Genomic DNA, 112,877 nt, shown 5'->3' on the forward strand with positions numbered 1-112,877 from the left:
GATCGTTGTGGTAGAAGGCACGCCAGATCCCCATGCCCTGGTTATCCAGGGTGGTGATGTTGTCCATCGGAATATGGGTCAGTTCGTCCTCGGTGGTGGACCAAGGCACGTACAGCACCTCGACGTCATCGCCCAGGTAGTCACGAATGCCCTGCAGCGGGGTGACCGGATCGGTGGCGGTGCCCGAGTAGGTGCCGTAGTTGAGGACATCGGCGTTGGGGCCGATCACCGCCACGGTTTTCAGCGCAGACTTGTCCAGGGGCAGCAGTGGGGTGCCGTTCACCGGCTCGTTCTGCAGCAGCACCATGGACTTCTCGGCCAGCTCCAGGGCCAACTCTTTGTGGCTGGTCAGCAGGGAGAAGGGCAGATCTTTCCATGGAGAGAGCTCTTCGGGATCGAACATGCCCAGCTGCAGGCCGACCCGCATGGTGTTGCGGAAGGCGCGGTCCAGGCTCTCGCTCTCGGCCTTGCCCTGTTTGATGGCCTTGATCGCTTCGTTGCGGAAGATCCGGGTGTTGTCGAAGTCCAGGGTTTCGGCGTTCAGTACCGCCGCAGCCGCTTCAACGTAGTTTTCGTAGATCTCATGGCCGGTAAAGCCACGCTCGCCCCAGCCCTTGGTGGTCATCAGGATGGAGCCGTAATCGCCCAGCACGAAGCCGTCGAAGCCCCACTCGCCGCGCAGCACGTCTTTGACCAACCATTTGTTGTTCACCGCAGGCACGCCATTGAGGGCGTTATAGGCGGTCATGACGATCTTGGCATTGCCCTCTTCCACCGCCTGCTTGTAGGCGGGGAAGTAGTACTCGCGCAGCTGCTTCTCGGAGATATCAGCGTTGCCGTTAAAGCGGTTGTGCTCTTCGTTGTTGGCGACGAAGTGCTTGGGACCGGCGGCGGTTTTCAGGTACTTGGGGTGGTCGCCCTGCATGCCCTGAATGTAGGCGGTGGCCATGGTGCCGTTGATCAGCGGATCTTCACCATAGGCTTCCTGGGTCCGGCCCCAGCGCGGATCCCGGGCGATGTTGATCACCGGTGACCAGAAGGTCAGTGGGCCCTTGCGGCCACGCTGCAGGATGGGGCCGTTGTGGTACTGGGCACGGGCCTCGTCGGAGATGGCGTCACCCATGCGCTTCATCGCCTCGGGATCCCACATGGAGGCCAGACCGATGGACTGAGGGAAGACGGTGGCGGCGTTATCCCGCGGGGCGGACAGGCCGTGCAGGGCTTCACCGCCCATGTAGACCTTCAGGCCCAGACGTGGCACGCCTGGGTTCCAGATGGTGATCATATGCCCCTTCTCTTCGTCGGTCAGGCGCGCGGACAGATCGTCCAGGCGCTCTTCGATGGAGAGGGTGTGATCATAAAAGGGGATATCGTACTGGGCGATCTCGGCGGCGGGCATGCCGGCAAAGACCGGGCTGCACAGCAGCGCCGCAGAAACGGCCAGGGCGGTTCTTTTTATCATTGTTGTTTCCTATGTGTTTGAGCCATATCCGAGGGAACACCGGACACAGGTTCAGGAGCTAAAGGCGTTGTTGGCGTCTGGTCCGCACGGTTTCGCCTGCGACCGGATGGCCACAGGGCGCCATGAACGGCGCCCTGTGGGGGAGAGGAGAGTTGAGCGGAAGCGAGCATCACACGCGGGCTATTACCTGAGGCCTTAACCAAGGGGCGCTGGCCACAGATGCGGGCCTTACCGACAGCCTTGTTTCCCCCAGTAGGGGCAAGGGGAGAGAGGGCGAAGCCCGCATCTGTGGTGGGGCTCAAAGGCGTTGTCATTGCTGGATTGGCCCACATGTCGTACAGGGAGCAGCCGCAGCCAAGCGGGTTTCGATCACTGGGAGCGCATCAGGTTAGCGATATCATTGCGAAGCATTTAATCATTAAGTCGGAGGGGAGAACCCTTTTGATTCAGTAAAGAATTGCAATGAAATGACAGGTTTGGTGCAGTGTGGCGAACATGGCTCAAGGCATTGACACAAAAAGGCGCCCGATTGGGCGCCCTTCGTCATTGGCTGTGCGATCACTTCACGCGAACGGTTTCGCTCAGCAGAATATTGTCCGAGGCGTTACCGACGCGGATCTCATAGCGATCCCCCAGGGCCCAGTCCTTGGTCTTCTCGTCCCAGTAGGCCAATTCGGCCACATCGATGGAGAGCTTGACGGTCTCGGACTTGCCCGCTGCAACGCTGACACGCTCGAAGGCCTTCAGTCGCTGCTTCGGCTTGTCGCTGCGGTCAAACTTGTCCACCACGTACACCTGCACTACTTCGGCGCCGTCGACTTTGCCGGTGTTCTTCACGCGAACGCTTAAGTCGATGGTGCCGTCGGCTTTGACCTTCTTGGACTTGAGCTTGAGCTTGTCCAGGGTGAAGTCGGTGTAGCTCAGGCCGTGGCCAAAGGCGAACAGCGGCTCCTTGTCGAAGTACCAGTAGCTGCGGCCCTTGGTCAGATCGTAGTCGCCGAATGGCGGCAGATCGTCCCAGCCACGCACCCAGGTCTGTGGCAGTTTGCCGCCCGGGTTGTTGTCGCCAAACAGGGTGTGGGCGATGGCGTTACCGCCCTGCTCACCCGGGTACCAGGATTGCAGGATGGCCGGGATGTTGTCCTTGAGCCAGGGGCTTTCGATGGAGGACCCGGACTGCATCACGACCACGGTGTTGGGGTTGGCTTTGACCACACTGCGCAGCATATCGGTTTGCGCGCTTGGCAGGCCTTCGAAGGCGCGGTCGATGGACTCACGCTCGTACTCGACGGACAGGCCCATCACGGCGATCACCGCATCGGCCTGTTTGGCGACGTCCACTTCGCCCCCCTCAAAGGTGCTTTGCTCCTGTGGCAGCTGCCAGCCAAAGCGCAGCTGGTGCTCTTTGACATTGGCTTTGCGCATGGAAACCACGGTGATCTCATAGGTCTGGGTGGCGTCCAGCTCGATCTCCTTGGTGGTGATCACCGGCTTGTTGGCATCGCCATGATCGCGGATCAGCGGACCGCCGTTGATGTTAATGACCACATCGGCGCCCTGATGCTCCAGACCCAGGGTGTAGAGGCCGCTTTGCGGCGGCACCACTGTGGTGGTGTAGGTGACGGAGTAGCGATCCTTGGTCAGGCCCTTGTGGGGCTTGTCGTCGCTCCAGCTGAAGTCGATGTGGGCGACGTTTTCACGACCGGCGACTTTGCCACGGGCCATCTGATCGTCATGGTAGATGGCACGCCATACTCCCAGGCCCTGGTTATCCAGGGTGGTGATGTTGTCCATCGGGATGTGGCTGAGCTCGTCCTGACCCTCGGACCAGGGCACGTACAGCACCTCGACATCATCGCCCAGGTAGTCACGAATGCCCTGCAGCGGGGTCACGGGATTGGTGGCGGTTCCGGAGTAGGTACCGTAGTTCAGTACATCGGCGTTGGGGCCGATCACCGCCACGGTTTTCAGCGCCGACTTGTCCAGCGGCAGCAGCGGCGTGCCGTTCACTGGCTCGTTCTGCAGCAGTACCATGGACTTTTCGGCCAGCTCCAGGGCCAGATCCTTAAAGCTGGTCATGGTCTCGAACGGCAGGTCTTTCCACGGAGACAGCTCTGCCGGATCGAACATGCCCAGCTGCAGGCCCACCCGCATGGTGTTGCGGAAGGCGCGGTCCAGCTGTGCGGAGCTGGTCTTGCCCTGCTTGATGGCGGTCATCGCTTCACGGCGGAATACGCGGGTGTTATCGAAGTCCAGGGTCTCGGCGTTCAGTACCGCGGCGGTGGCTTCGACGTAGTTGTCGTAGATCTCGTGGCCGGTAAAGCCACGCTCAGCCCAGCCCTTGGTGGTCATCAGGATGGAGCCGTAATCGCCCAGCACGAAGCCGTCGAAGCCCCACTCGCCGCGCAATACGTCCTTCACCAGCCAGGTGTTGGTGACCGCCGGCTCGCCATTGAGGCTGTTGTAGGCGGTCATGATGATCTTGGCGTCGCCGTCCTGTACCACCTGTTTGTAGGCGGGGAAGTAGTATTCACGCAGCTGCTTCTCGGAGATATCGGCGTTGCCGTTGAAGCGGTTGTGCTCTTCGTTGTTGGCGACGAAGTGCTTGGCACCGGCGGCCACTTTCAGATATTTCGGATGGTCGCCCTGCAGACCCTGCACATAGGCGGTGGCAAAGGTGCCGTTGATCAGCGGATCTTCGCCGTAGGCTTCCTGGTTCCGGCCCCAGCGGGGATCGCGGCCGATGTTGATCACCGGTGACCAGAAGGTCAGCGGGCCACTGCGGCCCCAGGCCAGCTCCGGGCCATTGTGGTACTGGGCGCGGGCTTCGTCGGAGACCGCATCCCCCATGCGCTTCATCGCGGCCGGATCCCAGGTGGCGGCCAGGCCGATGGACTGGGGGAACACGGTGGCGGCGTTAGCGCGGGGCGATGCCAGGCCGTGCAGGGCTTCGCCGGGCATGAAGGATTTCAACCCCAGGCGCGGCACGCCTTTGTTCCAAAGGGTGATCATGTGGCCCTTCTCCTCGTCGGTCAGACGCTTGGAGAGGTCGTCCAGGCGCGCTTCGATGGAGAGGGTGTGATCGTAGAAGGGGATGTCGTACTGGGCGATCTCTTCGGCCGACATGGCGGCCATGACGCTGGTTGAAGCAAGTGCTAGAGAGATGGCAAGGCTTATTTTCTTCATTATATACCCGTCAGTTGACACTGATACTTGGCTATTGGGATAGCGTTAACAATGTTGTAATTCCTGAATCAGGATTTAGGAGAAACGACAGTCCTGCAAGTGAAGAAGCGCTTTACCAGGAGGTATTGTGAAGTAGGTCTCATGACGGTTTGAGGCCTGGGTGATGAATGACACTTAGTTACAACACATTGAGGTTTAGAACAATTGTACGAGGGATTGAGCAACCAGCATGGCCCCAGCGCAGAAACACAATAATAGGGTTGTCTGCTTCAATTGCGCCGGGTCGATGCGAACGACCAGTTTATCCCCCAGCCAGAACCCCGCGAGAGCAGGGGGGATCAGCAACGCCCCCCGAGCGAGATCAGCCCAGCCAAACTGGCCAGCGAGTGCCAGGATCAGCAGGGAGAGGGCGGCGCTGAAGACAAAGAAGCCTGACAGGGTATGACGCATCTGGGCGGCGGACTGGTTATTGTTGAGCAGCAGCGCCATTGGAGGACCGCCGATGGCGGAGATGGCGGCGAAGATCCCGGAAACCAACCCGGCACCAAACAGGTTTATTCGGGTCAGGGGGAGGCTGAATTTGGCCAGAGTAAGCAGCACTGCGGTCAACACGATCAGGCCAATGCCGAGTCCCAGCCACTGAGCCGAGGCCGCGACCAATAACCAGGTGCCGAGTATGCCGCCGGGAATTCGGCCGATCAGGGCGGGAGTCAAGATCCCCATCTCCAGTTTGAGGCCGATGCGTCTCAGGGTGAACAGGGAGATCATCAGGCCCATCATGATGATGGGACCGGGCACCCATTCCGGGTTGATAAAGTACAACAGCGGAGTCACCACGACCGCCAAGCCAAATCCGATGGCGCTCTGTACGATGGCACCAGTCAGAACAATCAGCCAGACCAGGGGCAGTTCGAAGGAGAGGAGGGAGGCCATAATATTCGCTTTTTAGAGACAAAAAAGCCTGCATTGGCAGGCCTTTTTACAACAAATCGGATTCACTCTTCGAGTTGTTCCGGGTCGATCCCCAGGGCGGCCATGATGTCGCGGGCGGCCGCCGGAACGCTGTCCGGCTTGTCTTTGCGCAGATCGTCATCCGCAGGCAAGGGTTGGCCGGTGTAAGCGTGGAGGAAGGCTTCACATAGCAGTTCACTGTTGGTGGCATGGCGCAAATTATTGACCTGCCGGCGAGTGCGCTCATCGGTGAGGATCTTCAGCACTTTGAGCGGGATGGATACAGTGATCTTCTTGACCTGCTCATTTTTTTTGCCGTGTTCCGCGTACGGACTGATGTAGTCGCCGTTCCACTCGATACTCATCGATGCACCTATAAGTCTTGATAACGGTTGCAATTTTAAACCCATGTCCGAGAGAGTCAAATTGTTGCCATCTTAACCTGTAAACGTTTAGACGGCTAAACGTCTTGACGCCCAAGCTTCGGCGGTTTAAGTTAGCCCATCATTATGATTTTGTTTTAATGCGTCAGTCCGGAGGATGCACCTCATGAGCCAGCCTCAGCTTGCCACCATCGCCGTCCGCGAAGGGATCGAAAGCGATACGCAGCACGGTGCCGTTGTGCCCCCTATCTACCTTTCCACCAATTACACCTTCGAGGATTTTGGCCAGCCGCGTCAATACGATTACGCGCGCAGTGGTAACCCGACCCGCGGTGTCCTCGGGCAAGCCCTGGCCAAACTGGAAGGCGGGGCCGGTGCGGTGGTGACCGCCACAGGTATGGCGGCGATCTCCGCGGTTACCGCCCTGCTGAACAGCGATGACCTGCTGGTCGTCCCCCACGACTGCTACGGCGGCAGTTACCGCCTGTTTACCTCGGTGGCGGCCAAGGGGGGCTTTCGGGTCGCCGTGGTGGACCAGACCGACGCTGCTGCCCTTGATGCCGTACTGGCGCAAAAGCCCAAGATGGTCTGGCTGGAAACCCCCTCTAACCCACTGATGCGCCTGGTGGATATTGCAGAGATTGCGGAAAAAGCCAAGGCTGTTGGTGCCTGGGTGGTGGTTGATAACACCTTCCTGTCGCCCATGCTGCAGCAGCCGCTGAGCCTGGGGGCCGACATCGTCATCCACTCCACGACAAAATACATCAATGGTCACTCGGATCTGGTCGGAGGCGTGGCGATCGCCAAAGAGGCTGAGCTGGCGGAGCAGCTGGATTGGTGGGCCAACTGTCTGGGACTGACGGGCGGTGCTTTCGATAGCTATCTCACCCTGCGTGGCCTGCGGACCCTGCCGCTGCGGATCAAACAGCATCAGAGCAATGCCGATGCGGTGGCCGAACTGCTGGTGTCTCACCCGGCGGTGGCCAGGGTGTATTACCCGGGGCTGGCGGACCATCCCCAACACGAATTGGCCAAGCGTCAACAGGCGGGTTTTGGCGCCATGCTCAGTTTCGATCTCAAGGGGGGTGAGCCAGAAGTGCGTGCCTTCCTGTCCCGCCTCAAGGTGTTCAGTGTGGCCGAGAGCCTGGGGGGCGTGGAGTCACTGATCTGCCATCCGGCCACCATGACCCACAGGGCGATGGCCGAGGAAGCCCGGATCGCGGCCGGGATCGGAGAAACTCTGCTGCGGATCTCCGTGGGGATCGAAGATCCTCGGGATCTGCTGGCCGACCTGCAACAGGCCCTGGGCTAATCCCCGGTGAAGGAAGGGAGTCATAGCGTGTCACGTCGTCTACTGCATAAATTTGGGGGGTCAAGCCTGGCGGATGCAGATTGCTATCGCCGGGTCGCCCATATCCTGCTCACCCAGGGAAACGCCGATGATCTGGTGGTGGTCTCTGCCGCGGGAAAGAGCACCAACGCCCTGATCGCCCTGCTGGAGCGGGCCAAGCAACAGCAAGACCTGTCTGGCGAGTTGGCGGAACTGGTCCAGTTTCAGCGGGGCCTGATCCAGCGGCTGCTGCTGGGGCCTGAGGCGGATACCGCCCTGGTTCAGTTGGAGGAAGATCTTAAGCAGCTGCGTCACTGGTTGGCCGAGCCGCGTCAGTACAGTGCCGATATCCAAGGGCTGGGCGAGCTGTGGTCGGCCCGACTGCTGGCCGCCCTGTTGAGTCAGTTAGGGGTGCAGGCGAGTGCCCTGGACGCCCGCCGTTTCCTGACCGTGAAAGAGGATCGCAGCCCCCAATACCCGATCAGTCGCGATAAGCTGGACGCTCGCCTACAGGCTTTAGCGGATACCCGGGTCGTGATCACCGGCTATGTGGCGGCAGATGAAGCCGGTCAGAGTGTGTTGCTGGGTCGGAATGGTTCGGACTACAGTGCCACTGTGATTGGCGCACTGGCCGGGGTTGAGCAGGTCACCATCTGGACCGATGTTCAGGGGGTGTTTAACGCCGATCCCAACCTGTTGCAAGACGCACGCCTGCAGGCCGAGCTGTCTCTGACCGAAGCGGATCGCCTGGCCCGACTGGGCTCACCCGTGCTGCATGCCCGCACGTTACAGCCGCTTCAGCAGCACTCCATGTCGCTGAATGTGCGATCCAGTTATACCCCGGAGCAGCCCTATACCCGGATCCTGGCTGAGGGCGCCAAGGCCGAGCCGGTGATCACCAGCTTGGACAAGGTGGTGGTCCTCTATGGCCCGGATGGTGAGGACAGCGATAGTGCCGCCGATTACCTGCGGGCCCATGGTCTGGCGCTGTTGGCGGTGTATCCCCTGCGCGGTGCCCTGGTGGTGACCGAAGAGCAGGCCGAAGCCGCTCAGGTGGCTTTGTTCGAGCATTACAATCAGTCAGTACGCAGTGAGCGAGGATTGGGGCTGGTGGCTCTGGTTAGTCGCCATGCGGGCCGCCTGAGAGGCGCGTTCGCTCGGTTGCTGGGACGTTGCGCCTGGCCGCTGTTGGCGGATCCCCTCGCATTAACGACCCTGGTGCCCAGTGACGAAGTGGCGGATCTGACCGCCCGAGTGCATCGGCGTTGTGCCGGTCCGCTGAAGAAGATCGGGCTCTTGGTGGCGGGTAAAGGCAACATTGGTGCCGCCTGGTTACAGCAGTTTGCCCACTATCAACGGCGGATCAGTGATGAATTGGAGGCTGAGCTGTCCCTGGTGGCGGTGCTGGGGCGGAACGAAGCCCTGCTGGCGCCGGAGGGGCTCAATCCCACCCAATGGCAGTCCCGCTTCGACAGCGAGGCACAGCCCTATGAGCTGACCGCCCTGTTTGACCGGGCGACGACTCTGCCTTTTGACGAACTGATCTTGCTGGATATCACCGCCAGCGGTGAGTTGGCTCAGGCCTATCCCCAGCTACTGGAGCGGGGCATCCACTTGATCTGTGCCAACAAGCAGGCGGGCAGTGGTCCTCAGGCGTTTTATGATCGCCTTAAAGCTCAGGTCGCGCAGCGCCATCTCTACTGGCGTTATAACGCCACCGTCGGGGCTGGTTTGCCGATCTTTTATGCCATTGACGATCTCAAGCGGGGAGGCGATACGGTGCAGCGCATCGACGGGGTGTTCTCCGGCACCTTGAGCTGGCTGTTCCACCACTTTGACGGCAGTAAGCCATTTTCTCAGTTGGTTTTGGAGGCTAAGGACAAGGGCTTCACCGAGCCGGATCCAAGGGAAGATCTCGGCGGCGTCGATATGCAGCGAAAGCTGCTGATCCTGGCACGGGAGCTGGGGTTGAAGCTCGAGCTGGAGCAGGTGGGGCTGGAATCTCTGGTGCCCGAGACACTGGCCGGGATCCCCACCGGCGAGTTCCTGGCCCGCATCGAGGAGCTGGATGGCCCCATGGCCGATGCCCTGGCCAGTGCTAAGGCACAGGGCCAAGCCCTGCGTTACACCGCCGCCCTGGCCATCGAAGGGGAGACCCTGCAAGCCAAGGTGGGGCTTGAGGCGGTGGCGCCCAAGCACCCCTTTGCCAGCTTGCCGCCGGGAGATAACCAGTTCCTATTGCGCAGCAGTCACTATCCAAACGGCCTGGTGATCCAGGGGCCCGGCGCCGGGCGTGAAGTGACTGCCGCCGCCGTACAATCCGATCTGGTGGCGATTTGTCGTCGCCTGTTGCACTAACAAGCCGAGAGCGAAGAGCTGGGGGCTAGGTCCTAGGTCCTAAGAGCTGATAGCTAATCGCTAAGAGCCTAGGCTCTTTCCTAGGAACGGAAGTGCCCCGAGCACCGAGGCATCGAACGAACAGTTAAGGGAATATATTGATATGGCATTTCATCACGCCCAACAAGTCGAAGCATTGAACGAGCGCCTCAGCTCCCTGAAAGATCTCAATGTTTCTTTCGAGTTCTTTCCACCCAACAGCCCGGCGATGGAGGAGACCCTGTGGCAGTCCATCGAGCGTCTGGCGCCGCTTAAGCCCAAGTTCGTGTCCGTGACCTACGGCGCCAACTCCGGTGTGCGGGATCGCACCCACAAGGTGATCGAGCGGATCCACGCCGAGACCGATCTGCAGGCGGCCCCCCACCTGACCCTGATCGACGCCGACGAGGGGGAGTTGCGTGAGCTGGCCCGCCAGTATTGGCAGCAGGGCGTGCGTCATATCGTGGCGCTGCGCGGTGATGTACCCGAGGGGCAGCCGAATCCAAACCGTTACGCCTCGGATCTGGTCGAGTTGCTCAAGCAGGAGCACGATTTTGAGATCAGCGTGGCGGCCTACCCGGAAGTGCACCCGGATGCCACCAGTGCCCAGGCCGATCTGATCAACCTCAAACGCAAGATCGATGCCGGTGCGACCCGGGCGATCACCCAGTTTTTCTTCGATATCGAAGCCTACCTGCGCTTCCGGGATCGCTGTGCCGCGGCGGGGATCGAGGCGGAGATCGTGCCCGGGATCCTGCCGGTGACCAACTACAAGCAACTGCTGAAGTTCTCCGATTTTGCCAAGATCCGTGTGCCCAATTGGCTGCACCACATGTTTGATGGCCTGGAGGATGATCCGGCGACTCGCAAGTTGGTCGGGGCCAACGTGGCGATTGAGATGGCCAAGGTCTTGGCCAAGGAGGGGGTGAGTGACTTCCACTTCTACACCCTCAATCGCGCCGAGCTGTCCTACGCCATCTGCCACGCCCTGGGCGTGCGTCCCGGCGTGTAGGGAGAGTGCGCCAAGCCCGTCCGGTTGCGCTTTTTCGCACAATTGGGCACAGAGCGATTCGGAAGGATCTCGATCGATTTTATGAAAACCCGGTTCGACCATGAACCGGGTTTTCTGATCCATATCAAAAATAAATTCAAAAGCTTAAGTGCTAGTGCGAGAGAGTCGTGCAAGGCTGAGGTGGCACTGGCACCATACCCAAATCATGCACCATCTATGCACCACCCATGCACCATTTAAGCAGCAACGGGGCCAGCCATGCGCGACAACCAGCCAGTAACCGGACGGGAGATCCCCTTTCCTCAGGACAGCATCTTGCTGTCGACCACAGATCCCAAGGGCAAGATCAAGTTTGCCAATCACACCTTTGCCGAGATCTCCCAGTACTCTCAGGATGAACTGCATGGCCAGCCCCATAACCTGATCCGCCACCCGGACATGCCTGAGGTGGCGTTTGCTTCCCTGTGGGAGACGATTCAGGGGGGGAGGCCCTGGTTCGGTGTCGTCAAGAATCGTGCAAAAAATGGTGATCACTACTGGGTTAATGCCTATGTCACGCCGGTCTTCGAGAACGGTGAGATCCACGAGTACCAATCGGTGCGGCGGCGGGCGAACCGTGCTCAGATCGAGCAGGCGGATGGGATCTACCGTGCGCTGAAAGCGGGTACCACCCCCAAGGCTTTGCAACCCGCCAGGCTGGGCTTTGTCGGCCGCCTGTTGCTGGGTGCAGCCGGTGGTGCGGCCATGACCGCCCTCCTGCTTCATTGGGTGGGGCTGATCGGTGCCGGTGTCGGGATCGGCCTGAGCCTGTTGCTGATGCACTGGCTGTTGCGGCCCCTGGTGGCCCTGGTTGAGCGCAGCCGAAGTGTGATCGACGATCCCATTGCCCGGGGCGTCTTTACCGGCCGTCAGGATGAGATCGGCCAGCTGAACCTGTCACTGGACTTCCTCTCCACCGAGTTGGGTGGTGTGGTTGGGCGGATCGCCGATTCGGCCACGGATCTATGTGGCATGGGGGAGCAGCTCAATAGCACGGTGCGCGACACACAGGAGCGAGCCGAGCGGCAGAACCAACAAACGGCGGCCGCCGCGACAGCCGTTGAGGAGATGAGCGTCAGCTTCAATGAGGTGGCGGACAACGCGACTCAGGTGGCTTCGGCGTTGAACCAGAGCCTGATGGTGGCTGACGAGGGCAGCCGCATGCTGACGGAAGTCTCCTCCGCCATCGGCAGCCTGAGCGAAGAGGTGGGGCACACCGCGGCAGTGGTGCAGCAGATTGAGCAGGACAGCCAGTCCATAGCCCAGGTGCTGGATGTGATCCGGGGGATCGCTGAGCAGACCAACCTGCTGGCACTCAATGCCGCCATCGAAGCTGCCCGAGCCGGTGAGTCGGGCAGGGGGTTCGCCGTGGTGGCCGACGAGGTGCGCAACCTGGCGCAGCGTACCGCCCAGTCTACGGTGCAGATCGAGGAGATCGTGGCCCAGTTTCAGAGCTCCAGCCAGACGGCGAACCGGGCAATGGCTCAGGGCCAACAAGCGGCGAGGGAGACCGAAGCCCGGATCCAGGAAGTGGATCTGGCCTTTGCCGATCTGCGCAGCGCGGTGAACACCATCAACACCATGAGCGATGAGATCGCCGCCGCCATGAGCCAGCAGCGGGTGGTGACCCAGGAGATCAGCGAGGCGATCCAGACCGTCAGCGAACTGGCCCAGTGCAGCCTGTCTCAGGCGGCACAGACGGCCAAGAAGGGACGGGATATGTCCCGCCTGGCCGCCAAACAGCAGGAACTGTCGGCGCAGTTCTGGCAGCAGGGAGTGCAGCGGGGGGGCTGACGACTTGTCTTAATTGTGCTTACGCACGGTTGGGTGTCCGGGGATGCCAGCGGCATGGCGGTTGTGTGGGTCACTGCCATTGGTATTCGTGGACGGCTGCGCCGTGGAGCTTTCGTGGCTCCCCAACCCTGTTGTCGCGCCGGCGGTCCCCGAACGTTAGCGCAATATCATGGGGTCTTTGTCATTTTCGCTTCGGGAGTGGTTCGGGTCCGTTTCAACCACGAGCAAATCTCAAATAGGCCTGGTTCCCTGGGCCCCTTGGATTGCATTTGGCAACGGCGCCCGAACGGCGTTCGCGATCCCTCTCCAAAAGGATTGCATGAACATGATCGAGAGCAAAAAGGGTGTTGGGTTTTTCCCAGCAGTAGTGATGTTACATGCTGAAAAGCCGGATTTATAATCCACCCGGATTCTCTAGAATAGGCACTGACTAAATGTTTAATAAAAAGTTATTTTCTGCAACAGCTTTCGCGGTACTTTTCGGGGGTGTTGTTTCAGACGCACACGCTTGTTCTCGAATTGCATGGGATACGGAGAAAGGGGTCTTTGTCTCACGGACCTTTGACTGGATTGAAAGCTCTCATGCAGCACTAGAAAACTATCCAAAGGGATTCGAGTATACACGTTCCCTTCGTGCAGACGCTTTAGTGGAAAAGTCCAAATATGCGGTAACCGCCATCACCAGCTACGGCGCATTGGTTGGAGAAGGTGTGAACGAAGCGGGTCTTTCTGGGAATGTCCTGTTTTTCAACGAGATGGATATTAATGATATTCGGTCGGATGAATCTCTCGGCCATGCTAAATTAATGCAACACTTGCTGTCACAATATGCAACCGTTTCTGACGCAGTGAATGCCATGAAAAGCATGGATATGATGACAGATGAAATTCCTGGCATGCCTACAGTCATGACGGTTCATTTCAGCCTACAAGATATCACTGGCGATGCGGCAATCATCCAATGGCAAGAGAAAGAGTTAAAGATCTGGCATGGACCCGAGCACAATATCTTAACCAATTCGCCGGAATACCAAGTTCACCTTGCCAACCTGGCTGAGTCCTCAAAAGACTGGGGGCCAGTTGAGAAGCAAGATTCTGAAGTGGACCTGAAAACCAATGGCAACCTCCACTCTCAAGATCGTTTTATTAGCAACTCGTATTTTTATAACCACCTTAAAGAGCCTAGCAGTGTGACCAATGGGCTGCTGAAGCTGGAGTCCGTTATTTACAAGGTGCCCCATGACGCCCCCAACCGTCCGATCAATGGCCAAATGACCGGTTACGGCACAGAGTGGATGGTAACTCAAAACATTACCACGGGTGATGCTGTCTTGCGTTACACATGGGCAGATAGCTTTAACGTTATGATGTACAACATTAAAGATATTCAGGCATCTGGTGAGCGCCTGAGACTCGATGTCACGCAGCCTGGTTTGTTTGGTGATATCACTGAGCTGGTGCTGACGGAAGGTAAGATGTAATCATCATTAAATGACGGAGTTAGTCTTAATGAGAACCCCAGAGGGCTCTTATTTTGGCAGCTCATGCTAATGATGAATTTTGGCCAACCTGAATTTATTAGGTTGGCTTTTTTATTTAGTAAATTCGATGAGCCAGAGGGACAGTGTGGGCGCGTTGGCTCCCGGACCTTTTGTGGTTCCCACCATGGCCAGTGGCGAGCCAGCGCAGTGAACCACGAAATGCTCACGGTGCAGCCTTCTTCAAAGCCGATAGTGTCAATCTCCATCATCATCTTGGTTAACACACTCAATTCACGTTAGGGTGGGAAAAGACCCTAACGGCAAGGAACCGGGAATGAGCGAGATCTACGAGTTTGAGGTGGGCACCAATGGCGGGGAGCGCCTGAACCTGGCCCACTACCAGGGCAAGGTGATGCTGATCGTCAATACCGCCAGTAAATGTGGCTTTACCCCCCAGTATGAGGGATTGGAGAGCCTGTATCAGCAGTACAAAGATCAAGGCCTGGTGGTGCTGGGCTTTCCCTGTAACCAGTTTGGCCAGCAGGAGCCGGGTGATGCGGCGGCGATCAGCGAGTTTTGCCAGCTGAACTTTGGGGTAACCTTTCCCCTGATGGCCAAGGTGGAGGTGAACGGCAGTGGGGCCCATCCGCTGTTTGAGCACCTGAAAAGGGCGGCGCCAGGTTTGCTGGGCAGCAAGGGCATAAAGTGGAACTTCACCAAGTTCCTGGTGGACCGCTCCGGCAAGGTGGTGAAACGCTATGCGCCGACGGATAAGCCGGAGTCCATCGCCAAGGATATTGAGGCGCTGCTGTAGCCGAGGACAACAGGAAAAAGCCTAGGTACTAGGAAAAAGCCGAGGTACTAGGGAGAAGCTTAGGTACTAGGGAGAAGCCGAGGTACTTGGAAAAAGCCTAGGTACTAGGAAAAAGCGGTGTAAGCTTTTGCTAGAACCTAGCACCTAGCACCTAGCACCTAGAACCTAGAACCTAGCACCTAGCACCTAGCACCTAGCACCTAGCACCTAGCACCTAGCACCTAGCACCTAGCACCTAATACCTAGAACCTAGCACCCAGCTACCGACACTAAGACACTGCTCATGCCCAACTCCCTGCTCTCTCAACTTCAAGCCCTGTCCGAGTCGGACAAGGCTGAGTTCTATCCCAAATACTTCCAGGCCCAGCCCGGTGGCTATGGCGAGGGGGATCGCTTCCTGGGTGTGCGGGTGCCCAAGGTTCGGGCGTTGTCTCGCCAATACCGGGAGTTGTCATTGGAGGAGATAGGTACCCTGCTGGCGAGTCAGTGGCATGAGATGCGTCAGCTTGGCCTGTTTATCCTGGTGCTGCAGCATGAGCGGGCCGATGAGGCGCAGCGGGATGTATTGACGGCCTTTTATCTGCGCCATGGTGAGGCGGTGAACAACTGGGATCTGGTGGATGGCAGCGCGCCTCGGTTGCTGGGAGAGCCGGTATTGCGCGGACGCTTCCTGGCGGAGCAGGAGACTTTGTTGCTCAGCCCCCGGGTGTGGGATCGACGCATGGCGGTACTGGCCAGCCTGGCCGGGATCCGTGCCGGTCACAGCGAGGCGATCCTGGCGCAGGCACGCCGTCTGCTGACCGAACCCCATGATTTGATGCACAAGGCGGTGGGCTGGATGCTCAGGGAGATGGGTAAGCGGGATGAAGCGGCGCTGCACGATTTCTTGCAAAGCCATGCCCATCGTATGCCCAGAGTCATGTTGCGTTATGCCATTGAAAAATTGCCCGCCGATCGGCGGCGGGCATATATGGCGCGCTAGCGGTCGTCGCTAGCGCTTGAGGGGAAGCTTCAGCACGACCTTAAGGCCGGGATCGGCGTCCTCCAGTAGCAGCTCACCCCCATGGCTGTGGATGATGTTGCGGGCAATGGCCAGACCCAGGCCCACGCCGCCGGTATGGCGGCTGCGGGAGCCTTCCAGTCGAAAGAAGGGTTCAAACACCTTGTCGCGCATCCCCATCGGGATCCCCGGGCCATGATCCCGAATGGTGATGGTCAGAGAGTTTGGCTCCGAGAGTAGGCCTATTTCGGCCCGCTCGCCATATTGTACGGCGTTCTCTATCAGGTTGCGCAGGGCCCGTTTCAGACTGACAGGCCGGCAGGCGATCACCGTGTCGCCCGGGGCATCGCCAGCGAGGAAATTCACGGGTTTGCCTTGCTCCTGGAGGTCGTCGCACAGGCTTTCGAGCAGGGCGCACAGGTTCACCTGGCGAGTCGATTCGGTATCGGACCCATTGCGGACGAATGCCAGGGTGGCTTCGCTCATCTGCTGCATCTCATCCAGGGTGGCCAGCAGACGCTGTTTCTGCTCACTCTCCTCCATCATCTCTATTCTCAAGCGCAGGCTGGTGATGGGGGTGCGCAGATCATGGGAAAAGGCGGCCAGCATTCGCGTGCGATCCGAGACGAAGCGCTGCAGGCGATCCTGCATCTGGTTAAAGGCTCGGGTCAGTTCCCGGATCTCCTCCGGTCCCTCCTCTTTCAGGGCGGGCAAAGTTTCCCCCACACCAAGCCGATGGGATGCCTGGGCGAGGCGTTTTACCGGGGTGCTGATCCGGCGCACCATCCAAAGCATGGCCAGCAGCAGGGCGGCCCCGGCCAGCAGCAGGAAATAGAGGGTTTGCTGAGGTAACAGCGGTGGTGGTTTGGGCACCACAACGTCGAAGTTGAGCCAGCGATCCTCGGAAAGTTGTAGCGAGATGCTTAGGTACTCCAGCCGAGGACGATGTTTGCGTTCCTTTACCTGCCTGTCTTCGAGCTTTTCTCTTCGCTGGTATTCGGTGAGGTGGAGGTCGCTACGCCGTTCACGCATCTCCCTCATCTGCTTCTCCGACGGCAGCTTGAATCGGTAACCGATGCTGGCACGCAGGCGGCCTTGGTATTGCGGCCCAAGCATCTCCTCCAGGCGTTTTTGTAGTCGCAGATCCATGGGGTCTTCCGTGATGTCAGGCAGGATGCTGCTGGTGTCGATGCGCGCTCGGGTGGTGGCACTGCGGACCGCTCTAAGGATCCTGGGGTGAAACTCGGGCTCACTGTTCTCCAGCAGTTTTACTACCGAGATATACTGGCGCACCAGTTGCACCTGGTTGAGGGCGCCAAAGGATTCACGATGTGCGCCGGACAGTAACCAGAGGCTCAGGCCCATGGCCAGGGTGAGTATCAGCAGGATCAGGGCGATCACCTGGGCTGCCAGCCGTGTAGGCCATAAAGGGGTCAATGAAGTGTGCCTCATTGCGAGCATGTTTCCTCGGTAAACATATAGCCGCCGCCCCAGACGGTCTTGATCAGCGTCGGATGTTTGGGGTCGGCTTCGATCTTCTTGCGCAGCCGGCTGATCTGATTGTCGATGCTGCGATCAAAGGGAAGGGCTTCGCGGCCCCGGGTCAGATCCATCAGTTGATCCCGGCTCAGGACCTGGCGGGGGCGCTCCAGCAGCACCTTGAGCAGGCGAAATTCGGCGGTGCTTAATGGGATCAGCACCCCCTGGGGATCCTCCAGTTGTCGCTGGTGCAGATCCAGGCCCCAACCGGCGAAATCGATGCGGGCGGTCTGCGCTTTATCACTGTCCAGGGGCGTTACTTCGTTGCGTCGAAGCACGGCCTTGATCCGGGCCAACAGCACCCGAGGGCTGAAGGGTTTGGTGACATAGTCATCGGCACCCATCTCCAGCCCCACAACGGTATCGGCCTCCTCACTCATGGCAGTGAGCATGATCACCGGGGGGCCATTTTGCTCGCGCAACCAGCGGCACAGGCTGAGGCCATCTTCACCGGGCATCATCAGATCCAGCACCACCAGATCAGGGGTTTGTTGCGCCAGTGCACGACGCATGGCGTCGCCGCCGTCGGCGGTGGTGACGCTAAAGCCGTGCTGCTGAAGATAGCTGCCCAGCAGATCGCGGATCTCATCGTGGTCGTCCACCACCAATACGTGTTGTTGTGACATGTTGGTTCGGTGCTCCTGGCTCGGTTGCGGTATGGCCCATTATACGGCGGGGCATCGATCCGGGGTGTATCAAAGTTTATCCAGCATAAATCTTAATAAAACAATGCTCTAGTTCAGATGTGTTGGTCGGTGAGAGGGGAGGGAGCGGAATGGATACATTTTGCGACAAGCTGAGTTGATCGCGGCAAAGTTTTACTACGTCGGCATGCTCTACTGGATACCGTCAAACCAACACAGTGGACTCATAGAGGACGTCATTATGAAACGCAATGCCATCTTTGCTGCCATCCTGGCAGCCACCAGCCTGACCTCTGCCGTTGCCATGGCGGCACCGGGCGAGCCGCGGGGAGTGCGAGGCGAGCAGGGCTATGCCATGAAGGGGACCCATCATGGTGCCCATCACAAGCGCAAGGCGGCCATGGGCAAGCACTTTGACCGCCAGTTCAGCCAGGAGGAGATCCAGATCCTGGCCGAGGCCCGCCTGATCATGCAGGGCAACGACAACCTGGTTCTGGGTAAGGTGATCCCCACGGCAACCGGCTACACCCTGGAGATCGTCACCAAGGCGGAAGGCGCTTTGGTCGAGGTGCGTGAAGTGGCCCATAACGCCATGCCGCTGGAGAAATACAATCAGATGGCGGAAAAACAGGCGCAACGTGAGGCCCGAAAGGCTGAGATGCTGGCCAATGGTGAGCCGCCTCAGCGTGCAGACAGAGGTGAACGCAAAGGTGAGCGCCAGGGCCCTCATCAGGGTAAATCAAAGATGAAACCAGGTGACCATGGCAAGCGTCAGCAACAGTTTGAGCGTGAATTGACCCAGGAGCAGATCAGCGTTCTGGCTAAGGCCCGGCTGATCATGCAGGGCAATGACAAACTGGCCCTGGGCAGCGTCGAGCCGACCGCTGAGGGGTACAAGATCGCCATCGTGACCCAGGCGGAAGGGGCTCTGGTGGAAGAGCGTCAGGTGGCCCGCAACGGCATGCCATTGGAACGTTACAACCAGATCCTGCAGCACAAGGCCAAGCGCGAAGCACGGCAGGCCCAGCAGTAAGTCAGTCAGCAACAACCCATTTTCTAAGTCTTTCAAGGGCGCCCTCGGGCGCCTTTTCTCTATAAGGAATCCCTCGATGCGGATCATGATCTCCGGGCTGTTTGCCGCCCTGCTGATGGGCTGCAGCAGCAAGCCTGAGCCCGTTAACCACGCCTTTCGACACCAGCTGGATGAGCAGGGAAAGGTACAGTTTACCTTCAGCTATTTTGGTGAGCCGGGGGCGAGTCGTAACGCCACTGCAGGATCCCGTGGCGAGAAAGGCCAGCGGGGTGGCAAGGGGGGCGGTGGACGTCGGGGCGGCGGTGGCAAGGGGGGGATGGACAGGGGGGGAGCGGAGGAGGGCAATACGGTGAGCCAACCCCGGGGTCTGAGCTATGGGGCCCTGATCTTGATGCTGGAGCAGGAGTTGGACAGCCGGGACCTGTGCACCCACTCATATGAGATCCTGGAGCAGCGCCCCACCGCCAATGGTGTCGCCCTGCGCGGTGAGTGCAGTACATAGGGCTCGCGATGCTTGCCGGAGGAGGGTGTCAGGGATCCCATTACCGCCCCCCCTGGCCTGATACACTGACACCTTCTTTGGACCATGAGGATGTATGGGATGAAACAAGGGGTATTGATCACCGGCGCGACTCGGGGACTGGGACGGGCATTGGTCGTGCATTTGTGTGCGCAGGGATACCGGGTCTTTGCCAGCGGCCGGGATCCTGTGTTGCTGGCGCAGCTCAGGGAGGAGACGGGCTGCCAGGGCATCGTGGCGGATCTGAGTGAGCCGGATCAGGTGGTGGACTTGTTTGCCCAGGCGGTAGCGGCCCTCGGTCAGGTTGACGTGCTGATCAACAATGCCGGCTTTAACAGCCGTAAGGCACCGCTGGCCGAGACGGATCTGGAGGAGTTTGAACTTCAGTATGCGGTGAACCTGCGTGCCCCCTATCTCCTGTCCAGGGAGGCGATGCGACATATGGCTCCGAGGGGGGAGGGATACCTGATCAATGTGATCAGCACTGTGGCCAAGCGCAGCAATGCCACCATGGGGATCTATACCGCCATGAAGCAGGGGTTTGCAGGCCTGAGCAATGTGCTGATGAAGGAAGCCCAGCCTCTGGGGATCCGAGTCACCGCCGTTTACCCCGGGGGGATCAATACCGAGTTTCGGCCCCAGGCACGCCCGCAATACATGTCGGCGGAGGCCGTTGCCGGCAAGATTGCCCAGCTGCTGCAGGATCCTCCCGAGTTGATCACCCACGAACTGGTATTTCGTCCTCCAGTGGAGCTGGAGTAAAAAGGGATCACGTCTGAATGGTACTGAGACAAAGTTGCGACAAAGTTGCGACATTTTTACCAGTCTTGTCCACATCCTGGGGACATTCCACTGCTTTACTGAAAGCCTGAAAAGAGGCATTGGCTGCCTGCAGTGAATCGGTAAGGAGATTGGGATGCGTAATTTGGGTGTGGTGATCGGACTTTTAGTGGTGGTGGGTTGCAGCAGCACAGGTATGTCTCAGGAATACCGTTTCGATGCCGAGGGTACGGCCCGGGGTGGCCTGGAGTTTCGGTTGAACTACTTTGGCCCCAATGGTCAAGGGCTGGCGGACGAGACGGACACACTGACCCCGGCGACAGAGCGATACATGGAGGAACTGGCTCGCCAGGAACTGGCTCGGCGAGCGCGCTGCCAAGAGGGGTTTGAGATCATTGAGATGATCCCAAGCCAGCGGGGAGCCAGGCTTCGTGGTCGCTGTTAGGCTTCGCTCAGGCTGCGCTTAGGCCGTGCCTTTGCGCAGTACCTTACGGGCCTGCAGGGCCCGGTTGATCCGGTGGATTGCGATGGTGTTTTGTGCTCGAGCCGGATCCAACTCCCCCTCGGTGGGCAGGTACAGTGCCCGATCTTTCATCGGAGAGCTGTCCATCACCTTCTGCTCTTTACACAGGGCCCGGTAAAAGCTGTTTTCACACACAAAGTCGACGCAATTATTGGGCAATACGGCTTCGACTCGTTCGATCGCATCCAGCACGGTTTCATTCAGATCGTACCCTTTGACTTCCATCTCCAGATAGGTCCGCCTGCTGTATTTGCCCGCCTCGGCGCAGGAGAAACCGGCTTGTTCCAAGGTGGCGGCGACGCTCGCTCCGTGATTTTTGCCTCCAAGCACCAAAGAGAAGTGGAAGGAAGTCTTATTGGTATCCATCAAAGTCGCCTCACTGATTATTCGTTTTTTACAGGGTACTGTGCCAGTCGTCCGGGGGCAGTGATGGGGATCGCGATCCCCGCGTTCCTCGGCAGATCCCCCCATGCTCTATCCGCTACAATGGCCATCCTATTTGCTTTGAAGTGATCTTGCCATGTTGTCTTCTCACGCCGCCGATACCCTGGTTGTGCTCGATTTCGAAACCACAGGCCTCTCCCCGGATCGGGGCGATCGGGCCATAGAGATCGGAGCCGTTCGGCTGGAGCGGGGAGAAGTGGTGGCGCGTTTCCAGCAATTGATGGATCCCGGTTTTCGCGTCAGCCCCTTTATCGAAAGCTATACGGGGATCACCAATGCCATGCTGGCGTCGGCACCGCCTTGTGAAGAGGTGATGGCGGACTTTGCCGAGTTTGTGGGGGGGCATAACCTGGTGGCACACAATGCCTCATTTGATCAGCGTTTCCTCGATGCCGAACTGGCGCGGATCGGCATCGGGTATGGCGGGGAGTTCGCCTGCTCTTTGCTGCTGGCGCGACGCCTCTATCCCCAGGCGCCCAACCATAAGCTGGGCACCCTGGTCCGCTACAAGGAGATTGCCAATGACGGTGTATTCCACCGGGCTTTAGCCGATACCGAGGTGACCGCCAAGTTGTGGCAGTACATGCTGGACGATCTGGCCCGGGAGCATGGGATCCACCAGCCCTCCTTTGCCCTGATGCAAACCCTCTCGCGCAAACCTAAAAGCGCCGTTGCCGCCTTCCTGCGTCGTCAGGCGTCAAGATGACTGACGGGCCTGGCCGCCCTCGATCCGCCACAGGCTGCCCTGGCTGAGGCTTTCCGTCGGGAAATGCACGCTGCCACCAATGATCTGGCACTCCTGCGCGCTAGCGTGGTAGGTGTAGCTTCGTGAACTGGTTCCTCGGACGGTGAACGAGGTGATCCCGCCATAGCAGCTCAGCTGGATCTCATGAGCCCTAGGATCCCGGTTGTCGATCTGCACCGGGCTGGGGGGCGCCGGGGTGTGGAGGCCAAAGGCGGCCAACAGTCCCAGAATTAGAGTTTTCATCACGTTCCCTCTCAATGAAAGCACGGCCGGTGCTCCCTCTCCTAAGGCGGCCGAGGGTGAGTATTTCTTAACCAGGCGTTGTCGTATCCCAGTTACGGGTGAAGCCATTTCATCTGATCCTGCATTTTTGTCGCTGTTGCGCACCCTGGGTCTCGGGCAGAGTGGCGCCAGTTTCTTTTCGCCCTGGGGGTAAGAGGTCGCAGATGCAGTTAATTTCTCTATTGTGGTTGGTGGGGATCCTGGCCGAGGCCATGACCGGTGCTTTGGCGGCGGGGCGCCGTCGCATGGATCTGTTTGGGGTGGTGATCATCGGCTGTGTGACAGCGATCGGTGGCGGCACGGTGCGGGATCTGTTGTTGGGGAACTACCCGCTGATCTGGATTGAGCATATCGAGTACCTGGCGGCCATTGCCGCAGCGGCCCTGTTGACCGTGGTGATCGCCCCGGTCATGCGCTACCTCTCCCGCCTGTTTCTGCTGATCGATGCCCTCGGTCTGGCGGTGTTCTCGGTGATTGGGGCGCAGAAGACCCTGGCCCTTGGGCACGACCCGTTAGTGGCTGTGTGTATGGGGGTGGTGACCGGGGTCTTTGGCGGTGTTCTGCGGGATGTCTTGTGCCAGACCGTTCCCCTGGTGTTTCGTCAGGAACTCTATGCCTCGGTGGCACTGCTGACGGCGGGGATCTACGTGGCCCTGGAGCTGTGTGGGATCCCCCTTTGGCTCAATCTGGGGGCCAGCCTGATGGTGGGCTTGACCCTGCGCCTATTGGCGATCCGCCATAACTGGTCGTTGCCGGTGTTTCATTACCAGCTTAAGTGCCACTGAGTGAGCGCCCGCACCGGCGGGCGCTCAGCGCATCATTCGATGGGTTTGCGCAGCTTGATCGGCTCTCGAGTTTTTCTCCGCAGGCGCAGGTTGAGCATCTCCACCGCCACTGAAAAGGCCATGGCGAAGTAGATGTAGCCCTTGGGGATATGGACGTCGAACCCCTCGACAATCAGGGTCATGCCCACCAGCACCAGGAAGGAGAGGGCCAGGATCTTCACCGTTGGGTGACCGTCGACAAAGTCGCCGATCGCCTTGGCCGAGAGCAGCATGACGCCGACGGCGATGATGATGGCGATGGCCATGACCGCGAGTTGATCCGCCAGTCCGACGGCGGTGATCACTGAGTCGAGGGAGAACACCACATCCAGTATGGCGATCTGCAGCAGGATCATGCCCATGCTGGTGGCGGTGCTGGGACCATGACCGTGCTCCTCCCCCTCCAGGCTGTTGTGGATCTCCAGTGTCGCCTTGGCCAGGAGGAACAGACCGCCGCCGATCAGGATCAGATCCCGTCCCGATATCGCCATGCCCAGCAGGGAGAAGAGGGGATCGGTCAGTCCCATCACCCAGGTCAGGGAAAACAGCAGAGCCAGGCGGGTCAACATCGCCAGCATCAGGCCGATACGGCGGGCCAGATCCCTCTGCTTTTCAGGCAGGCGAGCCACCAGGATGGAGATGAAGATGATGTTGTCTATCCCAAGGACGATCTCCAGTGAGGTCAGGGTAGCCAGGGCGATCCAGGCTTCGGGGCTACTGATCCAGTCAAACACGACTCAATTCCTTCTGTTTGTTTGAACGACACTCTAGCCGTCTTCATCGGGCAATTGCAACGGACAGGAGGAGTTGGATCTTCTCCGGGTGAAGGTGGAAGGTCGTTGTTTTACCGTGAGTTGTTCGCGGCTGGCTCGACGGCGACGATGCGGTAGCGGATAGGCGAGTGTGGGGACTGGCGTGCCAGGCTGCAGCCGAGCAGGGCGTTATGGCCGGGTAAAAGCGTGGTTTTGATGAAGCGGGTGTCGGGCGCAGGTTTGCTCTGCACTTGGCGTTCAATCTGATAGGTCAGGGCTTGATCGGAGCGATTGCGCAGGGAGATCCAGTGGCCAGCCAAGGCCAGACCGCACCCCGGCGTTGCGGTGCGTTCGAAATGGCCGGCCTCTGCCGCCGTCGCCCCCAAGGCGGGGGTAGCGGCGAGCAGTGGCGGTAGCAGGCTCAGCCAGAGGGCAATGGGGACAGATGGCTTCATGGTCCGTGAGATCGTGAATATGTGTGCTGGTTCCTGGCATCAGGGTACCCCGTTTCCCCCGCTTCGGCGAATGGAGTGCCGGCCTGTCTGCTGGTATCTCAGGTGAAAAAGAAATGGGGGCACTGTGTCACAGAATCCGACGTTCTACTGCATTTGGACGACGCCCTCGAAGGGAAAAACCGCGAAAAGGGGATCAACGCATCTCAGGGAGCCAGATCATGGCACAACACTATTTCGACGACCTCCAGGTAGGGCAGATCCAGTATTCGCGTCGACTCGCCGTCAGCGAAGCGGAGATCATCGACTATGCCAGGCAGTGGAATCCGGAGCCTTACCACATCGATCCCAAGGCGGCGGCGGAGCACGTCCTGGGGCGGATCTTCGCCTGTGGTCCCCACATCATTGCCCTGGGAACCAAGTTGGGCAATGAACTCAGGCCCCGCCCGGTGACCGTGGCGGGCCTGGGTTGGGATGAACTGCGCTTCGTTGCCCCTCTGTTCGGCGGTGACAGCCTGATGCTGGAGTGCCAGCCCATCTCCAAACGACTCTCAAACAGCAACCCCAAGGTCGGGATCGTCACCTATGGCCTGCGCCTGCTGAATCAGCACGACGAAGCGGTCATGACCTACAAGATCACCGCCATGGTGCAATGTCGCCCCACTCCAATTTAGGGTCAGAGTAAAAACTGCCACCTATCTTTGCTCTTCCCGATGATCTTTAGCGGAGGCAAGGATGGCCAGATTAATGCGGAACAACCCCGCCGGTGTTCCACTGCATGTGATCCAAAGAGGCAATAATCAACAGCGCTGTTTTTTTGATAAACGGGACTTTATTACTTACCTGAGTTGGTTGGCCGATTATTCCCAGTCTTGTGAGGTGGCGGTTCATGCCTGGGTGCTGATGGACAACCATGTCCACCTTCTATGCACTCCAGCGCAGGAGGGGTCGGTCAGCCGCATGATGCAGTCTTTGGGACGCAAATATGTACGCCATTTTAATCATCGACATGCGCGTACAGGGACGCTGTGGGAGGGGCGTTTTCGTTCCTGTCTGGTGCAGCAAGAGGAGTACCTGCTACGTTTGTATCGTTATATCGAGTTGAATCCGGTGAGGGCAGGCATGGTGTCTGATCCGGTGCGCTATCCCTGGTCTAGCTGCCCCATCAATGCTGGCCATAAAACCTCTTCTCTCTGCTCGCCCCATCCTCTGTTTCTGGCGCTGGGCTCAGATCTCGAGCGGCGGCGTGAAGCCTACCTGAAGTTGTTAACCCAAGGGCTCTCTTACCAGCAGTTACTCACTATTCGAGAGGTCACACATCGAGGGATGGCCCTGGGCAGTGAGGCCTTTAAATGCGAGATGGAGCGCCTGACCGGAAGGCGGCTTCACCCACTGCGGCGAGGGCCCAGCTCGGATACAGCCTCTTAGGGAGTTTTTACTCTGACCCCAAATTATGGGGGTGCTAGCCTTGAAGGGTGTCATTTTGATGGTGAGGCGAAGATGGGACGGCGTTACGACAGCATTCTGGACACCATAGGTAATACGCCCGTGGTGCGGATCAATCATATCGATACTCACGGTTGTGAGCTGTATGTGAAGATCGAGGCGTTTAATCCCATGGGCTCGGTAAAGGATCGCCTGGCGTTGGGGGTGATCGAAGACGCCGAGCAACGGGGGGAGCTCAAACCGGGCCAGACCGTGGTGGAGGCGACCAGTGGCAATACCGGCATCGGCCTGGCCATGGTGTGTGCCGCCAAGGGCTATCCCCTGGTGCTGACCATGGCGGAAAACTTCAGTGTCGAGCGGCGCAAGTTGATGCGCTTCCTGGGTGCCAAGGTGGTACTGACCCCGGCCCATGAGAAGGGCAGCGGCATGGTGAACAAGGCGATCGAGCTGGCGGAGAAACATGGCTGGTGGCAGTCCCGTCAGTTTGAAAACCCCGCCAATGCGGCCATCCATGAGAAGACGACGGCGGTGGAGATCCTCGAGGACTTTGCCGATGCACCGCTGGACTTCTGGGTTACCGGATTCGGTACCGCCGGAACCCTTAATGGGGTTTCCAGGGTATTAAAGGCAAAGAGCCCCAAGACCCAAATCGTGGTGTGTGAGCCGGACAATGCGCCGATCCTGGCCAGCGGCATCTCCCAGCCCGAGGGGGCCAGTCACCCCAACTTCCGTCCCCATCTGATGCAGGGTTGGACGCCGGATTTCATTCCCAAGCTGGCCCAGGCTGTGCTCGATGGAGCCCGGATCGATCGTTACCAGCCCATCGATGGTAACCAGGCGTTGCAGTGCAGCAAGGCATTGGCTCGCAAGGAGGGGATCTTCGTCGGGATCTCCGCCGGCGCCACCTTTGCCGGAGCGCTGGAGGTGGCTCGGCAGGCCCCGGACGGTAGCCGGATCCTCTGTATGCTGCCGGATACGGGAGAACGCTATCTCAGTACGCCCTTGTTTGAAGGGGTGGCCGTGGAGATGACCGAGGAGGAGCTGGCGCTGTCGCGCTCCACGCCGGGTTATCGCTTCGATGTTTCCCACGCTCCGCCGGCGACCGATGACAAGCCGATCCCACTCGATGAAAAGGCGGTGGCTGAGGTGGAGGCGATGCTGGCGGATCCGGCTCAGCCCATGGTGATGTACTCCCTGGAGTGGTGCGAGTTCTGCTGGTCGGTACGCAAGGTGTTCAAGCTGTATGGCATCGAATTTGCCGATCAGGAGCTGGACTCCGTGGCGTTTCAGGCGGGGGAGCGGGGGGCCAAGATCCGGGCCGTGCTGAAGTCCAAGACCGGCTGGAATACCCTGCCGCAGATCTTTGTGCGGGGCGAGTTTATCGGCGGTTGCACGGATCTGTTCGATAAGATCAAAGACGGCAGCCTGCAGGCGATGTTCAAGGCCAAGGGGGTTGAGTTTGATGAGCAGCAGAGGGCCGATCCCTACGATTCACTGCCGGGCTGGCTGCATCCCAGATAGGAAAAACAGGGCACCCTTGGGTGCCCTGTTTGTCTCACAGGCGGATCCAGGCGTCGTCCCAGTCGCTGCCGGAGCCGGGGGCGTAGTAATGCGGGGCATCAATATTGCACCAGCCGCTGTAGGGGAAGGGGCGACATTGATAGATCAGGCCGTCGCTGCCCAGCACTCGGGTACCGGGCTGGTAGCTGCCGATCCCTTCCGGGTAGGCATAGTCATAGCCATCCTCTCCGGTGGCTTCAACACTGATGGGTTTCAACATCAGCAGGCGGCGCGTGTTCTCGTCCTGGTTTAGGAACAGGTGCAGTTCGGCCTGGCCTTCAGTCCGGGCGGTGACCGTCAATGAGCCGGTGCCGATGCTCAGGACGGCGCGATCACTGTCCTGCACGCTGCCATCCACCTGACGCAGTTCGAGTGTCAGATCGGCAGGATCTCCACTGACTGACACTTGGGCCTGGATCTTAACACTGCTGTTTGCCCCCAGGAGGTAGCGATCTTCCAGGCCACTGACACTCACCTGAGGTTCCCCCTGGCCATCACGGATGCTCAGCTGGGCCGTTTGGTCGGGCTGCTGGGCATAAACCCGGTTACCGTACAGATCGTTAGCGTTATAGAGGATCTGTTCCTCTTCACCTTTCTGGCCGATCAGCACCTGGCTGCTGTGAGTCCGGTTGATGCGATCGGCCAGGGCTGCGGTCCAGATCTCGGTGTCCTGATCACCACTTTGGATCTCAAGGGATTCGCTCAATTGCAGGCTGCCATCGGCGGCCAATAGGCGAAACTCGACTTGCTGGCCCACCTCGGCGGTCTGGCCGTTGAGCACGAAGGGCCCCAGGTTGTACCAGCTTGGAGAAACGGGCTCTCCTGCAAGATGCAGATCGCTGCAGTTGTAGAAGCCTTCGCCTGCGGCGTCATTGCGCTGCCAGCGGGTCAGCAGGGTCATATCGCCACTGCGATCAGCGGGAAGGGTCAGATCCATCACGTAGTAGGCACTGCCGTCGATCTGGCTGATCTCCACATTGCCATAGCTCTGCAGCAACTCCAGATCCCCCCAGGCCAGCCGCTTATTGGCGGCCTGGTAGTCGGCATTACTCAGGTAGAACTCCCAGAAGCTGGGGTTGTGGGGGGCCGTGGCGCGAAACTTGACCTGAATGGTTTCACCGGGAACCAACGGAGTGCGCTGCCAGTGTTCCGAGGCCACGCTCATTCCGCTCTTGCGGGGATCGCCGGCGGAGCAGAGCAGCCCATCGGTGATCCGCGCCTGCACGGATTGAAGATTGTTGTAATCCTCAACGTTGGCGGCAAATTCGTGTTTTTGTACAAAGGGATAGGTTCCTGATTCCAAAAAGGCGGCGCGGCAGGCCGCGTTGGGGATAGTGGAGCCGTCTTGTGAGCCCCATTCACCACCGTCATCGGCGCAGATCACCTGGCGGGCGGCTGGGTAGCTGGTATAACCGTGAGCCAGGATCTCCGGAGAGAGCAGGGCAAACAGGGCAAGGGGTAAAGCAGAACGTTTAAGCATGAGATCATCAACTCCTTCTGAATCGATCAGTCTTTTCCTAGGCATATCGAACTCTCCGTGTTTCGTTTTGCCCGGATTATTGTGCCGAACCTTCCGGTAGTGAGTGGTCCAATTAGCTGAGCAGCGCCCCTTCGGATAGAGGGGCATATACTGAAGTGGCAGTTATTAACGATTAGAGGGAGAAATCCTTATGAATAGGGTTGTGACGCGCTATTTCCTATTGGGTCTGCTGCTCTGCTCTGGCGGGGCGTGGGCCGACGGCGTCAGCGACGCCATCGCCAAGTTTAAAGAGGCCCCTGCAACCCATCCATTTTTTGCCAATGCGTACGGCTATGCGATCTTTCCCACCATAGGTAAGGGGGGAATCGGGATTGGCGGTGCCTATGGCAGTGGAGAGATCTACCGGGGTGGGATCCACACAGGTAACAGCAAGATGGCCCAGGTGACCATAGGGTTCCAGCTTGGCGGCCAGGCCTACAGTCAGATCATCTTTTTCCAGAATGCCGATGCCTATGCCGAGTTCACCAGCGGCAACTTTGAGTTTGGGGCCCAGGCCAGTGCCGTCGCGCTGACCGTTGGCGCGTCGGCTGAAGCGGGCAGCCAGGGCACCAGTGCCGGGGCCGGGGCCGCCCAGGCAGAGAATCGCTACAGTGGGGGGATGGCGGTCTTCACCATGGCCAAGGGAGGATTGATGTATGAGGCCAGCATCGGCGGCCAGGGTTTCAGCTTTGAGCCGGTGGAGTAGACGCCAGGTGGAGATCGCCACAGGATCTGAGTGGCCCCGTTTCACACCCCTGGCATATTGATCCAAAACAAGTTCTTGTAGCCCATCCCCCTGACGGGGGATGGGCCAGGCGTGATCTGCTGGCCACACTGAAGGGGTATGGCTAACGGAGAATGGAAAGATGAAAGCAAGGACAAGGATGGGGCGGCTGGCCTTGAGCTCGGCCGCAGCGATGCTATTGGCTGCCTGTGGCAGCAGTGATAGCGACAAGGCGGATCCAGTACCCGAGACTCCTGAGCTGCAATATGGCGTGTTTGTGGACAGTGCCGTTGAGGGACTCTCTTTTGAAACCCAAACCCAGTCGGGAACAACCGACATTAAGGGGACCTTCACCTATTACCCTGGAGAAAACCTGATCTTTTCCCTCGGAGGCACTGAGTTTCCCGCAGTGGCCGGTGGCGACACCATTACCCCCATGGAGCTCTATCAAACCGATGATCCCAGCGATCCGGCCGTGGTCAATACCCTGAGGCTGTTGCAAAGCCTGGACAGCGATGGCGATCCCGATAACGGCATTACCCTGGAGCCTGAGATGGTTGCCGCCTTGGCAACGGTCAGTCTGGATCCGGCCAGTGAGACCTTTGAGGCGGATGCTGAGGCGGCATTGGTGGAGTTGGAGGTGGAGTTGGTTTCCGAGGAGCAGGCCGTGGCCCACTTTGTCCGAGAGCGTGCCTATCAGCAAGCCGATCTGACGGGCCGCTGGTTCGAGGTCACCGCGACCCTGCCGGTTCGGACCAGCCAGAGCCCCATCGATGTGATGGATTATGATGCCATCCGCTACAACATTGATGCTGATGGTTTTGGGGTCGAAGAGGATCATGTCTCGGGGGCGGTACTGGATGATGATCCTTTCTGGCTGAGTGTGGATGCCAAGGGGCGACTGCTGGTCAAGGAGACGCAGGAGGCTGAGTTCGAGGTAACGGGGGCGATGCTGAGTGCCGGCAAGGATAAGATCGCCTTTGTCGAGGGGGATGACAGCGAGGATCCCGAGAGTGAGCTGGGTCTGATGATCAAGCTGGCGGCCGAGTATGAACAGGCCGATCTGGCGGGCAGCTGGTTCAGCTTTGGTATGGAGCTGCCGAAAAAAGGCCAGGGGGGTCAGATAGATCTGCCGATGGTTTACCTGGATAAGCTGGTGATCGACGGCTCAGGAGAAGCGGTACTGAGCGAACTGTTTGTCACGGATCCCGAAGAGGAGCCCCTCAAACTGGTGATGATGGACAACGGCAGTGTATCCATCCTGGATGAACGGGTGCCGGTTGGCAGCGAGCAGGACGCAGATGGGGACGGCTGGCAGGATGAGGACTATGCAGACTGGCTGTATCTGTCCCGCAGCAAGGATCTCCTGCTGCTGGCCGATATTGGTGACGATAATGACACCCTGTGGGGCTTGGTTACCCTGCTCAAGCAGGCAAGTGAGCCGCAACTGAGCGATTTTGCCGGTACCTGGCAGGTGCACTCTGTCACCCTGCCACCGGAAGGGAGCATGGCCGCGGAAGGGTTTGCCTACCATATCGATAGTGTCGTGATAGATGAGCAAGGTAATGTTGTCGGCGACCACCTGACCGATTCCGGTGAGCCTGGGGACGGTCCCTGGCGTGCCAGGATGGCGCTGAATGAGGCGGGTTTACTGGTTGATGTTGAACAGGCTGAAGGGGATTACAGTTACTGGGCCATCAATGCCAGCCGTGATGTCATGGTGAACTTGTATAGCCAAAGCGGTGAGGAGGCTGAGCAGGGTTATGCCATTGCCGTACGCTTGGTTACGCCCGAGTAAGATCTGGACTGCAGCTGGAGTAGTGACATAACAGTGCGTTTTGATGGGGAGAGCCTGTTTTATGAAGCAGGCTCTTTATTTGACTCTTCACCGTCTCTTTGCTGACACCGCGGCGTCGGGCGATCTCACTGCCGTTGTAGCCACAAAGCATCCATTGCAGGATCTGAAACTCTGTGGGGGTGAGTTGTCCTATCGTTGGCTCGGGCAGGGGGTAGTCGGCGCTCAGGCATGCTGACAGGGCCTGGGCATGCAGTGCTGAGGCGCGTCTTTGCTGAGTTTGATATAGCGCCCAGGGGCGAAGCGAATGGGCGATCTGGGACAGTGCCTGTCGCTCCTTTTCATCAAAGGTCGGTTTCTCGCGATGGATGGTCAGCTGGATCTGGGTGTCGGGATCGAATCGGCAGCCATACCTGAGATTGCATTGGAAACCCTGTTCCAGTGTGGCCTCCGGCAGTTTGTCGGGATCGTGCCAGGCGGAGGTGAGCCAGAGCTGGCGATGGCTTGCTTCTCTGTGGAGCAGGCTGACAAATTCGGTACCAAAGTACTCCATCAAAAAGGCCAGGGGGAGGGGGTGATTTCGTTGGCTTCCCTCGATCATCTGTGTTTGCCAAAGGCGAAAGGCCTGCCAGTCCATCTCCCCTCCTTGGTCACGGTGTGAAGGTGTATCTGTTGATCTTATTCATGATTGTTGAGGCTTCCAATTCGATCTCATGACAGGGGCTGATCTGGATCAAGTGCAGAGCGATTAGCGTTCGATGGTCCGTCAAGGTTTCCTGGCCGTTCGAGGGGGCTTTGTTGCTGCAGGATGCTATGAAGAGACGGCTTTATAAGAGGACAAGAAGCTGAACCTTTAGTCGTTCACTGCCTCCCAATCCGCTGAGTTGACTATGCTTAATCGCGGATACAGCCGACTCTGGCTGTCTCGAATTGATCATGCTCTGCCGCCCGAGGCGCTATGGAACTCTTCTTTATCCTGTTGTTGCTGCTGGTCACTACCCGAGCCTTTGGCGAAGTGGCCGAGCGGATAGGTCAGCCCGGTTTGATGGGAGAGCTGGTGGCCGGTATCGCCTTGGGGACATTCGCCGCACAATACCAGGAGATCCTGCCTCAGATCGCCGGACTGAAAACCAGCCCGGTATTCAGCACCATCACAGATCTCGGCATGTTCTTTATCATGCTCTTTGCCGGGGTGGAACTGCAGCCCAGCCGTCTGGTGGAGTATTCCAAGGGCGCCCTGGTGGTGGCCCTGATGGGGATGTTCATTCCCATGGGGCTGGGGGTGGGGCTGGGTTACCTGTTCCTGCCCGAATCCGACGCTCGGCTGGCCCAGGCGATGTTCCTGGGGGCGGCCCTGGCGGTGACCGCCGTGCCAGCCACGGTAAGGATCCTGATGGATCTGGGGAAGCTGGACTCCCCCTCAGGGCAGATCATCATCTCGGCGGCGGTGTTTGATGACGTACTCAGTTTGATCCTGTTGGCCTGGCTGACCGCCCTGATCGGCGGCGAGCCCACCAGTGGCGTGATGATCGGGACCCTGCTGTTCAAGGTGGTGTTGTTTTTCCTGATCACCGGCCTAATCGGGGTCTTCCTCTATCCTCTCGGTGGGCGGTTTATCGGCCTGATCAAGCAGAAGGAGTTTGAGTTCAGCGCCCTGTTGCTCGGGGCCTTGGCCTTCTCCGTGCTGGCCGAATTGCTTGAGCTTCACTTTATCGTCGGTGCCTTTATGGCAGGGCTGTTCTTCGGCCGTAATACCATCGATGAGGAAGCTTATCGTTCGGTGCGGGCCAAGACCTCGGCCATGACCTTTGGCTTCCTGGCGCCTATCTTCTTTGCCTCTGTCGGCCTACACCTGGATTTTACTGCCCTGATTGAGGTGCCACTGTTTGTGTTTTGTCTGCTGGTGGCGGCCTTTGCTGGCAAGTTTCTCGGCTCCGGAATTGCGGCCCGCTGTATGGGGTTGTCCTGGCCCGAGTCGACGGCGGTCGGGGTTGGCATGAGCGCCCGGGGAGCGGTAGAGCTGGTGATCGCCGATATCGCCCTGAAAGCGGGGCTGTTCGATAATGGCGATACCCCTGTGGTCACCCACATCTTCTCGGCGGTGGTGATCATGGCGGTGATCACCACCCTGGTGACGCCCTGGATGCTGAAACGGATCTATCTAAGGGTGTAACTGTGTCAACTGAGAGCCCCGCTAGCGTGGCATTGGCTAGCCGCCGACACTGTGGCGGATCAGCGCCCGGTGCAGATTCTTCGCATCGTCGTTGATCAGGGTGACACGGCGCCCATCCTCGAGTTGGAGCTGTACGCCGCTGGAGCCACTCACCCAGTAGATCCGCTCCGAACCACTGAGACCCAACCCCAACCCCCGGTACCAGGGCAGCTCTACCGTCTGCACAGACTTGATCGCTGCCAGGGGCAGGCGTAGCCGCTGGAAGCCAAAGGCGTAATGCAGCTCAAGAGATTGATCTTGCAGTTGTACCGTCATGGAGGAGAGCAGCAGCATGACGGTGATCACCAACAGCACCAGCCCTCCCCAGGCACCAGGAACGTCGAGCAGATAGAGGGCGCCTGAATAGACCATCAGGGGCCAAAGCACCATGATGGTGGTCATGCCGATCTGTCGGTGTTGGTACGCTTCACTCTGAGATTGCTGCATGTCCTTCCCTCCGCGCGCTTTTATTGAACAAGATATGTGCGCCACATCACATTATCAAGCGTCATTTGCAAATGGGATTCGCTTTATAAAGTCTTTTTTTTCAATGTTATTTGATCTTTATGAGGGGGGCTGAGGCTTGGGGCGGCTCCAAAACGGAGCGTGGGATAGGGCGGGGAGAGAGGCAAAAAGCGGCGTCTCAGGGACGCCGCATTGTCTTTTTGTCGTTAATGAGCCTGCAGGTTGCTTAACCCAGCATGGGTTTGAGGAAGCGGGCCGTATGGGACTCGGGGCACTCGGCGACCTGCTCCGGGGTGCCTGTGGTGAGGATGGTGCCGCCGCCGGCGCCACCTTCCGGGCCGAGATCGACGATCCAGTCGGCGGTTTTGATCACGTCCAGGTTGTGCTCGATCACCACCACGGTATTGCCATGGTCCCGCAACCGATGGAGTACATCCAGCAGCATCTGGATATCCTGGAAATGCAGCCCCGTCGTGGGCTCATCGAGGATATAGAGGGTCTTGCCGGTATCCCGCTTGGACAGCTCCTTGGCCAGCTTGACGCGCTGGGCTTCACCGCCGGACAGGGTGGTGGCACTTTGCCCCAGGCGAACGTAGGAGAGGCCGACATCCATCAGGGTCTGCAGTTTGCGGGCGATGGCTGGGACGGCGTCGAAAAACTCCCGCGCCTCTTCGACGGTCATCTCCAGCACCTGGTGGATGCTTCTGCCCTTGTACAGCACCTCCAGAGTTTCCCGGTTGTAGCGCTTGCCCTTACATTGATCGCAGGGTACGTACACATCGGGCAGGAAGTGCATCTCCACTTTGATCACCCCGTCGCCCTGACAGGCTTCGCAGCGTCCGCCCTTGACGTTGAAGGAGAAGCGTCCGGGCTTGTAGCCCCGGGCCCGGGACTCCTGAGTGCCGGAGAACAGCTCCCGGATGGGGGTGAAGATCCCCGTGTAGGTCGCCGGATTGGAGCGTGGCGTCCGACCGATAGGGGACTGATCTATGTCCACCACCTTGTCGCAGTGATCCATCCCTTCCACGCGCTCGTAGGGGGCCGGCTCCTCAACTGTGGCGCCGTTGAGCTCGCGATGGGCGATCTTGTAGAAGGTGTCGTTGATCAGGGTGGACTTGCCGGAGCCGGAGACCCCGGTAACACAGGTCATCAGGCCCACTGGGATGGCAAGATTCACCGCTTTGAGGTTGTTGCCACTGGCCCCGAACAGCTGGATCTCCTGGTTGGGATCATAGGGCGTCCGTTCACTAGGAATGGCAATAGAACGCTTACCGGATAGATATTGGCCGGTTAGGGAGCGCTCACTGCTCAAAATGTCATCAAGGGTGCCGTCGGCGACGACCTCGCCCCCGTGGACCCCGGCACCTGGACCGATATCGATGATGTGGTCGGCGGCCCGGATCGCATCCTCGTCGTGCTCCACCACTAGCACGGTATTGCCCAGATCCCGAAGGTGGATCAGGGTGTTGAGCAGGCGCTCGTTGTCCCTCTGGTGCAGGCCGATGGAGGGCTCATCCAGGACATACATGACCCCCACCAGGCCAGCACCGATCTGGCTGGCCAGACGGATCCGCTGGGCTTCACCTCCGGACAGGGTGTCGGCGGAGCGAGACAGGTTGAGGTAGTTGAGGCCGACGTTGACCAGGAAGCCCAGGCGATCCTGGATCTCCTTGAGGATCTTCTCGGCGATCTGGGCTTTTTGACCGACGAACTCGAGCTGTTCGAACCAGATCAGGGCATCCCCGATGGACCACTCGGTCAGCTCGGGCAGGGGGGTCTCCCCGACAAAGACGTTGCGGGCCTCTTCTCTCAGTCGTGAGCCGCCACAGCTGCGACAGTGATCGGTGGAGATGTACTTGGCCAACTCCTCCCGCACCGCGTTGGATTCGGTCTCCTTGTAGCGACGCTGGAGGTTGTTGAGGATCCCCTCAAACGGGTGTTTGCGCACCACCACGTCACCGCGGTCGTTGGCGTACTTAAATTCGACGGTTTCCCGGCCCGAGCCTTCAAGGACCCACTTTTTGACTTGTTTAGGCAGTTCTTTCCAAGGGGTTTCGATGTCGAACTCATAGTGCTCCGCCAGGGAGCGCAGCATCTGGTAGTAGTAGAAGTTGCGCCGATCCCAGCCGCGGATACAGCCCCCCGCCAGGGAGAGATCCGGGTTGGTCACGACCCGTTCCTCGTCGAAGAACTGCTGGATCCCCAGGCCATCACAGGTGGGGCAGGCCCCTGCAGGATTATTGAAGGAGAAGATCCTCGGCTCCAGCTCCGCCATGGAGTAGCCACAGACGGGACAGGCGAAGTTGGCGGAGAAGATCAGCGGTTCGCTGCCCTGGTCATCCATGGCGGTCACCATGGCCACGCCACCGGACAGTTCCAGGGCGGTCTCAAAGGACTCCGCCAGGCGCTGCTGCAGATCGGCCCGTACCTTGAAGCGATCCACCACGACTTCGATGGTGTGTTTGACGTGCAGATCCAGGGCTGGCGGGTCGGACAGATCGCAGACTTCACCGTCGATACGGGCGCGGATATAGCCCTGGGCGGCGAGGCTCTCCAGCAGTTTGGTATGCTCCCCTTTACGTCCCTGGATCACAGGGGCCAACAGCATCTGTTTGGAACCCTCCTCCAACTCCAGCACCTTGTCCACCATCTGGCTGACGGTTTGGGCGGCCAGGGGCTCACCATGGGTGGGGCAGCGGGGCTCGCCGACGCGGGCGTAGAGCAGACGCAAGTAGTCGTAGATCTCGGTGATGGTGCCTACGGTGGAACGGGGGTTATGGGACGTGGATTTTTGTTCGATGGAGATCGCCGGAGAGAGCCCCTCGATATGATCCACGTCCGGTTTCTCCATCAGGGAGAGGAATTGCCGCGCGTAGGCCGACAGGGACTCGACATAGCGACGCTGCCCCTCGGCGTAGAGGGTGTCGAACGCCAAAGAGGATTTGCCGGAGCCGGACAAACCCGTGATCACCGTCAGCTTGTCACGAGGGATGGTGAGGTTGACGTTCTTCAGGTTGTGGGTACGGGCGCCCCTTACTTCTATTTTGTCCATCGAGCCGGCTATTCAAAGATCAAAGTGTTACCAGTATCGCATAACTGAGCGAAGGTCGGCAGCGTATCGCCAACACGGTTGTCTATCGACGCAATCGCTTTTAGCCTCCTTCCTTGTCATTTCTGTTTGAAGGGACGCTACAGGATTGTAACTTTTGATACACTGTTGCCCCAATCGAACTCACCGTCGTGAACCCCAGGAGCTTTACTTGAGCCAAGGACTGAATTCCATTGAGAAACGCGCTGCCTTCTCCCTCGCCGGGGTGTATGGGCTGCGGATGTTTGGCCTGTTTCTGATCATGCCGGTGTTGGCCACCTATGGTCAGTCACTGGAAGGTTTCTCTCCCCTCTGGGTGGGGATCGCCATCGGCGCCTATGGCCTGACCCAGGGCCTGTTGCAGATCCCCGCGGGGCTGGCGTCCGACCGTTGGGGGCGCAAGCCGGTGATCACCCTCGGCCTCTTGATGTTTGCCCTGGGCTCTTTGGTGGCGGCCCTGGCAGACTCCATCTACCTGGTGGCCCTGGGCCGTGCCTTGCAGGGGGCGGGCGCCGTCGCTTCGGCCGTACTGGCGCTGGCCTCGGATCTGACCCGGGATGAGCAGCGGCCCAAGGTGATGGCGGTGATCGGATCTTTCATCGGCATCGCCTTTACCCTGGCGCTGATCTCCGGCCCGGTGCTGGCGGGCTGGATCGGGATCAACGGTCTGTTTGGCCTGACGGCGGTACTGGCCCTGTTGGCGCTGGCGGTGGTCCATGCCTTGGTGCCCAGCGCCGTGCAGAAGGCGCCGCGGGGGGATCTCATCGCCGTGCCGGCCCGGCTGAAGCAGCTGCTTCAGGATCCCAACCTGCTGCGGCTCGATCTGAGCATCATGATCCTCCATCTGCTGATCACGTCATTGTTTGTCGCCCTGCCTCTCGCCCTGGTGGAGGCGGGTCTGGCCGCCGATCGTCACTGGATCTTGTACTTGCCGGCGATGCTGCTGGCCCTGGTGCTCATGGTACCCATCATCGTTTACGGGGTGAAGCGGGGTCAGACCCGGGGGCCCTTCCTGTTCGCCATCCTCCTGATGGGCCTGTCTTCGGCGCTGATGGCGACTCAGCTGAACTCCGTGTGGGCCCTGGGGGGCGGCGTGGTGCTCTTCTTCGTTGGACTGAACTACCTGGAAGCGGCCCTGCCCAGTTTGATCTCGCGGATCAGCCCACCGGGGGATAAGGGGTCGGCCATGGGGATCTACTCCACCGCCCAATTTTTCGGCGCCTTTGCCGGTGGCCTGCTCGGTGGGGTGCTCTATACCCAGTTTGGGGCCCAGGGCGTGTTCCAGCTATGTACCGTGCTGATTGTCCTGTGGCTGGGGCTGATGTGGTCGATGCAGGAGCCGCGCAAGCTGCGCAGCGTGACTCTGGATACCCAAATCAGCGGTAACCGGGAGGCGGATCGACTGGCGGCGACCCTGTCCGGATTGCCCGGTGTGGTTGAGGTGATCCTGATCCCAGAGCAGCAGGCGGCTTACCTCAAGGTGGAGGATCCTTTTGATATTGACCAGGCCAAAGCCACTTTGAGTCATTGAGGGCGAGATCTCCCTATTGAGGTGCACAAGGTGAGTGATCCTTGCCCTTGGGCTATGGTACCCTGTACGGCTGTAAATTAGACCAAATCCGTTGGAGAGATCGATGGCCGGTGGCATCAACAAAGTGATCCTGGTTGGCAATCTGGGGCAGGACCCGGAAGTGCGTTACATGCCGAACGGCAACGCAGTCGCCAACATTACCGTAGCAACTTCCGAATCCTGGAAAGACCAGCAGGGTCAGCGCCAGGAGCGGACCGAATGGCATCGCGTCGTCATGTTCCGCCGCCTGGCTGAGATTGCGGGTGAGTACCTGAAAAAGGGCTCGAAGGTTTACATTGAAGGTAAACTGCAGACCCGCAAGTGGCAGGACAACAACGGCCAGGACCGTTACACCACGGAGATCGTGGCAAACGAGATGCAGATGCTGGATTCCCGTGGTGCCGGTGGCGGTCAGCAGGGTGGCTACCAAGGCGGCCAGCAGCAAGGCGGCTTCCAGGGTGGTCAGCAAGGTGGTTTCCAAGGTGGCCAGCAGCAAGGTGGTTTCCAGGGCGGTCAGCAGCAAGGTGGCTACCAAGGCGGCCAGCAGCAAGGCGGTTTCCAGGGGGGTCAGCAAAGCCGTCCAGCTCCGCAGCAGGCGGCTCCACAACCGGCCGCCAAGCCAGCCCAGCAGCCTCAGCAGCAGCCCCAGAGCTTCACGCCGGATCTGGATGAAGGCTGGGATGATGATATCCCGTTCTGAGCAAGCCTCTTTGGCAGTTGCTTAACAGAGCCCCGCCTTGTGCGGGGTTCTTTGTCTCTGCGCCACGGGTTTGCTCATTGACTTTGTGGCCGCACAGGGCAAACCTGATCACCAATGAGTATTGAGCCGCCCTCGTGAGGGCCTGATCTGCGATAAAGGGATGCCGGCAGGAGCCACCATGAAAAAGAACCGTGAACAGACTCAGCGCTTGATCCAATTCTGGGTCGCCTCCCTGCTGTTTGTCTGTCTGAGCCTCCTGCTCAGTGCCTGGACCGCCAGCTATACCCATACCCAGCAAAATCGGCGCACCTCGGTGGATGCCCTGGTCACCTTGATGGAGACTCAATACGCTCGTGGGGTGACCCTGGAGCAGATGCAGCCCTGGTTACCGGACCTGTTGGCGGGATTCAAGGCGGAGCAGTTCACCCTGTCTAAGGATGGCAGAGAGATATACCAATGGTTGCCAAACCGGATCTATGACGTGCCCACGGCCCATTACAAGAGGCACCTAAGCAATGATCTGGAGCTGAAGGTGGTGCTCAAGCGACCCTCCTTGGTGCCCGCATTCAGCCGCCAGGAGTGGTTGATGGTCAGCTTCGGCCTGATGATGGCCTTGGGGGTGGTGTGGTTTGGTCGACGCTGGCTTAAGGGGGAGATGGCCGGGATCGAGTTGTTGGCACGGCGGGCCAGCCAGATCAATAACGGCGACTATGAGGCGGCGGCGACGCCGAAGCGGGGGGAACGCCCCCTGGTCGCCGGACGCGCCCTGGCGAAACTCCATCGCCAGTGGCGACGGGAGCGCAGTGCCAAGCTGGAGTTGGACCGGCAGATCCGGGCTAATGCCAGCCTGGATCCCGAATCTGGATTGGGCAACCGTCTGTTCTTTGATACCCGTTTGGCTTCCCTGGCTCCCGGGGGACAGTTTCGTAGCCAGGGGGTGATCTGCCTGCTGCAGTTTGGTGGCTTGCAAGCCCTGACACCTCAAGTGCGACTGTGGGTGCTGCAGGAGTATATCGACTACTGTACCCCCCTGGTACGGGAACACACGGACGCGGTGTTCGCCCGGCTGCACTGGCTGGAGTTGGGGTTGGTGATCCCTGTGTTGCCCTTGAAGGAAGCTGAGTCTCTGGTGAAAAAGCTGCATCAGTTCGCCAGTCGTCTCAGCTTGCCAGCGGGGGCCGATGGCGAGAACCTGTTGCATATTGGTGCAGCCTATTATGCGCCAGACCAACCCTTGGAGCTGGCCCTGGAGGAAGCGGAGCAGGCGCTGCGCGCTGCTTTGCTGCAGGGTGAAAGTAACTGGTTTATGTACGATAAGGGGGCGGTCGATCGGGAATTGGCTCAGGGATCTGTGCGTTGGCGCAGCCTGTTGGAGGGGGCCCTGCGCCGTCGTGATTTCATTACTCGGTTTCAGCCTGTCGTGGGCCCGGAAGGGGATCTGCTGGGGCGAGAGATGTTCAGTCGGATACGGGATCATCAGGGGAACGTACTGAGGGCCTCGCTGTACCGGCCCATGGCCCGGCGCTGTGGTCTGATCCCCATGGTCGAGCGGGAGTTGCTGGCCCTGGCGCTGCAGCAGATGCAACGCCAGGGTTGGCAGGAGCCAGTTACAGTGAACCTGGCGTTCGAGGCGGTGCTCCACCCCCGTTTTGGCAAATCGATCATGATGCTGCTGGCCAACTATCAGGTGCGGCGAACCCAATTGATCATCGAGGTGAATGAGCGTGAGTTGGTGCAGTATGCGGATCAGATGATCCCCCGCCTTCGGGAATGGCAGCGCCTCGGTGTGCAGTTATCTGTGGATGGCGTTGGTTATACGGTGGAGGGAACCCACTACATCGACGATCTGGCGCTGAGTTGGCTCAAACTGGATCCCAGCCTGGTGCACCAGGTCGAAGACAGACCCGATAGCCAGTTGGTGATCACCAGCCTCAGCCAGGTGGTTTCCCACCAGCCTCTCAAGGTGGTGGCTGAAGGCGTCAATACCCAGGCGGAGGCTCGGTGCCTGTTTCAGCTTGGTGTCATCGGTGTTCAGGGCGAGGTGGCTGGGGAGGCCGTCACACCCGCGTGATCCTCTAAGAGTGCGCGTCTCTTGCACTGGGCCGTCCGGGCCCGTGCCCACCCGATAAGCGGGTGGGCTTCTTAAACCTTGTTGCCTCCAGCGCCTCGATACGACCCTCTGGTGCGTTTACGGTTCCAGAGGGTTTTCCGAGTGCCAACCTGAGTGTTTCAGCAGGATAATTGGTGAGTCCTATTCAGCACTAAGTGCTGGTGTTGGGTGTTTGTTTCTGGTCATAATGGCGTTGAATCGATGTAAAAGGCGTTAGTCGCACGGCATCTTGCTGTGGAGCCATCTCGTTAAGTGAAGGACACACGGTGCTGACAGGAATTAGGAAAGGGGCCCGTCCACTGGTCGGCGCCTGTTTGATGGCCGGGGAGCGTCTGAGGATCTCCGGACCGCAGGACGATTTCAACCTGGAATTGAATGACGCCTCTGCATGGGCGAAGGCGGGCAAGCGCTTGGGGCAGGCCCGCATTCAGCTGGTACTCACCGGCGAGCACTATCGTCTGCTGCTGATGGATCCCATCGCTGGTATCGGCGAGCCGGAGCAGGCACAGGCGCTGCGTTTCCCCGCCCACCAGTTATGCGGGATCCCCTTGGAAGATCTTCGTCTGGATTACGTTCAGTTACCGGTTCAACCGGCGGACAGTCACAAGATCCAGGTGGTCGTTACCCATGCCAAACCGTTGGGTGAATGGGTCCGTCAGGCGGATAGGGCGGATCTGCGCCTGGACTTCGTGACCATCGAAGAGCTTGCCCTGCTGGATCTGCTTCCTCTCCAGCCTCAGCCCCATGTGATCCTCTGGCACTTGCCCAACCAGCCACTAAAACTGATGTTGGCACAGGCCGGGCGCCTGCTGTTGACACGGAATATACGTGGATTCAACCATTTACCCGACTTGAGCGCCGAGGAACTGCAGCAGGGCCTGTTCGATGCCCTGTTGCTGGAGTTGCAACGCTCCATGGATTATCTGGAACGTCAGCTCCGTCTTGCCCCCGCTCAGGGGGTTACACTCCTGCTGCCATTTGCCCAGCAACAGGTATTGTCGCCCCTGCTGGAACAGGCCCTGGGTTTGCCGATCCAGTGTTTGACGGATGCCGAGCGGGATCCTTACGGGGTGATGGCTTATGCCGCCGCCATGGCGCGGGGGGACGATGAAGACACGCATTAATCTGTTCGAACCTGCCATGTTGCCTCCTAAGCCCAGGCTGAGCCTGGGGCGGACCCTGTTGGTTGCCGTGCTGCTGGTCTTGGGATTGACCTTGGTGAGTCACCAACTCGTGAGTCAGCGTCAGCAGGCGCAGGCAAAGCTGGCCGAAAGCCAGCAACGCCAGCAGGGCTTGTCCCAACAGTTGGCCGAGGGCACCCGTGCCCTGGCAGAGCACCAACCCAGTGCGTCATTGCAGGACAGCCTGGCTCAGAGCCGGGCCAAGCTGGCGGGAATGAAGCGTCTGGTGGTTCTGTTAGAGCAGGATGAATTGTTGATCCAGCCAGGCTTTTCCAACCTGATGCAGGATCTGTCCGGCAGTGCCAACCGCGATGTCTGGTTGCAGCAATTTGATGTGGCCAGTGCCGAATTGAGGCTGCAGGGCGAGGCACGTCAGGCTGCGGCGGTACCGGCCTGGATCGATCGACTGGGCAGTCAGCCCTCGTTAAAGGGGCGAGTGCTGAGCCAGCTGGTGATAGAAGGGGGCGGTGATGGACCGGTGCAGTTTGTGGCGGGCCACGGCCTGGTCGCCTCACCGCAGGAAGGCGGAGGCAACTTATGAGGGCCTGGTTGCTGTTGCAGGAGCGCTTTGCCTTGTTGAGCCGGCGGGAGCGGGGGCTGATCGCCATCGCCGTTTGGGTCAGCATCATCCTGGTGGGTTTCAGCCTGTTTGTGGATCCCATCCGAATCGCGACGCAGCGTGCCGAGGAGCGGGCGCGCCATGCTGAGCAGGATAACGATCAGCTGGACACGCAGCTGGCTCAGATCCGTGCCCAGCTGGCCCAAGATCCTGACCGGGCATTGCAGCAGGAGTTGGTGCAGGTTGAGCGTCAGCTGGCCCAACTCCGCACGGAGCTGGAACGGGATCTGGTGGACCTGGTTCTGCCCGAGCAGATGGCGGGCTCTCTTGCCGCTTTATTGGGGCAGGCCAAGGAGGTCAGCCTGATCCGGCTGGAGATCCTGCCCAGTGAAGCCCTGCTTCCGGAGGGGGGGCTTTACCGGCATGGAGTCCTGTTGGAGCTGGAGGGAGGGTATTTCGAATTGATGGCCGCTCTTCGGCGCATGGAGCAGATGGAACAGCGTTTTTACTGGCGTACGCTCAGTTACCGGGTACAGAACTATCCCAGGGCGCGACTGCAGTTGCAGCTCGATACCCTGGGAACCGAGGAGGAACCGATCCGTGTGGGCCATGATCATACTGCTGATGCTGGCGTTTCCCGCCAGCGCCACTGAGTTACGGGTGGGGATCGATCCCACCGAGCCACCTGACTGGCACCGTCCTACCGCCGAAACGGTAAGGGCAGAAGGGCCGCTGCAGTCGATCCTGATCCAGAACGGTCAGAAACTGGTCGTGATCGGCGGGCAAACCCTGAGGGAGGGCGATCCCTGGGGAGGAAAGAGGATCCAAACGATTTATCCGGATCGGGTGCTGTTGAGCGACGGTCGCGTGCTGCGACTGTTTCCCGATCTGAGTCAATTGAGCCAGGAGGGCCAATGGGAATAAGGCAGGGATGGCTTGGCATCAGCCTGGGAATGGTGCTGGTACTGGCGGGGTGTCAAAACCTGCCCAGCGACCGTCCGGCACCGGCTCAGAGCAAGCAGGCATTGCAGGAAGCGATGGAACCATCGGCGACAACGCCGCCTCCCCCATTACCCGGGGCTGTGCAACAGGCGTTAAGTGCGCCGATCCTTGCCGCCCCCGAGCGTCCACGAGGCCCCTTGATCGACGTGGCCGCCAATGGGGTGGATGCTCAGCTGTTTTTCGCCAGCCTGGTGAAAGACAGCGGGGACAATGTGGCCGTGCATCCCGGCGTGAGCGGGAAGATCTCGTTAAACCTGAGGGCGGTCACCCTCGAGGAGGTGCTGGAAACGGTACGGGATCTCTACGGCTACGACGTTCGGCGCCAGGGACGGGTGTTGCAGGTTTACCCGGCGGGCTTACGCAGTGAAACTTTCCCTGTGGATTATCTGCTGATGCAGCGCAATGGGGTGAGTTTGACCACGGTCAATGCAGGCCGGATCAGCGATCAGGAGCGAGGTGGTAATCTGCGTCAAACGGACAGTGACACCCGTCAGAGTGGTAACCGGCAGGGCAGCAATAGGAATGGCGGCCAGTCCAACCTCAACAACGGCACCTTTATCGAGACACGCACCGAAACCGATTTCTGGAAGCAGCTCGAGGCCCTGCTGGCACGGATGATCGGCAGTGGTGAGGGTCGCTCCGTATTGGCCCTGCCCCAGGCAGGGCTGGTCACAGTTCAGGCCTATCCGGATGAGCTGCGCCAGGTGGAGCGTTTCCTCCAGCGAGCCCAGCAGAACCTTTCCCGTCAGGTGGTGCTGGAGGCCCGGATCCTGGAGGTGCGCCTCAGCGACGGCTATCAGCAGGGGATCGAATGGGATGGGATCATTGGCACCATGGCCAGTGGCGGTCGCGTGACCGTCAGTGGCAACACCACGGCCGGTAATTTTGGTGATCCCATCACAGATGCCATCGGGGGCTTGATGGGCCTGAGTTTTACCGGCACGGATTTCAGCGCCGTGGTGACCCTGCTCGATACCCAGGGGGACGTGGATACCCTCTCCAGCCCCAGAGTGACGGCGATCAACAACCAAAAGGCGGTGATCAAGGTTGGCACCGACGAGTACTTCGTCACCGACGTGAGCAGCACCACGGTAGCGTCTACCACCCCGGTGACCACACCAGATGTGGAGCTGACCCCCTTCTTCTCCGGGATTGCCCTGGATGTGACGCCACAGATCGGCGAAGGGGGCGATGTATTGCTGCATGTGCACCCCTCGGTCACCGAGATCTCTGAGCAGACCAAGGTGATCACTGTGACTGGGGACGAGCTGTCTCTGCCCCTGGCACAGAGCCAGATCCGTGAAACCGATACCCTGATCCGGGCGCGAAGTGGTGATGTGGTGGTGATCGGCGGCCTGATGAAGACAATCAAGGAGCAGACCGAATCCCGAGTGCCTCTGCTGGGTCATATCCCGATTCTAGGGGAGCTGTTTACCAACCGTTCCAACTTCACGAGCAAGACCGAGCTGGTGATCTTGCTGCGGCCCGTGGTGGTGGAGCCCAATACCTGGGATCAACAGTTGCGTCGCAGTGCCAATACCCTGGATGACTGGTATCCGTAAAAGTTACTAGGCATTAACTACTAGAACCTGGGCGCTTTCCTCGAGCCTAGGTTTTATCCCTAGGATCTCGGACGCCCTCAGCAGTCAATTTGGTCGAAGTCATGATGGACAAGGATGCGAATTAAAGGATGTATTTGTACCACTTCGGTCTGAACCGACTGCCATTCACCCTGACGCCCAATACGCAGTTTTATTGCGATCTGCAGCCCCATCAGGAGGCCCTTCAGGTGCTGCATACGGCCCTGGCGGTGGGGGAGGGGTTTATCAAGGTGACCGGCGAAGTGGGCACGGGCAAGACCCTGTTGTGCAGAAAGTTGATCAATGAACTGGATGGGCAATACCAGATCGCCTACCTGCCGAATCCCACCCTGGATCCCCGAGAGATGCGCCAAGCCCTGGCGACCGAGTTGGGGCTGACGGTGGATGGGGGAGAGGATCAGCTCAATGCCCGGATCGGCGAATGCCTGATGGCCAGTGCCATGGCCAATCGTCCCGTGGTGTTGATCCTGGATGAAGCCCAGGCCCTCTCCGATGAGACATTGGAGGCGCTGCGTCTGTTGTCCAACCTGGAGACAGAAACCTTTAAATTGATGCACCTGGTGTTGTTCGGTCAACCCGAGTTGGATCAGCGCCTGGCGCGGCCTCAGTTACGCCAGTTGCGCCAGCGCATCACCTTCTCCTATACCCTGCGCGGGCTCTGTGTGCAGGAGTGTTATGACTATCTCAACCACAGGATACGGATCGCCGGTTACCGAGGCGAGCCTCTGCTGAGCCAGGGATTGTGTCGTCAGATGTGGCTGGCCAGTGGCGGTGTTCCCCGGTTGCTCAATGTCCTGGCGCATAAAGTCCTGCTGCTGGCCTATGGCGACAATGTGTGCCGCCCTGTTCGTGCTCATCTGCGTCGGGCCGTGGCGGATACCGAGGCGGCCCGCCCACTGAGATGGTTTGGCTTGGCGCATGTCAGGGAGCTGGGACTGGGGCTGTTGCTGGTGCTGGTGGTGGTGGGACTGGGCCTGCGTTGGACTGGAGGTGCCGGGCCATGAGTGTGATAAACCAGGCATTGAAAAGGCTTGAACAGAGGGGGCAGGATGGGATCCCTGCTCAGATCCCACGGGCTAACGCAGTCAAGGGGCGACGACGCATGATTTGGCCCTGGGCGTTACTGCTCCTGCCCCTGTTGGCCTGGATCTGGTGGCCCTTGATCCAGGGCTGGCTGGCCCCGCTCGTCTTCCCCACGGAGTCGGCAGGGATCGCGGCACGGCATTCTGGCATTGAGGGAGCACCTGTCATCAATGAGACGGCCGCGCCCTCTGGTGCCCTCGGCCCGGATCGGCTTCCCGAAGCGGGGCGGCACTCTCAAGCAATAGGTCCTGATCAGACACCGGCCGGCATCGAGTTCGATGCCGAGGCTTTGGCCTCAGCAGGGAGTGAGTCCGAAGCCGTTGAAGCGCCGGCTCTCATCCCCGCAAGGGGACAAGCCGGGCCTGTGCCGGATGGAGCCGACGGGCCGATAGAGCCGAAGACGCTTTCCACGACCGCCGCACTTCGCCCTTTATCTGAGCCCTCCCCGGAGCTTTCCCCCGAGCCTTCCTCAACACTCGAGGCTTCCAGTACTGCGGCTTCGCTTGCGGTCAAGCCGACCCCCCTGAGTGATACGCAGCGAGCGGCAAGGGCCTGGCAGAGCTGGCAGGCATTGGATGACGCCCAGCGGCGTCGACGCATCGAGCTGGGCACGGCCCAGTCGCAACTGGGTCAGATCCTGGCCTGGGATCCGCTGCATCACGAGGCGCGTTATGCCTGGATCGAGGCTCATCCCCAGGCTCAACGACCCGAGCTGTGGCTCAAGGCGTTGACCTATGCCCCGCAACAGGCGGGTTATGCCCTGGCCTTGGCCCAGTGGTACTGGGGGGCGGGCAATGAGGTTGAGGCAAATACCTGGTTGGCGCACAGCGCCAGCTTGGCGATCGATCCCAGTCGGCGCAGCCAAAGGGCAGCCCTGGCGCAGCAGATGGGCCAGCACACCCAGGCTATTGAGGACTGGCGCTGGTTGTTGCAACAGTCTTCGGTTACGCCCCGTGGACACTGGTGGTTGGGGCTGGGCTACAGCCTGGAACATCACGGCGATGGGGCGATGGCCCAGCAGGCGTATCGTCAGGCACTGAGCAGCCCTGGGCTGTCGATGGAAGCGGTGCAGTACGCGCGACAGCGTCTGAGTGTAATGGGAGGGGAGCGGTGAATATCAAGTTAAAGCGCCGGTTGGGGGATCTTCTGGTCGACGAAGGGGTGTTGAGCAGGCCGGATCTGCAACGGGCGCTGGAGGCCCAGAAACACAGCGGCCGAAAGTTGGGCAAGACCCTGGTGGAGCTCAAGCTGATCAGCGAGTTTCAGTTGTTGGAGTTTCTTGCTCAGCAGATGAAGATCCCCTTCCTGGATCTCAGTCGCCAGCATATTGCTGAGGAGCAGGTGGCCCTGTTGCCCGAGGTGCATGCCCGTCGTTACCGGGCGCTCGTGGTGGCGGCGGATCACGAGAGTGTGACCCTGGCGATGAGTGATCCGGCGGATCTGGCCGCCCTGGATACCCTGGAGGCCCTGTTGGCGCCCAGGGAGATCAAGCTGGCTGTGGCCACCGAAGATCAGCTGGTGGATGCCTTCGATCATCTTTATCGTCATACCGACAAGATTGTTTCCATCGCTGGTGAGTTGCAGGAGCAATACGGCGAGTCACAGGATTTCAGCCTCTCCTCCCTGCTGGGCAGTGCGGACGATAAAGAGGCCGCGGTGGTGCGTCTGCTGCAGTCGATTTTCGACGATGCGGTGCAGGTGCGGGCCTCGGATATTCATATCGAGCCCGATGACAAGGTGCTGAGGATCCGCTACCGGGTTGATGGTCAGTTGATGGAAAATACCCTGGAGGAGTACCGGGTCGCCGCAGCCCTGGTGTTGCGGATCAAGCTGATGGCCGGGCTGGATATCTCGGAAAAACGCCTGCCTCAGGATGGTCGTTTCCAGGCCACGGTGAAGGGCCATGAGATCGATGTGCGGGTTTCCACCATGCCAACCCAGCATGGAGAGTCCGTGGTGATGCGTTTGCTGGATCACTCCATGGGCCTGTTGCAGCTGGAAAAGACCGGGATGCCCGAGGCGATCCTCGAGCGTTTGCGGGCCCAGATCCGGCGCCCCCATGGCATGCTGTTGATCACAGGCCCCACGGGCTCGGGGAAGACCACTTCCCTCTATGGCTTGCTCAATGAACTGAACCAGGCCAGCAACAAGATCATCACGGTGGAAGATCCGGTGGAGTATCGTCTGCCCCGGATCAGCCAGGTCCAGGTAAACAACAAGATTGATCTGAACTTTGCCACCGTGCTGCGCACCGCCCTGCGTCAGGATCCGGACATCATCATGGTGGGGGAGATGCGGGATCAGGAAACCGTGGAGATCGGCCTGCGGGGCGCCCTGACCGGCCATCTGGTGTTGTCGACCCTGCACACCAACGATGCCATCAGCTCCACCCTGCGCCTGATCGATATGGGGGCGGCGCCCTACCTGGTAGCCAGTGCCTTGCGTGCCGTGGTGGCCCAGCGCCTGGTGCGACGGGTTTGCTATCACTGTGAGGTCGAAGCGGTGCCGACGCCGGGGCAGCAGGCCTGGCTGAGCCATGTTGGGGGTGAGCAGCTGGCTTCTGCCACCTTCCATCGAGGCCAGGGCTGTCGTCGTTGCCACCAGACCGGCTTCCAGGGGCGGATCGGGGTGTTTGAGTTGCTCGAGTTCGATGATGCTTTGGTGGAGGCGCTGCTGCAGGGGGATCCTCGTCATTTTGCCCAGGTGGCGCGGCGCCATAGGGGATTCCGACCCCTGGCGTTGGCCGCTTTAGATTATGCCGTGGCCGGGATCACCACCCTGGAGGAGGCGATGCGGCTGGCCGAAGATGTCACCGAGCCGGGCCAGAGCCTGAGTGAGCGGCTGTTGTCATCCCACGATGGTGAGGAGGGCTGAGCATGCCCCGTTACCGCTATACCGGACGGGATCCTCAAGGGGCGTTGGCCAGAGGGGAACTGGAGGCATCCAGCTCGGAGGCCGCGGCCGAACAGCTGCAGCGCCGGGGGATAGTCCCCTTGTCTCTGGAGGCCTTTAGCGCGCGCGTGTCGCTGGACTGGCGCGCCGCATTGCAGCCGAAGATCCCCCTGTCCGTGCTGATGTTGTTCACCCGTCAGATGCAGTCCCTGATGCGCTCCGGGATCCCTCTGCTGCAGTCCCTGGGCGGGCTGGCACAGGGGCAGAGCCACCCCAGGATGCGGGCCACCCTGTTGGACTTGCAGGAGCAGCTGGTCTCAGGACGGCCCCTTTCCAGCGCCATGAGCTCTCATCCCAAGGTGTTCTCCCAGATGTACGTGGCCATGGTGCATGTGGGGGAGAATACGGGAAACCTGGATCAGGCGTTTGAGCACCTTTATCACCATCTGGAGACGGAGCAGGACACCCGCCGCCGACTCAGTGCGGCGATGCGTTATCCCGTGATGGTTTTGATGGTGATCGCCGTGGCCATGGTGGTGTTAAACCTTATGGTGATCCCCAAGTTCGCCCAGATGTTTGCCCGCTTCAATGCCGAGTTGCCCCTGCCCACTCGGATCCTGATCGGCACTTCCGAGCTGTTTGTTCATTACTGGCCCCTGATGTTGTTGGGCAGCCTGCTCGCCGTGGGTTGGGGGCTCTGGTACGTCCGCAGCGACCAAGGGGCCCTGCGCTGGGATCGGCTCAAGCTGAAACTCCCCCTGGTGGGGACCTTGATCCAGCGGGCGACCCTGAGCCGCTTTGGCCGCAGCCTGTCGATGATGTTGCGGGGCGGGGTGCCCATCAACCAGTCATTGCAGCTGGTGGCCGAGGCCGTGGACAACCGCCATATGGGGGCACGCATCGTCGAGATGCGCCGCAGTATCGAGCAGGGGGAGAGCCTGCGGCGGGCGGCGGGGTCGAGCGAACTCTTTACTCCCCTGGTGCTGCAGATGCTGGCGGTGGGGGAGGAGACGGGCCGTACCGATGAGCTGTTGGACGATATGGCGGAATTTTACGACCGGGAAGTGGATTACGAACTCAAGGCGATGACCGCCAAGATCGAACCGATCCTGATGATCATCGTGGCGGGGATCGTGGTGGTGCTGGCCCTGGGGATCTACCTGCCGATGTGGGACATGCTCAATGCGGTCCAGGGACGCTAGGACGGGAGCGTCTGCGCTGCCCCTTGGCCTCCTGCGCTTGGCCGGAGTGAGTCTGGTCCTGGTGCTGCTGATGCTGCCCCTGTCCCGCTTGGCCCATGATCCTGCGGTGGGGATCGTGCCTGAACTCGCACAGCAGCGCTTCCTCGATTCCCTGGACAGTGTTCGAGGTTGGTGGTTGTTGCAGACGCCGCCCGCCGACGGGCAGGCGTTGGACTGGATGTCGCCGGATGGCACCCGGGAGCGGCTTCGGCTGGAACGGGGTTGGCCCCAGCCCCAGCCCCAGTCCATAGCGGGGTGTACGCAATTGTGGCGAAGCCTTATGGGGACGCCCGCCCAAAGCTGGCTGGTGTCCTCGGTAATGGACGACGGTGACTGCGTGTTTCGCCTGCAGGGCGGGGCGAGGCTGGTGTACGTACCGGCAACCGGCAGTGTTTTGTTGTCACCCTTCTGACGGTGACAACATTTTGTCTCCTGGGCTGGTGCACCGTGCAACTTTGTGCGAACGTATCAGTAACTTAATCTCCCTTGTGAGGGGGATGGCGAAATGAATGAATGTCAGTACGGTTTTGATGACCATGGAGAGGAGCGGATGAGAGCAAAACAGAGTGGTTTTACCTTTGTCGAGCTGGTGATCGTGATCGTGATCCTGGGACTGCTTGCCGCGGTGGCCCTGCCCCGATTCCTCGATGTGACCGATGAGGCGGAGCGGGCGGCGTCGGAGGGCGTTGGCGGCGGCTTTGCCTCGGCGGTGGGGATCGTCCGGGCCAACTGGGAAGTGGAAGGGCGTCCGGCTGGGACCACGACCCTGGACGGAGTGCCCCTGGCAGTAAACCAGTTTGGTTACCCCTCGGGGGGGGCGGCCGCCAATGCCATGAGCCGGGTTGCCTGCCGGGAGGCCTTTAACGCCATCCTGCAGAGCCCACCCACCTCGGCACTGGCTAACGCCGATGCCCGTGAGGCCCGTTACGCCGTCGGCGTCGAAGATGGTACAGGTGGCAGCGTGACCGCGCCCGATGGCAGCACGGTGGCCAACGTGGATCTCTGCGTTTTCCACCTGACCTCCACCCTGAACCTCAATGGCAATGGGGTGCCCGGCAGTGCCACGCCAAGCGATGGTAAGGGCTTTACCTACAACCCGGCCAGCGGCCAGGTGGTCAGCTTCAGCAATTGAGTGAGGGCTCCTAGGAGCTTGATTTAAAGCATTTATCTGTAGTGGTTCTGAGAGATAAGGAAGAGAAGAATGAAGAGACAACAAGGCTTTACCCTGATCGAACTGGTGGTGGTGATCATCATCCTGGGCATTCTGGCGGTGACCGCCGCACCCAAGTTTATCAACTTGCAGAGCGATGCGCGGGCGGCAGCATTACAGGGGGCCAAGGGCGCGCTACAGGGGGCGAATAGCCTTATTTATGCTAAGGCCGCAATCGAAGGGCTCGAGGGGGAAGATTGCTCAGCTACTTCGCCTGACGGGGATTGCCCAGTGGAGGTTACAGGTGGAACGGTAGCCGCTAAGTATGGTTCAGTTCCACTTGACGCCGCAGCAATTCGGTTTGCTGCAGAGCTGGCTGATACTGAATGGACAGTCGTCTTAAATGGTGCTGCGGCGCACATTTATCAAGTAGGTTCCAATTATGCTAGCGCTGCCACAGTAAGTGGAGATGACAGTTGTCACTTGATCTATACCCCAGCGACGGCGAGTAACCCTCCAAGCTATCTCACGGTAAACGGTGGATGCTAGTTTGACTTAAAGGGGAGACCATGGCTCCTAGTCGCAGGGGCTTCACCCTGATCGAACTGGTCACGGTGATCCTGCTGATCGCCGTGCTCTCGATCACCGCGGCCCCACGTCTGCTGGGGCCCTCGGCGTTTCAGACCCAACTGGCCCGGGATACCCTGCTGGGCCAGCTGCGGTCGCTGCAGCAGTTTCGCCTGGCGGATCCGCTGCGCGGTTGTAGCTTGATGGTGAGTCCCAGCGAGTTCGTGCTGGATGGGGCGTGCCGCAGCGAGAACCTGGAATTCCAGCGGCCTTATGATCTTAAGGGCGTCAGCGTCTCCCTTGATGGCAATGACAGCTTCAGCCTGACGCTGGATGCACTGGGGCGTCCTGCCGGGGCCTGTGCCGGCGGCTGCACCCTGCAGCTGCAGGGGGCAGACTCGGCGGCGATCTGCCTCGAAGGGGAGGGTTACATCCATGCCTGCTAGTGTCCCCGCTGGCTTTAAGGCCAGGCCCACCCCTAAGCCCAACTTATCTGCATCCCATGGCTCCGCTCCTGAGTCCACACTCGGCGCGAGACATCGCCCGTGGGGTTTTACCCTGGTGGAGCTGGTGGTGGGCATGGTGGTGCTGGCCATCGCCCTGACGATGTTGATCACCCTGTTGTTTCCCCTGGCCGAGCGCTCAGCCATGGGGGTCCAGCGGGCCCGGGCGGGGCAGTTGGGCCAGGCGGTGCTGGCGGAGTTGGCGGGGCGACGGCTGGATATCGCTACCCCGGATGGGGGGGGGCCGGTGGCGAGTCTGCAGTGCTGCCCGGATCCGGTGGTGGATCCCGATCCCTCCGGCGTGTGCTGGCGCAGTGCGGCGGATCCCAGTGATCCCACCAGCTGGACCCTGCTGGATCGCTTCGATGGCTTCCGTGGGGCGGCGCAGCAGCTGTTCCCCGGCGAGGACTATGCCGGGTTTGGACTAGCAATCGCGATCCGCTGTGACGTGCCCGCCGACTGGCTGGGTGGCGGCAAGCGGATCGATGTGACGGTAACGGCCCCCGATGGCGAAACCTTTGCTTTCCGTCAGTTGCGGGGCAACTACTGATGGCCCGCACCGCTCGCGCTTTGGCTCCTGAGCGGGGCTTTACCCTGGTGGAGCTGGTGCTGGTGATCCTGTTGCTGGCGATCCTGGCCATAGGTACCACGGGCTTTATCACTCGGGGGACGGAGATCTACGTCAACAGCCAGGGTTGGCAGCAGAACCTGGGCGAGGTGCGCTACGCCGCCCAGCGGCTGAGCCGGGAGCTGCGCGATGCGGTGCCGGGGACGTTGGAAATCGACAACAGCGGCGGTCAGAGTTGCCTGAGTTTTACCCCGTTCTTGCATTCGGAGCGTTACCTGGCGGCCCCTGTGGCGACCGATCCCTCCACCCTTAGGGCCTATCCCCCTGCCTGCTGTACCGGCACCGATTGCACGGGCTGTGACGGTCTGGAGCTGTTGCTGCTGGCGGGTTATGCCGAGCATCGACGGGGGATCTCCGTGACCAGTGACGGCACAGAGGCGCTGTTCAGCCTGGACTTCCCCTTGGCCCAACAATCCTATTCTCCCGGGCGACGTTACTACCTGGTCGACGGGGCGGTGCAGTGGTGCCTGTCCGGGAGGGCACTGCAGCGCACGGCACCCGATGGCAGCGTCGCCCTGATGGCCCAAGGATTGCGCAATGATCTGGTCGCCTGTAATGCCGGTGCCTCGGGCAATGCTCAGTGCCCCTTTGCCCAGGCGGCCCCGGCTCAGCAGCGCAACAGCACGGTGCGGCTGCAGTGGTGGCTCGAAGAGGATGGGCAGGATCTGCGCTTTGTCCAGGAGGTACAGCTTGAAAATGTACCTTAAGCCTCGGGCCTCTAACCCGCTTTTACGCGCTCGCCAGCAAGGCTCGGCCCTGATCCTGGCGGTCTTCGTGATGACCGTGATGCTGCTGATGGGGGCGGCTCTGCTGCAGATGCTGGGCCAGGAGGCGGACAATGTGGGGCTGGAGGTAAGCCGAACCCGGGCCTGGGCGGCGGCCCAGAGTGGCGTGGAGTTTGGCCTGGCTCGCACACTCAATCGCGGTGTGTTGGCGGAGAGTGCCGTTGTTGCCTGTGGTGTGGTGGATACCACCGAGCTGTCCGAAGGCAGTGGTCTGCCATCGGTGGGCGATGGTGCCCTGTATGGCTGCACCGTGGCGCTTCGGTGTGAGCATCGTCCCGCCCTGGCCGATGACGATGCCCAGCACCGCTTCGTGATCGGCGCGGACGCCAGCTGCGGGGCGGATGCCTACCAGGCCCGTCGAGTGGTGGAGGTGCTGGCGTATGATTAATTGGCGATGGGTCCTCGCGGGTTGCTGGCTTTGGCTGAGTGGGGGGGCTTATGCGGCCGTGGTGCTGGGCTCCCATCCGACATATCGTTTAGCGGCGAAGATCAATGAGATCAGCCACGATGACAGCTATGTGGAGCTCTATTTCCCCAATGCCGTTGATGTAACGGGCTGGACGCTGAGCTGGTCGGCCAAGGGCGTTCACAGTGCGGCCAGTCAGGTTCTCAACTTGGCCAATATACCGGGAGGGAGTGGCGTACAGGCGGCAGGCAGTTTCCTGATCATTGACAGCGTGACACTCGACAACGTGAATGGCGAGGTCTTGCTGACCGCACCGGCAATAAATGGCGGCAACGCGAACGATGTCGTGGTGCATTACGTCAACTATGCCAATAAAGATAACGCGTCGAACAAGACGTTCTGGTCGATCACCGACGCGGATACGGGGGTTTTCATCCCCGGAGGCAACAGCGGTAACATCTGTGCCCTGCCGGACGGTTCCGAGGACAACGCCGACTGGGGGGATTGTTCAGCCTCCCGGGGAGGCCCCAACGGCGATACGCCGCTTCCCCCGGTGCTGGAATTCGGCACCCTGACCCTGTCCACCACAGGGTATACCGGCAACATCAACCCCAAGGCCGAGGCGGTGCTGACGTTCAGCAAAAGCTACAGCGAGCCGCCGGTGGTGATCGTGACCCCGGGGATCACCGAACCGGCGGCCCAGGATGGCCCGGGCACGGTAAGGGTGATCGATGTCACCACCACCCAGGCCACCATAGAGTTTGTTCAGCCACCGAGAAATCGAGTGGCCGCCAAGCCGACGTTGGAGGTGCCCTACCTGGTGATGAGTCCGGGGAGGCTGGTGCTGAACGATGCTGAAGGGGCGGGGAGGATCACCCTGGCGGCGGGGAAAGTCATTACCCAACAGCACGTGGGTGAACGCTCCGATGCCGACAACCAGGGGTACGAGGATGTGATCTTCTCTCCGGCCTTTGCGGCGACACCTGTCGTATTGACCCAGCGACAGACCGACAATAATGGCGGCTACCTTACTAGCTTTGCGATCCCTAGAGACGCAGGTCGCGCCAGGGTGACGCTGGAGGCCAGCCAGATCGCGATCACAGTGACCGAAAGAGAGACCGTCGGCTGGCTGGCGGTGTCTGGCAGTGGCACCGTCCTGCATGATGGCCAAAGCTGGGTGGTTGAGTCCGGATTCGGGTCGAACAATACCCGTCGGGGGGATCGCTCGCCGGATGGACAGTGTGCCCATCTGAATACGTTTAACGAGTCCTTCGGGGAGGCTCCGCTGCTGTATCACAACAAGCAGGAGCGTCGGGGTGACGATGGGGGATGGGCACGTACCTGCCGGCTGGAGGCCGAGACCTTCTCCGTGGTGGTTGACGAAGATCAGGCGGCATCCCCAAATCGTAATCACTTTGATGAAAAGGTTGGCTATCTGGCTATCGGTCCGGCCGGGGTGACCACGAATCACTATCGCTTGATCCACAGCGGTGAAGGGATCACCTGTCGTGGCACCGAGGTGACCCTGAAGGCCTGCCAGGATACGAACTGCACCCAGCCTCTGACGACGGATACCACGGTGATCCTGAGTCCGAGCGCGGGCTGGACCCATGAAGATGGCACGGCCATCCCCGGTGGCCTCGTTACGTTCAACGATACCCTTACCCTGAAACTCTGGTCCGGCAGCCTGGGCCCTCAGCCGGTTTCCTTGTTGCCACCGGGCAGCAGCACCTGGGATTGTGTGGTGGGCTCACAGGCGCCGGGGCAGGCGTGTGACATTAACGTCGTGGACAGCATGTTGCTGCTGGAGCCGGGTCAGCCCTTAGGCTGTCACGATGAAACTCTGACGGTCTCGGCGATCCACACCAGTGATACGGATCCTCGGATCTGCCTGGCTGATGTGGTGGGCCCCCAAACGGTGATCTTTACCTTGGCGCCCCAGATCCCGGCCGATCCCGTAGACAGTTCAAGCTTTACCCTTGGGGGCACGACACTAGCTTTTAATACGGATGATACGCGAAACCTCACCTTTGATGCCCAGGGAGAAGCGAGCCTGCCCTATCGCTACAGTGATGTGGGCACCCATACCCTGTCGGCCCGTTACCAGCGGGATGAGGCGGGGGAGACGATCACCCTCAGCGGCAGCACGGATCTGGTGTTTGCCCCGGCGGGCTTTCATATCACCTCGGCTGATGCCTGCTCTGCGGCCGATGCCTCCTGCCCCGTGTTTGCCAAGGCGGGGGAGCCGTTCGACCTCTCCGTCACGGCGGCCTGTTACCAGCAGGCCAATGACAGCGACTTCTCCGACAACCCGGTGGCACAGAACTTTATCTCCACCACAGATCTGGCGCTGGCACCTAAGGTAGTGGCCCCCAGTGGCGGGGCGGTGGCGACGACCAGCATCGATGGCAAGGTGAGCCTGCCCTTTGTCGCGGCGGATCACGGCGAGGCGACCGTCTCTGCCCGCATCGGTGAGGTGGGGGTGTTCGAGTGGGGACTGGATGGGGACGTGGAATACCATGGCCGCACTATCCCGGCCTCTTACCACTCCAGTGAGCCCATTGGGCGCTTTACCCCCGCCTACCTGGCGGTGTCGGACAATGATCCGGTGCTGGATCCCTTCTGTGGTGGCTTTACCTATCTGGCTCAGCCCATGGGCTTTTTCAGGGAGCCGGTGCTGACCCTGTCCGGTCGAAACCGCGAGGGGGAAGCGACGGCGAACTACCGGGATGGGTTCTGGCGTTTCACTAACCCAACCCTGCCCCGTGATTATGCCGATCTGGGCCTGCAGCCGGATCCCAACGGGATCGATGAGACGACATCGGGGTCGGTGAGTCCGGATGCGGCACGGCGCCAGTTGTCCCTGATCGGGGTCGAACTGGCCTACCAAAGGGACGCCACCCTGTTGGACCTGGGCCCGGAACCGTTTGCCGCCGATCTGTCGATCACCTTCGAGGCCGACGGCCTGGAGGACGACGATGGGATCTGCTATCGCACCGCCTGGGACGACGTGAACTGCTTGGACTATGAGATCGGCGGGGTCGGTGGTACCGAGCTGCGCTACGGCCGCCTGATCTTGTCCAATGTGTTTGGAGCGGAAAACCAGGATCTGACCCTGCCGCTGCTGGCCCAGCATTTCGAAGCCGGCTATTTTCGAGCCAATGCGCTGGACAGTTGTACCGGCTTTGATGCTGATGAAGTGCTCAGTACCGACGCGTCGGTCAGTCTCAGCGGCAGTGGCACTTTGAGTCAGGGCCTTGGCAGTTTGACGGTGAATGCCGCCCATCGGTTTGTCACGGATCCACCGGCCCAGCTGGAATATCTGCTGGGTTTCCCCCACTGGCTGCAATGGTATTGGGGCAGAAGTGACTGCACCGGCACAGATCCTTTATGTAACCCCAAAGCTCAAGCCAGTTTTGGTCGCTATCGTGGTCATGACAAGGTGATCTATCGAAGGGAGATCGAAGCACAGTAACCACTTACGCACTTTTCACCGGCTTGGCCGCTGAGTGCGTTATATGACGGGCCGCAAACCGAGCGCAGATGCGGCTTGTGCCACCCCGGACCGGTTGGTAAAGTGTGCTCAATTTCCCCTCTCCCTCAGTTTCTACTTACGGGTCTGGTACATGTTTAAAAAAGTTCGTGGTCTGTTTTCTAACGACCTATCAATCGATTTGGGTACTGCTAACACCCTGATTTATGTAAAAGAGCAGGGGATCGTCTTGAATGAACCCTCAGTGGTTGCGATCCGTCAGGAGCGTGCCTCCGGCCCTAAGAGTGTTGCGGCCGTCGGTCACGACGCCAAGCAGATGCTCGGTCGTACTCCGGGTAATATCACTGCGATCCGTCCCATGAAGGACGGCGTGATCGCCGATTTTTACGTCACCGAGAAGATGCTGCAGCACTTTATCAAGTCTGTGCACAACAACGGTGTGTTCCGCCCCAGCCCGCGCGTGCTGGTGTGCGTCCCTTGCGGCTCTACTCAGGTGGAGCGTCGTGCCATTCGCGAATCCGCCATGGGTGCGGGTGCCCGCGAGGTTTACCTGATCGATGAGCCGATGGCGGCCGCCATCGGTGCCGGCCTGCCGGTGTCCGAAGCCACCGGCTCCATGGTGGTGGATATCGGTGGTGGTACCACAGAGGTGGCCATCATCTCCCTGAACGGTGTGGTGTACTCCTCCTCCGTTCGCGTCGGTGGTGACAAGTTTGACGAGGCCATCGTCAACTATGTTCGTCGTAACTATGGCTCCTTGATCGGCGATGCCACGGCCGAGCGCATCAAGCATGAGATCGGCTCCGCCTATCCGGGTGATGAAGTGCGCGAAATTGAAGTGCGTGGTCGTAACCTGGCAGAAGGTGTGCCGCGCAGCTTCACCCTGAACTCCAACGAGATCCTGGAGGCGCTGCAGGAGCCACTGTCCGGCATCGTGTCCGCCGTGATGACGGCCCTGGAGCAGTCGCCGCCGGAACTGGCTTCCGACATCTCCGAGCGTGGCATGGTGCTGACCGGTGGTGGTGCCCTGGTGAAAGATCTGGATCGCCTGCTGCAGGAAGAGACCGGCATTCCGGTTGTGGTTGCTGACGATCCGCTGACCTGTGTGGCCCGTGGTGGCGGCAAGGCACTGGAAATGATCGACATGCACGGCGGTGATCTCTTCTCCGACGAATAACGGGATCCGAACAGGCAATGAAGCCCTTCTTTCTTCGGGGACTCTCACCACAGTACCGCCTAGCCATGGCGGTACTGTTTTCTCTTGGCCTCATCATTTTCAACAACCAGTTGACGCCAGTGCGAGCCGCCCTGGCGACCTTGGTGAGCCCGATCCAGTATCTGGCGGCGTTGCCGTCCATGATGATCGATTCGGCCACAGATAATCTGGCGACCCGCACTCAACTGCTCAACCGCAACCAGCAACTGCAGCAGGAGCAACTGCTGATCAGCGAACGCCTGCAGCGGATGGAGCATCTGGAGCAGGAAAACCAGCGCCTGCGCACCCTGTTGGGGGCCCCGGCCAGCGCCGATTCCCGCCGCATGGTGGCGGAGGTGATGGCGGTGGATCAGGACCCCTTCAAGCACCTGGTGTTGATCGACAAGGGCGCACTGCATGGTGTCTACATGGGGCAACCCGTGTTGGACAACAATGGTGTGGTCGGTCAGGTGGTGGAAGTGAGCCAAACCAATGCCCGGGTGTTGTTGATCTCGGATCTGACCCACGCGGTGCCCGTCCGGGTTGCTCGCAATGATGTTCGTGCCGTTGCCCATGGCAGCGGTCACAGCAGTGAGTTGGAAGTGCCCCACCTGGCGATGAACATTGATGTACAGGTCGGGGATCTGCTGAATACGTCCGGATTGGGCGGACGCTTTCCGGAAGGCTATCCGGTTGCCCGGATCACCAGTGTCGAGCGGGACGAGGGACAAACCTTTGCCCTGATCAAGGCGGAGCCGACCGCCGATCTGGATCGGATCCGCTATCTGCTGCTTCTGTGGAATAACGAGGAGACGCTATGATCGTCGAGCGCGCCTCCGGTCGTCGTATTATCTGGTTGAGCCTGCTGATCGCAACCCTGTTGCAGGTGATGCCCCTGCCGCAACTGCTGCAGGCTTGGCGGCCAGACTGGGTACTGCTGTTGGTGGTGTACTGGGTGCTGAGCCTGCCCCATCGATTTAATATTCTTTCGGCCTGTCTGTTGGGGGTCCTTCTGGACATCCTGGTGGGAGGGACTCTGGGCGTTCGCGGCTTGGCCTTCTCCATCGTCGCCTACCTGGTGGCATTGCAATATCAGAAGCTGCGCCATTTTGCCCTGTTCCAGCAGCTGTTGGTGGTGGGGTTCCTCTCCACTCTGCTGCACCTTGTGGTGTTCTGGGCCGAATATCTTAACAACCCGGCGGTTCGGGTGGATTGGACCTATCTGCAACCGGCGCTGATCACCCCCCTGCTGTGGCCCTGGGTTTTCTGGTTGCTGGGTCGGGTCCGCCGTCGTTACAAGGTTCGCTGATCATGACTCAACTCTGTTTAGCCTCGTCGTCGCCTCGACGCCAGGCGCTGCTGGCCCAACTGGGTTACCGCTTTGATGTGGTGACTCCGGATATTGATGAAACCTTGTGCGCCGGCGAAATGCCGGCGCAGTTCGTGGTGCGGCTTGCTAAAGAAAAAGCCTTGGCTGGTCGCAACTTAGCGAAAAAATCCGCCCTGGTGCTGGGGTCGGATACCATAGTGGTGCAAGATGGTGAGGTGCTGGGTAAGCCCAAGGACAGGGAAGATGGCCTGGCGATGTTGCGTCGCCTCTCTGGTCGTGCCCATCGGGTGCTGACGGCCGTGGCCCTGGCTGGGGCTTCGGAGATCCGCCATAGCCTGGTGAGTACCCAGGTGATCTTCTGTCCAATGACCGAGGCGCAGATCGCCGCCTATTGGGATACCGGGGAGCCTGCGGATAAGGCCGGTGCTTACGGGATCCAGGGATTGGGTGGCAATTTTGTCCGGGCCATTGATGGCAGTTATTCTGGCGTCGTCGGCCTGCCTCTGGTAGAGACCCGGGAATTGATTGAACGAATGATTGCGGAGCAAGAATAGATGCCTCAGGCCGGACGACCTTCCAACCCTCAAGGGGTCAGCGTGGAACTGCTGATCAACACCTCACCCACGGAGATCCGGGTGGCCCTGGTGGAGCACGGGATGCTGCAGGAGGTGCAGATCGAGCGCGCCACCCGTCGTGGCATCGTCGGTAACATCTACCGGGGAAAGGTGACCCGGGTATTGCCTGGAATGCAGGCCGCCTTTGTGGATATCGGCCATGAGCGAGCGGCGTTCCTTCACGCCTCCGATATCGTGCCACATACCGAGTGTGTGGATGACGCCGAAGCCAAGCAATTCCGCAGTGAAGACATCGCGTCCCTGGTTCGCCAGGGCCAGGACATCATGGTTCAGGTGGTCAAAGACCCCCTGGGGACCAAGGGTGCCCGATTGACCACGGACATCACCCTGCCATCCCGTTACCTGGTGTTTATGCCGGGTTCGGCTCATGTGGGCGTCTCCCAACGGGTGGAAGATCCCAGCGAGCGGGATCGTCTCAAGAACATTGTCAGCCAGTTTGTCGATGCCGATGGCGGCTTTATCATCCGCACCGCCGCAGAGAATGCCTCGGAAGAGGAACTGGCCCACGATGCCGCCTTCTTGCGTCGAGTGTGGAAGAAGGTGATGGAGCGCCGACGCCGTCCCGGTAAAACCGTGCAGCGTCTCTATGATGAGCCCTCCCTGCCGCTGCGTATCGTTCGCGATATGGCGGCTCGCACCCTGGACAAGGTGCAGACCGACTCCCAGATGGTGTACGAGTCGCTCAAGGAATTTGTTTCTGAATTTATGCCCGAGGTTTCGCCCGTGGTGGAGCTGTACCGAGGCAATGTTCCCATCTTCGATCTGTTCGATGTGGAGAACGAGATCCAGCGGGCGCTACAGCGCAAGGTGGAACTCAAGTCCGGCGGTTACCTGATCATCGATCAGACCGAGGCGATGACCACCATCGACATCAATACCGGCGCCTTCGTCGGTCACCGCAACCTGGAAGAGACCATCTTCAACACCAACCAGGAGGCCACCCAGGCCATTGCCCGTCAGCTACGCCTGCGTAACTTGGGGGGGATCATCATCATCGATTTCATCGATATGGTGTCCGAAGAGCACAAGCAGCGGGTGTTGCACTCACTGGAGCTGGCCCTGGGTCAGGACCGGGTGAAAACCAGTATCAGCGGCCTGTCCCAGTTGGGACTGGTGGAGATGACGCGCAAACGTACCCGGGAAAGCCTGGAGCATGTGCTGTGTGGCGAATGTCCCTCCTGTCGTGGAACGGGTCAGCTGAAAACGCCAGAAACCGTGTGCTACGAGCTGTACCGGGAGATCATCAGGGTGGATCGGGCCTATGACGTCGACGAGTTCGTCGCCTACGTCGCTCCGGCGGTTCAAACCCTGCTTGAGGGAGACGAAGCCCATAGCCTGGCGGAGCTGGAGGTTTTCCTAGGCAAGCGGGTCAAGATCAAACCCGAGCCCATGTATGCCCAAGATAAGTTTGATGTGGTGATGATGTGAAGCTACTGCCGCTGTGTCGTCGCATAGGCTGCTGGTGCTGGTACAGCATCGCGGCCTCGCTGGCGATCCTGGCACTGGCCATGAGCCTGGCAAGGGGCATGCTGCCCAAGCTTGAAGGCTTACGCGGCGAGATGGTTGCCTATGCCGAGCGGCAACTGGGTATCGAATTGGAACTGGAGGCCCTGGGTGCTGGTTGGCACAGTGGTGGCCCCCACCTGATCCTTGAGGGGCTGACACTGCCGCCTCAGGACGATCTCAACATCGGTTTCACCATCGAATACCTCGAACTGCAACTGGATTTCTGGGCCAGTGTGGTCCGACTCAGCCCCCAACTCGATCGGATCCGGCTCCAGGGGGTCGACCTCACATTGGCGTTGAATACCGCTGAGCGAGGTCCCAAGCGGGATCTCACCCCCCTGCAGGACCTGTTTCTGCAGCAGATCGGGGCGCTGGAAATTGAGCAGCTGACTGCCCACCTCAGCATCGATCAGCACGCCTTTGCCCCCATCCACCTGGCCCAGCTGAACTGGCGCAACCTGGGCGAGCGTCACCTGGGTGAAGGCCTGATCTACCTGGATGAAGCAATGCGGGATGATGAGCAGCTGACCCTGGCGGTCTCCCTGTCCAGTGCCAATCCCGGGGGCCTCTCCGGGCACGCCTATGTCAATGCCGAGCGGCTGGATCTGGGGGACTGGCTGACCCGACGCCTGGAAGGCAGTCGTCTGCACTATCAGGGGGTGCTCGATCTGGAGGCCTGGGCCGATCTGCGACTCGGCAGCCTGGAACTGCTTCAGATCCAGCTCGATGGCAGCAGCTTTAGCTGGGAAGCCGAGCAGGCGCATCGGATCGATCTGACCCGAGGCCGCTTCCAGTGGCACCCAACGGAACAGGGGGGAGAGCTGCTCGCCCATGAGCTGGAGCTACACAGTAATGGTCGTCCCTGGGAGACTCGGGAACTTGCGGTGCGCCATCACGGCGGCCAATGGCAGCTATGGTTGGACACCGTGCCCCTCTGGGGGCTGCAGCCTTTGCTGGGAGCTGTGCCTGGATTGGCCCCGGTTACCCTGACAGAGATGGCGGATACGCATGCAAGTGGCTTCCTCGGACCGCTAAAGGTCCAGGGTAGTGGCGAGCAGCTGCGACTCTCCCTGCCGTTTCGCGATCTGAGCTGGCACAGTGCCGGGCCCCTGCCGGGTGTTGATAGCCTCAGTGGCCGACTGGACTGGCAGGGTGAACGGCTTAACCTGATCCTGGACGAGGCGCCGCTGCTGCTCGATTGGCCCGGTCAATTTTCCGAGCCGTTGGCGTTGAATGCCCTGGCTTTGTCCGGCGAATACTGGTTGTCCGAGCGCTTGTTGCTTCTGCCAGAACTGACGCTGTCCAATGAGGATCTGTCCGGCCAGTTACAGGCTGCCCTGGCGTTACCTGGCGGGCGAGCGCCTCAGCTGCAACTCTTTGGCGATCTTCAGATCCACCAGGCGGGCAATGCCGGCCGTTACTTCCCTCGAAAGGCGATGGGAGAGGAGTTGTCGGACTACCTGGCCCAGGCGCTACAGGGTGGGCATAGCGATAATGCCAAGTTGCTGTGGCATGGTGCCCTGGACAACTATCCCTACGCCGATGGCAATGGGCGTTTCCAGGCGGGCTTTGATCTGCAGGAGCTGGTTTTCGATTTCCTCGATGACTGGCCTGCGGTGACCCAGGGGGATGTCAGTGCCCTGTTTGATAATGCCAGCATGGAGATCCGGGCCAATTCGGCCAAGCTTGCTGGCGTCGCCATCGGCGGCGTACGGGTGGGGATCCCGGCGCTGGATCGCACCGCCACCCTGGAGATCGAGGGCAGCCTGCTGGCCGATGCGGAGAAAGCCAATGCTGTGCTGGCCGGCACCTTCCTGGAGGGACCGATCGGCACCACTCTTGAGTCGGTTCAACTGCAGGAACCGGTACCCCTGGCGCTGGACATGAAGTTTTTCCTGGGCTCCGAGGTGACGCATTTGCCGGATGCTGTGAAGGGGCGCTTGATGCTCTGGGATACTCCGGTTTACCTGGCGCCGCTGGATCTGATGCTGGAACAGGTCAAGGGAGAGGTGCGTTTCCACAATGCTGCAGTCACTGGGCGCGGCTTGCAGGCGAGAGTGTATAACCAGCCGACGGAGCTGGCCCTGAGCACCGAGCAGATGGATGATCACTATGGTGTCAATATTGACCTGGCCAGCCGCTGGCAGACCAGCCGGTTGCCGGAGCTGCTTAGCACACCGCTGGATCCCTTCCTGATCGGCGGCGCGGCCCTGGAGGGCCGCGTGGCCCTGCGGATCGGTGACGATGCCTTCGACTACAGCGCCGAGATCAATTCTGATCTGGTGGGGCTGGCGGTGGAATTGCCGGGTGTGCTGGGCAAGGTGGTTGAGCAACCCCGGCCAGTTCAGCTGGCACTCAGTGGGGATGCGGAGGGCAGCGAGGTGTACCTCCAACTGGCGGACTCTCTGCAGTTTATCGGGGAGATGAGCTACGAACAGGGGGTCGGTTTCGATCGTTTCCACCTGGCGCTGGATCAGGCGCGAGCTTCGCTGCCGGAGCTGGACAGCGGCCTGATCACCATGGCAACCGGGGAGATCGAGCTGGCGGACTATCAGCCCCTGATCACCGCCTTTGCCGAGGCACCCTCTCGCCCTGACAGCGGGCGTCGCCCCCTGCTGCCGGCCATCGATAAGCTGCAGATTGATGCGGTGGATCTGCAACTGCTGGCTCAGTCTTTTGGCGCAGGCCGGTTGCTGGCCAGCCCAAACCGGGATGGTTGGGGGTTGCAGCTGGAAGCCGAGCGATTTCGTGGTCAGGCCCTGGTTGGACAGGGGGTAGACCAGTTGGGCGTGCAGATCAATGCCGAGCTGATGCAGTTGCTGCTTAGTGATGAGGATGACCAACAGAGCGCTATCCACAGCGTTGCCCCCCCCGAGTGGCTGGATTATCTGCCCGCCATGGATGTGACCGTCGGGACCCTGATGGTCAATGAGCTCACGCTCGGAGAGGCCCGACTGCTGGCTTACCGGGATGGTTCCATGTACCGCATCGATCGGGTCGAGGTGGTTCAGGGCAAGCACAGGTTGCAGGGCAGTGGCGTGTGGCGACCTCAGGACAGCCTGACTCGAACTGAGCTTCACGGCAGCCTGAGCAGCCCCAATGTGGGGGAGTTGGCGAAGCTGATCAACATGGGACCAGGGATCGATGACGCCGAGCTCTCTGCTGAGTACCGTCTGGCGTGGGATGGGGCGCCCTGGGAGTTTGCCCTGGCCAATCTTGATGGGGAGCTGGACTACAGCCTGAATAATGGCCAATTGACTGATGTGTCCGATCGGGGAGCTCGGCTGCTGACCCTCTTTAGCCTGGAATCCCTGGTGCGCAGGCTCTCTCTGGATTTCTCCGATGTGTTTTCCAGCGGCATGAGTTTCAGTCGTTTCAGTGGCTCGGTGCAGTTTGAGGATGGCATCCTTCGCACCGAGGACAGCGTGATGGATGCCACGGCGGGGACACTCAAGGTGAACGGTTGGACCGATCTGAACACCCGCATGCTGGACTACCGGATCAGCTTCAGCCCGGCTCTTACCTCCAGTGTCCCCGCCGTCGTCTTCCTAAGTACGGGGGCCTGGACCGTAGGCCTCGGGGCCTTCGCCGTATCCAAGATCCTCGAACCCGTGATCGAGGTGGTTACCCAGCTCAGGTACCACCTGACTGGCACGCTGGATGAGCCTAAGATGGTGGAGATTGGACGCACCAGCCAGGAGATCCGCATTCCCGAAGAGGCCACCTCCACCGATCTGGGTGAAGAGGAGGTGGAGGCCCGGGCCGAGCAGATCCAGGAGGCCTTGATAGAGGCCCTGGAGTCCCAGGGCTTTCAGGGCCAGGGAATCTCGGAGGCGGGTCCACCTGACCAATCGGCTTTGGGACTGGAGGCCGGGGAGACGGCGACCCATGAAACGGAGATCCAGGGAGAAGACGTTGATGCATTGCCACCTGCTGCAACTGAACAGCCACAGCCAGCCAGGCCCGAACCTGGCCGAGATCCGGCGTCAACTCCAGCCACTCCTGGCTGAGCCCAGGCCGCGCCTGGTGGTCCTGCCGGAAGCCTGCCTGCAGATGGCCGGTGGGCCCTGGTGCGAACAGGCCGAACCTGTGGGTGGGCCGAACCAGCAGGCGCTGGCCAACCTGGCCCGGGAGTTTGAGCTCTACCTGGTGGCCGGTACCCTGCCCATTGAAGCGAAGGACGGTCGCGCCTATGCCGCCTCCCTGCTGTTTGGTCCCGATGGGCAGGTGCTGGGTCGTTACGATAAGATCCACCTGTTTGATGCCGAGGTGGGGGATGGCAAAACCTACCAGGAAAGCCGACATACCCATCCGGGCCAGAGGCTGACCGTGGTGGACACCCCCTTTGGCCGGCTGGGATTGGCGGTGTGTTACGATCTGCGTTTCCCCGCCCTGTTTCAGGCCCTGGTGGCTCAAGGGGCCGAGATCATCGCCCTGCCCAGTGCCTTCACCCATAACACGGGCCGGGCCCATTGGGAGGTGCTGGTGCGCGCCCGCGCCATCGAAACCCAGTGTTATCTGCTGGCCGCCAACCAGTGGGGCAGCCATGATGATGGCCGTCGAACCTGGGGCCACAGTATGGTGGTGGATCCCTGGGGTGAGATCGTCGCACAACAGGCGCAGGGCGAAGGGCGGATCAGTGTTAAGCTGAAGCCAGAATTGATCACTCAGGTCCGGACTCGGATGCCGGTCCTGCAACACCGTCGCCCCCTGGGCGGGGGTCAAACCGAATAAGACAGAGGTCATATGAGTTTTGAGACCGTTTCCGCTTCGTTGTTGGAACCCGCACAGCTGGGCCCCGAGGCACTGGAGCGCGCCCTGTCAGGGCTACATCAGCACAAGCTGGATTATGCCGATATCTATCTGCAGGCCAGTCGTCACGAGAGCTGGGTACTGGAAGATGGCATCGTCAAAGAGGGCAGCTTCAATATCGAGCAGGGCCTGGGCGTGCGTGCCGTCGATGGCGAGAAAACCGGTTTTGCCTATGCCGATGAGATCAGCCCTCTGGCGTTGAAGCAATCTTCTGAAGCCGCGCGCGGGATCGCGGCGGTCGGTGGAAACGGCAAGGTACGGGCGTTGGCACGCCGCACTGCGCCGATCCGCTATGCCGGTATCGATCCCATCAGCGCCCTGGGTGTCGAGGCCAAACTCTCCCTGCTTCGAGAGATGGACGCTTATGCCCGGGAGCTGGACGAGCGGGTGACTCAGGTGGTGGTCAGCCTGTCCGGCGTCTACGAAGAGGTGCTGATCGCCGCCTCCGATGGCACCCTGGCCGCCGATGTGCGTCCCCTGGTACGCCTCAATTGTTCGGTGATCATGACCGAAGGCGAACGCCGGGAGCGGGGAGCCAGTGGCATGGGCGGTCGTCATGGCTACGACTCTCTGCTGGAGCTCGGCAGTGACGGTAAGCTTAAGGTGTTTGCGCTGTGCCGTGAGGCGGTACGCCAGGGCCAGGTGAACCTGGAAGCCCAGGACGCGCCGGCCGGTGAGATGCCCGTGGTGCTGGGCCCAGGCTGGCCCGGTGTATTGCTGCATGAGGCCGTGGGGCATGGCCTGGAAGGGGATTTCAACCGGAAAGGCTCGAGCCTCTTTTCTGGTCGCATCGGCGAGAAGGTGGCGTCGGAGCACTGCACCATCGTCGATGACGGCACCCTGAGCGACCGTCGTGGTAGCCTGACCATCGATGATGAAGGCACGCCGAGTCAGCACAATGTGCTGATCGAGAACGGGATCCTTAAGGGCTACATGCAGGATAAGCTCAACGCTCGGCTGATGGGTGTGGCGCCGACCGGCAACGGCCGTCGTGAATCCTATGCTCATCTGCCGATGCCTCGCATGACCAATACCTACATGCTGGCGGGCGAACATTCGTCCGAGGCGATCATCGCCTCGGTGGAGAAGGGGATCTACGCCCCCAACTTTGGCGGTGGCCAGGTGGACATCACCTCGGGTAAGTTCGTCTTCTCCGCGTCCGAGGCCTACCTGATCGAAAACGGTAAGCTGACCACGCCAATCAAGGGCGCGACCCTGATCGGCAACGGTCCGGAAGCGATGCGGACCGTGTCTATGGTGGGCAATGATCTGGCCCTGGATCAGGGCGTGGGGGTCTGCGGCAAGGATGGCCAGAGTGTGCCGGTGGGCGTGGGCCAGCCGACCCTGAAGCTGGACCGTCTGACCGTGGGTGGTACCCAGTAGTCACCCCCCTTAAGGCCTCTGAAACCAAACGCCCCGGTACATCATGTGCCGGGGCGTTGTTCGTTTCGCAGCTGGGTGTGTGCTGCTCAGGCGAGATCCAAAGCTGAAACTCAACTCACGGCTCGGTTGGCCTTGTTCAGTTCATTTTGCTTGATCGCCCGCTGGGCGATGGCCGCCGTTCGCTTGAGCTTGATACCCCCGATCTCCTCCTGATGCTCCTTGATCTCCCGCAACAGCAATAGGCGCTGCGGGGCGCTGATCTGATCGCTGATCAATCGGGCCTCCTTGCGGGTGATCCGGCTCTCCAGATCGTCGATCGTCTCCTTGTGCTGACGGATCACGCGGTCGAGACGATATATCTCGGCATTGAGATCATAGATCCTCTTGCCCTGCTGGTAGGCTGAGTTGAAGGCTTCGTGCAGCTCGGTGGGGCACTGGACCCGGATCCGGCCACCGCTGCTGCCCAGCTCAAATCCCTTGGCGGGCACGCAGTACTCCTTCACCCCTTCATCATACCCCTGGCGGTAGCGATCCGGATCCGGCGTGATCCCGTGTTTGGCGCAGGCGCTTCGGTGATCCCCCAGGCGGGTCAGAGCGCGACCATTGAGGCCATCTTCAAAGCCGATCAGGCGCCAGTTGGCGTTCTGGCATTCTTCCAGGGAGAGGGTAGCACAGCCGCTCAACAGCGGGAGGAGCAGGGCGGCGATTGCAAGGGGCTTGTTCATGGTCTTCGGTGGCTCAGTCAAACGGGGAGCACATTCTAAAGGTTGGCGTTGGCGGGCGATGAAATGGCCGGGAACGCTGTGATCCATCTGACAAAAGCTTCTTGAGCTGCTGAGATTGTATGACGGGATCTTGATTGATGTTAATAAGCCTTATCCCGCCCACCACTATCTTGTGAAGGGATGACCTGTTAGCATATTAGAGTAATAGCTCTAATTTGGGCTCTGATATTGACTCGGCGCTGCCGACGAGGGACTGTGATGAGATCTTGGAAACCTGCCTTGCGCCCCCTTGCGCTGGGCGTGACGGCCTGGCTGCTGTGTGTCGGGGGAGCCAGTGCGACCTCCCTCTCCCTGGCTGAGGCCTGGCAACAGCTGGACAGTCGGGGGGCGACGCTCCAGGCCCAGCGGCAGGTTAGCGCCCGGGCACAGGGGGAGCGGGAGGCCGCCGGGGCCCTGGGCGGGCCGAGTCTGTCCCTGGGGGCCACCTACCTGCAGATGGAAAAGCCGCTGGCGCTGGATCCCCATGGCCTGGCACCGGGCTTGATCCCGCCGGGCCTGCTGCCTGCCATCAACCTGACCGAACGCGGGATCTACCGCACCTCGTTGCGCGGCAGCTGGCCGGTCTACGCCGGTGGGCGGATCGAGGCGGCCAAGGCGGTGAAGCAGGCTGAGCTGGAGGCCCAACATCATCAGCTTGAGATCCGTCGTCGTGAGCAGTTCAACCTGCTGGTGGAGCGTTACTATGGCGCCCTGCTGGCCGGGCAGAATGCCCAATTACGCCAAGGGCAGATCGCGGCCCGGGAGACCCATTTCCGCCATGCCCGTTTGCTGGAGGAGCAGGGCCAGATCGCCCGGGTTGAACGGCTTAATGCCCAGGTGGCGCTGGATCGGGCCAAAGTAGAGGCCCGTAGCGCCGACAGCCAGCGGCACATTGCCGAGCGGGCACTGGCCAGCCTGCTTGCATCTCAAGGGGAGCAGCCCCAACCGTTTGACACCCAGAGCTTGCCGGTACCGGCCCTGCCTGGGTTGCAACGGACCCTGTTACAGGACCATCCGGCCCTCAGGCTGTTTGATGCCAAACAGCGTCAGGCCAAAGGGGCAATCGCCGCCGAGAAGGGACGCTATAAGCCCGAGGTGGGGTTGTTTGGCAGCTACACCCTGGCCGAGGATGACAGCCTGCTGTCGGAGTTGGAGCCGGAGTGGTTCGTCGGGGTGCGTTTCTCCATGCCCCTCCTGAGCAATGATGGCCGCAGTGGCCGGCTGAAGGCGGCGCGCAGTGCCGAGCTGGAGGTGCGTTACCGCCGGGCGCAGGCCGAGCAGGATCTGCGCCTGCTGCTGGAGTCTCAGCACCAGGCGGCGGAGCAGGCGGCGTTTGAATTCGAGGCGTACCGCAGCAGCATTGAGCTGGCCGAGGAGAACCGGCGTCTGCGCCAGCAGGCTTTTCGTCAGGGACTGGCAACCTCGGTGGAGCTGATCGATGCCGATCAGAGCCTGCTTGCCGCCCAGCTGGGGCAGGCACAGGCCCGCTACCACTATCTCAAGGCCCTGGCCCAGGTGATGAGCCTGAGCGGTCAGATGGACACCTTTATTCAGCAGATCAGCCATACGGAAACAGCACAATGAACAAACGCTCAGTCATCGCGGCCCTGGCCGTCCTCCTCCTGGCTGGTCTGGCCTTGTGGACCATGCAGCGAGCCTATCAGCCCCAGCCTGTGTGGCTGCAGGGGCAGATCGAGGCGCGTCAGTATCAGATCTCCTCCAAGGCGGCGGGTCGGTTGGTGACGCTCAATGTTCGGCGGGGAGACAGGGTCGAGGCCGGAGATGAGCTCTATCGACTCGACAGCCCCGAGCTTGAAGCCCGTTTCCGTCAGGCCCAGGCCGGCGCCAGCGCCGCCGACGCCCTGCGTCAGGAGGCGGACAGCGGTGCCCGTAAGCAGCAGATCCAGGCAGCCTTTGAGGATTGGCAGCGCGCCCTGGCGGGCGATGCTTTGGCCAAGGCCACTTATGAGCGGATCCAGGCCCTGTTTGACGAGGGCGTCATGGCTCGGCAGAAGCGGGACGAGGCCTATACCCAGTGGCAGGCGGCCAAGCATCAGGCCAGTGCCGCCGAGGCGCTTTATCGCATGGCCGATGAGGGGGCACGCAGCGAGACCCGGCAGGCGGCCCGTGGCCAGGCGGATGCGGCCCAGGCCCAGTTGGCCGAGGTACGGGCGGTATTGGATGATATGCAGATCCGAGCCCCCCGTGCCGGCGAGATCAGCCAGGTGTTGCTGCACCAGGGTGAGCTGGTGCCCCAGGGGTTCCCTGTGATGACCCTGACCGATATGGCCGATGCCTGGGCCCTGTTTCAGATCCGTGAGGATCGCCTCGCTGACTTCGCCGAAGGCACCCAGCTCGAGCTCTATATCCCGGCATTGGATGCGCACCATGCCTTTACCGTGGCCTATCGGGCGGTACAGGGCGACTTTGCCACCTGGCGGGCCACCGAGTCCGGTCAGCAGTACGATCTGCGCACCTTTGAGGTGGAATTGCGTCCGGTGGCGCCGATCCCGGATCTGCGCGCCGGGATGACGGTGTTGTTTGAGGCGGGGCAGTGAGTCTGCTGCGCTGGGCCAGGCAAGATCCCTGGCAGGCCTTTATCCTGCTGCTGGCGCCCCTGCTGGTGGTGGGGGCGCTATACAGTATCTTTGCCCAGCGAACCCCGGCGGACTTGCCGGTGGCCTGGCTGGATCAGGACCACACGGCCCTCTCCCGCCAAGTAGGCCGGCAGCTGTCGGCCAGCCCGGCGATCCGCCTGGAGAGTTTCAACAGCCTGCCCGAGGCCAAGGCGGCGCTGTCATCAGGGCAGAGCTATGCCCTCGTTCAGTTTCCCGCCGGGACCAGCGAGGCGCTGCGCCGGCAGGAGCCGATCACCCTGGATCTCCGTTACAACGGCCAATACCTGTTGCTGGCCCGGCGTCTGCTCGCGCCCCTGCAGCAGGCCCTGGCCTCGGGCCTGCAGTCTCAGGCGGCTCTGCCGCTGATGGTGTCCGGCGTACCGGCTGCAGCGGTGCCGGCCCAGCTGGCCCCGGTACAGGTGCAACTGACCGCCCTGAATAATCGCAGCCTGGATTATGCCCAGTTCCTGGTGCCGCCCCTGGCCCTGGCGGTGTGGCAGATCCTGGTGCTGTTTGCCGTGCTCAACCTCTACCAGCGTCCACCTCTGGGCCTGGCTCCCCGGCGGCTGTTACCCGCTGTCCTGGCCTGGAACTGGGGCTGGGGCGGGATCGGATTATGGCTCCTGTCGCCTCTTCTGGCTCTGCCTTCGGGCAGCGCCCTTTGGCCCCTGTGGCTGGGCCTGCTGCCCCTGATCTTTCCCATTGCCACCCTGGCTTTGGTGTTGGTACGCAGCGGCAGGGAAGCCACTCAGCTGGTCAGCACGGGCGCTGCCCTGCTAACCCCGGCGATGACCTATATGGGGGTGACCATGCCCGAGGGGGACATGCCTTCGGTGGCGCAGTGGTGGGCTCAGCTGATCCCCAGCAGCCATTACTTGCCTCTGATGCAAAGCTATCGGGGGATCGGCGAGGCACCCTGGGCCGATCTCTGGCCCCTGTGGCTGTTTCTGCCGGTCCTGATTGGCCTGTGGAGGCGTTATGACTGAATGGCTTACGGTTGCCAGGCTGCAGGCCAGGGCGTTGCTCCGGGACACGCCGGTGCTGATGGTATTCTTTGCCGGCCTACTGCTCTATGCCGTGCTCTACCCGCTGCCCTACCTTCATCAGGTGGCCGGGGCCCAGCCGGTACAGCTGATTGATCAGGACAACAGCGCCACCAGCCGTCGGCTGGTACGGGCGCTGCAGGCCAGTCCGGGGATCCGCTTCGAGGTGGCGGGGCAGGATCTGAGCCAGGCCAAGCAGGCGGTGCGCTCGGGGGACAGTAAGGGTCTGGTGTTGATCCCGGCCAGCTTCGAGCGGGATCTGCGCCGGGGGGGCAGCGCCAATCTGGTGGTGGCCGCCGATGCCCACTACTTCCTCTCCTATGGCACCATCGCCGAGCAGGTGGTGCGGGCCAGTCAGCAGCTTGGGGGGGAGATCCGGTTGAGTCGTCAGATCCTGGCCGGTGGCTCTGCGCTGCAGGCCCGTCGCGGCGGGATCAGCCTGAATCTGGTACCGGCCAGCAACCTGAAGATGGGTTATCTGGATTATGTGCTGCCGGGTCTGTTTGTGTTGATCTTGCACCAGATCATGCTGATCTGTGTGGGCACCACCACGGTGCGCAGTTGGCAGAATTCGTCCTCACCGGCGGCTTGGTCGACGATCGCCTCGTGGCAGGGGCTCGGGATCCTGGCCGGACTCCTGCTGCCGCCCTTTGTGCTGGCCGCCTGTTTCTATCTTGGGCCCCTGCTGGCGGCCTATGACGTGACCCTGTTGGGCTCGTTGGCGGCGCTGTGGCGTCTGCTGCTGCCCTTCTTCCTGGCCACCTTCTTCCTTGGCGTGGTCCTGGGGCTGGTGTTTCGTCATCGGGACAGCCTGAGCCAGATGCTGGTGCTGGCCTCCATGCCCCTGCTGTTTTCCGCTGGCTTTGTCTGGCCGGTGGAGAGCCTGCCCCTGGCCTGGACCGCACTCTGGGGTTTGATCCCGTCTCAGCCCATGATGCAGGGCATGATAGGACTCAACCAGTTGGGCGCATCGGAGGGGCAATTGGCTGCCCTGCTCTGGACCCTGTGGGCCCAGGTTTTGGGCTGGGGGGGCCTGGCCTGGTGGCTGTGGCAGCGACGTCGGGATCAATGCACCGAATGAGCCGCGACGAACTCAGGCCCGACTTGGTCTCGATGAGATCGGCGCGCCGCTGGGAAACATGTACGTTTGGTGATGGGAAAATTCTCCATCAATAGCGAGGGATCCCAAAAGGCTCTGTTCCACGAAGCTTCTGGGAAGCTAATGATTCGGTTCAATTGCCTAGGCTCGATGCTCCACCGGTTTTTTCGCCGACGTTGAGTCGCCCGAATGGAATGGATTGAGGCAAGGCCGAGGACCAAGGATGGCACCGAGCGGTGCGCGGAGGCAGGATGCCGACTCGTACCGGTGCCGCAGAATCAAGCCATGAGAGTGAGGATTTAGCGACGATGGAGGCAGGGAGAGTCCAGAGAGGGCTTGCCCTCTTTGGCTGCTGCCGCCAGCGCGGCAATGGGCTGAGTTGAAGCGCAAAGCTGTCACCTTAAGGTGAGAGTGACGTTCAACCTAAGATTGGGACAGAACCCAAAAAAAGAGCCGCACCGAGTTTGTCCTCGGTGCGGCCCGTGTTGTCCTGAGACCTGCCTCAGTTGGAGAGGGTGTAGCGCAGCAGCTTGAACAGTTCACGGCTGGACTTGGGCGGCTTGCTCTGGCTCACCTCTTTCTTGGCCTGGCGGATCAACTGGCGCAGGCGTTGCAGCTCATCCACCAGCTGGGGGTGCTCGTTGAGGGCGGCTTGCAGGGTGTCGTTATCGCCAGCCACCAGATCGTCCCGCAGCTTTTCCAGTTTATGGAAGTGGGCATTGGCGGCGTTGTTGATGTTGCGGATGACGTTCAGCGCGGCCTGGATGGGCTCCACTTCCCGGCTGCGCATCAGCTTGCCGATGTACTGGATCTGGCGGCGGTAGCCTTCGTTCTTGCCCTTGATCTTCTGGGCCAGCTTGAGGGCATCCAGCAGATCTTCGTCTAATGGGATCTTGGCCAGCTCTGCATTGTTAAGGGTGAGCAGCTCTTTGCCCAGCTCCTGCAGTTGCTCCGCTTCGCGCTTGAGTTGGGTTTTGCTGATGATATCGTCATCAAAATCGTCGTGCTGGGCCATGGGGCGCTCCACAGATTAAAAAGGGTATTTTACCAGCCCCTATCGGCTACGCCACCGACTTTGCTATTCTGTCTCCTCGACTTTTATCACAGAGCCAGTAGATCGATGAGTGAGCGTTTGGCGCAGCAGCGCGAAGAGTTGGAAGCGGCCGTCGCCCGCGCCCTGGAAACCGCCGGCAAATTGGGCCTCGACAGTGCCGAGGTGGCGATCCAGAAGCAGCAGGGTTTGTCGGTCTCCACCCGCATGGGCGAGGTGGAGACCGTGGAGTTCAACAAGGACGGCGCCCTGGGGATCTCGGTCTACCAGGCCGGCCGCAAGGGCAACGCCTCCACATCCGATCTGTCTGCTCCTGCTATTGAGGCCGCCGTTAAGGCCGCGGGCACCATCGCCAGCCAGACCACGGCCGATCCCCACAACGGCCTGGCGGGCGCCGAACTGATGCCGACGACGCTGCCGGAGCTGGATCTCTATCACCCCGAGGATATCGATCCTCAGCAGGCGGTGGCGCTGGCGGCCCGAGCCGAGCAGGCGGCCCTGGAGGCCGATCCTCGCATCGTCAATTCCGATGGGGGCAACTTCAACAGCCACGAAAGCCTCAAGGTGTACGGCAATACCCATGGCTTTATCGGCAGCTACGCCTCCTCCCGCCACAGCTTGTCTGCCGTGGTGATCGGTGAAGATGAGCAGGGGATGGAGCGGGACTACGACTACGGGGTGGCACGACGCTTCGCCGATCTGCCTTCGCCGGAAGCGATCGGTCGTCAGGCGGGCCTGGACACGGCGTCGCGCCTGGGCGCCCGCAAGATCGACACCTGCAGTGTGCCGGTCCTGTTCAATGCGGCCCAGTCTGTTGGCTTGATTGGCCACCTGATCGGGGCGATCAGCGGTGCTGCCCTGTATCGCAATGCCAGTTTCCTCAAGGACAGCCTGGGCACCCAGCTGTTCCCCGACTGGTTTAACATCGAGGAACGCCCTCACCTGAAGGGCGCACTGGCGTCGGCGCCGTTTGACGGTGAAGGGGTGGCGACCCGGGACCGGGAGATCATTCAACAGGGTGTGCTGGAAACTTACCTGATGACCGCCTACGCGGCCCGCCGTATGGGGATGGCCAATACGGGCCATGCCGGTGGGATCTACAACTGGAATTTGGCGCGCAATGGGGGCGATCTGACCGCCATGCTGAAACAGCTGGGCACCGGCTTGTACGTGACCGAGCTGATGGGCCAGGGGGTCAATGGCGTCACCGGGGACTACTCCCGGGGCGCGGCCGGCTTCTGGGTGGAGAATGGTGAGATCCAGTTCCCCGTGCATGAGATCACCATTGCCGGCAACTTGACGGATATGTACCGCAATATGGTGGCCATGGGCTCCGATGTGGATCCCCGTCACTCTATCGCGGCCGGCCCCATCCTGCTGGAATCGATGAAGGTGGCGGGGAACTAACCCTCCAGCGGTTCGCCCCTGTGAAGGCCGCTGGCATTTTACTTCGGTTTAAACGCTGCCTTCGGGCAGCGTTTTGGCTTTTGGGAGTCCTGGGGAGTGCCTGCCATACTGGGTTCTGACGTTGCCATTTTGAGCGGGTTGCGTACACTTGCCGCCTTGACTCAAGAAAGGCTATCCCATGCGAAATAATGATCTGCTGCGCCAACTGCGCTATGCCCTCAAGTTCAACAATCCGGACGTGATCGCCGTCTTTGCCCTGATGAACTACCCGATCAGCAAGGAGGAGCTGGATCCCCTGCTGAAAAAGGAGGAAGAGGAGGGGTATATCGCCTGCCGTGATCGCACCCTGGCGGCCTTTCTCGATGGCCTGATCATCAAGTACCGGGGCGTGCAGGAGGGGCGTGAGCCTAAGCTTCTGCCCGCCAAGGGCCGGATCAACAACAATGAGGTCCTGCGTAAGCTGCGCATCGCCCTGAACCTGAAGGATGAGGACATTATCGCCATCCTCCAGTTGTCCAACTTCCGCATCTCCAAGTCCGAGCTGTCGGCCCTGTTCCGCAAGAGCGATCATCGCAACTATCAGGAGTGTGGTGATCAGCTGCTGCGCAACTTTGTACGGGGTCTGGGGTTGCGCAATCGTCCCAAGGCGGATTAATCCAGGTCGGATCGGGCCCGGCTCGGTCCTTGGCCCAGTTGGCTGATGGCGCGATCCAGCCCTTCGGTGGCTTCACGCAGGTGGACACTGATCCGCTCAAGCCAGCGGATCGCCTCCAGCCTGCGGGTGCCATGATGCAGATCCAGCTCCCCGCGGCCGATCCGTGTCATGATCTGGCCGCGTAGGGTGGAAACCTGATTGTGCAGTTGCCAGGCGGTCTGCCTGACCGGAACCAGTGAAGGCAGCAGATCTCCATTGGCCAGCCCATGCTGCAGGCTGGCCAGGGCTTGGCACAGTTGACTGGCTTCTTGGCGCAATGCCTGACTCGAGCGTGCCGTGATCGCTCGCTCCTCCTCCTCTTCACAACGCTCCAGCATCCTTAATAGGTGATCCTGCACGCTGATCAGGGCCAGCAGTGCCTCCCAGTGCCCTCGATGACTTGGCGCCAGGTGGATATGATCCAGGTAGTCGCGGGTCTCCATCAGCTGCAGTTGGAGCTGCTGAAGGTCTGTTTTCTGTCCTTCCTGAGGATCAAGCAGGGCCAGTAAGTGGGTGCTGATCTGTTTTAGCTGGCCATGGCTGGCATTGATCACCGCACCCAGCGCCATGGGAGGCTCCATCAACCAGGCCGGCTCCAGGGCCAAGGTGGACTCTTCGTGGTCTCCGGGGATCAGGCGCCGCATCAGCCGGGTAAATGCTGGGGTGAAGGGCAAGATCAGCAGGACGCCCAGCAGGTTGAACAGGGAGTGGAAGCTTACCAGCAGCAGCTCTGGCTGATTGCTGTGTGGCCACAGCCGGTCGATGACGGCAAGATAGGGGGAGATCAGTGCCAGGGCCAGCAGGCCGGTGAGCAGGTTGAAGATCACATGGGAGAAACCGGTTCGCCGTACCGCTACCGAGCCGCCCAGCGTTGCAAAAGCCGCCGTGGCGGTGGTGCCGATATCCATGCCCACCACCAGGGCCAGGCCCTGATCCAACTCCAGCAGGCCGGTATGCAGGCCGCTGAGGGTCGTCGCTACCCCGGCGCTGGAGGATTGGGTGATGATGGTGAAGAGGATCCCCAACAGTACCAGTTGCAGCCGACCTACCAGTGCATCCTGGGGGGGCAGGTGCCATTGTCCCTGCCACTGTCCCATGGCGGACTGCAGTTGCCCCAAACCGATAAAGATCAGGGCAAAACCGGCTATCATCAGGCCGGCGCTGCCGATCCTGTCCCGACCAAACAGGCGCAAGAGAACCCCCAGAAGGCACAGGGGCATCAGCAGTAGAGAGAGCTGCAACTTGAATCCCAGCAGGGCGATCATCCAGCCGGTCAGGGTCGTACCCAGGTTGGCACCGAAAATGATCCCCAGGGCCTGAGAGAAGCTGAGCAGGCCCGCGCCGACAAAACTCACCGCAGTGACCGTGGTGGCGCTGGAGGATTGCAGTATCGCGGTGGTCAGGGTTCCCAGCAGGGCCCCGCTGGGGGCGCTGCGGGTGTAGCGCATCAGGGCCCGGCGGGTGGCGTGACCGGCCAGATCCCGCAGCCCCCGGGTCATGATCAACATGCCCAGGAGGAACACGCCCAATGCACCGCTGGCCTGGGCGAGTGTGGGCAGGGTGGATCCCATGGTTTTGCGGCTCCCGGGCCATTATCTTTCTCTAAGCGTAGCTAACGTGCAAAAAGTCCCTGAGGCTCAGCGAACCAGGCGGATCTCGGTCACCCGGTTTTTCTTTACTCGAAAGACGGTGAGTGGGCCTGTGCGGCTGGTCTGGAAATAGTAGTTTTTGCTGCCCCCTCCCGCGCTCTCCTTGTCCGTGGGTTTGCCGCAATATTTGAGCATGGCGCTGCGGCTATCGCCGAGCTTGATCAGGTGAGTGCCGCAACGGGCCGAATGGACCTGGATCTCGGTGGCACTCGGCATTGAGTAGGGCATCAAGGAGAGCAGCAGTGTCGCTGCCTGACTGAACCGGTTCATTCCATCTTGTCCTCGCATTCTTCTGGCCATCCGTGGGCCCTGTTATAGGGTGGTGTGGTCGAGTCGCTGCTGCGGGGATTTGAGTGAGATCGGGAGCCGGTTTCGCAGCTTAATGGGGATGGACTATGCTGATGACCATGTTCTACATGGGAGAGCGGATCATGGACACACTCTATCATCGTTTAGGCGGGCGCAGCGGCATCGAAGCCATTGCGTCCGAGCTGGTGGATCGGCACCTGGCCAACCCGAGGATCGCACCGCGCTTTGTGCAAAGTGATATTGGGGCGCTTAAGCGTGGCGCTGCCGATTTTTTCATGGCCGGCAGCGGGGGGCCGAATGAGTATCGGGGTAAGGATATGGTCGAGACCCATCGCGGCATGAACATCGATGCTGAGGAGTTTATGGCGGTGCTGGAGGATGCCTTGCAGGCAATGGAAACGTGCGCTGTCGCTCGGCGTGAGCAGGAGGAGGTATTATTTATTCTGTTTAGCTTGCGCAGTGAGGTGCTGTTTCGTTAAGGCTCATTCCACGGCTGTTATTCTTTTTCATCGAAACGGGCGGCAAAGAGCTCACATACGGCGTCCAATGCCAGGGCAGCATCCGGTCCCTCACTGCGTACGAGCACGCTTTTTCCCTGGCTGCCCTGCAACATCAGGATCCCTAGGACACTGTCGGCGTCGGCGATCTCATCGCCTTGATGCAGGGTGATCTGGGCATCGAATCGACTGGCCAGCTGGACCAGTCGGGTCGCTGCCCGAGCATGAAGGCCAAGTCTATTGATCACCTTCACCTCTCGTTCGAAGTACTCAGTCTTGGTTGAGTTCACGATGGCGTACCTGGACTCGCTCTCTGTGCTGGGCAAAGCGTTGTGCAAGGGTTTCGGCGATGTAGACACTGCGGTGCTGGCCTCCGGTGCAGCCAATGGCGACAGTCAGGTAGGCACGGTTGTTGCGCTCCAGCATGGGGAGCCAGTTAAGCAGGAAGCGTTCGGTGTGATCGATAAAACGTTCGACGCTGCCGTGACGCAGGAAAAAGTCGGCGACCGGCTTGTCTTGGCCAGTCAGTGGACGCAGCTCTGGCTCCCAGTGGGGATTGGGCAGGAAACGGACATCAAAGACGTAATCCGCCTGCTTGGGCATGCCATGCTTAAAGCCAAAGGATTCAAATACCAGCAGCATGGGTTGATCGATCTGACCGAACAGGCGAGAGCGGATCTCGTCGGAGAGCTGATACACAGAGAGGTTGTCGGTGAGGATATGGTGGTCGCAGTCTTGTGCCAGGGGGGCCAACAGTCGACGCTCCTCGGCAATGGCATCGGCCAGGGGCTTGCCATCCCGGGACAGGGGGTGCATGCGCCGGGTTTCACTGTAACGTTTGAGCAGATGTTCATCGTTGGCATCGAGGAAGAAGATCTGGACCTCGATCTGTTCATCCAGCATGGCCCGCAGGCGGGGAATATCCAGCTTCTCATAGGGCAGGTTGCGGATATCCAGGCTGACCGCGATCTCCTCATTCTGTCCCATCTGACTGCGCAGCAGCTGTGGCAGGAGTTCCAGGGGGAGGTTATCGACGCAGTAATAGCCGAGATCTTCCATGACCCGCAATGCGACGGTCTTGCCGGCTCCGGAACGCCCGGACAGAATAATCAGTTTCACTGGATGAGCAACTCGTACAGGTGTTGATTATCATCGGTTTTACGCATTGCTCGACACAGCTCCTTCTGGCTGAGTTTGCCGGCAATAGCGCGCAAGGTATCCAGATGGGCCTGGTGTTCGTTCTCTGGGACAAACAGGGCAAACAGCAGATCAACCGGCTGTTGATCGATGGAATCGAATTCTATCGGCTCGTTGCACTTAAGCAGGACAGCCACGGGATTTTTGATCCGGCCCAGGCGCCCATGGGGCAGGGCGATCCCTTTTCCAATCCCGGTACTGCCCATCTTTTCCCGGGCCATCAGGCTTTCAAACAGCTCGTGTTGGGGCAACTCCGGGCACTGAGAAGATGCCAGCTCGCTGATCATCTCCAGTGCCCGTTTTTTGCTGAGGCCGGGGGCAACGCAACGGGTGCGCTCCGGCGAGAGTAGTTCATTGATTTCCATTAGTGCCTGGAAATTTTCTCTTTATGTTTAATGACTTGACGATCCAGCTTGTCCACCAGGCCGTCGATGGCTGCGTACATGTTCTCATGCTCATGGGTGGCAAACACCTCTCCCCCGTTGAGATGCAGCTTGGCTTCGGCGATTTGCTGAAGCTTCTGGACATTGAGTATGACATGAACGTTGTTGATGTGATCGAAATGGCGTTGCAATCGCTCAAACTTTTCATGCACATAGTCTCGCAAGGCTTCGGTGACTTCGACGTGGTGCCCGGTAAGATTGATCTGCATAGGTTAACCTCCGTTGCGGTGTGCTTAGAGCACTTTGCGCTGGTTCGAGGGGGGGATGGAGAGGGCTTCCCGGTACTTGGCGATGGTACGCCGCGCAACCTGGATCCCCTGCTCCGCGAGAAGCTGTGCCATCTTGCTGTCGCTGAGAGGCTTCTTCGGGCTCTCGGCGGCCACCAGCTTTTTGATCAGGGCCCGGATAGCGGTGGAGGAGCATTCACCACCGCCGTCGGTACTGACATGGCTGGAGAAGAAATATTTCAGTTCGTAGATCCCACGCGGGGTATGCATGTACTTCTGGGTGGTCACCCGGCTGATGGTGGATTCGTGCATCTCCACTGCCTCGGCGACGTCGTTGAGCACCATGGGTTTCATCGCCTCATCACCATATTCAAGGAAGCCTTGCTGGTATTGGACGATGCAGTTGGCCACTTTCATCAGGGTCTCGTTGCGGCTCTCCAGGCTCTTGATAAACCATTTGGCATCCTGCAGGTGGCCGCGGACAAACTGGCTGTCACCATTGTTACGCGCTCCCTTGGACAGGGCGGCGTATTGCTCGTTGATGCGCAGTTTCGGCACGGAATCCGGATTGAGTTCGACAACCCAGCGGCCCTGCTTCTTGCTGACAGATACGTCCGGGATCACGTACTGGCTATCGCTGGGGGCGATGGCGCTGCCGGGACGGGGATTGAGCGATTGGATCAGTTCCATAGCGGCCCTTAACTCATCTTCTTTGAGTCTAGTGCGCCGCAGCAGGGTGCGAAAGTCCCGATTGGCAAGAAGATCCATATGTTCCTGAAGCAGGTTGATGGCCTCTGCTTTCCAGGGCGTCGTTTCATCGAACTGAGCGAGCTGGATCAGCAGGCAGTCCGTGAGATCCTGGGCGCAGCAGCCGACCGGATCGAACTGTTGGACCCGCTTGAGCACGGCCATGATTTCATCCAGCTCCAGATCTTCGGCGCCCTGGGCCTCGAGGATCTCTTCGGCACTGATGGTCAGGTAGCCGTGTTCGTCGATGGCGTCGATGGCCGTGGTCGCGATGGCCCGATCCCTGTCGGTCATCGGGGTCAGCTCCATCTGCCAGATCAGATGGCTTTGCAGATCGACGCTGGTTTCCCCCTGGTAGAAGCTGTCGTCATCGTCCCGGACGGGACCGGCCGGGCTGGCCGGTGCAGCGCTGTAGACATCGTCCCAGGTACTGTCCAGCGGCAGGTCGTCGGTCATCTCGGTCTGGCCCATGGCTTCGCCGGTCTCCATCTCGGAGGCTTCCGGTTTGCTGCTGTCGCCATTTTCGTCGGATGCGCTGACATCCTGATGGTTTTCCCCGGGTTCGGACTCAAACTCGTCGGTTTGCTCCAGCAGGGGGTTGGACTCCAGCGCTTCCTGGATCTCCTGTTGCAGATCCAGTGTCGACAGTTGCAACAGACGGATCGCCTGCTGCAACTGGGGTGTCATAGTGAGCTGTTGTCCCAGCTTTAGCTGAAGAGAGGTCTTCATTCAGTGCCCGATCCTTGTTGTACGACTCTGGGATCCCGGTATGGGCCAGCGGGATCCGTTAGAGTTTGAACTGATCGCCCAGATAAACGGAGCGTACCAGTTTGTTATTGAGGACGTCTTCCGGTGCGCCCTGAGCAATCATTTCACCATGACTGACGATATAAGCATATTCGCAAACGTCCAAAGTTTCCCTCACATTGTGGTCGGTGATCAAGACGCCCAGTCCACGCAGTTTCAGATGCTGGATAATTTTCTTAATGTCGATCACCGAGATGGGGTCGACCCCGGCGAAGGGTTCATCCAGCAAAATGAACTGGGGATCGGCCGCCAGGGCGCGAGCGATCTCCACTCGGCGACGTTCGCCGCCGGACAGGCTCATCCCCAGGCTGTCACGAATATGGGTGATGTTGAACTCCTCCAGCAACTGCTCCAGCTTCTCCAGGCGCTGAGCCTTGCTCAGGTCCTTGCGGGTCTGCAGCACCGCCATCAGGTTGTCGAAAACGCTGAGTTTGCGGAAGATGGAGGACTCCTGAGGCAGGTAGCCGATCCCCTTGCGGGCCCGAGAGTGCATCGGCAGCAGGGTGATCTCCTCATCATCGATGCTGATCCGCCCCTTGTCGTTTTGCACCAGGCCCACCACCATGTAGAAGGTGGTGGTTTTGCCGGCGCCGTTGGGTCCCAACAGGCCAACAATCTGGCCGGTTTTCACCTCCAGTCCGACGCTCTTTACCACCTGGCGGCCGTTGTAGCTCTTGGCCAGTTGTTCCGCTTTCAGTACGGATCCACTCATGGCTGCGGCTCCGCTTCGGTCTCTTCCACTGCTTCCTGTTCCTCGGGAGTCTGAGGCATAAAGATGGTGGTGATCTGTTCCTCTTTACTGCCTTGGGCCGTCAGCTGTTGCAGGCGCGCGTTGTAACTGATGGTTTCGCCCCGTACCAGGCTGCCCTCCTGACTCAATTGGGCATTGCCCGTCATGGTCAGCAGCTGGGTATTGATGTTGTAACGGATCTCGTTGGCTTGGGCCTTGGCCAGCAGGCCGTTATCCATCACCTGCTGATAGGTGGCCGGCTGACCCGTGGCGATCATGATTTGGCGGCTCTTGTCTTCGCTGGACTCAAGCACCAGCTTTTCCGCTTCGATGCGCAGGCTGCCCTGCTCGATCACCACGTTGTCACGATATTCCAGGGTGCGGTTGGTAAAGTCACCACTGGAGGTATCGGCAGTCACTTTGACCGGTTGCTGGAAGTCGGCTTCGCTGGCGAAGCCGTTTGGGGCCAGCACAAGCAGGCCCAGTAAGATTAATTTATTGCACTTCATAGGTAGCGCTTACCTTGCTCTTCAATTCAATCAGGTTTCGGTTCAGATCGGCCCACAGTCCGGTGCCGTTAAGGGTATAGGTTTCCCCCTCTCCGCGCACCTGAGCGTCCGTTGTCATCACCATGGTATCCAGATCCAGTGCCAGGGCATCGGTGTGGATGGTGCGCAGTGGTTCGTTGGGCTCGATGGCGGTGATCACCACCTCCTGCTCCAGGGTCAGGAAACGATTTTCCTGTAACTGGGCAGAGTGGGATTGGATCTTCCAGATCCCCTGGCCATCTTCAGGGTAGAGCAGGTATACAGGGCGCTCGAAGGTGGTCAGCGTCTCGGCCTGGTAATGGAGCATGCTGTCGGCCGCGATCTCTGCCGTCAGCCGGCCGTCAACATCATAGCTTCGGGTACGCAGGCTGCGGGCGACGAAATCCGGCTCGGATCCGGCGTTAAAGACCGGTGTACTGTCTTGATGCTGGACGCTGCGCCAATAGAGACCAGCAGCCATGGCCAGCATCAGCAGGCCAGCCAGCCACTCCCGTTTCATACGGACATGCCTCGGGCATCCGTCAGCTTGCCCTGGGCCTGCAGCATCAGATCGCACAACTCTCGCACGGCACCAAAACCACCCCGGATGCTGGTTCGGTAATGGACGTGGGGCAGCAGGGCCGGATGGGCATCATTGACCGCCACGGATAAGCCAACCTGCTGCATCACTGGGAGGTCGACCAGATCATCGCCGATAAAGGCGCATTCATGATCCTCCAGGCCCAGTTGCTGCTTCAGTGTCTGGTAGGCGGTCAGCTTGTCCTCGCAGCCCTGGATGATGTGCTGAACGCCCAGGCTGCTCATGCGTTGTTGTACGATGCTGGATCGGCGCCCGGTGATCACCGCGACGCTGACACCGGCATGCTGCAGTGCCTTCACGCCAAAGCCGTCACGGGTGTGGAAGGCTTTGAGCTCTTCGCCGTCATTGCCCAGGTAGATGCGGCCGTCGGAAAATACACCGTCAACATCGCAGATCAGCAGACGAACGGACTGGGCACGGGTGATGATCCCGGCGTCCACCGGGCCATAGAGGGTAACAATGGGTTCCATTACAAGACTCCCGCTTTGAGCATGTCCATCATATTGAGGGCTCCTTCCGGTCTGCCGTCGCCATCGACGGTGATCAGACCATTTATTTTACGTGATTCCATCAGTTGCAACGCCTCGGCGGCCAGGACGTGGCTGGCGATGGTGACCGGAGCCTTGCTCATCACTTCGCCGATGGGGGTGTTGTGAATGTCGATCCGGGCATCCAGCACTCGGCGCAGATCGCCGTCGGTGAACACACCCGTCAGGCGACCATCCTGATTGAGTACGGCCGTCATCCCCAGTCCTTTGGCGGAGATCTCCAACAGGGCCTGGGAGATGGTGACGTTTTCCCCGACCTGGGGCAGGCGCTCACCGGAATGCATGAGGTCGGAGACGCGCAGCAGGAGTTTACGTCCCAATGCGCCGCCTGGGTGTGACAGGGCAAAGTCATCGGCGGTGAAGCCTCTCGCCTGCAGCAGGGCCACGGCGATGGCATCCCCCATCACCAGCGTCGCCGTGGTGGAGGAGGTGGGGGCCAGGCCCAGCGGGCAGGCCTCCTCGGCGACCTGGATGCACAGATGATGCTGGGCCAGCTTGGCCATGCTGGAGCCGGGATTGCCGGTCATGGCGATCACCGGCATGCCGAGGCGTTTGATCACTGGCATCAGGGTCAGGATCTCATGGGCTTCGCCGGAGTTGGAGATGGCGATCACCACGTCCTGAGGAGCCAGCATGCCCAGATCCCCATGGCTGGCTTCGCCGGGGTGGACGAAGAAGGCCGGGGTTCCGGTGCTGGCCAGGGTGGCGGCGATCTTGTTGCCGATATGGCCGGATTTTCCCATCCCCATGACAACCACCTTGCCTTTGCAGGCCAGCAGGGTTTCGCAGGCGGCGACAAAATGCTCGTCAATAAACTGGTTCAGTTGTTGGATGGCCTGGGTTTCGATATCGATAACCCGTTTGGCCCACTGATGCCACTGTGATGTGTCTGACATCGTTTCTCCTGTGGAATTAGGCGCCTGGGTTAAATAGGCTGAGCTGGTAGGCAATAAAACAGGCCAGCAGTACACCGCCTTCGAGCCGACCTATGGTGCGGCTGCGTTTGAGCAAGAGTATCAGCAGTGGCGCCAGGCTGGTAGCCAGCATGATGTAGAAGTCCCGTCCTGCGGCGGCGGGATCCACCGGCCCTGGGGCGATCAGGGTTGGGATCGCCAGTACGGCCAGGATGTTGAACAGGTTGGAACCCACCACGTTGCCGATCACCAGGTCGTCCTCGCCCTTGGCCAGACCGGCGATACAGGCAGCCAGCTCGGGCAGGCTGGTACCAACCGCGATGATGGTCAAGCCAATCACCAGATCGGACAGGCCGAAATACTTGGCGATCACCACGGCATTTTTCACCATCAGATCGGCGGCGAAGGGGAGCAGCAACATGCCCACCAGAAGCCAGAGGATCGCCTTGGCCATCGGCACATTGCTGGGGATCTCCTCTTCACTCTCCCGGATCAGGGGATCGCTGGCGCGGCTGCGCAGGGCCGAGGCGACCAAAATACCCATAACCAGGATGAATGCCAGGGCCAGGAGGATACCGTCGAGGGTGGAGAGCTGCAGATCATGCATCAGGTAGCCCGCCAGTACGGTACCGGCCAGCATCAGAGGGATCTCTTTGAGCAGGGTGGAGGAGCCGACCAGCAAGGGGCGGATCAGGGCGGTAACCCCCAGGATCAGGGTGATGTTGGCAATATTTGAGCCCACCACATTGCCCACCGCGGTATCCAGACGGCCTTCAAGGGCTGCGCTGGCGGCCACCATGGCCTCCGGTGCCGAGGAACCCATGGACACTATGGTGAGTCCGATGATCAGGGGGGGGAGACCGAGGTTGCGGGCCAATGCCGCCGCACCAAAAACGAATCGGTCGGCGCTCCAGACCAATAGGCCCAGGCCCAGAAGCAGGGTTACAAGGTTCAGGATCATGCCGGATCACGGGTGTGGATTGATGCCGCGCATTGTCGCTTGAACCGTCGGAAAAGAAAAGTGCAGTGGATTGTTAAGTGTCTGTTTGAGACGTAATATGGCTCTTCTTGCGACCCCGAAAAGGAGCTTCCCGATCCCGAGAGGATCGGCTGTGGTCATGCAAAATCCAATTGACGTCAATCAAGGCCCCCTGATCCAGGTTGAAGATCTGACCTTTCGCCGTGGTGAGCGGGTGATCTTCGATGGGATCTCCCTCAGTGTGCCCAAGGGGGGGATCACGGCCATCATGGGGCCCAGCGGGATAGGCAAAACGACTCTGCTGAAGTTGTTTGGTGCCCAGTTGCGGCCGGAGCGCGGCACGGTCCGCTTTGATGGGCAGGATCTCAATGCCCTGCCCAGGGCCGAACTGTATCGTCAGCGTCGGCGGATGAGCATGCTGTTCCAGTCTGGTGCCCTCTTTACCGATATGTCTGTGTTCGACAATGTGGCTTTCCCTCTGCGTGAGCATACTCAGCTGGCGGAGCCATTGATCCGCCGTATCGTGCTGATGAAGCTGGAGGCTGTGGGTCTGCGCGGGGCCGCGACGCTGAAGCCATCGGAGTTGTCCGGTGGCATGCAGCGACGGGCAGCCCTGGCCCGGGCCATTGCCCTGGAGCCTGAACTGGTGATGTACGATGAGCCTTTTGCCGGTCAGGACCCCATCTCCAAGGGCGTCCTGGTCAAGCTGATCCGGGAGTTGGGGCAGGCCCTTAAGCTCACCTCCATCGTGGTATCCCACGATGTTGATGACGTGCTGTCCATTGCCGATCAAGTCTTTGTCGTGGCTGACAAGCGGGTGATCGCCAGTGGCACCCCGGCGCAGTTAAAGGCCCTGGATGACCCTCAACTGACCCAATTCTTGCGGGGGGCACCGGATGGCCCGGTGCGCTTCCATCATCCGGCCAGTGATTATCTCGAGGAGCTGATGCAGTGAAGTGGACACAGGGGATCGCCCATTTGGGCCGGAGTGGACTGGATTGGATCGCGGGTATGGGGCGGGCCCTGCTGATGCTCTCTGGCGCCCTGTTCGCCCGTCCCCAATGGCGCAAGATGCAGCCTCTGCTGATCACCCAGCTCTATCAGATCGGTGTGCTGTCCATGCTGATCATCCTGGTTTCTGGTCTGTTTATCGGCATGGTGCTGGGTCTTCAGGGCTACATTATTCTGGTGGATTTCGGCACCGAGGAGAGCCTGGGCCCCATGGTGGCCCTAAGCTTGTTGCGTGAGTTGGGCCCCGTGGTGACAGCCCTGCTGTTCGCCGGTCGGGCTGGCTCAGCGGTGACGGCGGAGATCGGCCTGATGAAGGCGACGGAGCAGCTGGCTTCCCTGGAGATGATGGCGGTCGATCCGCTGCGCCGAGTGGTGGCACCACGCTTCTGGGCCGGGGTGATCGCCATGCCTCTGTTGACGATGATGTTTACTGCCGTGGGGATCTGGGGGGGGCACCTGGTTGGCGTGGAATGGAAAGGGATCGATGAGGGGGCGTTCTGGTCGATCCTCAATGCGTCCGTCGAGTGGCAGAAAGACATAGTCAACTGCCTGATCAAGAGTCTTGTCTTTGCCTTCGTGGTGATCTGGATCGCCCTGTTCAAAGGCTATGATGCGTTGCCGACGGCGGAAGGGATCAGCCGGGCCACCACAGAAACGGTAGTGCACGCGTCCCTGGCGGTGCTGGCACTGGATTTTGTTTTGACTGCTTTGATGTTTGGGTAAAAGGATGAATTCACGCAAAACCGAACTGGCCGTAGGAGCCTTTCTCTTGGCAGGGCTACTGGCTTTTCTGCTACTGGTGCTGAAAGTGGCGGATATCGATCCTCGGGGTAACGGCCCGACTTATGCCCTGACCGCCAATTTTGACAATATCGGCAGCCTCAAGGTGCGTTCCCCGGTCAAGGTGGGGGGGGTTGTGGTCGGTCGGGTGACCGGCATCGATCTGGATCCCGTGTCTTTGCTTCCCGTGGTGTCCCTGGCGATAGATGCCCGTTTTGACCAATTCCCCGACACCAGCAGCCTCTCCATCCTGACTTCGGGTCTGCTCGGTGAGCAGTATGTCGGGCTGATCCCCGGATTTTACGATGAAGAGGAGGGGGCGCTGCTGAGCGATGGCGACCGGGTGGAGGACACCCGCAGTGCCATGGTGCTGGAGGAGTTGATAGGCCAGTTCCTCTATAGTGTGGGGCAGGGTGAATAGTGGGAGAAATAAATATGAAGCGATGGCTGATGAGCGCCAGCCTGCTGGCCTTAACCGTGTGTACCCCAATTTATGCCGATGTGGACCGGATGGATCCCTACCGTCTGGTTGAGCAGGTGGCGCAGCAGACGTTTGATCGTTTTGAGCAGGACAGCAGTGCGATCCAGGCCAACCCCGATCACCTCAAAATCATCGTTGAGGAGGAGATGATGCCCCACGTGGATCATCGTTATGCGGCCTTAAAAGTGGTGGGTCCCCAGGCTCGTCAGCTTGGCAAAGCGCAGATCGAGAGGTTCACGGACGTGTTCAAGCAGTATATGATTGCCACCTTTGCTCAGGCTTTCACCGAATATGCTGGGCAATCCGTGGAGTTTCAACCGCCTCAGGGGGTGGGTGAGCGACGGATTGTTACTGTCGGGGTGAATATTGTCGAACCGGGGCGGCCACCGATTTCAGTCCAGTTCAAAGCCCGTCGCAACAAGAAGACGGGGGAGTGGAAGGCGATCGACATGATCGCCGAGGGGGTCAGCCTGCTGGCGACCAAAGAAGCGGAGATCGGGGGGCTGATCCGGCGTCAGGGGATCGACTCGGTCAGTAACCAACTGGCGGAACAAAGTGCCAGGCCGCTGGTACCCGCCAGGAGCCGTTCATGACGCTGGAAGCCCGGTTGCAGGATGGCACCTTGCACTTGTGTGGCGCACTGGATCAGCACACCGTAACCCGGTACTGGCCGATCCCCGAGGCGTGGCATTCGCTCAAGAGCCTGGCACTGGAACAACTGAGCAGTACCGACAGCGCCGGGTTGGCATTTCTGTTGACCCTGAGCGCGACCGTCGCGGAGCATGGAGGTAGCCTGCAATGGCAAGGCTGCCCTGGCTCCCTGACGCGTTTGATGGCCCTGTACGATCTGGAGCACTCCGGAGACGGACTGAGCGCACATAGCGACATCGAGGAGTGACGCGATGGATCTGAAAGAGATTGAACAACGCTTGCAGGATGGCCTGCAGCTGACTGAGGTTCATGTTAAAGCCGAAGGCACCCACTACACAGTGGTGGCCGTGAGTGAAGGCTTTGATGGCCAGTCAAAAGTAAAACGTCAGCAAGCGGTGTATGCACCCTTGATGGACAAGATCACTGATGGAACTCTGCACGCCTTGACCATCAAGGCGTTCACGCCAGCGGAATGGCAACGCGAAAAGATTTTCAACATGCCTAGCTGAACTGGCGGAGTAGAAGTGGATAAATTGCAAGTACGGGCCTCTGGCCCTTTAGCCGGTGAAGTAACCATCTCCGGTGCGAAAAACGCGGCGTTGCCGATCCTGATGTCTGCCGTATTGGCCCAGGACACCCTGACCATTGGTAATGTACCGGCACTGCGTGACGTGAATACCACCATCGCATTGTTACGTCAGTTGGGTGCCGAAGTCAGTGATCTGACCGACAGTGAGCTGGTGATCAATCCGGCGAGCATCAACAACTGTGTGGCGGCGTACGAGCTGGTGAAAACCATGCGGGCCTCCATCATGCTGTTGGGCCCTCTGCTGGCTAAGTACGGTCATGCTGAAGTCTCTTTGCCCGGCGGCTGTGCCATCGGTGCCCGTCCTGTCAACCTGCATATCCAGGGCTTGCGTGCCATGGGGGCAGAGGTGAAGGTGGAAGAGGGTTATGTGAAAGCCAAGATCGATGGCCGACTCAAGGGTGCCACCATCCTGATGGATGTGGTGTCGGTGACCGGTACTGAAAATCTGATGGCGGCGGCAGCCTTGGCGGACGGTGTTACCTATATCGAGAATGCAGCCCGTGAGCCCGAGGTGGTGGATCTGGCCTCTTTCCTCAATGCCATGGGGGCTAAGATCTCCGGTGCCGGAACCGACGTGATCCGCATCGAAGGGGTCGAAAAGTTGCACGGTGTACGCTATGACGTCATGCCGGACCGCATCGAAACCGGCACCTACTTGGTGGCGGCTGCCGCGACCCGTGGCTCCATCGTCTGCCGCAATGCCGCTCCTGAGACCCTGGAGCCGGTATTGCTCAAGCTGGAAGAGGCGGGCGCCGTGATTGAGCGGGGTGACGATTGGATCAGCCTGGACATGCAGGGCCGTCAGCCTAAGCCTGTCTCCATCAAGACTGCGCCCCACCCGGCTTTCCCGACCGATATGCAGGCCCAGTTCTGTACCATGAATGCTCTGTCCAGCGGCTCAGCCAAGGTGACGGAAACCATCTTCGAGAATCGCTTTATGCATGTGCCTGAGCTGCAGCGTATGGGCGCCAACATGGAGTTGGAGGGCAACACCTGCCTGATCCAGGGCCGTGAGGGGCTCCAGGGGGCTCAGGTGATGGCAACCGATCTGCGCGCTTCTGCCTGCTTGGTGATCGCCGGTCTGGTGGCCAGTGGTACCACAGTGGTGGACCGTATTTATCACCTGGATCGGGGCTACGAGTTTATCGAACGCAAGCTGGCTGGGCTGGGTGCGGATGTCGAGCGCATTCAGTAAGCCGAAACGATAACGAAAAACGCCCGCGATGCACTGTCTCGCGGGCGTTTTTGTTTGTCAGGCGATGGCTCGCTCAGTGTCCCAGCCAGTCCAGCAGGGTCTGCCAGGTGCCGTCGGGCTCATTGTCGAGCGTCGTCTGATTGCGCGCCAAGCGGTATTGATCCCGCTCCGGTACCCGGGCCAGCAGCGGCATGCCCAGGTGGCTAAGGAAACGCTCCAACAGCTCCGTGGTTTGATTGGCTTGCACCCGATTGGCGACGACGCCGATCTTTTGCTTACGCTGGCGGTAGATGGGATGAAATAGCAACTCTGGCAGGAACCGACCTAGTGCTTTCACATCCAGCGGGTTGGCTTGGCAGGGCAGCAAAATGGTATCGGCATAGCGTAGTAAGCGTCCCAGGAGATGGGGATCCAAGTTGGCCGGAGAGTCCATGATCACGCAGCTGGCCTGGGTCGGTACCCGCAGCCGCATCGCTTCGAGGGGAGCACGTCTGGCGTCGTCATCGACCGCGTACAACTCTCCCTGCTCCTGAGCCCATTGCAGGCTGGATAGCTGAGGATCGAAATCCACCAGGGCAGGTTGCAGGTTCCGCTCTTTCAAATGCACCAGCAGCTGGGTGGTCAGTGTGGACTTTCCGACACCGCCTTTGTTGTTCAATAACAATATCTTGTGCCCCTTGAAGGCGCTTAGGCTGACAAGGGCACCAGAGGGGGTGGCATTGACGAGCGACAGGGCTGGCATCGACATTGGCAATTTCCTTCAAGGTGTAATGCCAGTGTAAGGCGACCGAACCGAGCCGAGGATAAACTGTCTGGGTGCCCGGAACGGCTTAGGTGTGGGCTTCATCGCCGCTACCGGGATCAGTGTGATAAGAAAGACGCTTAGCCTTGGGGTTGGCGTGGCATAGGGGGCTTTTCCTGTACCGTGAGCGGCAGGTTGATGCGGCGGCCCTGGCGCAGCAGGGTCAGATTAACCTGGGTGCCGGGTGGGGTTTCGGCGATGCTGTCCATTAGCATGTCGGCACTGACGATGGGGTCACCGTTGAGGGCAACCAGTACATCGTTGCGTCGCAGGCCGGCGCGGTCCGCCGGTCCGCCGGGATCCACTTCAGTGACGGCAACCCCCATCACCTCGGGCAGCCGAAGAAGGCGGGCGATGGTGGCATTGACCGGGTTACCGGAGAGGCCCAGGTGGCCTCGGATCACCCGGCCATCTCGGATCAGCTTAGCCATGATCTTGTAGGCCAACTCGATGGGAATGGCGAAGTTCAGTCCGACCCCTGCATCGCCCAGCCACTGATAGTTGGCGGTGTTGACGCCCACCAGGACACCGTCGGCGTCCACCAGGGCGCCGCCGGAGTTGCCCTGGTTGATGGCGGCGTCGGTCTGAATAAAATCCTGGTAGCTCGAACTCAGGCCGTTGCGCCCGGTGGCACTGATGATCCCCTGGGTGATGGTTTGTCCCAGGTTATAGGGGTTACCGATGGCCAGTACCATGTCCCCGACTTGGGGTTGGCGGGAGAGGTCCAGCGGGATCACCGGCAGGTTGCTTTCATTGATCTGCAAGACGGCTAGATCCGTATAGGGATCGGAGCCGATCATCTCGGCATTGAGCACTCGACCATCCTGTAGGGCCAGGAAGATCTGGTCGGCCGAACTGACCACATGGTAGTTGGTCAGCACATAGCCATCTTCGTGCATGATGATCCCACTGCCCAGGCCTTGAGGAAGCAGTTGGCTGAAGTTGCCCCGAGTTTGGCGGTGAGAATAGATGTTGACCACCGCCGGTGCGGCACGACGTACGGCACCAGCAAAGCTTACTCGTTCGACCTGGCTGATCTGGCGATCCAGGCGCGGCAGGCGCTCCCGTAGCCCGGGATCCAGCAGAATAATGATTGCTGCCACGGCCAGACCGATGAGCACGGGCTTGGCGAGATAGTTCAGCAAAGATCGGATCGTCATAAAAGTGTTGCCTCCGCAATGGTTTGATCCTAACTGCGCACTGTCCGGTGAACAACCAAAAAAGGCGGCCAAGGCCGCCTTTTCACTCGGGGGGAAGCGTTTAGCGCATGATCAACTCCTGGGTTGCGCCGTCCCGGTAGACGGTGGCGGCGAAGATCCCGTTGTAGTCGCCAAGGAGTTCACGTATCTGCTCGACATTGGCCACTCGGGTGCGGCCGCGGTTGGTCATGCGCAGCGCAACGATCACGTCCCCGCTTTGCAGGCCATTGCGGGCCGCCGCAGAGCGCTCCACCAATTCGGTGATCTGAACGCCCTGGATCCCATCCTCCTGGTAGCTGGAGAGCTTGGCCCCCTCCAAAGCCGGATGGATGATGCTGGCCTGGATGTTCTCACCCGGAGCTTCATTGAGGGTTACCTTGACGCTCTTTTCCTTTCCATCGCGGATCAGTCCGAGTTTCACGGTGGCCCCTGCCCCCATGGTCGCCACCTTGGCACGCAGTTCCAGGAAGGTGCGGATCTTCTTGCCGTTGAGGCTAACGATGATATCACCGGGCTCAAGACCCGCCTCGGCGGCGGCGGAGTCTGGCAAGACCTGGCTGACATAGGCGCCATGCTTGGTATCCAGGCCATAGAGTTTGGCGGTTTCATTATTCAGTTCGCCCCCCATGATCCCCAGTACACCACGACGCACTTCGCCAAACTCCAGGATCTGCTCCGTCAGGTTCTGGACCATGTTGACCGGGATGGCGAAGCCGATCCCGACATTGCCGCCGCCCGGGGCGATGATGGCGGTATTGATCCCAATCAACTGCCCCTTGATATTGACCAAAGCCCCTCCAGAGTTGCCGGAGTTGATGGCGGCATCGGTCTGGATAAAGTTTTGGTAGCCGTCACCGTCCAGTCCCCGTGACAGGGCGGAGACGATCCCTGAAGTAACGGTTTGTCCCAGACCGAAGGGGTTACCTATGGCTACGGTAAAATCACCGACTTTCAACTGGTCCGAGTCAGCCACGTCAATGGCGGTCAGATCCTTGGCTTCGATCTGGAGGACGGCAACATCGGTGTCTGGATCTGAGCCGATCAACTTGGCCTCGAACTCCCGTCCATCATTGAGGTTAACCAGGATCTTATCGGCGTTATCAATCACATGATGGTTGGTGATCACATAGCCTTTATCGGCATTGATGATCACGCCGGAGCCCAATCCTCGAAACGGACGGGATTGTTCTCGGCCGTGGGGGGAATTGGGACCGAAGAAGAAGCGGAAGGGCTCGGGGATATTCTGCCGGGCGGTTTGGGTACCCTCTACCGACACGGATACCACGGCCGGACCGACCTGTTCCACCATGGGGGCGAGGCTGGGCATGGCCTGGCCTTCGACGGCGCTCGGCCAGGCAGCCTGGCTGGCTGGCACGGCGGTTATGGAGGCGCACAGTATGGCGGTCGACAACAAAGTGCTGGTTTTTTTCATTTGCGATCAAACTCCTGCAATCGAACTCTCTCAACACTGCGACCTGGCAAGGGGGCAGAAAGTTCCCGCCCCCTCCGGCTTAAATCAACTATTGGCTACCTTGGGAGCCTCATTGATGATGCCATGGGAGCCCTGCACATAGTCATTGGGTGGCAGAGTCTCGATGGTGTCACCGTGCTCTTCCAGCCTAGGCTGGGCACTTGGCAGGGGCACCATCTGGTTTTCCCCCAACATGCCTTGAGCCGAGTCATTCCAGAACCGGTTGGCTTTATCCAGGCTTTGGCTCAGTTGGGCCATCAGTTCACGGGACTGTTCAAAGTAATCAGCCACTTCTTGGCGTTGCTGGTCGAGGTCGAAGCGGGCCTGTGCCAGCTCACGCTCCAGTTGAGGCTTGTCTTCGCTGCTGCCCTTGAAGCGCCAGTGGATCAGATAGCCGACCCCAATACCCACCAAAAAGAAAAACAGACTCGGGATCCAGGACATAGTCACTCCTTCAAATACCTGATCAATATGGCTTCAATATACATCGCCTTTTCGGGCCATGATACACTTCCTGGCCTTCAATCCGGGTTTTCGTACCCGTTCGGTTCAGCATTAGTCCAAGGATTTTTAGGATGGCGACCCCGCTCGAACGATACCAACAGGATCTGGCTCGGCCTGACTTCCAGGCCGACCCTGCCCAGAAACAGGCCGTCTTGCACCTGCAGCGCCTGTACGAAGATCTGCTGCAACGACAGCAGTGGCAACCCAGTGTCACACAGCGTCTTAAAGGCTTGCTTGGCTCCCGAGCGGCACCCAGTTCGGCTCAGGGGCTCTACTTCTGGGGCGGGGTAGGACGTGGCAAGACCTATCTGGTCGACACCTTTTATGAGTGCCTGCCCGGCCCCCGGAAGATGAGGATCCACTTTCACCGCTTTATGCATCGGGTGCACGCCGAATTGAATCGGCGCAAGGGAGAGGTCGATCCTCTGATTGGGATCGCGACCCAACTGGCCCAGGAAACTCAGGTGATCTGTTTTGATGAGTTCTTTGTCTCAGACATCACTGATGCCATGTTGCTCGGTGGCCTGTTCGAGCAGTTGTTCAAACAGGGCGTCGTTTTGGTGGCCACCTCCAATATTCCCCCCGATGAGTTGTATCGAAACGGATTGCAGCGCGCCCGGTTTCTGCCCGCCATCGCCGCGATAAAGGCCCATTGTGAGGTGGTTAATGTCGACAGTGGCATCGATTATCGGCTGCGTACCCTGGAGCAAGCCGAGATCTACCACTCCCCCTTGGATGAGTTGGCGGAGCGGAATCTGAACCGCTATTTCGAACAACTGGCCCCTGAGCCGGGACATGTCGGTGGTGAGATTGAAGTCATTGGGCGGCGCATCCCCATCCGACGTGAGGCCGATGGTGTGTTGTTGGTGGATTTTATGGCGTTATGTGACGGGCCACGCAGTCAGAGTGATTACATGGAACTGGCCCGCCTGTACCATACCGTGCTCCTCCGCGGCGTGGTCCAGATGGGGGCGGCAACGGGAGGCGATGACATCGCCCGACGCTTCATCGCCATGGTGGATGAGTTCTATGAGCGGGGCGTTAAGCTGATCATTTCAGCGGAACTGCCCAGTGACATGCTGTACGGCGGCGGCCAACTGCAGTTTGAGTTTAAACGCTGTCTTAGCCGTCTCACCGAGATGCAAAGCCACGACTATCTGGCCCGGCCGCACTTGCCTTAGGGAAAGAGGAAGGCCGATCGACCCGCTCCAGGCCTAACGAGGCAAGGGGTTGGTCGATTGGTTCAAAAAAGCAGGTGATTTTTGCATCGCCCTGCATTATAATTCGCGCCCTGCCTACGTTACAGACGGTCGTTTTACGACCAAAACCAGCGTCTTGTCCTATTCGAAGGGGTAGGTGGAAGACCGAACAAGGTTGTCTCGCTAGTTTAGCGGGGCGCATATGTAACAGCTCAATGGGTTTTTAATCTAATGAAAACTTTTACTGCTAAGCCTGAGTCCGTACAACGCGACTGGTTTATCATTGACGCCGAGGGTAAAACCTTGGGTCGCCTGGCTACCGAAGTAGCTCGTCGCCTGCGTGGTAAGCACAAGCCGGAATACACTCCGCACGTTGACACCGGTGACTACATCGTGATCGTAAATGCCGAAAAAGTTACCGTTACTGGTAACAAGGCTCAGAACAAGATGTACTACCGTCACTCCGGTTACCCAGGTGGTATCAAGGAAATCAACTTCGCCGATCTGCAGGAGCGCAATCCTGAAATGATCATCGAAAAAGCGGTTAAGGGCATGCTGCCGAAAGGCCCTCTGGGTCGTGCCATGTTCCGTAAGCTGAAAGTGTACGCTGGTGCCGAGCACAAGCACGCTGCACAGCAGCCTCAGGTTCTGGACATCTAAGGGGATATAGGCAATGACTCAATACTACGGTACTGGCCGCCGCAAGACCTCCACTGCTCGTGTTTTCATCAAGCAGGGTTCTGGCGAGATCACCATCAACAAGCGCTCCCTGGAGCAATTCTTCGGCCGTGAAACTGCTCGCATGGTAGTTCGTCAGCCGCTGGAACTGACCGAGATGCTGGGTAAACTGGACATCTACGCGACCGTTTCTGGCGGTGGTATCACTGGTCAATCCGGTGCTATCCGTCACGGTATTACCCGTGCCCTGATGCAGTTCGACGAGTCTCTGCGTCCAACTCTGCGCGAAGCTGGTTTCGTTACCCGCGATGCTCGTGAAGTTGAGCGTAAGAAAGTTGGTCTGCGTAAAGCACGTCGTAAGCCACAGTTCTCCAAGCGTTAATTCGCTGGAACTTCGGTTCGATTCAAAAACCCGGCCTTTGGCCGGGTTTTTTTGTGCCCAGGCTTGAGGGCTGCAGCGAGTGCGTTGCCGAGCGTTATCCTTCCCGGCTGAATCGTCTCATTCTGGCTTCACTTTTTCCTTCCGCATCGGGCCCTTTGGGCCACAGTAAAGCCTTACCTTTAGCGGGTCTTGCCGCTTGCGCTTGTGGTTGAGCGCCATTTTGTTCGCTTTTTCTACAGTGAAGCTGATTTATTGTTTGTGATTTAGGTCAATAGCGAAAAGCAAACTATGAAGTGTGTCGCGTTTTTCTATATAATGGGCGCGCCTCGACCTTGGGTAACTATCAAAAAGATGGTTTTGGCATAAAACAAAAACCAAGGTACGCAAAAAACGCAGAACCCCTACGGGAGATAAGTGGATGAGCAATGCGCCTGTCGATACTGGACGTCGCAGATTTCTGACCCTGGCCACGGCGGCTGTTGGCGGGGTTGGCGCGGTCGCTACTGCGGTTCCCTTCATCAAGTCATGGAACCCCAGCGCAAAGGCAAAAGCTGCCGGTGCACCAGTAGAAGTAAACATTGGAAAGTTAGAGCCGGGTCAGATGCTACGCGTGGAATGGCGTGGTAAACCGGTTTGGGTGGTACGTCGTACCAAGGCGGTACTGGATCAATTAGCGGACCTGAGTGATCAGTTGCGTGATCCTGAATCGCAAGAACCTCAGCAGCCAGCCTATGCGCAAAATGCCACTCGGGCCATCAATGAAGAGTTCTTTATTGCCGTTGGGCTGTGTACGCATCTGGGCTGTTCACCAACCTATATGCCGGACTCATTCCAGCAGCAGGTACAGGGGATCCAGTCTGGCTTCTTCTGCCCCTGTCATGGATCCAAGTTTGATATGGCCGGTCGGGTGTTTGCCGGTGTGCCCGCACCGCTGAACCTGGAAGTTCCGCCGCATCGCTATGTCGATAGCAGCACTGTGGTGATCGGTGTTGACGGGGAGGCCACGGCATGAAAAAAGTCATTGATTGGATCGACGAACGGATCCCCATGACCGCCACGTACAACAAACACGTGGGTCAGTATCCGGCGCCGAAAAATTTCAACTTCTGGTATTTCTTTGGCTCACTGGCGATGCTGGTGCTGGTCAATCAGCTCCTGACCGGGATCTGGCTGACCATGAACTATGTCCCCAGTGCCGAGGGGGCCTTTGCTTCCGTTGAGTACATCATGCGGGACGTTGAGTATGGCTGGCTGCTGCGTTACATGCACTCCACCGGCGCGTCGGCCTTCTTCGTGGTGATCTACCTGCACATGTTCCGTGGCCTGATCTACGGCTCCTACCAGAAGCCGCGGGAGCTGCTGTGGATCTTCGGCATGCTGATCTTCCTGGTGCTGATGGCCGAAGCCTTTATGGGCTACCTGCTGCCCTGGGGCCAGATGTCCTACTGGGGAGCCCAGGTGATCATCTCGCTGTTTGGCGCGATCCCGGTGATCGGGGACGATCTGACCCTGTGGATCCGTGGCGACTATGTGGTGTCCGGGGCAACCCTGAATCGCTTCTTCGCCCTGCATGTCATTGCCTTGCCGCTTGTGCTGGTGGTGCTGGTGTTCCTCCACATCATCGCGCTGCACGAAGTGGGGTCCAACAACCCCGATGGCATTGAGGTGAAGAAGAACAAGGGACCCGATGGTTGGCCAGTGGATGCGATCCCCTTCCACCCCTATTACACGGTGAAGGACATCGTCGGTGTGGCCGGCTTCCTGATCCTCTTCTGCTACGTGCTGTTCTTTATGCCGGAGGGGGGAGGCTACTTCCTTGAGCCACCGAACTTCGAGGCGGCCAACCCGCTGAAGACCCCGGAGCACATTGCGCCTGTATGGTACTTCACCCCCTTCTACGCCATCCTGCGAGCGGTGCCGGATAAGCTGTTCGGGGTGATTGGCATGGGGGCGGCGATCGTCGTGCTCTTCTTCCTGCCCTGGCTGGATCGCTGCAAGGTTAAATCCGTTCGCTACCGCAGCGTGTTCCATAAGCTCAATATCGCCCAGTTTGTGGTGTGTTTTGTGGCCCTTGGGGTGCTGGGTGCCTTGCCAGCCGGTCCGACCGAGACCCTGTTGGCACGGCTCTTCTCCCTGGGTTACTTCGGCTTCTTCGTTCTGCTGTTTGTCTACAGCAAGAATGAGCAGTGCAAACCGCTTCCAGAGAGGGTGACAGGCTGATGAAAAAGTTAATGACGATACTGCTTGCCTGCCTGCCAGCGCTCTCCTTTGCCGCAGGCGGCAATAATCCTTACGTGGTGCATGCGCCAATTGATCTGCACGATCAGGCGTCGCTGCAGCGTGGCGCCAAGGCCTTTATGGAAAACTGCATGGGCTGTCACGCCGCTCAGTACCAGCGTTACGGCCGGGTTGCCGAGGATCTGGGCTTTAGCGTTGATGAGATGAATGCGTTGATCCCGACCGATGCCAAGATCGGCGATCTGATGCACACATCCATGCCTCAGGAGGCCGCTGCCAAATGGTTTGGGGCGCCGCCACCGGATCTGACCCTGGTTGCACGGGTAAGAGGCTCCGATTGGGTCTACTCCTATCTGACGACTTTCTACAAGGATGAGTCCCGTCCGTTTGGGGTCAACAACCTGGTCTTTGCTTCCGTAGGCATGCCCCATGTACTGGAGCGTTTCCAGGGGGTCCCTGTACTGCAGGAGGATGGAAGCATTGTCGCCACCGGCGGCAGCATGAGTGCCGAGGAGTATGATCAACTGGCAGTGGATCTCACCAACTTCCTCACCTATTCCGCTGAGCCTATTCGACTTAAGCGTGAAGCGATGGGGGTTTGGGTGCTGGGTTTCTTAAGTATCTTCTTTATCCTGGCGTATCTGCTTAAACGTGAATACTGGCGAGATGTACACTAATCGCCAATAACAGGTTACAATCTGTTTCTTGTGCAAATGCGGGGGCCGAGCGCCCCCCTTTGCTGTTTCCGCTATCTGAATTTTTCGGAGGGTATCAATGGCTGTCGCTGCCAACAAACGCTCTGTCATGGCCCTGTATTCCGGTGCCAGCGATCTCTACAGTCACCAAGTTCGTATCGTCCTGGCCGAGAAAGGCGTCGGGGTTGAAGTTATGCAGGTGGATCCAAACCAACTGCCTCAGGACCTGGTTGAACTGAATCCTTACAACAGCGTTCCGACTCTGGTTGACCGTGAGCTGGTGCTGTACAACGCCCGCATCATCATGGAATACCTGGACGAGCGTTTCCCGCATCCGCCGTTGATGCCTGTGTACCCGGTTTCTCGTGGTCAGAGCCGTCTGATGATGCACCGCATCGAGAACGACTGGTATGCCCTGGCCGATCGTGTTGCCAATGGTGACGGTGCGGCGGCAGCTCGCAAAGAGCTGAGCGAAAGCATCCTGGCCCTGGGCCCGATCTTCGCCGAAGCCCCGTACTTCATGAGCGAAGAGTTCACCCTGGTGGATTGCTACCTGGCTCCGCTGTTCTGGCGTCTGCCCTCCCTGGGCATTGAACTGAACGGTCGTGGCAGTGCCGAAGTAAAAGCCTATATGACGCGCATTTTTGAGCGTGAGTCCTTTAAGGCTTCCCTGACCGAAGCAGAGCGCGAACTGCGCATTGGCGCATGAGCGAGCAGGTAACACCGACACGCCCCTATCTGCTGCGGGCGTTTCACGACTGGATGCTGGATAATGACCTGACTCCACATCTGGTGGTGAATGCCAACATGCCGGGAGTTCAGGTGCCAATTCAGTTTGTTCAGGACGGCCAGATCGTCTTGAACATTGCCCCCCATGCGGTGGGCAACCTGCAACTGGGTAACGATTTTGTCCTGTTCAATGCGCGTTTTGGTGGTAAGCCTTACGCCTTGAACGTCCCGATGGCGGCGATTGAAGCCATCTATGCCCGTGAGAACGGCGCCGGGACCGTATTCCCGCCGGAAGCGGCGTTTGAGGACGAGGCCGAGGACGAAGGGTTAGAGGATGAAGGGATCCAGGAAGTGGTGATGGAAGCTGAAGCTCCCCTCGCCGAGTCCAGCCCTCCGCCTCGCCCCAGTGGTCGTCCGACCCTGACTGTAGTGAAGTGATCTTCCTTCCGATAAAAAAGGCGCTCAATGAGCGCCTTTTTTGATCCTCTCGAAAGGGAGCTGAGCCAATCCCTAGCCAAGCCGTGGCCAGCCCTGGGAAAGATGGCTATGACCTGGTTTTTGCCAGCCCGTTGCTTCTTGCCGATGGAAGGATCCTGAAGGAAATACCATGGCACCTATTGGTGGCCATCGACAAGCCGGCGGCCTGCAGAAACGATTGGTGAAGGCACGCGGCCCCTTTTGGGTGTTAACGTCACAGTGAAGGCGCCGCTGCCGGACGGCTAGGGGGCTTCCCTGCCTCACGCTGCCAGGCCGCTCCCTGCCCCCCGCATCCGGCTGTGCGAAAACATTAGCACCAAAAAAAGCCGCCCCGAAGGGCGACTAGGTCAGGGAGAAATGCTTCTCTTAGGCGTAACGGCGGCGCATGCCAGCCAGGCCTAGGAGTAGCAGGGCGATGTAACCGAGTGTACCGCCGCTGCTCTTTGGCTTATCGACGCCATCAGAGGCGACACTCAGGGTAAAGGCTGTTTGGGTGCTGTCGGCGGGATTGCCAGGATCGTACACGGTGACGATCACCTCAGTGTCACCAAACCAGTGCGCATGCGGCGTCAGAGTGAAACTCATGCCGTTGATCTCGGCACTGGCATTGGCAGCCGACACTTCCAGTGCCAAGCTTCGGCCCAGGCCGTGGATGGCATCAACTGAGATGGAGTCACTGGTGCTGTTTTCCTCCATGTTCAGATCCGCCAGGGGGAGCACGGAGATGTTGCCTGCAACCGTCAGAACAGATTGGCGGGTTTGGCTACCGCCATTGCTGATGCTTGAGGTCACGGTCAGTGCATTGTCTTGATTGACAGTGTTGTAACCGACACGAGCATCGAAGCTGAGGGTCATCTCCGTTACCTCAGGGCCTTGGTAATCGGCACAGATCACCATGTTGGACTGGATTTTGCCTGCCTCATTGTAGGCGTATTGATCTACGTTCCAGCCATTGACCGGCGCCAGGAAGCCACGGACGCCCTGATAACCTTTGATCCCGACTGTGGTCTCCTCTTCGTAGGTTCCGTCGAGATCGGCGTAGGCAAAGTAGACTTCGTGGGCGTTGGGGCTGAAATCCAACTGGCTGGCGGCGATCACCTGGAAGTTAAAGGATTCGCTGCGATCAACATAGTCCAGCGGTTCACCACAGGGAAGACCGGGAATGCAGGGCATGGGAAGATCGAAGGACGGAACAATCGGTGGGGTGCCGGTATCCTCTTCAGGCAGATCGACGTGCATGTTCTTCCACTGCACAATCAGGTAACGGTCGTCGTAGACCCCGGCGGCGTAGATCCCGTTGACGATGGTTTCACCCTCTTCATTGCGCATCTCGGCTTCCGGTGAACGCCCTCGACCATGCCAGAAGGGGGACAGGATCAGATCCTGGACCGGATACCACTCCAGATTGAAGTTGCCGGCCTCGGCTGGCACGGCCTGTGCGTCGAATTTGAGCATGCCCGAACCGTAGATCTGGATCTGGTTAAAGGTATCTTTCTTCTCGACGCCATACAGTGGGATATGAGGGAAGTAGTTATCCGCGCCTTCGACATCGCTGATCTCGAAGAACTCATTATCCAACTCACCAAATCCGGGCAGAGGGTTAAAGCGGTTACCATTGCCGTCATACAGCTGTGACAGATCGACATAGTCCGGGAAATCCTGGAAGGGCAAGCGACACATGGCATCATCCAGGCTGGTGCTGTAGACGTAATGGCGAGGCTCGTCTGCGGAGGAGCGTTGACTACCGCTCAATACCAAGTTGTTACCATCGATCAAGAGACGATCCAGGGCATATTCGCTACCCTGGATGCTGTCAGGGATCAGCGTCAGGCCCACGGGCAGTTCGATACGCAGATCGATATCCCGTTCCCCACCCAGAAGGTTGGCGGCTTGAGTAATCTTGTAGCTGACGATATCCCCTACCTTGGCAATATCACGGCTCTGACTGATCTGAACATCGTCAGCGCCCCGTTCGAGCCGCACCCCCATGCTGCCAAGCACTTTGGGGTTGTAGGGATCCGTACCCAGCTCGATCAGACCGTAGTAGATGTCGCCCACCTGGGCATCGGGCAAATCGTAATTGAGCCCCAGCTGATAGGGGGTGACGCCGTCCACTGAGGCCGGAGCCTCCACGGTCAGGTTAGCTGCAGTGTTATCGCCGATGACGGCGATGCTGGTGGTGATCGAGTACTGGGTGGTCGGGTAGGTATTGTCGCTCATCGGCTCGTAGTTGCCGATCAGCATCCAGTAGGTGCCCGGCTCAGGATCGTTGATGGCGCAGAAATCGCGCACACGGCTCCAGGAGTAACAGATCGCTTCATTTTGCCAGTCAATCAGCCCATCCGCGTTGATGTCCCGGCCCAGATCGATGGCGGAGGCATAACGAATGTAGGGGTCTTCATCACTGATCTCGACCACCAGACGCTTGGTGCCTTCCGGTACCTCGAAGAACCGATACCCCAGACCAACGGCATCTTCCGGTGGCAGGCCAACGGTGGAGAAGACCTCATGATAGGTGTTGGCGCTGAGCTGGTAGGTCGTCGTATCGCCCTTGATCAGCCCGTAGGGAGAGACGGTCAGATCGGGGGCATCCCGAGTCACCATCTGCGGAGAAAGTACTTCCCCTTGGTTTCGGCCGACACGGTTTTCGGTGGCATTCGGTACACCACCTGAGTCGTAATCAACGATCACGGGCAGAGCTTGGGGGACCGAGTTACTGTTGCTAGGGATCAGATTGACATGGCCAAACAGGGTGATTAATCCGGTATCGCCCCCCACCACTTCGATATGGGGAACCGTGGCCTCGATCACCAGTACCTGAGACTGGCCCGCCTCTAGGCTGAAGTTGGCCGGGGAGACCTTGAGTTTGAGCAGATCAACCCCCTCATTGAGGATCTCTTCGGTTTCCACCGTCCAGCTTCCTGCTTCAGCCGCAGTCACGGTACGGAACCAGGTGCAGGTTCCGAAACAGTTGCGATCGACCATATAGGGGGTGTTCAGGGTGCGAACATCGCCCCCGGTCTTTGGATTTGCCACGCTGTAGGCGTCGACGCTTTCGTCCATCAGCAGGCCGGCCCGCACCGCTTTCGCAATATTGATCACACCGGCACCGGCCTCATTGAGATTGCTGCTGTAGATCTCTCCGTATTCACTCTGGGCGAGGGTTACCGGCTGCGCGGTGGAGATCAGGGCGGACTGGATCTGGGCTGGCGTCCACAACGGATGGGCGTTCTTGAGCAGGGCCATGGCGCCAGCCACATGGGGCGAAGCCATGGAAGTGCCGCTGATCGCAGCCCAATTCATGCCGCCGCCTTCAAGGGTAAACAGACGGTCATTGGCGTAGGCGGCCAGGATATCCACCCCCGGGGCGGCTAGCGTTGGCGCCATGGTGTTGGGGTTGGTTTCGCTTGGTCCGCGTGAGGAGAAGCTGGCCAGAACGTCTGCGGGTTGATCTTCGACATGCAGGTTGGAGTCCGTGATGGTAGCGCTGCCCCAATCAAAGCGCGTATCCCGCCAGGCAAAGATCTCCGAGAAGCTATCCCAGCTGATGTGGGCGGCGGCAATGGGGTAGTGGATATCGAGCAGTTCGCTTGGATCTCCGGGCTGATATACATTGCTCTGATCATTGAAAATGACGATCCCCAGACCACCACCGGCCTGCACATTCTGCGCCTTGTAGATCAAGGGTTGGGCATCGGCCCCTTGAACACGCTTACACAGGACGATGGGGGCGATGCCATCGGTCAGAGCGGCCAGATCCTGATTGAACATCTGGTCACAGGTTTCGTTGCCAAGTTCGGCGGCGTTCACTATGGGGCCGGTATAACCGACCGAGATCCCGGCGGCTTGTATCGGATTTTGAAGCTCAGGAGTTGGATTCGGGAATCCGGTTAGGATTTTGGGATCAAAGGCGATGGCGCGTCCATGGGTCGTGGCCGCGACCGTTGTGACCCAGGGAGAAACGTGATCCATCCAGTAATTGCCGGCATTGCCGGCGGAGGTTGCTACGGCGATCCCGGCTTCCCGGGCGGCTAGGAAGGCCAGCTCGGTGGGCGACTCCCAGGGAAGCCGTTCTGCGCCACCAATGGAGTAGTTGATCACATCAACACCATCGGCAATGGCATCTTCAATGGCGGCAAGGGTGACGCTTTCCGGACAGCCCGCATAAGGGGCATTTCCACCGCCAGCCCAACACACCTGGTAAGAGATGATGTTGGCGCGGGGTGCGACGCCAGAGACACGAGGAAAGACCAGGCCGGAATCCACGCCTTGAATATGGTTGCCGTAGCCCTCTTCAGTGAACTGATAGGGCACATCATAAACGACGTTACCGGCAGCGGTTGAGGCTGTGTGGGAGCCGTGGCCATTGTAATCGATGCCCACGGGGGGACGAACCGGGCCGTTGGCCAGGTCTTCGTAAAAGACCGGATCGGAATAGGTGTCCGTGATCTCGCTGTAGGAGCGGATCCCCACCAACTTGTCATTACACAATTCTGCGTAGTCACCGATGGCACAGTCACCTTTGTAGACGCCGGTACCAAAGGGATTATTGTGGGTGTAGCCGTCAGCATCCGTTGCCGTAAAGGAGGGGTGATCCGGGTTGATCCCGGTATCGAGGATCCCCACCAGGATCCCTTCTCCCTGGTAGGCCAAGCCGTCATGGGTACCGCTGCCGGACCAGATCGGGCCTGCACCTATGTGCTCGGGACCGACGTCGGTATGCAGTTCAAGGATGGTAGAGCGGGTGACGGCTCGAACGCCGGGAAGCTCTGCAACCTGGGCCGCTTCATCCTGGGTGAGGTTCAGGGTCATGCCGTTAAACGCCAGGTTAAAACGTTTGATGGGCATTGCCGGGATGCGTGACAGTTGATTGATCTGACTGAGCACCTGATCTTGTCGGCTGGTCAGGTGCTGAATATAGCTCTGGGTCGCCGAGCTGGTGAGGTCAAGCCGCTTAGGGGCATGACTTGTCATGGACGTTGGTGCGAGTCCGAAACGTGATTGACGTGAGGTGGCTGCCAAGTTGGCGATCTCGCCATCGTAGGTGGCAACGGGTTTCTCGACCAGCTGAACGATATAGGTTTGTGGCCCGATCAGATCCTGTTCGTAATGGAAGGGAACTTTGTCCTTACCTACCCCACGGTGAACGTTAGCCCCGGCAGTGGTTGGCCGGCTGCTTTGGCTGGTTTGTTGGGCTAACTTGAGCGACTCCTGTTGCTGTTGAGGCGCGAAGTTGATGCTACGAAGTGGTAGCAGGCTATTGGATTCAGTTGCCACTCCCGACGCGGCAACGGCCGCAGCATAGAGTGCGGCCGAGGTTGCTATGGCGAGTTGTTTTAATTTCACGTTAGACACCCTTAATACCCCGGTGGGGCTCCCTGGTTTTGGAAAGGAGTGAGGATCCATTCGACTCTTTTGGTCAATTGTGTGATCCCTCTGGCGTAAGGTCGCCAAGGGTTACAATAGGGTTAAGGATGTGTTAGTACAAATGCATATCGCGATCTGTTGCTATGCATGGATGCTATGAAGTTCTTTTGTATTTTTGGGCCACGCCTTTGTGTGTCTAACAAACTATTGATATTCATCGATTTAAATTTGGTCCTGAACTATGGTGATGAATATCAGGATGAGTTTGATCCGCATGTGTTAGTTAATTTTTGTGTATAAAAGGCATCATAAAATGCGAAAGGGAGCGATCTTAGCCGCTCCTGGGCACAGTGACTTTTTCCTTTTCGTCAGCAGCCCTGTATGCATAAAGCGGCGTCTTAAGCCCCTGGTATCCAGACGGAATGAGAATTGGCAGCTCGAATTCTGTGCCCCCTTATTCTCGATGATAGGCTTAAGTACAAGATAACCTGATAAATCATTCGAATATTGCATGGATATTCAGGGCGCATTTGTTCCCTTGTTGTTGACTGGGTGCTGCCTGTGTGGATTGCTTCTGATAACTAAAGTTATGGTTCTGGCCATAAAAATGTTACCCATCTATAAGACGTGGGCGATTGGCGCTGCCAAGGAAATGCCCCAAGAACGACGAAGAGTAGGAAGCTATGCGCACCAGTACGATGGAGATCCGCCACTTAAGGCACTTTTTGATGTTATGCCGAAAAGGCAGTTTCAGTGGCGCGGCCGAGGCCTTGAACTTGAGTCAACCGAGCCTGAGCCGAAGCATTCAGCGCATGGAAGAGCTGCTGGACGCTAAGCTGCTGGATCGACAACGCAGCGGTGTGGCCTTAACCCCCTATGGTGAGTCAGTCCTTCGCCATGGTGAGCGGATCCTGCGGGATGTACGTCAGCTCAGTATGGAGTTGGAGTTGATGCAGTCCGGCGACTGGAGCGAATTGGCCCTGGGCGCCAGTCCTATTCCAGCGCAAACTCTGATCGGACCGATCCTTGGGGATCTGACCCGTCAACACCCGACACTGAAGCTGGATCTTCGGGTCGATAGCTGGCGTCGCAACCTGGCAAGACTCGAGTCCGGTGAGTTGAATTACTTTATCGATGAAGTGGAGGCGACGGGCTTGATGCAGCACGAGGCGCTGGATGTGGTTCCCCTGACCCCTATGCCGGCATTGATCTGCTGTCACCCCCAGCACCCCCTGCTTGCCCGTGCTCAGCTGAGCCTGAGCGATCTGCTTCAATACCCACTGGCACTGCCACGCAATCTGCCTAATGCCTTTTTGGAAAAGCACATCTCCGGCCTCAGTCTTGGGCCCTTGGTGTCAGGTCGGCGGATCATCCGGTTTGATCAGTTCCTGGCAGTCAAACCCGCCCTGTACGACAGCGACACGCTGGCCCTGACTCCACTGGCTGCGGTTCACCAAGAGATCACTGAGGGGGAGTTACGGATCTTGCAGGTCAAGGAGCTGGAGCAGATCCCTGCTCGTTACGGGATCGTGGCGCTCAAGGGACGTACTCAGCCTCCGGCCGCCCAGAAGCTGATAGAGGCTATCCTTGCGGTCTCTGAAGGGATTGGCCGATCCGCCTCTAGCCTCCTTTAACCTTAACTGTGTTGTGGAATTAAACTGGCTCATGCGTGGGTGATGAGTGATCGCTGTTGTTTGTGCGAGGGCGCTGTTAGGGTGTGTGACATACATCACGCACCCGGTGCGAATTGAGGCCCGGTTCCATATTGAGCACAGTAGAGGCAGATCATGATCCAAGGTATCCAAATCACCCAGTCTTCCAACGCCAACCTGGTTAACAGCATTTGGCTTATCGACGAAGAAAACCAACAGGCACGCTGTCTGGCAGCAAAAGAGCAGTACGAAGCGGATCAGGTTGTTGCCCTGGCTGAGTTGGGTGAGTATGAAGCCCGCGAACTGAACATTCAGGCACCGCCGCAGCGCGAAGGTGGCCAGCACCTGAACGTGAACGTGCTGAAACAGGAAACCCTGATTAAGATCATGGAAGCTCGCGAGCGCGTTGAGAAAGGCGAAGCCAGCAACGATGACTACAATGTGCTGTCCGATAATGCTCAGTTGACCATTCGTGTTTCCGGCTATGCCGTGCGCTTTAACGCTCTGACTCTGGAGCAGCAAAAAGACGTTATCACTCGGACCTTTACCGCATCCCTGTGATAACATCTTTGGTGCGACGTTCGAGTTAGCGCCAGAGCATCGTCGAAAAGGCCACCCTTAATGGGGTGGCCTTTTTGTTTTCTCCCCTTTGATGGCTGATCGTCAGGCGCGGTAGTCTCATCAGACGATGATGTCAGGCGTCGTCAGGCGCCAAGATCCCAGAAGGAAGTCACTACCCTGCAGGGAGCCCCCATGTCTCACCCTCACCCATCCGAGATCCGGACCATAGGCCGGATGATCTCGGCCGCCGCCGCGCATTATGGCGATCGGATCGCCATCGACGATCATGGCAAGATCCTTTCCTACGATGAACTGGATCGCCTGCGTTGCCAGGCCGCCAAGGCACTGCTTGCCAAGGGGGTTGAACTTGGCGATCGGGTTGCGATCTGGGCGCCTAACCTGTGGGAGTGGATTATCGCCGCCCTGGGCGCACAGACCATAGGGGCGGCGCTGGTGCCTCTCAATACCCGGATGAAGGGATCGGAAGCCGCTTATGTGCTCAATGCCAGTGGTGCCAAGTTACTGGTTAGTATTGGCGACTTCCTTGGAAAAAATTATCCCGACATGCTGGCCGGTGAAGATCTGCCCCAGTTGGCTGAGATCATTGAGCTGCGCAGCGGCGACCAGTGGCAGGCCTTTCTCGATGGTGCCGTGGCCATCGATGATGGGATCCTGGCAGAGCGGTCCGAGTCGGTCACACCTCAAGTGATGTCGGATCTGCTCTTTACCTCGGGGACTACAGGAGCGCCCAAAGGGGTGATCACTGGGCATGGACAGAACCTCCAGGTGATCGCCGATTGGAGTGGGGTGGTGGGCCTGGAACCCGGGGATCGCTATCTGATCGTCAATCCTTTCTTCCACTCCTTTGGCTACAAAGCCGGGTGGCTGGCCGCCCTGATGCGGGGGTGCACCATACTGCCGCACCCGGTGTTTGATGCCAAGGCGATCCTGGAGCGGATCCACCGGGAGCGGATCCAGGTGCTGCCCGGACCGCCAACCCTGTACCAGTCGATCCTGGCGGATCCGGAGCTGGATCATTACGATCTTTCCAGCCTCAAAGTGGCGGTGACCGGGGCGGCAGCCATTCCGGTTAGCATGATCCACCAGATGCGTGATCGACTCGGCTTCGATCGGATCTTGACCGCCTATGGCCTCACCGAGGTGTGCGGCTTCGGGACCATCTGCCGGGCCGGTGACGATGCGCAGATCATCGCCAATACTTCGGGGCGGGCCATGCCCGGCGTCGAGGTGCTGTGCGTCGACGCCGCAGGTAATGAGGTGCCCCGGGGGGAAGCCGGCGAGGTGGTGGTGCGTGGGCCCAACGTGATGCAGGGTTACTTTAATGATCCCCAGGCTACGGAAGAAGCCATTGATCCCCAGGGCTGGCTTCATACCGGTGATATCGGGGTGATGGATCCTGCCGGGAATCTGCGCATTACCGACAGGCTCAAGGATATGCTGATCAGCGGGGGCTTTAACGTCTACCCGGCGGAGATCGAAAATGCCCTGTGCCACCATCCACAGATCGCCCAGGCGGCGGTGATCGGCATGCCTGATGAAAGGATGGGGGAGTTGCCCATGGCGTTTGTGATCCCCACCGGCGATGCCGACTTGGATGAGGCGGCGGTGATCGCCTGGAGTCGTGAGCAGATGGCCAATTACAAGGTGCCACGCAAGGTGGTGCTGGTGGATGCGCTGCCCCTCAATGCCTCTGGCAAGGTGCTGAAGTTTGAGCTGAGAAAGCTGGCCGCCCAGTAGATGGGCGGAGTGAGAACAACGGGCCGAAAGGCCCGTTTTTTGTGTCGCATTGCCTCGAACGAACGACTCATCTTATTGGCCGCTAAGCCCCGTCCTGACT

At 59.7% G+C, this 112,877-nt stretch carries 106 protein-coding genes (1 of these 106 cut by a window edge); 72 read left to right on the forward strand and 34 right to left on the reverse strand.

Annotated elements, in window-relative coordinates; translation table 11 throughout:
- The 4 genes from AC2D8U_RS13950 to metJ form a co-directional block, all read right to left on the reverse strand.
- Positions 1–1,462, reverse strand: partial view of a glycoside hydrolase family 3 C-terminal domain-containing protein gene (locus AC2D8U_RS13950; protein WP_484619679.1) — the 5' portion only. The gene continues 1,169 nt to the left of window position 1, outside the view; 1,462 of the gene's 2,631 nt are visible here — the first part of the coding sequence; the start codon lies at positions 1,460–1,462; its stop codon lies beyond the left edge, outside the window.
- A 558-nt stretch (positions 1,463–2,020) separates the two neighbouring features.
- A complete protein-coding gene (locus AC2D8U_RS13955; protein ID WP_484619680.1) occupies positions 2,021–4,648 on the reverse strand; it encodes a glycoside hydrolase family 3 C-terminal domain-containing protein in 2,628 nt (875 codons plus the stop codon).
- 195 nt (positions 4,649–4,843) lie between these two features.
- Complete coding sequence (locus tag AC2D8U_RS13960; protein WP_484619681.1) at positions 4,844–5,581, reverse strand: TSUP family transporter; 738 nt, start codon at positions 5,579–5,581, stop codon at positions 4,844–4,846.
- 62 nt (positions 5,582–5,643) lie between these two features.
- Entirely contained in the window at positions 5,644–5,964 is a 321-nt protein-coding gene (gene metJ, locus AC2D8U_RS13965; protein ID WP_484619682.1) for a met regulon transcriptional regulator MetJ, read from the reverse strand.
- Between the two features lie 184 nt (positions 5,965–6,148).
- Between metJ and metB the strand changes: the two genes are divergently transcribed.
- From metB to AC2D8U_RS14000, 7 genes are all read left to right on the forward strand, one after another.
- Complete coding sequence (gene metB / locus AC2D8U_RS13970; protein ID WP_484619683.1) at positions 6,149–7,294, forward strand: cystathionine gamma-synthase; 1,146 nt, start codon at positions 6,149–6,151, stop codon at positions 7,292–7,294.
- Positions 7,295–7,321: 27 nt separating this feature from the next.
- Positions 7,322–9,670, forward strand: coding sequence for a bifunctional aspartate kinase/homoserine dehydrogenase II (metL, locus tag AC2D8U_RS13975; protein WP_484619684.1), 2,349 nt, complete (start codon positions 7,322–7,324; stop codon positions 9,668–9,670).
- A 142-nt stretch (positions 9,671–9,812) separates the two neighbouring features.
- A complete protein-coding gene (gene metF / locus AC2D8U_RS13980; protein WP_484619685.1) occupies positions 9,813–10,700 on the forward strand; it encodes a methylenetetrahydrofolate reductase in 888 nt (295 codons plus the stop codon).
- Between the two features lie 258 nt (positions 10,701–10,958).
- The gene (locus tag AC2D8U_RS13985; RefSeq protein WP_484619686.1) at positions 10,959–12,533 is read left to right on the forward strand and encodes a methyl-accepting chemotaxis protein; all 1,575 of its coding nucleotides are present in this window, start codon (positions 10,959–10,961) and stop codon (positions 12,531–12,533) included.
- Positions 12,534–12,967: 434 nt separating this feature from the next.
- Positions 12,968–14,014 carry a linear amide C-N hydrolase gene (locus tag AC2D8U_RS13990; RefSeq protein ID WP_484619687.1) on the forward strand — a complete coding sequence of 349 codons (1,047 nt, stop codon included), beginning with the start codon at positions 12,968–12,970 and terminating at the stop codon, positions 14,012–14,014.
- Between the two features lie 334 nt (positions 14,015–14,348).
- On the forward strand, positions 14,349–14,828 hold the full coding sequence (locus tag AC2D8U_RS13995; protein WP_484619688.1) for a glutathione peroxidase: 480 nt from the start codon (positions 14,349–14,351) through the stop codon (positions 14,826–14,828).
- Between the two features lie 283 nt (positions 14,829–15,111).
- Entirely contained in the window at positions 15,112–15,810 is a 699-nt protein-coding gene (locus AC2D8U_RS14000) for a DNA alkylation repair protein (RefSeq protein WP_484619689.1), read from the forward strand.
- Between the two features lie 9 nt (positions 15,811–15,819).
- On the opposite strand, the gene AC2D8U_RS14005 is transcribed toward AC2D8U_RS14000, so the two are convergent.
- Both AC2D8U_RS14005 and AC2D8U_RS14010 read right to left on the reverse strand, forming a co-directional pair.
- Positions 15,820–17,265 (reverse strand): ATP-binding protein, encoded by a 1,446-nt coding sequence (locus AC2D8U_RS14005; RefSeq protein ID WP_484619690.1) that lies wholly within the window; start codon positions 17,263–17,265, stop codon positions 15,820–15,822.
- 11 nt (positions 17,266–17,276) lie between these two features.
- Positions 17,277–17,993 carry a response regulator gene (locus tag AC2D8U_RS14010; RefSeq protein ID WP_484619691.1) on the reverse strand — a complete coding sequence of 239 codons (717 nt, stop codon included), beginning with the start codon at positions 17,991–17,993 and terminating at the stop codon, positions 17,277–17,279.
- A 259-nt stretch (positions 17,994–18,252) separates the two neighbouring features.
- Here AC2D8U_RS14010 and AC2D8U_RS14015 point away from each other — a divergent pair, with 259 nt between their 5' ends.
- From AC2D8U_RS14015 to AC2D8U_RS14030, 4 genes are all read left to right on the forward strand, one after another.
- Positions 18,253–19,044, forward strand: coding sequence for a hypothetical protein (locus tag AC2D8U_RS14015; RefSeq protein WP_484619692.1), 792 nt, complete (start codon positions 18,253–18,255; stop codon positions 19,042–19,044).
- 76 nt (positions 19,045–19,120) lie between these two features.
- Positions 19,121–19,546, forward strand: a complete 426-nt coding sequence (locus AC2D8U_RS14020) for a hypothetical protein (RefSeq protein ID WP_484619693.1) — start codon at positions 19,121–19,123, stop codon at positions 19,544–19,546.
- A gap of 99 nt (positions 19,547–19,645) precedes the next feature.
- Positions 19,646–20,326: an SDR family oxidoreductase gene (locus AC2D8U_RS14025; protein ID WP_484619694.1), complete on the forward strand. Its 681-nt coding sequence runs from the start codon at positions 19,646–19,648 to the stop codon at positions 20,324–20,326.
- A 154-nt stretch (positions 20,327–20,480) separates the two neighbouring features.
- Complete coding sequence (locus tag AC2D8U_RS14030) at positions 20,481–20,789, forward strand: hypothetical protein (RefSeq protein WP_484619695.1); 309 nt, start codon at positions 20,481–20,483, stop codon at positions 20,787–20,789.
- Between the two features lie 18 nt (positions 20,790–20,807).
- Here the strand turns inward: AC2D8U_RS14030 and AC2D8U_RS14035 are convergent, their stop codons facing one another.
- On the reverse strand, positions 20,808–21,233 hold the full coding sequence (locus tag AC2D8U_RS14035) for a hypothetical protein (protein WP_484619696.1): 426 nt from the start codon (positions 21,231–21,233) through the stop codon (positions 20,808–20,810).
- 157 nt (positions 21,234–21,390) lie between these two features.
- On the opposite strand from AC2D8U_RS14035, the gene AC2D8U_RS14040 reads away from it, so the two are divergent.
- Positions 21,391–22,017 (forward strand): 3'-5' exonuclease, encoded by a 627-nt coding sequence (locus tag AC2D8U_RS14040; protein ID WP_484619798.1) that lies wholly within the window; start codon positions 21,391–21,393, stop codon positions 22,015–22,017.
- On the opposite strand, the gene AC2D8U_RS14045 is transcribed toward AC2D8U_RS14040, so the two are convergent.
- Positions 22,009–22,299: a hypothetical protein gene (locus AC2D8U_RS14045; protein WP_484619697.1), complete on the reverse strand. Its 291-nt coding sequence runs from the start codon at positions 22,297–22,299 to the stop codon at positions 22,009–22,011. The two genes, AC2D8U_RS14040 and AC2D8U_RS14045, sit on opposite strands and share 9 nt — an antisense overlap.
- 203 nt (positions 22,300–22,502) lie before the next feature.
- On the opposite strand from AC2D8U_RS14045, the gene AC2D8U_RS14050 reads away from it, so the two are divergent.
- Positions 22,503–23,123 (forward strand): trimeric intracellular cation channel family protein, encoded by a 621-nt coding sequence (locus tag AC2D8U_RS14050; protein WP_484619698.1) that lies wholly within the window; start codon positions 22,503–22,505, stop codon positions 23,121–23,123.
- A 32-nt stretch (positions 23,124–23,155) separates the two neighbouring features.
- Here AC2D8U_RS14050 and AC2D8U_RS14055 read toward each other — a convergent pair whose 3' ends face one another.
- A complete protein-coding gene (locus tag AC2D8U_RS14055) occupies positions 23,156–23,896 on the reverse strand; it encodes a TerC family protein (protein WP_484619699.1) in 741 nt (246 codons plus the stop codon).
- 110 nt (positions 23,897–24,006) lie between these two features.
- The gene (locus AC2D8U_RS14060) at positions 24,007–24,369 is read right to left on the reverse strand and encodes a hypothetical protein (RefSeq protein ID WP_484619700.1); all 363 of its coding nucleotides are present in this window, start codon (positions 24,367–24,369) and stop codon (positions 24,007–24,009) included.
- Positions 24,370–24,587: 218 nt separating this feature from the next.
- On the opposite strand from AC2D8U_RS14060, the gene AC2D8U_RS14065 reads away from it, so the two are divergent.
- The 3 genes from AC2D8U_RS14065 (at position 24,588) to cysK (ending at position 27,333) form a co-directional block, all read left to right on the forward strand.
- Positions 24,588–25,040: a MaoC/PaaZ C-terminal domain-containing protein gene (locus AC2D8U_RS14065; RefSeq protein WP_484619701.1), complete on the forward strand. Its 453-nt coding sequence runs from the start codon at positions 24,588–24,590 to the stop codon at positions 25,038–25,040.
- A 73-nt stretch (positions 25,041–25,113) separates the two neighbouring features.
- Positions 25,114–25,794, forward strand: coding sequence for a transposase (locus AC2D8U_RS14070; RefSeq protein WP_484619702.1), 681 nt, complete (start codon positions 25,114–25,116; stop codon positions 25,792–25,794).
- 72 nt (positions 25,795–25,866) lie between these two features.
- The gene (cysK, locus tag AC2D8U_RS14075; RefSeq protein ID WP_484619703.1) at positions 25,867–27,333 is read left to right on the forward strand and encodes a cysteine synthase A; all 1,467 of its coding nucleotides are present in this window, start codon (positions 25,867–25,869) and stop codon (positions 27,331–27,333) included.
- A 34-nt stretch (positions 27,334–27,367) separates the two neighbouring features.
- On the opposite strand, the gene AC2D8U_RS14080 is transcribed toward cysK, so the two are convergent.
- Positions 27,368–28,852, reverse strand: a complete 1,485-nt coding sequence (locus tag AC2D8U_RS14080) for a lytic polysaccharide monooxygenase (RefSeq protein ID WP_484619704.1) — start codon at positions 28,850–28,852, stop codon at positions 27,368–27,370.
- 190 nt (positions 28,853–29,042) lie between these two features.
- On the opposite strand from AC2D8U_RS14080, the gene AC2D8U_RS14085 reads away from it, so the two are divergent.
- Both AC2D8U_RS14085 and AC2D8U_RS14090 read left to right on the forward strand, forming a co-directional pair.
- Positions 29,043–29,597: a YSC84-related protein gene (locus tag AC2D8U_RS14085; RefSeq protein ID WP_484619705.1), complete on the forward strand. Its 555-nt coding sequence runs from the start codon at positions 29,043–29,045 to the stop codon at positions 29,595–29,597.
- A gap of 160 nt (positions 29,598–29,757) precedes the next feature.
- Entirely contained in the window at positions 29,758–31,413 is a 1,656-nt protein-coding gene (locus tag AC2D8U_RS14090; RefSeq protein ID WP_484619706.1) for a hypothetical protein, read from the forward strand.
- Here the strand turns inward: AC2D8U_RS14090 and AC2D8U_RS14095 are convergent.
- Positions 31,400–32,047, reverse strand: a complete 648-nt coding sequence (locus AC2D8U_RS14095) for a helix-turn-helix transcriptional regulator (RefSeq protein ID WP_484619707.1) — start codon at positions 32,045–32,047, stop codon at positions 31,400–31,402. The two genes, AC2D8U_RS14090 and AC2D8U_RS14095, sit on opposite strands and share 14 nt — an antisense overlap.
- 321 nt (positions 32,048–32,368) lie before the next feature.
- Here AC2D8U_RS14095 and AC2D8U_RS14100 point away from each other — a divergent pair, with 321 nt between their 5' ends.
- Entirely contained in the window at positions 32,369–33,583 is a 1,215-nt protein-coding gene (locus AC2D8U_RS14100) for a cation:proton antiporter (protein WP_484619708.1), read from the forward strand.
- Positions 33,584–33,619: 36 nt separating this feature from the next.
- Here AC2D8U_RS14100 and AC2D8U_RS14105 read toward each other — a convergent pair whose 3' ends face one another.
- Positions 33,620–34,069, reverse strand: coding sequence for a hypothetical protein (locus AC2D8U_RS14105; RefSeq protein WP_484619709.1), 450 nt, complete (start codon positions 34,067–34,069; stop codon positions 33,620–33,622).
- A 244-nt stretch (positions 34,070–34,313) separates the two neighbouring features.
- Positions 34,314–37,139, reverse strand: a complete 2,826-nt coding sequence (gene uvrA, locus AC2D8U_RS14110) for an excinuclease ABC subunit UvrA (protein ID WP_484619710.1) — start codon at positions 37,137–37,139, stop codon at positions 34,314–34,316.
- Between the two features lie 208 nt (positions 37,140–37,347).
- Here uvrA and AC2D8U_RS14115 point away from each other — a divergent pair, with 208 nt between their 5' ends.
- From AC2D8U_RS14115 to tldD, 28 genes are all read left to right on the forward strand, one after another.
- Positions 37,348–38,706, forward strand: a complete 1,359-nt coding sequence (locus tag AC2D8U_RS14115) for an MFS transporter (RefSeq protein WP_484619711.1) — start codon at positions 37,348–37,350, stop codon at positions 38,704–38,706.
- Between the two features lie 103 nt (positions 38,707–38,809).
- Positions 38,810–39,445 (forward strand): single-stranded DNA-binding protein, encoded by a 636-nt coding sequence (gene ssb, locus AC2D8U_RS14120; RefSeq protein WP_484619712.1) that lies wholly within the window; start codon positions 38,810–38,812, stop codon positions 39,443–39,445.
- A gap of 178 nt (positions 39,446–39,623) precedes the next feature.
- Positions 39,624–41,516, forward strand: a complete 1,893-nt coding sequence (locus tag AC2D8U_RS14125; protein WP_484619713.1) for an EAL domain-containing protein — start codon at positions 39,624–39,626, stop codon at positions 41,514–41,516.
- Between the two features lie 305 nt (positions 41,517–41,821).
- Entirely contained in the window at positions 41,822–42,679 is an 858-nt protein-coding gene (locus AC2D8U_RS14130) for a type IV pilus biogenesis protein PilM (RefSeq protein WP_484619714.1), read from the forward strand.
- Entirely contained in the window at positions 42,663–43,277 is a 615-nt protein-coding gene (locus AC2D8U_RS14135; RefSeq protein WP_484619715.1) for a PilN domain-containing protein, read from the forward strand. Before AC2D8U_RS14130 ends, AC2D8U_RS14135 begins: the two co-directional genes overlap by 17 nt.
- On the forward strand, positions 43,274–43,948 hold the full coding sequence (gene gspM / locus AC2D8U_RS14140) for a type II secretion system protein GspM (RefSeq protein WP_484619716.1): 675 nt from the start codon (positions 43,274–43,276) through the stop codon (positions 43,946–43,948). Before AC2D8U_RS14135 ends, gspM begins: the two co-directional genes overlap by 4 nt.
- Complete coding sequence (locus AC2D8U_RS14145) at positions 43,905–44,219, forward strand: hypothetical protein (RefSeq protein ID WP_484619717.1); 315 nt, start codon at positions 43,905–43,907, stop codon at positions 44,217–44,219. The genes gspM and AC2D8U_RS14145 overlap by 44 nt, the downstream gene beginning before the upstream one ends.
- Positions 44,210–45,859: a pilus (MSHA type) biogenesis protein MshL gene (gene mshL / locus AC2D8U_RS14150; protein ID WP_484619718.1), complete on the forward strand. Its 1,650-nt coding sequence runs from the start codon at positions 44,210–44,212 to the stop codon at positions 45,857–45,859. The genes AC2D8U_RS14145 and mshL overlap by 10 nt, the downstream gene beginning before the upstream one ends.
- A gap of 128 nt (positions 45,860–45,987) precedes the next feature.
- The gene (locus tag AC2D8U_RS14155) at positions 45,988–46,902 is read left to right on the forward strand and encodes an ExeA family protein (RefSeq protein WP_484619719.1); all 915 of its coding nucleotides are present in this window, start codon (positions 45,988–45,990) and stop codon (positions 46,900–46,902) included.
- Complete coding sequence (locus AC2D8U_RS14160; RefSeq protein ID WP_484619720.1) at positions 46,899–48,095, forward strand: tetratricopeptide repeat protein; 1,197 nt, start codon at positions 46,899–46,901, stop codon at positions 48,093–48,095. The genes AC2D8U_RS14155 and AC2D8U_RS14160 overlap by 4 nt, the downstream gene beginning before the upstream one ends.
- A complete protein-coding gene (locus AC2D8U_RS14165) occupies positions 48,092–49,855 on the forward strand; it encodes a GspE/PulE family protein (RefSeq protein ID WP_484619721.1) in 1,764 nt (587 codons plus the stop codon). Before AC2D8U_RS14160 ends, AC2D8U_RS14165 begins: the two co-directional genes overlap by 4 nt.
- 2 nt (positions 49,856–49,857) lie before the next feature.
- Positions 49,858–51,075 (forward strand): type II secretion system F family protein, encoded by a 1,218-nt coding sequence (locus AC2D8U_RS14170; protein WP_484619722.1) that lies wholly within the window; start codon positions 49,858–49,860, stop codon positions 51,073–51,075.
- Positions 51,056–51,526 (forward strand): hypothetical protein, encoded by a 471-nt coding sequence (locus AC2D8U_RS14175; protein ID WP_484619723.1) that lies wholly within the window; start codon positions 51,056–51,058, stop codon positions 51,524–51,526. Before AC2D8U_RS14170 ends, AC2D8U_RS14175 begins: the two co-directional genes overlap by 20 nt.
- 138 nt (positions 51,527–51,664) lie before the next feature.
- Positions 51,665–52,246 (forward strand): type II secretion system protein, encoded by a 582-nt coding sequence (locus tag AC2D8U_RS14180; RefSeq protein WP_484619724.1) that lies wholly within the window; start codon positions 51,665–51,667, stop codon positions 52,244–52,246.
- 69 nt (positions 52,247–52,315) lie between these two features.
- Entirely contained in the window at positions 52,316–52,813 is a 498-nt protein-coding gene (locus AC2D8U_RS14185; RefSeq protein WP_484619725.1) for a type II secretion system protein, read from the forward strand.
- A gap of 20 nt (positions 52,814–52,833) precedes the next feature.
- Positions 52,834–53,277, forward strand: a complete 444-nt coding sequence (locus AC2D8U_RS14190; RefSeq protein ID WP_484619726.1) for a type II secretion system protein — start codon at positions 52,834–52,836, stop codon at positions 53,275–53,277.
- Positions 53,267–53,884 carry a hypothetical protein gene (locus AC2D8U_RS14195; protein ID WP_484619727.1) on the forward strand — a complete coding sequence of 206 codons (618 nt, stop codon included), beginning with the start codon at positions 53,267–53,269 and terminating at the stop codon, positions 53,882–53,884. Before AC2D8U_RS14190 ends, AC2D8U_RS14195 begins: the two co-directional genes overlap by 11 nt.
- The gene (locus AC2D8U_RS14200; protein ID WP_484619728.1) at positions 53,884–54,669 is read left to right on the forward strand and encodes a prepilin-type N-terminal cleavage/methylation domain-containing protein; all 786 of its coding nucleotides are present in this window, start codon (positions 53,884–53,886) and stop codon (positions 54,667–54,669) included. Before AC2D8U_RS14195 ends, AC2D8U_RS14200 begins: the two co-directional genes overlap by 1 nt.
- Positions 54,653–55,135, forward strand: coding sequence for a pilus assembly PilX family protein (locus tag AC2D8U_RS14205; RefSeq protein WP_484619729.1), 483 nt, complete (start codon positions 54,653–54,655; stop codon positions 55,133–55,135). The genes AC2D8U_RS14200 and AC2D8U_RS14205 overlap by 17 nt, the downstream gene beginning before the upstream one ends.
- The gene (locus AC2D8U_RS14210) at positions 55,128–58,628 is read left to right on the forward strand and encodes a DUF6701 domain-containing protein (RefSeq protein ID WP_484619730.1); all 3,501 of its coding nucleotides are present in this window, start codon (positions 55,128–55,130) and stop codon (positions 58,626–58,628) included. The genes AC2D8U_RS14205 and AC2D8U_RS14210 overlap by 8 nt, the downstream gene beginning before the upstream one ends.
- A 151-nt stretch (positions 58,629–58,779) precedes the next feature.
- Positions 58,780–59,823 (forward strand): rod shape-determining protein, encoded by a 1,044-nt coding sequence (locus AC2D8U_RS14215; protein WP_484619731.1) that lies wholly within the window; start codon positions 58,780–58,782, stop codon positions 59,821–59,823.
- 17 nt (positions 59,824–59,840) lie between these two features.
- Positions 59,841–60,662, forward strand: coding sequence for a rod shape-determining protein MreC (gene mreC, locus AC2D8U_RS14220; protein WP_484619732.1), 822 nt, complete (start codon positions 59,841–59,843; stop codon positions 60,660–60,662).
- A complete protein-coding gene (gene mreD, locus AC2D8U_RS14225; RefSeq protein WP_484619733.1) occupies positions 60,659–61,150 on the forward strand; it encodes a rod shape-determining protein MreD in 492 nt (163 codons plus the stop codon). The genes mreC and mreD overlap by 4 nt, the downstream gene beginning before the upstream one ends.
- A 2-nt stretch (positions 61,151–61,152) precedes the next feature.
- Entirely contained in the window at positions 61,153–61,725 is a 573-nt protein-coding gene (locus AC2D8U_RS14230; RefSeq protein WP_484619734.1) for a Maf family protein, read from the forward strand.
- Positions 61,726–63,234, forward strand: coding sequence for a ribonuclease G (rng, locus tag AC2D8U_RS14235; RefSeq protein WP_484619735.1), 1,509 nt, complete (start codon positions 61,726–61,728; stop codon positions 63,232–63,234).
- Complete coding sequence (locus AC2D8U_RS14240; protein WP_484619736.1) at positions 63,231–67,322, forward strand: YhdP family protein; 4,092 nt, start codon at positions 63,231–63,233, stop codon at positions 67,320–67,322. The genes rng and AC2D8U_RS14240 overlap by 4 nt, the downstream gene beginning before the upstream one ends.
- Entirely contained in the window at positions 67,231–68,046 is an 816-nt protein-coding gene (locus AC2D8U_RS14245) for a carbon-nitrogen hydrolase family protein (protein ID WP_484619737.1), read from the forward strand. The genes AC2D8U_RS14240 and AC2D8U_RS14245 overlap by 92 nt, the downstream gene beginning before the upstream one ends.
- Before the next feature lie 12 nt (positions 68,047–68,058).
- Positions 68,059–69,507: a metalloprotease TldD gene (tldD, locus tag AC2D8U_RS14250; protein ID WP_484619738.1), complete on the forward strand. Its 1,449-nt coding sequence runs from the start codon at positions 68,059–68,061 to the stop codon at positions 69,505–69,507.
- Between the two features lie 110 nt (positions 69,508–69,617).
- Here the strand turns inward: tldD and AC2D8U_RS14255 are convergent, their stop codons facing one another.
- Positions 69,618–70,232 carry a DUF2799 domain-containing protein gene (locus AC2D8U_RS14255; RefSeq protein ID WP_484619739.1) on the reverse strand — a complete coding sequence of 205 codons (615 nt, stop codon included), beginning with the start codon at positions 70,230–70,232 and terminating at the stop codon, positions 69,618–69,620.
- 258 nt (positions 70,233–70,490) lie between these two features.
- Here AC2D8U_RS14255 and AC2D8U_RS14260 point away from each other — a divergent pair, with 258 nt between their 5' ends.
- From AC2D8U_RS14260 to AC2D8U_RS14275, 4 genes are read left to right on the forward strand one after another with little or no spacing between them, the layout of a single operon-like run.
- Complete coding sequence (locus tag AC2D8U_RS14260) at positions 70,491–71,855, forward strand: TolC family protein (RefSeq protein ID WP_484619740.1); 1,365 nt, start codon at positions 70,491–70,493, stop codon at positions 71,853–71,855.
- Positions 71,852–72,829 (forward strand): HlyD family secretion protein, encoded by a 978-nt coding sequence (locus AC2D8U_RS14265; protein ID WP_484619741.1) that lies wholly within the window; start codon positions 71,852–71,854, stop codon positions 72,827–72,829. Before AC2D8U_RS14260 ends, AC2D8U_RS14265 begins: the two co-directional genes overlap by 4 nt.
- A complete protein-coding gene (locus tag AC2D8U_RS14270; RefSeq protein WP_484619742.1) occupies positions 72,826–73,875 on the forward strand; it encodes an ABC transporter permease in 1,050 nt (349 codons plus the stop codon). The genes AC2D8U_RS14265 and AC2D8U_RS14270 overlap by 4 nt, the downstream gene beginning before the upstream one ends.
- Complete coding sequence (locus AC2D8U_RS14275; protein ID WP_484619743.1) at positions 73,868–75,013, forward strand: ABC transporter permease; 1,146 nt, start codon at positions 73,868–73,870, stop codon at positions 75,011–75,013. The genes AC2D8U_RS14270 and AC2D8U_RS14275 overlap by 8 nt, the downstream gene beginning before the upstream one ends.
- 520 nt (positions 75,014–75,533) lie before the next feature.
- Here AC2D8U_RS14275 and yjgA read toward each other — a convergent pair.
- Positions 75,534–76,046 (reverse strand): ribosome biogenesis factor YjgA, encoded by a 513-nt coding sequence (gene yjgA / locus AC2D8U_RS14280; RefSeq protein ID WP_484619744.1) that lies wholly within the window; start codon positions 76,044–76,046, stop codon positions 75,534–75,536.
- A gap of 105 nt (positions 76,047–76,151) precedes the next feature.
- On the opposite strand from yjgA, the gene pmbA reads away from it, so the two are divergent.
- Positions 76,152–77,489 carry a metalloprotease PmbA gene (pmbA, locus tag AC2D8U_RS14285; protein WP_484619745.1) on the forward strand — a complete coding sequence of 446 codons (1,338 nt, stop codon included), beginning with the start codon at positions 76,152–76,154 and terminating at the stop codon, positions 77,487–77,489.
- A gap of 178 nt (positions 77,490–77,667) precedes the next feature.
- Entirely contained in the window at positions 77,668–78,144 is a 477-nt protein-coding gene (locus AC2D8U_RS14290) for a YehS family protein (protein ID WP_484619746.1), read from the forward strand.
- Here AC2D8U_RS14290 and AC2D8U_RS14295 read toward each other — a convergent pair.
- Positions 78,141–79,754, reverse strand: a complete 1,614-nt coding sequence (locus AC2D8U_RS14295) for a Na/Pi cotransporter family protein (protein ID WP_484619747.1) — start codon at positions 79,752–79,754, stop codon at positions 78,141–78,143. The two genes, AC2D8U_RS14290 and AC2D8U_RS14295, sit on opposite strands and share 4 nt — an antisense overlap.
- Before the next feature lie 66 nt (positions 79,755–79,820).
- Entirely contained in the window at positions 79,821–80,102 is a 282-nt protein-coding gene (locus tag AC2D8U_RS14300) for a DUF2845 domain-containing protein (protein WP_484619748.1), read from the reverse strand.
- Positions 80,103–80,233: 131 nt separating this feature from the next.
- Between AC2D8U_RS14300 and AC2D8U_RS14305 the strand changes: the two genes are divergently transcribed.
- Positions 80,234–80,620: a group I truncated hemoglobin gene (locus tag AC2D8U_RS14305; protein WP_484619749.1), complete on the forward strand. Its 387-nt coding sequence runs from the start codon at positions 80,234–80,236 to the stop codon at positions 80,618–80,620.
- A gap of 17 nt (positions 80,621–80,637) precedes the next feature.
- Here AC2D8U_RS14305 and AC2D8U_RS14310 read toward each other — a convergent pair whose 3' ends face one another.
- The 11 genes from AC2D8U_RS14310 to AC2D8U_RS14360 are packed head-to-tail and all read right to left on the reverse strand — an operon-like array spanning position 80,638 to position 88,340.
- On the reverse strand, positions 80,638–80,928 hold the full coding sequence (locus AC2D8U_RS14310) for an HPr family phosphocarrier protein (RefSeq protein ID WP_484619750.1): 291 nt from the start codon (positions 80,926–80,928) through the stop codon (positions 80,638–80,640).
- The gene (gene rapZ / locus AC2D8U_RS14315) at positions 80,909–81,757 is read right to left on the reverse strand and encodes an RNase adapter RapZ (RefSeq protein WP_484619751.1); all 849 of its coding nucleotides are present in this window, start codon (positions 81,755–81,757) and stop codon (positions 80,909–80,911) included. The genes AC2D8U_RS14310 and rapZ overlap by 20 nt, the downstream gene beginning before the upstream one ends.
- Positions 81,754–82,200, reverse strand: coding sequence for a PTS IIA-like nitrogen regulatory protein PtsN (ptsN, locus tag AC2D8U_RS14320; protein ID WP_484619752.1), 447 nt, complete (start codon positions 82,198–82,200; stop codon positions 81,754–81,756). Before ptsN ends, rapZ begins: the two co-directional genes overlap by 4 nt.
- Positions 82,200–82,487: a ribosome hibernation promoting factor gene (gene hpf / locus AC2D8U_RS14325; protein WP_484619753.1), complete on the reverse strand. Its 288-nt coding sequence runs from the start codon at positions 82,485–82,487 to the stop codon at positions 82,200–82,202. The genes ptsN and hpf overlap by 1 nt, the downstream gene beginning before the upstream one ends.
- A 24-nt stretch (positions 82,488–82,511) precedes the next feature.
- Complete coding sequence (locus AC2D8U_RS14330) at positions 82,512–83,981, reverse strand: RNA polymerase factor sigma-54 (RefSeq protein ID WP_484619754.1); 1,470 nt, start codon at positions 83,979–83,981, stop codon at positions 82,512–82,514.
- 58 nt (positions 83,982–84,039) lie between these two features.
- Positions 84,040–84,771 (reverse strand): LPS export ABC transporter ATP-binding protein, encoded by a 732-nt coding sequence (lptB, locus tag AC2D8U_RS14335; RefSeq protein WP_484619755.1) that lies wholly within the window; start codon positions 84,769–84,771, stop codon positions 84,040–84,042.
- Positions 84,768–85,298, reverse strand: coding sequence for a lipopolysaccharide transport periplasmic protein LptA (gene lptA / locus AC2D8U_RS14340; RefSeq protein WP_484619756.1), 531 nt, complete (start codon positions 85,296–85,298; stop codon positions 84,768–84,770). The genes lptB and lptA overlap by 4 nt, the downstream gene beginning before the upstream one ends.
- Complete coding sequence (gene lptC, locus AC2D8U_RS14345; RefSeq protein ID WP_484619757.1) at positions 85,285–85,836, reverse strand: LPS export ABC transporter periplasmic protein LptC; 552 nt, start codon at positions 85,834–85,836, stop codon at positions 85,285–85,287. The genes lptA and lptC overlap by 14 nt, the downstream gene beginning before the upstream one ends.
- Complete coding sequence (kdsC, locus tag AC2D8U_RS14350; RefSeq protein ID WP_484619758.1) at positions 85,833–86,387, reverse strand: 3-deoxy-manno-octulosonate-8-phosphatase KdsC; 555 nt, start codon at positions 86,385–86,387, stop codon at positions 85,833–85,835. Before kdsC ends, lptC begins: the two co-directional genes overlap by 4 nt.
- A complete protein-coding gene (locus tag AC2D8U_RS14355; protein ID WP_484619759.1) occupies positions 86,387–87,361 on the reverse strand; it encodes a KpsF/GutQ family sugar-phosphate isomerase in 975 nt (324 codons plus the stop codon). Before AC2D8U_RS14355 ends, kdsC begins: the two co-directional genes overlap by 1 nt.
- Positions 87,362–87,377: 16 nt before the next feature.
- Positions 87,378–88,340 (reverse strand): calcium/sodium antiporter, encoded by a 963-nt coding sequence (locus tag AC2D8U_RS14360; protein WP_484619760.1) that lies wholly within the window; start codon positions 88,338–88,340, stop codon positions 87,378–87,380.
- 157 nt (positions 88,341–88,497) lie between these two features.
- Here AC2D8U_RS14360 and AC2D8U_RS14365 point away from each other — a divergent pair, with 157 nt between their 5' ends.
- Genes AC2D8U_RS14365 through murA form a run of 7 tightly spaced genes read left to right on the forward strand, consistent with a single transcriptional unit; the run spans position 88,498 to position 93,065 of the window.
- Complete coding sequence (locus tag AC2D8U_RS14365) at positions 88,498–89,313, forward strand: ATP-binding cassette domain-containing protein (protein ID WP_484619761.1); 816 nt, start codon at positions 88,498–88,500, stop codon at positions 89,311–89,313.
- Positions 89,310–90,092, forward strand: a complete 783-nt coding sequence (gene mlaE, locus AC2D8U_RS14370) for a lipid asymmetry maintenance ABC transporter permease subunit MlaE (RefSeq protein WP_484619762.1) — start codon at positions 89,310–89,312, stop codon at positions 90,090–90,092. The genes AC2D8U_RS14365 and mlaE overlap by 4 nt, the downstream gene beginning before the upstream one ends.
- Positions 90,093–90,096: 4 nt before the next feature.
- Positions 90,097–90,570 (forward strand): outer membrane lipid asymmetry maintenance protein MlaD, encoded by a 474-nt coding sequence (gene mlaD, locus AC2D8U_RS14375; RefSeq protein ID WP_484619763.1) that lies wholly within the window; start codon positions 90,097–90,099, stop codon positions 90,568–90,570.
- 14 nt (positions 90,571–90,584) lie between these two features.
- On the forward strand, positions 90,585–91,223 hold the full coding sequence (locus tag AC2D8U_RS14380) for an MlaC/ttg2D family ABC transporter substrate-binding protein (RefSeq protein WP_484619764.1): 639 nt from the start codon (positions 90,585–90,587) through the stop codon (positions 91,221–91,223).
- On the forward strand, positions 91,220–91,528 hold the full coding sequence (locus tag AC2D8U_RS14385) for an STAS domain-containing protein (RefSeq protein WP_484619765.1): 309 nt from the start codon (positions 91,220–91,222) through the stop codon (positions 91,526–91,528). The genes AC2D8U_RS14380 and AC2D8U_RS14385 overlap by 4 nt, the downstream gene beginning before the upstream one ends.
- 4 nt (positions 91,529–91,532) lie before the next feature.
- Positions 91,533–91,790 carry a BolA family protein gene (locus tag AC2D8U_RS14390; protein WP_484619766.1) on the forward strand — a complete coding sequence of 86 codons (258 nt, stop codon included), beginning with the start codon at positions 91,533–91,535 and terminating at the stop codon, positions 91,788–91,790.
- A gap of 15 nt (positions 91,791–91,805) precedes the next feature.
- The gene (gene murA / locus AC2D8U_RS14395) at positions 91,806–93,065 is read left to right on the forward strand and encodes a UDP-N-acetylglucosamine 1-carboxyvinyltransferase (RefSeq protein WP_484619767.1); all 1,260 of its coding nucleotides are present in this window, start codon (positions 91,806–91,808) and stop codon (positions 93,063–93,065) included.
- A gap of 73 nt (positions 93,066–93,138) precedes the next feature.
- On the opposite strand, the gene AC2D8U_RS14400 is transcribed toward murA, so the two are convergent.
- From AC2D8U_RS14400 to AC2D8U_RS14415, 4 genes are all read right to left on the reverse strand, one after another.
- Positions 93,139–93,813, reverse strand: a complete 675-nt coding sequence (locus AC2D8U_RS14400) for a ParA family protein (protein WP_484619768.1) — start codon at positions 93,811–93,813, stop codon at positions 93,139–93,141.
- Positions 93,814–93,947: 134 nt separating this feature from the next.
- The gene (degS, locus tag AC2D8U_RS14405; RefSeq protein WP_484619769.1) at positions 93,948–95,027 is read right to left on the reverse strand and encodes an outer membrane-stress sensor serine endopeptidase DegS; all 1,080 of its coding nucleotides are present in this window, start codon (positions 95,025–95,027) and stop codon (positions 93,948–93,950) included.
- Positions 95,028–95,127: 100 nt separating this feature from the next.
- Positions 95,128–96,498, reverse strand: a complete 1,371-nt coding sequence (locus AC2D8U_RS14410) for a DegQ family serine endoprotease (protein WP_484619770.1) — start codon at positions 96,496–96,498, stop codon at positions 95,128–95,130.
- Between the two features lie 84 nt (positions 96,499–96,582).
- Positions 96,583–96,981, reverse strand: coding sequence for a Z-ring associated ZapG family protein (locus AC2D8U_RS14415; RefSeq protein ID WP_484619771.1), 399 nt, complete (start codon positions 96,979–96,981; stop codon positions 96,583–96,585).
- Between the two features lie 131 nt (positions 96,982–97,112).
- Here AC2D8U_RS14415 and zapE point away from each other — a divergent pair, with 131 nt between their 5' ends.
- The 8 genes from zapE to AC2D8U_RS14455 all read left to right on the forward strand — a co-directional run bounded on the left by zapE (position 97,113) and on the right by AC2D8U_RS14455 (position 103,400).
- Positions 97,113–98,222, forward strand: coding sequence for a cell division protein ZapE (zapE, locus tag AC2D8U_RS14420; RefSeq protein WP_484619772.1), 1,110 nt, complete (start codon positions 97,113–97,115; stop codon positions 98,220–98,222).
- A gap of 249 nt (positions 98,223–98,471) precedes the next feature.
- The gene (gene rplM, locus AC2D8U_RS14425) at positions 98,472–98,900 is read left to right on the forward strand and encodes a 50S ribosomal protein L13 (protein ID WP_484619773.1); all 429 of its coding nucleotides are present in this window, start codon (positions 98,472–98,474) and stop codon (positions 98,898–98,900) included.
- 13 nt (positions 98,901–98,913) lie between these two features.
- Positions 98,914–99,300 carry a 30S ribosomal protein S9 gene (gene rpsI / locus AC2D8U_RS14430; RefSeq protein ID WP_484619774.1) on the forward strand — a complete coding sequence of 129 codons (387 nt, stop codon included), beginning with the start codon at positions 98,914–98,916 and terminating at the stop codon, positions 99,298–99,300.
- A 418-nt stretch (positions 99,301–99,718) separates the two neighbouring features.
- A complete protein-coding gene (gene petA / locus AC2D8U_RS14435; RefSeq protein ID WP_484619775.1) occupies positions 99,719–100,312 on the forward strand; it encodes a ubiquinol-cytochrome c reductase iron-sulfur subunit in 594 nt (197 codons plus the stop codon).
- Complete coding sequence (locus tag AC2D8U_RS14440; protein ID WP_484619776.1) at positions 100,309–101,520, forward strand: cytochrome b; 1,212 nt, start codon at positions 100,309–100,311, stop codon at positions 101,518–101,520. The genes petA and AC2D8U_RS14440 overlap by 4 nt, the downstream gene beginning before the upstream one ends.
- Positions 101,520–102,215: a cytochrome c1 gene (locus AC2D8U_RS14445; protein ID WP_484619777.1), complete on the forward strand. Its 696-nt coding sequence runs from the start codon at positions 101,520–101,522 to the stop codon at positions 102,213–102,215. The genes AC2D8U_RS14440 and AC2D8U_RS14445 overlap by 1 nt, the downstream gene beginning before the upstream one ends.
- Before the next feature lie 97 nt (positions 102,216–102,312).
- Positions 102,313–102,942, forward strand: coding sequence for a stringent starvation protein SspA (gene sspA, locus AC2D8U_RS14450; protein WP_484619778.1), 630 nt, complete (start codon positions 102,313–102,315; stop codon positions 102,940–102,942).
- Positions 102,939–103,400, forward strand: coding sequence for a ClpXP protease specificity-enhancing factor (locus AC2D8U_RS14455; protein ID WP_484619779.1), 462 nt, complete (start codon positions 102,939–102,941; stop codon positions 103,398–103,400). Before sspA ends, AC2D8U_RS14455 begins: the two co-directional genes overlap by 4 nt.
- A 405-nt stretch (positions 103,401–103,805) precedes the next feature.
- On the opposite strand, the gene AC2D8U_RS14460 is transcribed toward AC2D8U_RS14455, so the two are convergent.
- Positions 103,806–108,785 carry a S8 family serine peptidase gene (locus AC2D8U_RS14460; protein WP_484619780.1) on the reverse strand — a complete coding sequence of 1,660 codons (4,980 nt, stop codon included), beginning with the start codon at positions 108,783–108,785 and terminating at the stop codon, positions 103,806–103,808.
- 704 nt (positions 108,786–109,489) lie between these two features.
- Here AC2D8U_RS14460 and AC2D8U_RS14465 point away from each other — a divergent pair.
- From AC2D8U_RS14465 to AC2D8U_RS14475, 3 genes are all read left to right on the forward strand, one after another.
- Complete coding sequence (locus AC2D8U_RS14465; RefSeq protein ID WP_484619781.1) at positions 109,490–110,440, forward strand: LysR family transcriptional regulator; 951 nt, start codon at positions 109,490–109,492, stop codon at positions 110,438–110,440.
- Between the two features lie 153 nt (positions 110,441–110,593).
- Positions 110,594–111,019, forward strand: coding sequence for an autonomous glycyl radical cofactor GrcA (locus AC2D8U_RS14470; RefSeq protein ID WP_484619782.1), 426 nt, complete (start codon positions 110,594–110,596; stop codon positions 111,017–111,019).
- A 192-nt stretch (positions 111,020–111,211) separates the two neighbouring features.
- Entirely contained in the window at positions 111,212–112,777 is a 1,566-nt protein-coding gene (locus AC2D8U_RS14475; protein ID WP_484619783.1) for a FadD3 family acyl-CoA ligase, read from the forward strand.
- The last annotated feature ends 100 nt before the right edge of the window (positions 112,778–112,877 follow it).

This window comes from Ferrimonas sp. YIN67, from assembly GCF_057219095.1.

Excerpts from the sequence above, each read along its gene's own strand:
- petA (WP_484619775.1), top strand. The coding sequence starts at position 99,719 with ATGAGCAATGCGCCTGTCGATACTGGACGTCGCAGATTTCTGACCCTG.
- AC2D8U_RS14065 (WP_484619701.1), top strand. The coding sequence starts at position 24,588 with ATGGCACAACACTATTTCGACGACCTCCAGGTAGGGCAGATCCAGTAT.
- AC2D8U_RS14365 (WP_484619761.1), top strand. The coding sequence starts at position 88,498 with ATGCAAAATCCAATTGACGTCAATCAAGGCCCCCTGATCCAGGTTGAA.
- mreD (WP_484619733.1), top strand. The coding sequence starts at position 60,659 with ATGATCGTCGAGCGCGCCTCCGGTCGTCGTATTATCTGGTTGAGCCTG.
- AC2D8U_RS14145 (WP_484619717.1), top strand. The coding sequence starts at position 43,905 with ATGATCATACTGCTGATGCTGGCGTTTCCCGCCAGCGCCACTGAGTTA.
- rplM (WP_484619773.1), top strand. The coding sequence starts at position 98,472 with ATGAAAACTTTTACTGCTAAGCCTGAGTCCGTACAACGCGACTGGTTT.
- AC2D8U_RS14330 (WP_484619754.1), bottom strand. The coding sequence starts at position 83,981 with ATGAAGACCTCTCTTCAGCTAAAGCTGGGACAACAGCTCACTATGACA.
- AC2D8U_RS14355 (WP_484619759.1), bottom strand. The coding sequence starts at position 87,361 with ATGTCAGACACATCACAGTGGCATCAGTGGGCCAAACGGGTTATCGAT.
- AC2D8U_RS14080 (WP_484619704.1), bottom strand. The coding sequence starts at position 28,852 with ATGCTTAAACGTTCTGCTTTACCCCTTGCCCTGTTTGCCCTGCTCTCT.
- uvrA (WP_484619710.1), bottom strand. The coding sequence starts at position 37,139 with ATGGACAAAATAGAAGTAAGGGGCGCCCGTACCCACAACCTGAAGAAC.
- mreC (WP_484619732.1), top strand. The coding sequence starts at position 59,841 with ATGAAGCCCTTCTTTCTTCGGGGACTCTCACCACAGTACCGCCTAGCC.
- AC2D8U_RS14185 (WP_484619725.1), top strand. The coding sequence starts at position 52,316 with ATGAAGAGACAACAAGGCTTTACCCTGATCGAACTGGTGGTGGTGATC.
- AC2D8U_RS14245 (WP_484619737.1), top strand. The coding sequence starts at position 67,231 with ATGCATTGCCACCTGCTGCAACTGAACAGCCACAGCCAGCCAGGCCCG.
- ssb (WP_484619712.1), top strand. The coding sequence starts at position 38,810 with ATGGCCGGTGGCATCAACAAAGTGATCCTGGTTGGCAATCTGGGGCAG.
- metF (WP_484619685.1), top strand. The coding sequence starts at position 9,813 with ATGGCATTTCATCACGCCCAACAAGTCGAAGCATTGAACGAGCGCCTC.
- AC2D8U_RS14000 (WP_484619689.1), top strand. The coding sequence starts at position 15,112 with ATGCCCAACTCCCTGCTCTCTCAACTTCAAGCCCTGTCCGAGTCGGAC.
- AC2D8U_RS14385 (WP_484619765.1), top strand. The coding sequence starts at position 91,220 with ATGACGCTGGAAGCCCGGTTGCAGGATGGCACCTTGCACTTGTGTGGC.
- AC2D8U_RS14255 (WP_484619739.1), bottom strand. The coding sequence starts at position 70,232 with ATGAACAAGCCCCTTGCAATCGCCGCCCTGCTCCTCCCGCTGTTGAGC.
- AC2D8U_RS14230 (WP_484619734.1), top strand. The coding sequence starts at position 61,153 with ATGACTCAACTCTGTTTAGCCTCGTCGTCGCCTCGACGCCAGGCGCTG.
- cysK (WP_484619703.1), top strand. The coding sequence starts at position 25,867 with ATGGGACGGCGTTACGACAGCATTCTGGACACCATAGGTAATACGCCC.
- rpsI (WP_484619774.1), top strand. The coding sequence starts at position 98,914 with ATGACTCAATACTACGGTACTGGCCGCCGCAAGACCTCCACTGCTCGT.
- AC2D8U_RS14170 (WP_484619722.1), top strand. The coding sequence starts at position 49,858 with ATGCCCCGTTACCGCTATACCGGACGGGATCCTCAAGGGGCGTTGGCC.
- mlaD (WP_484619763.1), top strand. The coding sequence starts at position 90,097 with ATGAATTCACGCAAAACCGAACTGGCCGTAGGAGCCTTTCTCTTGGCA.
- pmbA (WP_484619745.1), top strand. The coding sequence starts at position 76,152 with ATGAGTGAGCGTTTGGCGCAGCAGCGCGAAGAGTTGGAAGCGGCCGTC.
- AC2D8U_RS14215 (WP_484619731.1), top strand. The coding sequence starts at position 58,780 with ATGTTTAAAAAAGTTCGTGGTCTGTTTTCTAACGACCTATCAATCGAT.
- mshL (WP_484619718.1), top strand. The coding sequence starts at position 44,210 with ATGGGAATAAGGCAGGGATGGCTTGGCATCAGCCTGGGAATGGTGCTG.
- AC2D8U_RS14025 (WP_484619694.1), top strand. The coding sequence starts at position 19,646 with ATGAAACAAGGGGTATTGATCACCGGCGCGACTCGGGGACTGGGACGG.
- AC2D8U_RS14195 (WP_484619727.1), top strand. The coding sequence starts at position 53,267 with ATGCCTGCTAGTGTCCCCGCTGGCTTTAAGGCCAGGCCCACCCCTAAG.
- AC2D8U_RS14295 (WP_484619747.1), bottom strand. The coding sequence starts at position 79,754 with ATGGGATCCACCCTGCCCACACTCGCCCAGGCCAGCGGTGCATTGGGC.
- AC2D8U_RS14030 (WP_484619695.1), top strand. The coding sequence starts at position 20,481 with ATGCGTAATTTGGGTGTGGTGATCGGACTTTTAGTGGTGGTGGGTTGC.
- AC2D8U_RS14010 (WP_484619691.1), bottom strand. The coding sequence starts at position 17,993 with ATGTCACAACAACACGTATTGGTGGTGGACGACCACGATGAGATCCGC.
- ptsN (WP_484619752.1), bottom strand. The coding sequence starts at position 82,200 with ATGGAAATCAATGAACTACTCTCGCCGGAGCGCACCCGTTGCGTTGCC.
- AC2D8U_RS14015 (WP_484619692.1), top strand. The coding sequence starts at position 18,253 with ATGAAACGCAATGCCATCTTTGCTGCCATCCTGGCAGCCACCAGCCTG.
- AC2D8U_RS14440 (WP_484619776.1), top strand. The coding sequence starts at position 100,309 with ATGAAAAAAGTCATTGATTGGATCGACGAACGGATCCCCATGACCGCC.
- AC2D8U_RS14160 (WP_484619720.1), top strand. The coding sequence starts at position 46,899 with ATGAGTGTGATAAACCAGGCATTGAAAAGGCTTGAACAGAGGGGGCAG.
- AC2D8U_RS14135 (WP_484619715.1), top strand. The coding sequence starts at position 42,663 with ATGAAGACACGCATTAATCTGTTCGAACCTGCCATGTTGCCTCCTAAG.
- AC2D8U_RS14095 (WP_484619707.1), bottom strand. The coding sequence starts at position 32,047 with ATGGACTGGCAGGCCTTTCGCCTTTGGCAAACACAGATGATCGAGGGA.
- AC2D8U_RS14180 (WP_484619724.1), top strand. The coding sequence starts at position 51,665 with ATGAGAGCAAAACAGAGTGGTTTTACCTTTGTCGAGCTGGTGATCGTG.
- AC2D8U_RS14035 (WP_484619696.1), bottom strand. The coding sequence starts at position 21,233 with ATGGATACCAATAAGACTTCCTTCCACTTCTCTTTGGTGCTTGGAGGC.
- AC2D8U_RS14020 (WP_484619693.1), top strand. The coding sequence starts at position 19,121 with ATGCGGATCATGATCTCCGGGCTGTTTGCCGCCCTGCTGATGGGCTGC.
- AC2D8U_RS13960 (WP_484619681.1), bottom strand. The coding sequence starts at position 5,581 with ATGGCCTCCCTCCTCTCCTTCGAACTGCCCCTGGTCTGGCTGATTGTT.
- AC2D8U_RS14410 (WP_484619770.1), bottom strand. The coding sequence starts at position 96,498 with ATGAAAAAAACCAGCACTTTGTTGTCGACCGCCATACTGTGCGCCTCC.
- AC2D8U_RS14260 (WP_484619740.1), top strand. The coding sequence starts at position 70,491 with ATGAGATCTTGGAAACCTGCCTTGCGCCCCCTTGCGCTGGGCGTGACG.
- lptA (WP_484619756.1), bottom strand. The coding sequence starts at position 85,298 with ATGAAGTGCAATAAATTAATCTTACTGGGCCTGCTTGTGCTGGCCCCA.
- AC2D8U_RS14045 (WP_484619697.1), bottom strand. The coding sequence starts at position 22,299 with ATGAAAACTCTAATTCTGGGACTGTTGGCCGCCTTTGGCCTCCACACC.
- AC2D8U_RS14290 (WP_484619746.1), top strand. The coding sequence starts at position 77,668 with ATGCGAAATAATGATCTGCTGCGCCAACTGCGCTATGCCCTCAAGTTC.
- AC2D8U_RS14455 (WP_484619779.1), top strand. The coding sequence starts at position 102,939 with ATGAGCGAGCAGGTAACACCGACACGCCCCTATCTGCTGCGGGCGTTT.
- rng (WP_484619735.1), top strand. The coding sequence starts at position 61,726 with ATGCCTCAGGCCGGACGACCTTCCAACCCTCAAGGGGTCAGCGTGGAA.
- AC2D8U_RS14190 (WP_484619726.1), top strand. The coding sequence starts at position 52,834 with ATGGCTCCTAGTCGCAGGGGCTTCACCCTGATCGAACTGGTCACGGTG.
- AC2D8U_RS14390 (WP_484619766.1), top strand. The coding sequence starts at position 91,533 with ATGGATCTGAAAGAGATTGAACAACGCTTGCAGGATGGCCTGCAGCTG.
- AC2D8U_RS14305 (WP_484619749.1), top strand. The coding sequence starts at position 80,234 with ATGACCATGTTCTACATGGGAGAGCGGATCATGGACACACTCTATCAT.
- AC2D8U_RS13985 (WP_484619686.1), top strand. The coding sequence starts at position 10,959 with ATGCGCGACAACCAGCCAGTAACCGGACGGGAGATCCCCTTTCCTCAG.
- AC2D8U_RS14470 (WP_484619782.1), top strand. The coding sequence starts at position 110,594 with ATGATCCAAGGTATCCAAATCACCCAGTCTTCCAACGCCAACCTGGTT.
- kdsC (WP_484619758.1), bottom strand. The coding sequence starts at position 86,387 with ATGGAACCCATTGTTACCCTCTATGGCCCGGTGGACGCCGGGATCATC.
- AC2D8U_RS14265 (WP_484619741.1), top strand. The coding sequence starts at position 71,852 with ATGAACAAACGCTCAGTCATCGCGGCCCTGGCCGTCCTCCTCCTGGCT.
- degS (WP_484619769.1), bottom strand. The coding sequence starts at position 95,027 with ATGACGATCCGATCTTTGCTGAACTATCTCGCCAAGCCCGTGCTCATC.
- AC2D8U_RS14085 (WP_484619705.1), top strand. The coding sequence starts at position 29,043 with ATGAATAGGGTTGTGACGCGCTATTTCCTATTGGGTCTGCTGCTCTGC.
- AC2D8U_RS14200 (WP_484619728.1), top strand. The coding sequence starts at position 53,884 with ATGGCCCGCACCGCTCGCGCTTTGGCTCCTGAGCGGGGCTTTACCCTG.
- AC2D8U_RS13955 (WP_484619680.1), bottom strand. The coding sequence starts at position 4,648 with ATGAAGAAAATAAGCCTTGCCATCTCTCTAGCACTTGCTTCAACCAGC.
- AC2D8U_RS14475 (WP_484619783.1), top strand. The coding sequence starts at position 111,212 with ATGTCTCACCCTCACCCATCCGAGATCCGGACCATAGGCCGGATGATC.
- hpf (WP_484619753.1), bottom strand. The coding sequence starts at position 82,487 with ATGCAGATCAATCTTACCGGGCACCACGTCGAAGTCACCGAAGCCTTG.
- AC2D8U_RS14100 (WP_484619708.1), top strand. The coding sequence starts at position 32,369 with ATGGAACTCTTCTTTATCCTGTTGTTGCTGCTGGTCACTACCCGAGCC.
- AC2D8U_RS14105 (WP_484619709.1), bottom strand. The coding sequence starts at position 34,069 with ATGCAGCAATCTCAGAGTGAAGCGTACCAACACCGACAGATCGGCATG.
- AC2D8U_RS14400 (WP_484619768.1), bottom strand. The coding sequence starts at position 93,813 with ATGTCGATGCCAGCCCTGTCGCTCGTCAATGCCACCCCCTCTGGTGCC.
- AC2D8U_RS14050 (WP_484619698.1), top strand. The coding sequence starts at position 22,503 with ATGCAGTTAATTTCTCTATTGTGGTTGGTGGGGATCCTGGCCGAGGCC.
- gspM (WP_484619716.1), top strand. The coding sequence starts at position 43,274 with ATGAGGGCCTGGTTGCTGTTGCAGGAGCGCTTTGCCTTGTTGAGCCGG.
- yjgA (WP_484619744.1), bottom strand. The coding sequence starts at position 76,046 with ATGGCCCAGCACGACGATTTTGATGACGATATCATCAGCAAAACCCAA.
- zapE (WP_484619772.1), top strand. The coding sequence starts at position 97,113 with ATGGCGACCCCGCTCGAACGATACCAACAGGATCTGGCTCGGCCTGAC.
- AC2D8U_RS14175 (WP_484619723.1), top strand. The coding sequence starts at position 51,056 with ATGCGGTCCAGGGACGCTAGGACGGGAGCGTCTGCGCTGCCCCTTGGC.
- lptC (WP_484619757.1), bottom strand. The coding sequence starts at position 85,836 with ATGAAACGGGAGTGGCTGGCTGGCCTGCTGATGCTGGCCATGGCTGCT.
- metJ (WP_484619682.1), bottom strand. The coding sequence starts at position 5,964 with ATGAGTATCGAGTGGAACGGCGACTACATCAGTCCGTACGCGGAACAC.
- AC2D8U_RS14465 (WP_484619781.1), top strand. The coding sequence starts at position 109,490 with ATGCGCACCAGTACGATGGAGATCCGCCACTTAAGGCACTTTTTGATG.
- AC2D8U_RS14070 (WP_484619702.1), top strand. The coding sequence starts at position 25,114 with ATGCGGAACAACCCCGCCGGTGTTCCACTGCATGTGATCCAAAGAGGC.
- AC2D8U_RS14415 (WP_484619771.1), bottom strand. The coding sequence starts at position 96,981 with ATGTCCTGGATCCCGAGTCTGTTTTTCTTTTTGGTGGGTATTGGGGTC.
- tldD (WP_484619738.1), top strand. The coding sequence starts at position 68,059 with ATGAGTTTTGAGACCGTTTCCGCTTCGTTGTTGGAACCCGCACAGCTG.
- AC2D8U_RS13990 (WP_484619687.1), top strand. The coding sequence starts at position 12,968 with ATGTTTAATAAAAAGTTATTTTCTGCAACAGCTTTCGCGGTACTTTTC.
- AC2D8U_RS14090 (WP_484619706.1), top strand. The coding sequence starts at position 29,758 with ATGAAAGCAAGGACAAGGATGGGGCGGCTGGCCTTGAGCTCGGCCGCA.
- AC2D8U_RS14155 (WP_484619719.1), top strand. The coding sequence starts at position 45,988 with ATGTATTTGTACCACTTCGGTCTGAACCGACTGCCATTCACCCTGACG.
- sspA (WP_484619778.1), top strand. The coding sequence starts at position 102,313 with ATGGCTGTCGCTGCCAACAAACGCTCTGTCATGGCCCTGTATTCCGGT.
- AC2D8U_RS14360 (WP_484619760.1), bottom strand. The coding sequence starts at position 88,340 with ATGATCCTGAACCTTGTAACCCTGCTTCTGGGCCTGGGCCTATTGGTC.
- AC2D8U_RS14275 (WP_484619743.1), top strand. The coding sequence starts at position 73,868 with ATGACTGAATGGCTTACGGTTGCCAGGCTGCAGGCCAGGGCGTTGCTC.
- AC2D8U_RS14060 (WP_484619700.1), bottom strand. The coding sequence starts at position 24,369 with ATGAAGCCATCTGTCCCCATTGCCCTCTGGCTGAGCCTGCTACCGCCA.
- AC2D8U_RS14445 (WP_484619777.1), top strand. The coding sequence starts at position 101,520 with ATGAAAAAGTTAATGACGATACTGCTTGCCTGCCTGCCAGCGCTCTCC.
- AC2D8U_RS13995 (WP_484619688.1), top strand. The coding sequence starts at position 14,349 with ATGAGCGAGATCTACGAGTTTGAGGTGGGCACCAATGGCGGGGAGCGC.
- lptB (WP_484619755.1), bottom strand. The coding sequence starts at position 84,771 with ATGAGTGGATCCGTACTGAAAGCGGAACAACTGGCCAAGAGCTACAAC.
- AC2D8U_RS14300 (WP_484619748.1), bottom strand. The coding sequence starts at position 80,102 with ATGAACCGGTTCAGTCAGGCAGCGACACTGCTGCTCTCCTTGATGCCC.
- AC2D8U_RS14125 (WP_484619713.1), top strand. The coding sequence starts at position 39,624 with ATGAAAAAGAACCGTGAACAGACTCAGCGCTTGATCCAATTCTGGGTC.
- AC2D8U_RS14210 (WP_484619730.1), top strand. The coding sequence starts at position 55,128 with ATGATTAATTGGCGATGGGTCCTCGCGGGTTGCTGGCTTTGGCTGAGT.
- AC2D8U_RS14380 (WP_484619764.1), top strand. The coding sequence starts at position 90,585 with ATGAAGCGATGGCTGATGAGCGCCAGCCTGCTGGCCTTAACCGTGTGT.
- metB (WP_484619683.1), top strand. The coding sequence starts at position 6,149 with ATGAGCCAGCCTCAGCTTGCCACCATCGCCGTCCGCGAAGGGATCGAA.